Origin of the sequence: Magnetospirillum sp. SS-4, assembly GCF_902729425.1 — a bacterium.
In the GTDB taxonomy this organism is placed as follows: Bacteria; Pseudomonadota; Alphaproteobacteria; order Rhodospirillales; family Magnetospirillaceae; genus Phaeospirillum.
Genome location: NZ_CACVCH010000050.1, coordinates 1 through 85,134, shown reverse-complemented (window position 1 = coordinate 85,134; position 85,134 = coordinate 1). Strand labels below are relative to the sequence as shown.

Genomic DNA, 85,134 nt, shown 5'->3' with positions numbered 1-85,134 from the left:
GCCGCCAGCAGGTGGATTTCACCCTGGGCACCGCCACCACCAACGTCCAGAGCAAGATCCGCGAGGTGCTGCGCAAGGTGGAGACCGAACTGAAGGGCGAGACCATGACCAGCGTGCTGGCCCTGGTCAGCCCGGAATTCTTCGACAAGCTGATCGGCCACGCCAAGGTCGAGCAGGCATACCAATATTTCTCCTCGACCGGCGCCCAGCCGCTGCGGGAAGATGTCCGCCGCCGCTTTCCCTTCGCCGGCATGGTGTTCGAGGAATACAGCGCCACCGTCACCCTCTCCACCGGCCAGACCGAAACCCTGATCCCGGCCGGCGAGGGCATCGCTTTCCCCTTGGGCACCATGGACACCTTCGTCACCTATGGCGCCCCGGCCAACCTGATCGAGACGGTCAACACCCTGGGCGTGCCCATGTATGCCCGGCAGTTGGCCCGTCAAGACGGCAGTGCCATCGACGTAAAGACGGAGGCGTCCATCCTGCCGGTGAACAAGCGCCCGCGTCTGGCGGTTCGACTGTTCTCGGGCAATTGATCGTGACCGCATTCGAGGCGGCCCTCGACGACCTGTTCGTCGATCCGAACCTGGCCGTCACCGTCAGCTACCAGGGCCGCCCCATCCGTGCCCTGGTGCGGCGGCCCGACCGCGAGGTGGAATTCTCGGACATCACCGTGCAGACCAGCACGGCGATCTTCGAGATCCGGCGGAAAGAGGTCGTCAGTCCGGCGGCAGGGGACGTGATCGTCCATGACGGCGACAGCTTCGTCGTCCAGGGTGAACCCCGCCTCGATGCCGAACGGCTGGTGTGGACGATCAGCGTGAGGCCAACATGAAACTGGCGGCAGCCCTTTCCGGCGATCTGCGCAAGATCATGGCCGAGGAGGTCAAGGCTGCCGAAGACGCCGTCACCGCCGGGATGCGCCAAGCTGCCGACGGGCTGAAGGCGGATCTCCGCCGTCAGGTCACCGAAGCGGGCATGGGCCAGCGCCTCGCCAATACCTGGCGGGCCGAGCTGTATCCCAAGGGCCAAAAGAGCATCAAACCGGCGGGCTTCGTCTTCACCAGGGCACCGACCATCATCCGGGCCTTCGACCAGGGGGCGGTGATCAAATCCAAGCATGGCTTCTGGCTGGCGATCCCCACACCCGCCGCCGGAACCGGCGCCCGAGGCAAACGCATGACGCCCGGCCTATGGGAACAGATGCACGGCAGCCGCCTGCGATTCATCTATCGCCGGGGCGCTCCCTCGCTGCTGGTGGCCGAGAACATGCGGGCCCGCACCGGCAAGCGGGGCGGTTTCGCCAAAGGCAGCGCCTCGGCGCTCCGCTCCGGGCGTGGGATGACCAGTGTGGTGATGTTTATCCTGGTGCCGCAGGTGAGCTTGAAGAAGCGCCTCGACGTGGACGGCGCTGCCGAGCGCTGGGGTTCGGCCCTACCGGAGCTGATCGTCAGGAATTGGCGGGATGATGGTGCACCGTAACCGGCGACACAGCAGGAACCAGCGTGACGGAAATCCGTGTGCCGACAGCATGGGCATATTTTTCCAGCGTACGCAGATTCGGCGGATTGCGGCCACTCTCGATTCGAGCCACTACCGACTGCGTGGTTCCCATGCGCTCCGCGACTTCGGCCTGGGTCAGGCCGGCATTGGAACGAGCCTCGATCAGCGCCCGCGCCAAAGTGAACTCCGGTGCCAGAGCATCGTATTCCGCCCGGAAGGCGGGATCTCTCATCCATTCGTCCTTGAGGCTATCGAACGGGATGGTCATGGCTCCAACTCCTTAGCCCGCTGAAGGGCCAACTCAAGTGCGTACGGCTGCGTCTTCTGGGTTTTCTTGACGAAAGCATGGACGATCACGATTCGCCGTTCATGCGCCAAAACGTAAATCGCACGAGCGATCCCGTCCTTGCCCTGCATGCGCATTTCCCACAGCTTGTCGCGCAACGGCTTAACGTGGGGTTCCCGCATCCTCTGCGGACCAAGCGCCACCATCATGTCGAGGATGTGGGTCAGCTTGGCCCGGATATCCACCGGCAGGGCGGTGACCTCGGCCTTGACCGTCTCGTTCAGAATTTCGACACGCCACTCCATATCCCGACAATATCGCATTGGTGCGATATTGAGCAACAGGTAAGGTTGCTCCGAGGGATATCAAGGGGCTGAGGAACCTACGTCATGCCCTCCGTCCGCGAACAGATCCTTGCCGCCCTACTGGCGCGGCTGGAAACGGTGCCCGGTGCCACGGTCAAACGGGAAACGCCGTTGCCGGAAACGGTCCCCTCCGGTGGATTGATCATCCTGCGCGACGGTGATCCTGGCGACCCGGAGGTGGTGCTGTCGCCGGTCACCTATCTCTGGGAACACCAGACCGAAATCGAGGTGATCCTCCAGCGCGGCCAGGACGATGACAGTGCGGCACTGGACACCCTGCTGATGGCGGTCGGGCAAGCCCTTGCCGCCGACCGTTCTCTTGGCGGTCTGGCTGAAGGACTGGATTGGGGTGCCCCCAAGACTTCCGGTCTTGCCATCGACGGAGCTGCCGCCCTGCGGGGCGCCACGGTGCCGATCACCATCCATTACGGCTCCAGCGACCCGCTGGGCTGAGCCACACCTTATATATGGGAGTCCCCCATGGCGAAAACTCGGGCCTACGGCGCCGACTGTGTCCTGCTGGCCGTCTTCGAGGCGAGTTACGGTGTGCTTCCGGCCGACGGCTACGGACGGCTGTCGTTCAAGGAATCCAGCCTGGGGGCCGAGCGTCCGCTGGGCTACGACCCGCTGTTGGGCCAGGGCCGTGACGCCCAGGACCCGTTCTATGAAGCGGTCAAGGATGAGGGCGACATCGGCGTGCCGCTGGATGTGCGGGCGCTGGGGTTCTGGCTGAAGGGCCTGTTCGGCGCCCCAGCCACCGCCGATAACGGCGACGGAACCTTCGACCATATCTTCGCCTCGGGCGGCACGCTGCCCAGCCTCGCCATGGAGATCGGCCATGCCCAACTGGCGGTGCCGAAGTTCTTCCGCCATGGTGGGGCCAAGCTGGACAAGCTGTCCTTCGATATGGCCCGGTCAGGCGCCGCCAATGCCAGCATCGGTGTGATTGCCCAGGGCGAAACCGAAGCCTCTGCTACCATTGATGCCAGTCCGGCCAGCTTCGCTCTGAAGCGGTTCAGCCAGGGCAGCGGCGCCATCCGGGTCGGCGGCGGCCAACTGGCCAATGTGGTGGGCGGCAAGCTGTCGTTTTCGAACAATCTGGAGCGGGTCGAGACCATCCGTGCCGACGGGCTGATCGACGGCGTCGACGAGACCGAGGCCACCGCCGAAGGCTCGGTGGACATCCGCTTCGGCACCGATACCACGCTCACCGCCGCCATCGCCGCCGAAAGCCCGGTGGCGATGGCATACGGCTTCACCATTCCCGGCTCGGCCTTTGCCCTGACCTTCCATCTGCCCCGCGTGTTCCTGCCCAAGAAAAAGCAGGAGATCAAAGGCCCTGGCGGTATCCAGGCCAGCTACGACTGGCGGGCGGCCCGTGATCCGGTGGCGGGGTATCTGCTCCGCGTCACCCTGGTCAACGACGTGGCGGGGTATTGATCATGATCAGGCTCACCATCCCCAAGGAACCCTACTGGATCGATCTGCCCCACGGGGTAAAGGTCTTCGTTCGTCCCCTGACCACGGCGGTGTACGAGGCCGCCCGTGCCCGGGGCTGGCGCATGGCCCGCGCCATCGCCGCCGAGCATGCCGATCTCAAAGCCGCCGGGGCCGATATCACCGGCCTTCCGGATCTGTCCGACGAGGACGCCCTGGCCGGGCTGTCGCAAATGCTGTTCGCCCAAGGTTTGGCCCGTTCCGCCATCACCAAGTGGGAAGGCGTGCTGGACGGCAACGATCAGCCCGCCGAGATTACCGATGCCACCATCGCCGAATTGATGCAGTTGCCCCGCATGGCCGAGTCCTTCGTCGTCCAATACACCGAAACCCATGAAGCGGTCATCGCCGAGGGAAACGTCTCCAGGCCCGCGCCGAATGGCACTTCGGCGGCGGGCCTGACTACTGCCGAGGCTGCGGCGGAAACTGCGACTGCCCCTATGACCGCAACGCCCCCCTGACCGAATCCGGCTGGCAAGCCTGGGAATTGCTGACCGGGGCCATCGGCGCCAGATCAAGCGTCTCGCCGCATTGAGCGCACCACAGGCGAGCGACGGTGCGTGGGCCGCTGATGTCGCGAAGCTGAACAACGCCGTAGCTGAGGGGACGGGTCTTCATCGACATGCCCCCCAGCAGCGGTCCTGCCACGAGCAGGGCGAATGCCAGCCGCCCGCCGTCTTGCCACCACGGCAGACCACGGAGGTGCGTTCGGCGGCGACACGGGGCAGCAATTCCTGGGCGTCGCTGGCCCGCACCACCTGGAATGCGCGGTCGCTCATGGTCTGGGCCAGGGCGGCGTCGAAAGGCACCAGCTCGCAGTGGATTTCCCAGGTGTCGCGATTGAGCGCGGTGAACAGCGCCGGGGCCGGCAGATCCATATAGGCCTGATAGAGGGCAAGCTGGGCGGCATAGACCGGCTTGGACAGCACCACGCTGCGCTTGACCACGTCCTTCCACGACGACATGCCCAGCGCCTTGTTCTCCCACAGGGCGGGATAGTCCAGGGCCACCGGGCCGCCAACCAGGCAGCCGTCGATGTGGCCCTTGAAGCGGCCGTTCAGCACCGAGAACCCGAACTGCCGCCCATCGCGACGTTCCGTGCGCAGATCGAACCCGGCGGCCCGCAGCCATGCCGCCACCACGTCTTCGCCGCGGTGTCCGGCTTCGAAGATGCGGAGCGTCTTGGGTTCGAAATCCCGCCCCTCGTCCTTGGGCACGGCGAGATAGTCGTACTGGATCTGGCGCAGGCATTCCCGACCGATGCCCGAGGTGCTGACATACTGGCGGACGGCCTGTGCCCGGTTGCGGGCCACCAAGGCGGCATCGATGGCGGTGTTGACCGCGACGGTGATGCCGGGATCGCGGGTGGGCCCCAGGTACTGGCAGCCGGAGCCGTGGTTGAGATCAAGCATGGCGGGCCTCAGAATGGGATTTCGTCGTCGAACGGGGTGCCGGTGCGTTCCTTCACTCCGGCCTGCCGTTGCATGGACTCGACGTAGCCGGTTACGGCGGCCTCGATCAGCCGGTCGATGTCGGCGGCTGTGCGGTGGAGGAATGGTTCCATCAGGCCCAGCGCCGTCAGCGCCTCGGCGAACGGGTGGCGGGCGTCCTTGATGGCCTGGGTTTCGCGGGCGGTCTTGTCGATCATGCCGTTATGGTCCCTTGCGATCTCTGCGCCGACCTGCTGGCAGCGGCGCGAGCAGAAGCGGTGGAACGGGTATTCGTCATGGCGCAGGCGGTGGACGTAGCCGAAGCCTTTGAGAAAATCGAATACCGGCTTGAGGAGCGTGGCTATCCCGGCGTTCCTGCCGACGGTATCCAGGCAGTCTGCCGGGAGCTGAAGACTGGCCAGGAGCTGGCGCAATTGTTTTCGGACGGGGCGGACTAGATGATGGAAGCACTTTCGCGGAACCCGTTCGCGGTCCAGACACCAGAGCATTTGGCTGCTGACGACGTGATCTCGCTTTTTGTCAGCGAGCTGACCGACTACTGGCAGATCCTCAACCAAAGCCACACACTGATCTACGGGCCACGCGGGGCCGGCAAAAGTATGATCTTCCGGTTCATGGAGCCGGACTGCCAAGTGAAGAGTGAGGGGAAGGGCTTCCGAGATCTGCCGTACTATGCCGCTTACGTCCCCATCAAGGAGACGGAGCTGAACCTTTCCGAGTTCTTCCGGCTTGAGGAGGCGCGGCACGCCCCGTTGGTCCTGAATGAGCACCTAATGGTCGCGAATGTCGCCTCGAAGCTGTTCAACACCATCCTGGTCAGGGCGCCCCTGGCGGAGATGACTGGGCCAGAGGTTAATGAACTCAGGGAATTTTACTCCGGCTTCCTCGCCTCTGCCCTGTCGCGCGCGGGCTGGGCCGGCGAATTGCCACCGGCCGGGCCGGATACGCCCGCGGCCAAATTTATCGAAGAGATTGCTTCGGCCTTCGACGCGATCTACGCCGAGGGCAACTCCTACCTGCGGCGCGTGGCGTTTGTCCGAGAGCCACTTCCTTACAACGGCGCCCTGTTCGGCTACATGGACTTCATTGCTCCGGTTGTAAAGCGGCTGGCGGCGCTGTCTTTCATGCCGAAGGGGCCCATCTACCTGCTAATCGACGACGCCGACAACCTCAGCGAATCTCAGACCCTTGTCCTGAATTCGTGGGTGTCAAGCCGAACCACTGGGTACCTCTGCCTGAAGATCTCGACGCAGACGTTGGATTACAAGACGTATAAGACGCCCAACGGGAAGCGGATCGACGCTCCGCACGATTACAGCGAAGTCCATATCTGCGACATCTACACGACCAAGAAGGACACTTACCGGGCCCGTGTCCATAAAATCGTCGGGCGGCGGTTAGCCATCTGCGGCATAGAAGCGACGCCCGAGGAGTTTTTCCCTGAGGACAAGGAGCAGGAGGAGGAGATCGCTAGGATTGCGGGGCGACTCAAGGCTGACTTCGCGGTGTCCGGGCGCGGTGCCAAGCCTTCCGACGACTCCTTGCGCTATGCACGACCTGACTTCATTAAGGCCTTGGCGGGCCCAAGGAAGGCGGGCTCGTCGTACAACTACGCTGGCTTCAGCCAGCTCGTGCATGTCTCCTCCGGCGTTATCCGGCACTTTTTGGACGCGGCGTCCCTGATGTTCGGCGAGACACAGTCCCTTGGCGAGGGGAAGGGCATTCGCGATATCCCGCCAGCGATCCAGAACAAGACCGTCAGAGAGATGGCTGACAACCTCCTCTTCTCGAACTTCACCACCATCGAGCGCGACGAAGCCAAGACCGAAGAAGGGCGTGACAATGTCAGGAAGCTAAGGAACCTTATCCAGGCCCTCGGAGGCATGTTCTACCAGATCCTGGTCTCGGACGCCGCCGAGAGGCGGGTTTTCAGCATCGCCTTCAGTGATGGCCCGAGCGACGAGGTCCTTGAGGTTCTGAATCTCGGCGTCAAGTATGGCTACTTTCACCAGTCGTCCATAGGAAACAAGGAAGGGACGGGGCGGGTGCCGCTGTATATCATGAGCAGAAGGCTGGCCCCTGCATTCAAACTCGACCCAACCAGCTTTGCGGGATACAAATTCGTGCGGAACTCGGCTGTGCTGGAAGCCATTCACAGGCCCAAAGCGCTGCTGAACAGAGTGAAGATTAAGGGGTTCGACGCAGTGATGGAATCCGGTTCCCAAGGGAATCTGTTCGAATGAGTACCGGTGGCAGAACGCCCCTGGACCAGCTTAGGCGGGCTCTTCCGGACGTCTTCGACCTGTTTATCTGCTCCGCCAGCTACGAGACGCGTTCGAAGGCGGCGCCCATGTCCCTTCCGCCGGACACCGTTGGGCGTGTGCTCGTTTGCGCCAACGACGACGTGCAGGGGGCCGGCAAGGCGCACGCCGCAGAGATCGCCAACCACTTCGGTCAACGGGCGACGCGCGTAAGACTGTCGAAATCCAACCCGGTTGGGATTGCTGACGCGATGATGGCCAATATCGGCACCGTCGCCGAAGGCGGGAGGCCTGTCCGGTGCGTCGTCGATATCTCCACATTCACGCACGAGGCCCTACTGATCCTTCTGCGCGTCCTCCAGTTCACCCTGCCAGCAAATTCCGAGGTCACCTACGTTTACACCCCGGCGAAGGAATACGACCCTGGCACGCCCACGGAGGCCAAATGGCTCAGCCGCGGGCTCGGAGGCGTCAGGTCGGTTCTCGGATATTCGGGCACCTGGCTACCCTCCAGAAAGATCCACCTCATCGTGCTGGTCGGCTTTGAAAGCGACAGGGCGCGGAAGCTGGTCGAGGCATATGAGCCGGACGCGCTGTCGCTAGGTATCGGCTGCGTTGGGCCGCTCAGTGCGACCCTGGAAGATGTCCGCAAGGTTTTTTACCAGGAGATCGCCGAAGCTTTTCCTCAGTATTCTGACTTTGAGTTCACCCCCGGTGATCCGTTTGCGGTCCGAGACGTCCTGCTCGCGCACATCGACAAGTTCCCCGGGCATAACACCGTGATCGCGCCGATGAACACCAAGATATCCACCATCGGGGCCGCGATGGCCGCCTTTGAGCGGGAAGACGTCCAACTCACATACGGTAGCGCTGGTATCTACAACACCGACAACTATTCTGTCGCCGAGGATCATTGCATGGTCTTCACCATTCCGTCGTTTCCCGTCTGAGACGCAATGCCATCCTCCGACGCGGTGAGTGACGATGGCTGTGGCACCCGATCGCTGCTCGTATCGCACCGTCACCCAGATAGCCGCACACCAATCGTTGACCGTCGATTCCACCCCCGGACTCCCACGCCCTCCAGTGGTAATGGCGAAAAGATCAACGGCTTTCAACTGCGCACCGCATTGATTCTAAACATAATTTAAAACCCGTACCTTTTCCTGGCGGTCAACAGCTTCCAGAGAAACTGGGCGGGAGAGAAGAAAAAGTGGGGAGAATTTGGCCCGCATCGAGTAACCAAGGTCAACAGATACAGGCCGAAAACGGCGCAGAGCCTTGGGCTTTCGCCCAAGGTTCTTTGCGTCAGAGAATCTATTCTTTGGAAGTAATGGCGGAGGGAAGGGGGTTGGTGGTGAACCTTCTCTCGTGGGAAATCAACGAGTTCGGTTGCCGTGCCACATCTTGATTTGACACCCATATGGTGGCATCATGCGGCGATGGAAAAGCGTCGGCCGACCTACGATCTCGATGCCGTCAAGGCCGCCCTCGGGTCGGTCGAGACGGTGGCGATCACGCGGACGGCCTTTTCCGATGCCTTGTCGCTGGGGTTCAACCGCTCCGGCATCGCGGCAGTGATCAATAGCATCCGGCGTCCGATGTTCTACAAGTCGATGACCACCTATGCCGATCACCGGACATGGCAGGATGTCTACCACGTCCCGGCGGGCGATCTGGTCCTGTACGTCAAATTCCAGGCCGACGTGGTGACCGAATTCCGGGTGATGTCGTTCAAGGAGAAGTGACCGTGGCCACCAAGATCCCAGACTTGCCGCCGACCATGCCCTGCCCGGAGACCGGCCAGACGCTGGCCCGCGACACCCGCCCGTTCACGGTGCGCTACAAGGGTGCCGAGATGGTGGTCGATCTGCCCGGCTATTATCCCGAGGGAGAGGGCGAGTCCGTGCATGTCGGCGCCGATATGGCCGCCGCCGACGCAGCGTTGCGGGCGTTGAAGGAACAGGTGGACGGCGTGCCGTCGCCCGCCACCATTCGCCGCATCCGCACCAAGCTGCGCCTCAGCCAGCGGGCGGCGGGAGCACTGTTCAAGGTCGGCCCCAGCGCCTTCGATAAGTACGAGCGGAGCATTGTTGAACCGAGCGGACCGACGATCCAACTGCTGAAGTTACTGGACCAGCACCCGGAATTGGTGGGGGAGTTGTGAGAGGTAAAGGCCGGGGATAAAACGGACTCTGACCCCGTTACTTCCTGACAGCCAATACGCAAACGATACGTGATTAAGCGTGTCCAGATTCGTCAGAAGTTTTGTTTTCGAACGGTAAGCTGAGCCGCAGAAGTTGCTCACGGATCACTCCGCTTTCAGCCGCGAGATCGACGGTGGCGAACCGGATGATATGTCCCTGCACAGAGATGGCTTCGTCGACTTTCTGGCCGATGGCCGGGTGCAGCAGCAGGCCTTCTGCCACGTCGGCCCGCGTATCGTCACGTCCCGCCTGCGAGCGTAGGTAAGCGTAAATCTGGTAAAGGTACCCGCTGCGAAGTGTCGCCTCGCGTCGCCAGCCCGTCGTCACGATGCTGGTGAACTTGGTGTCGATCACGATACGGCGGCCGGCCATAGCATCGTCGAGCACGATATCAGTCTGCATCCCCGGCAGGATATCGTGCGCGCCATCGGTCATCCAGTCGATCGGCCAGCCGAGCGCAACGCCAGTGCGCACGCGCCAGCGCTCAGTGAGCAATACCTTACGGTAGAACCCGCCAACAGCACGTTCGAACAGCCGTCGCGCCCATTGATCTTCACGCTCTGGCATCGGCAATGGCCTAGGTCCAGCCCGCTCGGTGGGGAGCATGAGGTCCATTGCCAGCTTCGCCGCAGCCAGCATCTCGTGATCCGCCGCATCATGCCGCCCGATGCGGTCAGTGCTGAGCTCGGTTCGCGACGGGATTGTGCCCGAGACGCCCAGCGCCTGCATGTCTGTGGCCAAGCGTCGGCAGCGATGGCGCAGATCGGGACGTGAAACCAATCGCGCCACTGCCTCCAGCGCACCACGGACGAAGCGGTTGCGCGGTGTGTCGACGCTGAGTTCGACGAAGCGGCACGCCACAAAGCCGCGTGTGAGCAACTGCTGTCGCTCCGTCCGCAGGACGTCAATCCGACCACGCACCCGCGACAAGTCTGCGTTACGCGTTTGGTAGCCGAGACTCAGCTGGCGGCGCTGACGCTCCTCCACCGCCCGCGCCAAAAGTTCGGCGACGAGATCGGCGATCTCGTCAGGGTTGCGCTCGACGTCGACTAGAGCGCGCTCCGCTGTCCGCAGTAGATCCGAGGCGTAGAGCATCAGGAGCCAAATGTTGCGCACCGGAATGCGCCCGATAAAGCCCGCTGCGCTGACATCGCTCGCAATTCCCGCGTCAGCGATCACCATCCCTGTAGCAGCCGTTCGAGTGCCTCGTGCGCCGATTTGGGTGCGTCGAACCAGTATTCTTCGAGCAGCGGGCCGATCTCTGTTTCTGCTACCTGGCGGAACCATTCCCGCGTAGCGCCCGGCTCGAGCTTCGCAGTTGGCGTGACATAGCTATGCCCGATCTCGAACTGACGGCCGAACGCCTCCGCGATCTGCGCGTTGAGGGTGAGGATGCGCCGCTCGATTTCTTCAGTGAGGGAGGGATCAAGGCCGCCTTTTTCCGTCACCCAGCGTCGCCAAGCTGGCCCAAGTTGCGGCTTGAGTCCGACGAAAGCAAATCGCCGGCGAAACGCAAGGTCGATGAGCGCAAGTGAGCGATCAGCGATGTTCATGGTACCGATGACAAACAGGTTTTCAGGCACATGCACTGGGCTTCGCTTGCCTTCGGCATCCCGATAGCATAGCTCCAGCGCCTCGCGAGGTGTGCGCTTCCCGGCCTCGAGAAGCGTCAGTAGCTCGCCGAAAATCTGCGCGGGATTACCTCGGTTGATTTCCTCGATGATGACGACGAAGCGGGAATCCGGGCGGCCTAGCGCCGCGCGGATCGCCTCCATGAAGACGCCGTCCGCGAGGGTTAGTTTTCCTTTGCCGCCCGGCCGCCATCCCCGCACGAAATCCTCGTAGGATAAGTTCGGGTGGAACTGGACGGCGCGAACACGGGCCTCGTCACGCTCTCCCATCAGCGCGAATGCCAAGCGCTTGGCGATCCACGTCTTTCCCGTCCCCGGCGGTCCTTGCAGGATCAGGTTCTTGCGGGTGCGCAGGCGCTCCAGCAGGCGCTCGATCTCATCACGGTCGAGAAAGCAGCCATCGCGCAGGATGTCATCGACGTCATACGGTTCAGAAGGCGCTGGCGACTGAACGGGATCGGCCGCGACGGACTCTTCCTCATCTTCCGCCGAGGCAGGGTCGGCTGCACCGCGCTCGGCCTGCGCTTCCTCAGGCGACTTGTATCGCCAAGATGCGAGCGACAGTTCGGGGAAGCTGTGCGCCGGGTAGCTGTCCTCGTAGAAGCGCGCTTTCAGGTCGTCAACGAGCTTGAGATAGGTCGCGCCGCTACAGGGCTTCTGCGGTCCAATCGTCGGGATCCGCATCTGTAGCCGCCCCGTCAGGAACGCGCGCGAGTTGCTGTCGAGCGTCGGAAACTCCCAGGGATGCGACCAGTAGAGCCCAGTCGAGAGGTTCCATGATGCGCCCCAGACATTGACCGCTGCGTCGTATGCGGTGATGAACGCCTCCCGCTGTTCTGGTTGATCGACCTCCACGAACGCCGTCGCCGCAGTGAACACATTCCACAGTTTGTCGATGTCGCTTTCGCCGCGCTTGTCGCTGTAACTGAAGAACCACGACCTCTGATTGTTCAGGACTGGTATGCCCTCGAAGGAAGCTGGCGGCTCCTCCTCTAGGCCGAACAGCTTGGCGATCGCCCCTGCGATCGCGCGCCGGTTGGTGTCCGTCATGGACCGATTGAACATGCCCATCGTGGTGAACGGGCAGATATCCAACAATGGTCCCCTTTCACCGCCTAGATAGCGATCGTTGAGGTAGATGCTTAAGCCCGGGAGGTCTCCAGCGATCGTCTTTATCTCTTGGAGCAGGCGCGGCCGGTCGTTCCGATAGTCGAGAAGCTTCGCCGCAACGGCGCTGTAGAAAGATGTCCAACGGAAACGATGCTCGCCGCCCGCGTCGCCGAACCGCTCGCGCCAGAACGGTTCGTTCCGGAAGCGGCCGATGTCCTGAGATTGGCCATCGAAGGCGAAAGCGAGCAACCCATCCTCCATCCAGCCGCCTGGCGGGACGCGCCAGACGGTCGCGCGATTGGTGTAGAAATACCATTCGCGGGGCGGAAAGACGGGCGTCCAATCAACCTTCACGTGCTTGCCGTCATCTAGATTGGCGGTGATCGTGCCAATCGCCTTGATGGCCATCACGGAGACTGTTGCGCCTCGGGTGTCGAAAGGCAAATTATGCTTGCGGGTGTAGGACGACTTGATAGCGATTCGGTCGCCTGGCCGCATGGCGCGCACGAGATCGCCGTAATTCCCGTCATCGTAGCCGTTCTCCCACACCCCTTCTGCGAGGAATCGTGGCGTCTGGTCTTCAGTGCGGTTGTACGCGGCGCCGACGAACCAGCCAAGCCTCGCAGTCGAATTTTCTGCCATCTTGTTATCTCCACTCGCACCGCAACCCACCGCAACCATATCTGCGTGGATGCTGCCGAATTATGTTTACTTGAGTTCAAACGGCCCCTCGTCCCACTTGCTGTCAGTAAATACGTTCATTTGAATGCCGAGTTTTCCAGGATCTTCGACCAATAGATATTTCCAACAACCGTGCTCTACTGTCAACGCCGGAGAGAAAGGGAGCCACCGCGCCGGAGCAGGTGCCGCGCCGGCCGGATCAAGAGCCACCTCATCGCGCCTCAATGGGAGCTTAGCTGAACTGTACACCGTTTCGGAGCAAGGTCATCGGCCCCCTTGCATGCTGCTGCCCAGGGATTGCTCAATGTCCTTGGTCAGGTTTCATTTCTCCTGCCACTTGCCATCGACCAAACATAACCTGTGATAGTGGTCCCTGCGGCTGCTATAATATGCAAAGGTCAAGGCTTATCCCGTTGTCCCAGGTTCCGCTGGCGCAGGGCTGCCCGTGGGGGCATAATCCGGCAGCATGGCCCGGAAATATGCCTCCCTCCTCGAATTCCAGCGTCGGTTCCCGGACGAAGCGAGCTGCGCGCTCTTCCTGTTTGAGCGGCGCTGGCCGGAGGGGTTCGCGTGCCCCGAATGCGGCGGAACCCGCTCGTGCTTGCTGAAGAGTCGTGCCTATACCTATGAGTGTATCGCCTGCGGACGCCAGACCTCGGTGACGGCAGGGACGATCTTGCACCGAACCAAGCTGCCGCTGACGACGTGGTTCTGGGCAGCCCACCTGATGGCGACCCACTCCAACGGTATGTCGGCGCAGCAGCTGATGGGGCAACTGGACCTTGGTTCCTATAAGACAGCCTGGTTGCTGGCGCAGAAACTGCGACGCTCAATGATCGATCCCAATCGCGATCCGCTGGAAGGTGTGGTCGAGGTCGACCAGACCGAGATGCCGTTCCGCGCCGCCGCCGATCCGGACAGCCCGCTCAAGACCGGCAAGCTCCTCATCATCGGTGCCGTCGAGGTCATCGACCGGGCTACCGGGAAGGCGCAGAAGCCCAAGGCTCTCGGGCAGAAATACCTCGATACCCTTTCGGGGCGAATCCGGCTCACAGCCATTCCCAGCAACCACGCGCCGCACATTCATGCCTTCATCAAGGCCAACATCGCGCCGGGCGCGACGCTGGTCACCGATGGGCATGCCTCCTATCCCGGCATCGCCGAGTACCGGCACGACCCCCGCGTCATCGGCAATATGGCGGCGCACATTCCCCTCAAGTGGATCCACCGAGTGTTCGCCCTCCTGAAGCGCTGGAGCCTCGGGACCTATCACGGCCTTCACCGTCAGCACATCGATGCCTACCTCAACGAATTCGTCTTCCGCTACAACCGTCGCTTTTATCGGCACGTTTCCTTCGAGACGGTTCTCGGGTTGGCGGCGCACAGCGCACCCGTCTCCTATTGGGATATCACAGGAAAGCAGAATCCGAGCAAGGAAGCGGCACCGGTGAGGCAGAACGTCCGCCGACGAAAGACCGCCAGCGGCATGCGTCAAGACGGTGTCGAACACGCGGATGCGGAGGAAACCTGACTACCTGGGACAACGGGATAAGCCATCAAAGGTCTCGTGAAGCTCCTTACAGTCAGCACTTGCTGAAATAATGGCGAAGGATCCAACTATTGATCTGGTATTTGCTGTGTAAGTGATTGAGTCTCCCACCTCGCTCTTATTCAGAATTCTATTGAAGGCCATAGTCCTTTCCGGTTCTGCGAGTGCGTCAGTGTTTATTAATGGAATGGGGTAGGCACACCCCCCAGCGAATAGGCAAACAGATATGCTCCATAGGAGCTGGGAAACCGTTAAACCAAGCATAGATCTTGGCATTTCCATTGACCGGCCCATGATCATGTTGAAACGGTGAAGGGATCAGCTGCCAAAAATTGAAGCCCTGTCAGCATGATCCCTGCTACCGGCATGTGGACCAAGCATTCCTTGACGGGCTTACCGGTCGCCTGCTGGACCAGGCGACCGTAAAGCGCCAGTTGGGGCGCATATTCCATCGCCTTCTGCGGCCACCTGTCGGCGGAACCGGGAAAGCTCTTGTGGTCGATGATCACGAAGCCATCATCCGTTTCCACCAGGAGATCAATGCGACCGCTGATCCGTTGGTCACCAACCCTTCCCATGATTGGAACTTCACGGTGATGCTTCGCCCCAGGCCAGTGGTTGGTGGCGAACCGGTGGAGATTGTCGGCGGCGGCCACCAGGGAATCAGTCGTAACGACGCCGGAAACCCCCCAATTCCTCAGGATTGATGCCCCCTGTTCCTGCCGATCCTGCCTTGGTCGTTGTGGTATATCCGCTGCCAGGAAGGCATGAATGGCCTCGCCGAGCATGGTCATGTCGGGGCGTCCGGTCAGAGGCATTCTTTCGCCTATGCTGGAAGGTACTGGTTCCGCGGACAGCAAAGATTCACTTCCGGCCGCCGCGCTTGGCGATTGCCATGCCGGTGGGAATTCGGCTGGATCGCCCTCGAATGGTTTGGGAGCAAACCACGCGATTTCCGACCGTTCTCCGCTGACGGCTGGCACTATAGGTTCGCCCACGACTTCCACCTGGATGGGGAAGATGGTTCCGGCAATTGCCATCTCCGATAGAGCAGAATCCGCTGGCAGATTTAGGACTGTGTGCCCTTCCGCATCAGTCAGCAGGTCGAGCCAGGCGGCCCCGTTCTTGGCGTAGTTGGCGAACACCAGATAGTCACGGGCTCTGGTGACACCGACATAGAGTAGGCGGACGAGTTCAGCTTCCTCTGCCTCTGTTCGAGCGGCGGCCTCGGGGCTGGCGGAGGCTGTCTGGTCCAGATAGACATTCTTGCCCTGGGCACCATAGGGCCATGGCCAGAATCGAACCCAACGTCCGGCCAATGGTCGCCAAGGATCGAACCCTTGATCCGGGGCTTCGGAATAGACGCCGAACGGCGAACGCTTGGCTCCATCCTGGAGGTCGGCCAGGATGACCATGGGCCATTCCAGCCCCTTGGAACGGTGGTAGGTCAGGATGCGAACCGCGTCGTTTCCTTCAAAGGCGGGCCTCTCGCCACCGTTCTCAAGCTTCTGCGCGAGATGCGCGACCAAGCCAGCGGCGGTGGCTGCGCCACGTTCGGCCCTGCGGGCACTCTCATAAGCGGCGGCGATCTTTCTCAGCGCATCAAGATTGGCAAGCCGCTCGCCTGGGCGGTCCCATCCACGCACATGCTGATCGATGCATGCTGCCCCGATGGCAACGTCCAGTGCTTCCGCAGGCGTGATGTGCGACAGACCCGCCCGCTCCTTGTCGAGGGCTTTGACAGCCGTGCATCCGGCCTTGACGACGTCCGGCCCATCGCTGAGCCACCGGGACAGCCAGTCGGCCTCGCCATCCAGATGAAGCAATTCGGCAACCGCCAGGGTATCGTCGGAATCGACCAGATAACGAAGAGCGGCGACGGCCATCGCCGCCTCTGGTGTCTCCATCAACCCGTCCCTGGGCATCGCGGAGGCAATCCCGAGTGAACCGAGTAGATTGGCGACTTCCTTGCAGCGGAGGTTGGAGCGGCACAGCACGGCGATGTCTGAGCCCCTTAAGGGGCGTGACTGGCCAGTGGTTCGGTCGATCACCGGGGTGGCATCGGGTGCGGCAAGCAAAGCGGCGATTCGTCCTGCCAGCCCGAGGAGTGCCGCCGACCAGTTTCTACCGCCAAGCACCCAGTGGTTAATAGCCGGCCCGAATCCATCTGGTTCATCTCGGTGGGTCTTGGGAATCACGACCTTGTCGGCTGCGATACCCTTTGATGGAAAGGCCGCGCCGAATACCGTATTGGCGAAGCGGACCAAGGAAGGGCGGGAACGACGCGATTCGTCCAGGAACTCTTCCGTTCCCCCGGTGGCCGGTCGCACATCGGCGATGACGGCGTTGACCAAGGCTGGGTCGGTTTCGCGGAACCCGAAAATCGCCTGCTTCTGGTCGCCGACCCAGAGCGACCGTTTCATCGTCTTTGCCAGTTCCAGGAAGACTGCAAGCTGCACCGGGCTGGTATCTTGGAACTCATCGACCATCAGGACGTCGAACCGCTCCCTGATCCGTTCCTGGATATCTGTCCGGCCAAGAAGGTCGAGGGCGAGAGCTTCCTGATCCGCGAAGTCAAGCAGGCCCCGTTCCCGCTTGTAATCCGAAAGGTGGTCCAGTGCGTCGGCGGCGCAGGCAAAGATTTCTCGGATAAAGGTTTCGATGTCGGATCGCAGCCGGGGATGTGACGGGTGCCGTCCGGCCATTTCCTTCAGAGGAGCGACGATGGCCTCGGTTGCCTTCACGACCTTGATCTTTGAAATCCGTGCCCAGTCATCCCAGCCCAGCAGTCGGTCGGATGAGAGGCGACGGGCTGCTGGACGCAGAACCTCGTCCATGGTCTTGGTGGTGGTTGCCGATAGGTCGCCGCTGGCCTCGATCGCCTTGATCGCCGCCTGAAGCGTGGTGGCCAAAGTCCTGTCCATGTGTTCGGCCGACATGGATTCGACAGGCGCAAGCAATGGTTCCAGCCCTGTCCAGGAACGAGTGGCGGAGGATGCCAGGTCGTGCGCCTCGATGCGGTTGGATCGGGCGAGATTGACGATTGATTGCACGTGGGTTCGCCAATCCTCCTGGCAGAGGCGTTCGGCAATGGGCTCAATGATGTCCGCGTGCCCGCTGATGGCTTCCTCGGCCGCCACTGAAAACAGTGTGTCGGCCATTTCCGGTGGGATGACGTCGGCGACCGGCGACAGGCCTGCATCGATGGCGAATTCCGCGATCAATCGACCGCATACGCTGTTCACCGTGCCGACCAGACCGGCCAGGGCCAGTTGAGCGGCCTGGGGTTCCCCCTCGGTGATCAGACGGGCACGGACCCGTTCGATCAGTTCATCTGCGGCCTTGACGGTAAAAGTGGTGGCAATGATGCGAGCGGGTGACATCCCAGCCTTGGCCGCCGAAAGGTACTCGGTGCCAAGACGATAGGTCTTGCCGGTCCCCGCGCCGGCGCTGACCACGGAGATAGGTCCCATGCCGGTCATTTCCGCTTCTCCTCGAGTTCGGCACCGCACAGGAGGCGGTAATCGCAGAACCGGCATCCGGGTTCTATTCTGGGCATGGGGTCTTCAGGACCGGCCCCGTCCTCTGCCTCCACGCCACGAGCCACCAGGGTTCCGGCTTCGATGTCGGCCATCCAGCAGTTATATGCAGCTTGTGTTTCGGTCCACAGTTGGCCCAGATCGGTTCCGGGAACATGGTGGCTTGCGGGAAAGGGATCGGGCTCGCTATAGATCAGGGATTGCTGACGCAACATGAAGTATCCGGCACCAACGGCCCGACGCCCAGCCTGCTCCTCCAGCCAGGTGTAGGCGGCCAACTGCATTGCTTGATTCTCGCGAAGCTCCTTGCGACGGTATTTGTCGGAGCGGTTCCATTTGAGGTCCAGGATCACCGAGTGTCCACGCCCGTCCTTCAGGGCAAGGTCGATAAAGCCACGGAATTCCTGATCGGGGCCGAAAGGAGCAGAAACCTCCTCCTCGCATCCACGGACGGTCAACCCGGCCTCGGCGATCACGCCAACCAGCATGCGAATTGCGTCGATTACCCTGGTTCTGCTCCTGCGATACTCGACAGTGAAGCCAGGGCGAAGCAGCGGTGCGGCAATGGCCGGGACCAGGGCATCGAAAAGACGGGCGGCTTCCCCCGCAGCCTCGTCGGGACCCCAGTTGGTGCGAATGGCGAACAATTTTTCGACCACCGCGTGGGCGAGTGTGCCGATGAGGTTGTCGTCGTCGGGAAGGGCCAGCAGGCCGCTGGAGCCGATCCTGGCGCCATATTTCAGCGCCCAGGCGAATGGGCATTCGATGAGCTTGCGAATACTGGAGATGGACTCCTTCTTCCTGCGACGAACCGAACCGGCAGGGACGGGCCAGCTTCGCCGGGATGGCGGCAAGGTGGAATATGCCCTCGCCTGGCGATTTATCGTCCTGCCCGCCAGCGATACGGCAGCATGGGTTGTCAGCAATGATGCCGGAATGATGGCGTGTTGCTCGGCTTTCAAGACTTGAAGATGGGCGTGGATTTCGTGCCAGAGCGGATGGGGCGGCACGGTCTCTCCGCCCGACCGCCGAGGCATGGCCAGGATGAGCCGTGACCGGGCATTCATCACCGCATTCAGCCAGGTCTCGGCTTCACGCAGGATGGCACTCTCAGCCGGTTCAACAGGAACGCCCAGCTTGGAAAGTGCATTGATCTCAGCGGCGGACCATGGCGGATGCGGTGGCAAGATGGTGGTGTCGGTGAAGTTCCACCAAATCACCGTTTCAGCCTGCCCCCAAATCTGGCCCGGAGCATCGACCGTCATCCATGGTGCCGCTTCGGCCTTGCCCACTGGGGCGGAAACTCCTTCGGCGGTGACCGCATCGACGATGCGCCCCAGTTGAACCGCTGGGATGGCGGCCAGTCCCATGGAAGCGACGGCCTCCCCCAGTGCCGAGGCATGAGATGCGGCAGTCAGAAAGAGACAGTCACCATCGTTCCTGCCGATGCCCGCCGCCCATTGGGCGATATTGCGACAGGTTTCCTGGATCAAGGTCGCGGGAAGGCCATCTTCGGGCCGAAACCGACGGGGTTGGAGCCAGAACCGCCACTCACCCTCAACCGCCTTGCATGCCTCGGCGATTTCGTTCTCATCTAGCCCATCCTGGCGCAACTTGGCGGCCTTCTTCTCAAGGCATCCCTTCCACGCTTCATTCCATCCCTCGCCGCCGGTGCCGGGGGTTTCCATCAGAGCCGAGGCAAAACGCCGGGCAACAAAACCAGGAATAGGGCTTCGTGGAAGAGTCAGGAATTCCAGAAGCCGTGCCGCATTCAACGGCTCCCACAGAATCTCCAGCGCTAGGGGAAGGACTTGCAAGACGCTGCGATGGGGGGACGCTTCGTGCCACCCTGGTTTCGGTAGCCCCAGGCGCTGGCAGGCCATATCCAGAGGTGGGGAACCGCTTCCCCGCACAAGCACGGTCTCAGTGTTGTGGCCCGAACCCAGCCATCCGGCCACCGCGTCGGCAGCCTGCCATTCGTCATCGGCATCGATGATCAAAAAGCTGCCATCACCGGAGAAGGTCCCGTCCGCCTTGCCCCTCTGCAATGCTGACTGGATGACGGCGAGATCGGTTCCTGTCGCGGCAGGTAAGATATTCTCCCTCTCGATGGCGATCCCTCGGGATTTCAGGCTCCCCAGGATCACTCGCCACAGATGCGGCAGATCGCTTTCATCGGTGACAAGGCGAATGCGGGAAATACCGCAATCGCAATTTCCAGAAAGCCCGGCGATTACCGTTTGCAAGCGTTCGCCGGGACAGGCTCCAAGCGGAAGGCCTCCTACTTTCTCCAGCGCGGCCAAGGTTACCAGCCGATCTCCGCCATCGGGCACGGCCTCTCCATTCCATCCGGCGGCAAAAAGGCTGTCGCGCCACGTAAGAACCTGCCGTGCCGTCGCCCAGGCATCACGGCCAAACGACCCTGAAAAGAAACGCCGACCATCATCCACCACTTTCATCCGAACCTGATACCGGGCGATACGCACGGCGGCGGGAAGCGCAGGGCGGGTCAGGCCAAGGGAGACCTCCAGGATTGAGAGCATGCCGGTGGGGCCGACGACAGGCTTTCCCAGGGCATGATCGGCCCCATTAACAGTAAGCGGGTGGCACCGCCCGTCCAGCGGCCAGCCAAAAGCGAGGTCCATATCCTCTCCTTACCACTGGATCAAGCGCCTCAGGGGAAGCAAAAAAATGCACAGATTACAAGGTCATCAAGCTAAACGCTTGCGCGTTGGGCTCGATGGTTGCCATCAACAAGCTTAATTGTTGCCGTCTTTCTTCTAAAATTAACAGTAAATGATGCTACGCGAAACCCCCACTCATCAAATGATATCCAGTTCTCTGGATTGACTGGACCGCTACATATTGAAACAAACTTAGCAAGGCTTTCTGAGCTTGCAGAAACACGTGCGACTGGCACAGGGGAGCCGTCTTTGAATTTCACAGTAACCTTGTAGTCACCACCCCCGTGAAATATACAAAAATACTCTTCAATATTAAAATCATCATTTTCTATGCTGCGATCCATAGCGGAGATCCCTGTCATTAACAGGCTGTTGAAGAAGTCGTTCAGCGACAGCAGCACCCGTCGCTGCCGCCCTGGCGTTCCAACTGGATTGGAGGGCACGGGACGGACCCGTATGAACAAAACACGCAGCAGTCGCCGGGTTTCGGGCGCAGCAGGGTGTGACACCCCTCGCACTCGTAGAAGAATTGGCAGGCGTCGGTCGGCATTTCCTCGACCTTGCGATGGCCGCAGTGCGGGCAGGTGATCTCGGAGCGAAGCTCGGGCTGCATGGTCATGGCGACACCACGAGCAGCTTGGGCAGCCGCACCAGATTGTAGGCGGCAGCGGTAAAGGCGAAGGCCCAGTCCACCTTGTCCAGACCGCGCAGCTTGGTCTTGCGCATCCCGGCCACCGTCTTGATCCAGCCGAAGGCTTCTTCGATGCGCTTGCGGATACGGATGGACGCGGCATAGCCTGGGTGTCGGGTGCCCATTACGGCCAGAGCAGCGTCGGAGCTGACCATAGATCGTACAATTTCCAAGACCCTCCTTTGGTCCGGACCTCTATCAATCAAATCCCCTAGGAAAATAACTTTTCGACTGTCGTGTCGATATCCCATCCCACATTTAATATATCCCAATTTCTCAAGCATTAGCTCAAGCTCAGCAGCATGGCCATGAACATCACCAATTATGTCATACATTATTATCCTCCAAAAAATGCAGCGTGCATACATCAACGGCAAAACTGTTGTCGCGGCTCGATATAAATGGCTTATCGCGATGAGGCAGGTTGCCTGAATTAGCCATCGCCAGCTTTGTCCACCGTCCTGCGCTTTTGTGGGTTTCGACGGATCACGGCGCGGCCCTTTCGGGGGTTGTCCCTTCCGGTGATGTCCCAGTAGGACAGCGGAGCGTGGTCGGTGGCGATGCCAAGGACGGCCTCGAAGGAGACATGGCGATAAAAGTGTCGGTTGTAGCGGAAGGCGAACTCGTTGAGGTATGTGTCGATGTGCTCGGGCCGGAACCCATGATAGGTGCCGAGGCCCCAGCGCTTCAGAAGGGCGAACACCCGATGAATCCACTTGAGCGGAATATGGGCCGCCATGTTGCCGACGACACGGGGATCGTGGCGGTAACCATCCACCCCCGGATAGGAGGCGTGGCCGTCTGTCACCAGGGTCGAACCGGGGGCGATGTTGGCCCGGATGAAGCTGTGGATGTGGACGGCCTCGTTGCTCGAAATAACCGCGAGGCGGCAGCGCCCCGACAGGGTGTCGAGGTATTTTGCGCCAAATGCCTTTGGTTCCTGCGCTTTTCCTGTGGTTCGGTCACGCACTTCGACAGCACCGATCACTATGATCTTGCCGGTTTTGAGCGGGGTGTCGGGATCGTCATTGGCACGGAACGGCATCTCGGTCTGATCGACCTCAACCACACCTTCCCGCAGATCGCGATTGGGATTGACCATCGCGCGCCGCAGCTTTTGCTCCAGCAGCCAAGCCGAACTGTAGGCGATGCCCATTTGCCCGGCCAGTTGCCGCGCCGACATTCCGTTCGAATGCGTGGCCATCAAGTGCGCAGCCCAGAACCAGACCCGCAGCGGCAGTTTGGTCCGGTGCATGATCGTGCCAGCGGTGGCCGACGTTTGGCGCCCACAGCTTCTACACTCATAGGTGTAGGCGCGACTCTTCAGAAGATCGCCGCTACGACCACCGCATTTCGGGCAGGAAAAACCATCCGGCCAGCGCCGGTCCAGCAGCAGCCGGATGCAGGCGTCCTCGTCCGGGAACCATGCCTGAAACTCAAGGAACGACAATTGCCTCACCATAGAGGCGAACGCTACCGCCCCGACGCAGCCATTTCAAGCGGTACCTGCCTCATCGCGATAAGCCATCGATATAAACCCAAAACACGTCGCCATCACATATGACCTGATGCGAATAGGAATTCAGATGTGCTAGGCGTTCTATAACATGCAAGTAAATGCGCTGCTTTTTAATGTTATCAGTTTTAAAGAAAAAATATGGTGCCCTAGTGCGCTTTAGCCACTTTAAAGCGATATCCGTGACTGTTCGGAATAGACGATTAGGGCTCCTGCAAATTCCTGTTGCTCCCACTGAAATGACTATGTCAGGCTCGCCGTAGTTCCATCCAATTTCATCTTCATTAAGAAGATTTACATTTTCATTGTAATCGCATAAATAAAATGCAACGCCACTTTCCATGCTTACTTCAAAAATATAGCGAATGCTATCTATCCAAAATTCTTCGCTGTATGCTGTGAAGCTGCCACGCATCCCGTTGGTCCCAAGCAGTTTCCTTGACGGGATACTACCTCAGCAATGGGACAGAATTGGACACACAGAGGAAATGGGCGGCCCTGAACACCGGCATTAGGGGCGCCTCGAAAAATCCCGTTCTCCGGCGATGATGGGGTAGAATCCGAGCAAATTCAATGGGCCAGGATAGCGACTATGGCCCAGATGGGTTTCTTCAATATCGAGTTACGGTACGCTGGTTGAACCGCCGAGAACAATCCCTTGGCGCAGATCAACGGGATAGTTTCCTGGGAGATTTTCCGGCCCCTGCTGGAAGAAGGTTTTGACAGAAGCCGCCGGAGGCGCGGAAGTCGATGCTGGGCGCAAGCCTTAGGATTCGGTGGTGATGTTCAAGGCCCGAGCGGCCAAACCAAGTGTAGGCGATGGACATCGACATCCCGATGGCCAGGGGGCTTCATCTACCTCGTCGCCGTAGTCGATTGGTACAGCCGCCGGGGGCTGGCCTGGCGGCTGTCCATCACCATGAGCGACGATTTCTGTCTGGAAGCGGTGGAAGTGGCGCTGGCCCGGCACGGCAAGCCGGAGATCTTCAACACCCACCAGGGCAGCCAGTTCACCTCGGGCGAGTTCGTCGGCCTGCGGCTCGCCAACCGCATTGATGTCGGCATTTCCTTCGTGTGCCTCCACCTCCATCTCATGAAAGTGTGACCAATTTTGCCACGGATGTAGGGTTAAATCGAAGCTGATGACCGCAATATATGATTGCAATGATGATCATTGCGACGCGGATACTGCTCCTCATGCAAGAAGCTTGGCGGGGTTAGATGTCAGGAGAGGTGGAGAATGGGACTTAGAGAAACAATCAAAGAGCGGATGGATGAAATTCAGTCCATGATCGAATCTAATCAAAGAGATGGCATCAATGAAAAAATATCAAGTGTCGCTAAGTTTTGGGGGGTGCTAGGCCGTAAACTCATAAACAGGCTTCCCTCTCGTGCCGTGTCGTGATTCAACGATTCCCTCAGGCATGGAGGCGATTGATGGCGCGGCGGCGGTACGAGTTGACGGATCACGAATGGTCGATCATCGAGCCCTTGCTCCCGAACAAGCCCCGTGGCGTTCCCCGTGTCGATGACCGTCGGGTCCTGAACGGCATCCTGTGGCGCTTCCGCACGGGTTCGCCCTGGGCGGAAGTCCCCGAGCGCTACGGCCCGCCGACTACCTGCTACAACCGGTTCGTCCGTTGGCGCAAGGCGGGCGTCTGGGATCGGCTCCTGGAGGAAATCTCCAAGGCTTACGATGGCGACATCATCATGATCGACTCGACCTGTGTCCGCGTTCACCAGCACGGGGCCACGGGAAAAAAGGGGCTCTCGATGATGGCGGCATGGGACGTTCCCGTGGGGGCCTCACCAGCAAAATCCACGCGCTCGTCGATGCGGAAGGCCGTCCCGTCACCCTGCGTCTGACCGCCGGGCAGGTCCACGACAGCGTCGAGGCCGAAGCCTTGCTGGATGGAGCCTTGGGCGACGGCACGACCCTGCTGGCCGACAAGGGCTATGACAGCAACGCCATTCGCGCCTTGGCCGAGACGAACAAAACCTGGGCCAACATCCCGGTCAGGTCGAACCGCAAGGGCACCTTCGCCTTTTCCGCCTGGGTCTATCGCCAGCGCAATCTGGTCGAACGGTTCTTCAACAAGATCAAACAGTTCCGGGGGATTGCCACCCGTTACGACAAAGACCCGCGAAACTTCCTCGCCGCCGTCAAGCTGGTCGCCCTGCGCATTTGGTGTGCCGCGTAATGAGTCTACGGCCTAAGTGAAGAGGATAGGGAGTATATTCAAGCTGTAAGAATTGCTATTGAAGAGGGGCTTGAATGGAAGCTGACCAAGGGAAGATAAAGTTACGTTCAGATGTCCAAAGAATAATTTCATCGATGATGATACTAGCCTAGGTCAAGCTAGACCGACCGATCAGGAATCCAAACCTGATCGGCCGCCCTTTGTAATTGCTATTTGGCAGAATTTCGATGCGCCCGTAAACAAGCCTGCCACTGACTGTAGTTGGCCAGGGCGGTTTTCATTCGCACGTGAACTGGGATTGATGACCAGTACGCGGCCAGCGCAGCCCGCGATGCGAACCAGGCATCGTCCTTTGGGCCGATTGGTTCAAACCAAACTCCCAGACGACCCAATGGCGGCCACTCGGGAATGACCTCAGCACCCTCTGCGGTCCGGCAGCCAAATTCCCCATCCCAAGGCCCCCATATTCGAACCTCACCATCATGGCGGGCTTCGATTAGGTAGCCATCCACATACCGCCAATCGGCGGGAAAGCAATGTGTCGTTGGGTTGGTGCTCTTATCCATGAGCATGACCATATCGTCTTAGGGAGTCAAAATCGGTCACCTTCCGTTCTCATTGATGTTGCTTGTTTGCAATGACCGGGTGAAAATGCATGACCAATTTGGTCGTGGGGCTGGGAATGCGATACGAGAAGGCAGACAATCTCCTGCAGTTGGCTCTGGAACTTCAGGCGGCCCGGAGTGGCCTTTCCTTGGCTGACATTGAGGAAAAGTTCGGAGTTGGCCGGCGGACAGCCATGCGCATGCGCGATGCCGCGATGAGAAACTTTCCTCAAATGGAGGAAGTGGATACGGGCGAGCGGACGAAGCGGTGGCGGCTTCCATCAGGAACCCTGGATCGCCTGGTTGCTTTCACCGCCGAGGAACTGGCTGCCATTGAGGGCGCAATCAACTTATTCGAACGGGACAACCGCGAGGACGAAGCCGCCGAACTGACGACCCTTGGAGCCAAATTGCGGGCCTTGCTCAAACCGGATGTGGCTCGAAAAGTTGAGCCTGACCTTGAAGCTTTGCTCGAGGCAGAAGGGCTCGCGATGCGGCCCGGCCCGCGCCCACGCATCGAAATTAGCGTGGTGGGAGATTTACGGCAAGCCATCAAAGCGTGTGTGAAGGTCAAACTTCAGTACCGAAACCGCAAGACCAAGAAGGTCAACGAGCGGTTGGTTCATCCCTACGGATTCCTCCACGGGCACCGGAACTATCTCGTCGCGTTCCATGAAAATCCAAAAGCCAACTTCGTGGTCTTGTTCGCTCTGCCGCATATCGAAAGCTTGGAAGTGACTGATGAGCCGTTCACTCGCCAGCCTGATTTTTCCCTCGACCAGTTTGCAGCCCGATCGTTTGGCCTCTTCCAAGGCGAATCATTCAAGACAGTTTGGAAGTTTGCTCCTGAAGCTGCCGATGATGCTGAGGAGTTCATCTTCCACCCATCCCAGCAGATTGAACGCCAACCGGACGGGTCCCTGCTGGTGACCCTTCATGCGGCTTCGGACTTGGAAATGGCATGGCACCTCTATGCTTGGGGCGACAAGGTGGAGGTGCTCGAACCCAAAGGCTTGGCGGAGATCGTTCACGGCCAAAGAATGTCCTGGGGCACGACGCCATAAGTGACCGAAATTGTCACCATTATCTTGCAGTCTACCCTGGTGATGAACACCTCGACCACACAGCATCCGACCGATGATGACGTGCACCGCGCAGCCGAAGAGCTAATCGGGCGGTATGGCCTTCAGGTCGCTATTGAAGATGCTTCCCGCCGGGCCGAAGCGTTTGCTCCAGATGGTCGATGGCCAGAGCATACTGCAGCGATGCGGGTTCTGACGGCGGTCGAGCGTCTTGCGGAGTGTGCCAAATGAACATTTTGACCCGGATCGGATTGTTCGCGCTCATTGCTATGACGCCCGTGCTGATGGACGACATCCACGACTTTCTTGCAGAGCAGGGTAAGCCGGTCGTTTCTGCTTCCCTCCAAGTCGCCATTTTCCAAGGACTGTGATCGTGGAACAGGGTGGCGGTCGAGCTTGGCAGAGAATGTTATCGGGGCGTCGCCTCGATATCTTGTATCCAAGCCCCCTGGACATTGAGATCGAGGACATCGCGCTGGGATTGTCACGGCTGGCCCGTTGGAATGGTCAGACCCATGGGGAGCACGGGTATTCAGTGGCCCAGCATTCCATCTTGGTGACGGAACTCGTCGCCACGGATCTGCCAACTGCGCCACCCCATTGCCTGCTTGCTGCCTTGCTTCATGACGGCCCCGAGTTCGTGACCTCTGATCTCGTAACCCCATTTAAGAGGGCTATAGGGCAAGGGTATGTCGAGCTTGAATCACGGATGGCGGCAGCCATCCACTCAGCGTTCGGCCTGCCGGCCACGATACCCCATGAATGGAGTGATGCTGTCGATCGCGCCGATCGTCTTGCTGCTTTCCTTGAGGCGATCCACGTGGCCGGTTTCGATGAGCTGGATGCGCGCCGGCTATTTGGATGGCGAAAGGCCATTCCTGATATTGAACTGGTGGCCTGGTCGTCAGCCATAGCACGGGACAAGTTTCTGTCGGTTTTCCATGACCTGAGGGCAGGTGGTCATCAGTGTCACAAGCGGTGGCGTTCAACCCGCAGGTCAGCTTCGGGGAGGTGATGATGGAGCCGTTCAAAGAATACCGTGTCAACGCCGGAGAAAAATTGGCGCCGATCCGTGGCCTACTTTTGCAGCGGCGCGCATAGGCGTGCGGGACAGGTTCATTGCTACCACCGGCTGCGGTGGTGATTGCCCCGATCCCGATCTCACAAATTTCTGGTTCTTCGACGCCTCAAATGGATTTGAAGAGATCCCTGAGTGGGGCGGCGAAGAACCGAAGATGTACCATCACAATCCCTATTTTTCCACCCTACCCAGCAGCAACAATCATCTAACTATGAATGAGCAGAATGCTAAATAACGATGTAATAATATAAATCATTCCGGTAAACGACTTTACTGCAGATGATCCTTCCTTTCCTCCTGAAACTGCCCATATCAAATAAAATGTACTTGCTAAAAATAATATACCCAGCAAGTTACGGGGAAGTGACAGTGGTTCTGTTTCAAGGATCTTCGCGCAAAGTATTAACGCCACATGAAGCCCTGCCAGCGCCGTCAGCCACTTTAAAGGGCTAAACGCCTCCTTTAGAGTTACCTTTTGCACGGCCATATCTACTTGGGAGGGAGTGACATCTCCATTCATATGGGCTTTGGATTGCGGAATTGATGCAGACGACTCGGCGGCCTGAATGGGAGTGCTTGGAGCCACAGAAATCCGGCCCTTCGCGGTATGGGGGGTGGGCCGTGGTTTCCGATCTCCAGACGAGGCTTGGCCCTTTACAAGTTTCACACTCACAATGGTGAACGCGCCAAAGAAGGTTCCAAATTTCTCTCTGGCCTCTTTGGACGAATTGGCCTCAACGATTCGAGTGTTAGTGCCGAACAGTCCCGATATAGCGTTGTGTGCCCGAGCGCCATTTTTGTCTAACAACCAGCCGCCACGCTCTTTTGCTTTGAATGTAATCTCGTATTTCTTCATTATTGCCACTCTTAAGGATTCCAACTACTTTATGACGAGGTCAATGAGATGTTGTTATCTAGGCGGCAAATTCAAAAAACAACCCCACCGTATATTATGATAATAGCTTCCGCGGCTGAATCAACCGCGATCACACCAACTTCATCAGCCTGCGATTTATGGTTCATGCAAAAATCCACTCTCCAACGAGGGCGAGGATGGAGACGGCGACGAGGATGAAGGTGAATAGAAGGATCACCCAAAGAATCTTACGTGCAAGAAACAAGGTGTATATTAGTAGGGTGTACAGGAATCCGCCCGAGGCAAGCGCTAGGATACCACGAAAACCGTCGGAGAGATTTCCGAGGCCTATATAGACGCGTTTTCCGACGATGTAAGGAAAGTTGATCGTCACGCTAAGTGACTTTATAAAATAGCTATAATAAATATTGAGGTAATCCATCGGAAAATTGAGTGAAACCCCGGCATTCATCTTCGCTACAGACCTCGATATCTCGACCATAACAGCGTCGAATGCTATTCCGGCGGCAACAAACACGACAACAATCAGACCGCCAAGGGCTTTAACGCCCTCCTGACCGACGGACAATCCGCTGAAGGAAAGGCTTCGATTGAAGAAAAATCTCATTAATTCCCTCCTCAGTGTGCCGGGGCAATTTCCCGAGCTGCGCTTAAGTTCGCTCGACAGGCGTCACTGTTCAAACAAACTACGCGCCCTTGGCGTATTGTTCAATATCCAGGGTAATGGGGCATACAGCTTCTCGATCTGGGATTTCCAAGGGTTGATCATGTGGTTCAAGGACGGATCCCTGATGGATACCCGTCAAAGGCCGTTTCATGAATTCTCAGCGGTCCCCATTACGCTCGAATTGGGAAAATCATGTCAAAAAGCTATCCGCATTGATTGGCCTGATCTCACTCGCCAGCCCGCAATCAGGTTGTCGTACACATTAATTGCTGAACCGAGGCGATGAGGCTTTCCTTCTTCTCGTTGGGCATCATCGTGATCAAGGCCACACGGGAATCCGCCGCAATGAATCTATTCTCGCCCATGGCTTCCAGCAGATACTGGCAATCGAGCATGACAGATACGGTCACCCTAGAAGATATACGTATCGCAATCACGTTGGCACAGAGAGACCGCTTGGTCGCGTTATTCCCGCAAAACGCGATCATGTAATCAGAGCAACACCGTATTGCTGCTGCTGAATTTGTTGTCCAGCCAGCCTCACCTTGGCATTCTGGTTGCTATGAGACGGCCGTGCGGCTGATACGACCGCACGCGGTGTAAGGCGATGTCCATGCACAGTTCCACCCGCTCCATGATTTCTCCCGCCATCGCAAGGGGTTTAAGGCCGCGTATGCACGACTGGCTCGGGGATCTAACCGTGATGCCCCCATGGCGCCGCCTACTGATCCCGCGCCGGGATGGTATGCTGATGCGCTCTGCCTCCAGCCGAATGCAGTGATCCGCGTCGCTTAATGGGGACTGGCTATGGCCGTTCCCTGGCAAGCAAGGACCTGCCGACCACATCGACCCGTTCGCTGGTGCGTGCCTATCAGGAGGAGGTGAGGCGCCAGGAAGTGCTGATCCGAAAGACCGAGATCGGCGAGCAACGGCTTTTGTTGCTGACGACCGCGCTGCGCCAATTGCTCGCGGACGAGCATTTTCGCACCCTGCTCCGGGCGGAGGGATTGGACGATCTGCCCAAGGTTCTGGCCAATCAGATTAGGCCTAGCCCATGACCTCCATCCATCTCGGTTTTGAGACCACAACGGTCACGTTGCCTCTGGAGTGGATTCTGCCCACCCGAATCGTCGCCAAGACTGTCCTCAAAACATCCAAGTACCGCAGCATCCTGGCCTCGGTACGCAAGGTCGGCGTTATCGAGCCGCTGGCGGTCTTTCCCGAGAAGGGGAGCGACGGTTCTCCCCATTATATTCTGTTGGACGGACATCTCCGTCTCCACGCCCTGAAGGAGATTGGGGCCACGTCAACAATCTGCCTGGTGTCCACCGACGACGAGGGGTTCACCTACAATCGGCGGGTCGCCAGAATGACGGCGGTCCAGGAGCACCGAATGATCCTCCGTGCCATCCAGAGGGGAGTCCCGGCCGAGGAGATTGCCGAGGGTATGGCGATGGACGTCAAGAGAATCCAGGAGCGCCAGCACATGCTGGACCGCATCGCACCGGAGGTGGCGGAGATGCTGAAGGATTGCATGGTCACACCGGCGATATTTCCGCTTCTGCGTAAAATGAAGCCGATGCGCCAGATCGAGGCGACAGAGATGATGATCCTGGCCAACCGGTTCACGGTGTCCTACGCCAAGGTGCTACTGGCGGCGACAAGACCGGAGTATCTGGTGGATTCGGACAAGCCCAAGAAGCTGGAGGGGGTATCAGCGGAAGACATCGCACGGATGGAACGGGAGATGGAGAGGCTGAGCCGGGATTACCGGGCGGTTGAAGGGAGCCTGGGCGACACCATGTTGGCTTTGGTTGTAACCAGGGGGTATGTCTCGAAGTTGTTTCGCAACGAGGCGATTTCTGATTTCCTGGATCGTCACCACCCCGAACTGGCATTCGAGATGCGCAGCATCATCGAAGCCGTCGGCGGTGACGCCCGGATGCTGGATCGATAAAGCAAGTTGATCAGGGGACCCGGACCCTTCAAGCGCGGGGACCACAGGGAGACGCCGTCGCGAGGGACGGATCAATCGTGGGGTGGGGACGGCAGCGACCCTGACCTGAGCCTACCACTGGCCTGCCTTATCGCAGGCCACAAACACGAAAAAAGCCGACCGGGGGGATTGCTCCCTCGGTCGGCTGAATCAGATAAATATGGTTGGCGGCTATCTACCGATGGGCGGTGCCTGGGCCAGCAGGGTGCGGGTTTGTTCGGAATCGGCCGATCCGCCGAACTCGAAATCGAAGGCGGTGGCGAATTTTCCCGCCAGCAAGGTGACGACGGAAATGATGCAGCCACCGACGGCGGTGTTGCCATCGACGTTGCCGAACACCATGAAGCCGATGCCGCCGACGATGCCGAGTCCGGCGGTGACCAGCAGGACGTTGGCGCGGGTGTTGCCGCGCCCGGCCTTGATGAAGTCGCTGTCCCTGGCACGGGCGTTCTGGCGGTCGGCCAGGGTGGCGGTCAGCGTGGTGATGGCCCCGGTCATCTGCTGCATACGTTCGGCATGGGCGAATCCTTGCGCCTGGGCGCGAAGCTGGAACACCAGATTGGGATCGGCCAGCATCTCGCGAGCCTTGTCGGGGTTGTCGGTACCGGTGATGGCGCGGACGGTGTCGGCCAGCTTGCCGACGGCCTTCTCGGCATCGTCACCGAACAGGCTGGCGATGTCGGGAGCGACATCCAACGCCACCTTGGCGAGACCGGCTACCGGATTGGCGGCGATGGCGGCGGCATCGCCGAGCAGATCAAGCAGATTCATGGGACACCTCCAGGGCGGTACAGGCGCGGGCGTAGTGGGCCTTGCGGTCTTTGAGTCCGGAGAGACCGCCGTTGATGCGCCGGGTGATGGTTTCGATGTTGCCGGCATCGGCTGGCCGGTTGAGGCCGTTTCGTTGCCAGAACCAGCCGGCGGAGCGGGCGGCGAGGCCGGGCTGCTCCAGCATCTCCGGGGCATGGACCAGCCCGAGCCTGAGCGCCTCGCCGCAAGCGGCATAATTGGCGCGGCCGGTGAGCTGGATCAGGCCGCGCCCGCGATAGCGCCAGCCGTCGCCGGAGTCCTCGTCGCCATTGCCCATGCGGTTGGCGTAAACCCGCGCGGCGATGCGCTCCGGCTGGCGGGCATAAGCCTCGGCCCCTTCTGCATCAAAATGGCGGGGGAAGACTCGCAGCAGGGCTTCGGCGGAGTAATTCAGGTTCTCGGCCAGGGCGCGGAACTGGCCGCTCTCGTGGGCGATCTGGGCCAGGAAGGCGGCCAGTCGTAGCGGCGTGTCGATGCCCCATTCGGCGCAGGCAGCGGCCAGCGGTGCCGCGAAACGGTCAAGATCGGTGGACCGCGCCCCGGTGAAGGTGGCACGCAAGACGTCTGTGGTCAGCATGGGATCAGTCCTTATCGGGGGGAGTGCAGCGGGCAACGAACCTGCTCAACGCCACTTCGAGGCCGCGCGGCCCCAGCCAGGCGCAGATGCCGACCACCGCATGGGTCTCCATCAGGCCGAGGGTGAAATGAGCGGCGACTCCGCCGCCCAGCACCGCCGAAAAGGCGGCGGTCGGGCATTCCCACAGCAGGTCGCGTGACCAGAACCGGCGCTGACCCAGGCGCACCAGCCGGTGGTGCCACAGGAAGCGGGCGAGCATGGCGGTGGGAATCAGCCCGGCCAGACCCGAGACCAGGGTCTTGACCTCGGGTGAAGGCTGCTGCTCGAGCATGGCGGAATCCTTATCAGTAGCGTGGCTCAATTGACGTGGACGCGGTCGTCTTCACAGATTCCCGAGATCTCGACCTGACGCGAGCGGGGCCGCAGCGAGCGGACCAGGACGCGCTGGGCCCAGGTGGTGCCGGGGCCGAGGGCGTAATAGGTGCGCTCGCGATCGCCGCCGGTGTCGGGGGCGAAGGGCAGCGGATCGAGGGCCCGGACCTGGAAGGGATCGCCGCCGGGGGAAGGTTCGATCTCCACCGGATCATCGAGCCGCCCGTCGCGACGGCGCAGCGCCATGAAGTGGGCGGCTCCCTCGCTCCAGCGCACCGGCTCCGACAGGGTGAGGAGTCCGGCGACCTCGTCCCAGTCCACCACCTCGCCGCCCAGGCCCCAGGCCGGCATGGGGTGAGAGACGGCCACCAATTCGCCATAGGACAGGATCATGCCGTCCAACTCGGTCTTCCAGGTGGGCAGACGGCGGCGATAGATGTTGCAGGCCACCAGGAAGCAGGCCTCGCGTCCGGCGTGGTCGCGGTTGGTGATCCCGAACATTTGGACACGGCCCGGCTTTTCCGGCGGGGCGTTGACCATCTCGGATGGGGTCAGCACCCGGATGGCGCCACCCCGCTGGGCGGCGGTGATTTCGGCGATCTTCCAGGTGATTTCATCGAAGAACTCCACCGTCACCGAATCGGCGGTGTCCTCGCCGGGCATGACGTATTCGATGGCGAAACTGCCCTTGACGATGTTGCGGCCGTTGAACAGGGCTGCCGGCAAGGTGCGGGGTTCGTCGCGGATATAGCGGACGATGCCGCCCTGCTGATAGGGGGCCGCCCGCCCTGTCCGCAGCACCTTGACCAAGGCCTCCCAGGCGGTGGTGGTGGTGTCGAACACCCCGCTGAAGCGGTCGCCACGGGCTTCCCAGACAAGGTGCAGTCGCCACAGCATGTCCAGATCCTGGCGGGTATCGGCCAGTTGGGCGCCGTTGGTCGCCCGCATGACATAGGCCGCCACCGGGGCGATGGCCTGGGTGGGAACCGGCTCGGACCAGCCGGTCTCCGGCGACCAGAGCGGCAGCTTGCGGGTGACGATGCCGTTGATCAGGCGGCTTGATCGCTGCGACAGATTGTCGGTCGCCCGCATCTTGATGGCCAGCAGGGTAACGTCGCCGTAATCGGGGGAACCGTCGAGATAGGACCGCATCTCGCCCCAACGAATCTCATGGGCGGTGCGGCCATCCTGGTCGCGGTCATTGGTGCGGCGAAGCCTGACCTCCCAGCGGGCCGAGACCAGCGGGTATTTATAGGACAGCCTGATCTGGGTGTTGGTGGCGGCGGTGTAGGTTTCGGTCGCCAGTAAGGTGAAGTCCCCCAGCGCCCCGCCGAGATCGTCGATCCGCCGCCCCCATACCTCCCAGGTCACCGTCTTAGGGTCGAGGGTGCCGGAATTGTTGGCGTAGTAGAGGCCGTTGGTGAACACCACGTCGATGCCGATGTGATGGGCGGTGGTGGCGGCGGGATTGGCGACGAAGGGGCCGACCCAGCCGGTCTCGCCATTGGTCAACTGGTTGGGGCCTTTCAGTTCCTGGCCCGCGACTTCCACCGCGGTGACCACCCAGGCATCCATCAGGGTGACGGCGGCACCGGGGGGAATGACCTGATATTGGACCTCCTCGAACGAGGCCAGCGGGGTGTCGTCGATCATCAGCGCATCGAGCCGGTATTGCCCCACTCCGATGCAGTGGAGCTGGAACAGGTATTGCTCCCCGGCCACGTATTCCTGATAGGGCGTGGCGGCGAGATCGAACACCACCTTGTGACGCCCGAAGATCTCGGGGATCGGCTGGCCCAGGCGGGCCTGATTACCCGAGGCGGTCAGGCTGTAGGTGGGGGACGGCGCCACCCCGCCACCGCCGCCCCAGTTGAGGGACGGCGTGGCGGGACTGGGGGCCGAGACCAGGGCGCCCACCGCCATCATGCCCACCGAGGCGATGGCCGCCGTCGAGATGGCGCCCACCGTGGCGATGCCGGCGGCGCTGGTGACGCCCAGGGAGGAGGCCAGCATCGGCCCGACATAGTACTGGCCCAGCACCATGGCCACGACCATCACCGCCACCATCAGCACGGTGGTCAGCGGGTTTTTGCCACCGCCGCCCCCACCACCGCCCAGCGGCTGAGCGACGAAGGCGACGATGTCGTCATGGTCGATGACGGTCCCGGCCCAATGGCGCCTCAGCAGCGGGCGGCCATTCCTCAGGCAGATGGTGGGGACCGGGAATTCGTCGATGCTGCGGCCATCCAGGAAGGCGCGGACGGTAACGGGCCGCTCCACCTCCACCACCTGCATGGAGCGCAGCGGATTGAAGGCATCCGCCACCAGGGTGACGCGCGCCCTCATGATGCGGTCCCCCGGTGACGGTAGATTCCGTCGATCCGCCAGCCATTGGCCGCCAGATCGCGCCGGGACTGGCACACCACCCCCGATCCGGCGGCACAGTGCAGGACCCTGCCGCCATCCACCTCCAGCCATACCCCGACATGGATGGGATAGCGGGCGGTGCGCATCATCACCCCGTCGCCCTCCCGATAGGCGGTCACCGGCTGCCAGTGAGATCGCTCGCCGTGATCGCGGAACAGCCGCGCCAGCACCAGCAGGTCGTCGGCATAGGGCACCATTGGGGTCTCGACCCCGAAATGGATCTTCTGGACGTGGCGGAAGAAGCTCCAGCAGTTCCAGGCATCCGGCCCCTGGCCGTGCTTCGACCACGGCTGGCCGATATAGGGCGTGGCCCAGTGGGCGGAAATCGCCTGGAATGGCTTGCTTACCACGGTGAGAACTCCGATATTCTTACTGGTAAGGAATTTGGAAAGGTCATTCCCGATGGAACTGGCGAGGATTACGTCGAAGGGGCAAATGACGATCCCCAAGCGGGTGCGCGAAGCCGCTCATCTGGCAGCCGGGGACACGGTCACCTTCGTGGTCGATGATGATCAGGTTCTGATCCGCAAGGTCGCGCCGGGCGGCGATGAGTACCTCCGCGCCATCCAGGGCACGCTCGGCGAGTGGAACAGCCCCGAGGACGAGGAGGCCTGGCGTGGGCTTTGAGCCGTTCGACGTGGTGGTGGTGCCGTTTCCCTTCACCGACAAGGTTGGAGCCAAGCGGCGTCCCGCCCTGGTGGTTTCGACCTCAGCCTTCAACGACCGGCATGATCAGGTCGTGCTTGCCATGATCACCACCGCCAAGCAAAGCGACTGGCCGAGCGATGTTCACATCCATGATTGGGACAAGGCCGGCCTGACCGCGCCCTGCCTAGTGCGGTTCAAGCTGTTCACCCTGGATCGGGATCTGATTCTGAGAAGGACGGGAACCTTGGCCGACAAGGACCGGGCTGCGGTAGGGGCGGCCCTGTCCGACTGTCTGGCGACCGGCTAACCGCCCAGCCCCGGAAAGCAGCGCTGGGTATAGGTGCGCCAGGGGAAGGCCTTGTTGCCGATCTGGGACATCTGGGCGCGGGCGGTGATCTGGGTGGCGGTGCAGTTGACGTGGACCAGGGTCATGGTCAGGGGCGGGTCCATCTGGGGACCGTCGAGATCGATGTCGAGATAGGGACGGTAGGTGACCTCGATGCGGACCAGGGAGGTGGCGGCGGCCTCCAGCGGCTCCATCAGTTCGCGGCCGACATTGTCCATGGTGACGGTGAGTTCGGGCACCGGGGCGGAACTGACCTCGGGCAGTTGGAAATCGAAGGCCAGCGCAATGAAGGCCACCATCTGGCCGGCATTGACCGGGGCATCGGATTCAAGGCGGGCCACCAGCCCGACCCGGCTGCGAGCCTCCTCCGTCATGGAATCCAGCACGGCCGCCACCTCGGCTCCGCCGCGTTCGCGCCAGGTGACCTCATCCTCGTAGTTGCGCACCACCCGGACGGCGGTCGGATTGCCGTGGTCATCCATGAAGGCGGGATGGCGCAGTTCCATGGTGTGGAGCGGAATGGCGTTGGAGGGGCACGAGGCATAGGCCTCGCGGATCGCCTCTTCGAGAGCGGGATCGGGCATGATTACCGGAGAGGCTCGATGTCGGTGATGGCCATGCCGGTCAGATGGGCCATGGCGCCCGACAGGATCGCCGCGTGGAAGGTAAAGCTGTTGCGGCAGGTGGCGTCCCAATCGTCACCCTCGGCATACATGCAGGCCCCCTGGCACAGGTGGACCACCGGGCATTCCATGCATCCGGGCCGGTGGCTGAAATGCGTGGCGGTGTCGAGACGAACATTGTCCATGGCGGAGACGTGGCCGATCCGCATTTCCGGCTCCGGGGTGTTCTGGCAGGTCAGCACGTTACCCTTCAAATCCACCGCGATCTGATGATGCCGGTCCATGCCGCACCTTTGGCCCACCGAGGACAACGGTCGCCGACTGGCCAGCGACAGGCGGAAATCCCGGACCTTCTGGGCGATGGTGATGTTGCGCAAAGCTTCGCCGCTGATCATCTCGTCCAGCAGCGACAGGCGGATGGCCTCGTGGTCCAAATCCGTCAAGGGAGAGGTCTGGCCACCATCGACCTGCACCAGTCCCTCGGTCGAGAGGGCAATCTCCTCCACGCCCAGGGCCTCTTCCAGGTGACGGCGGATGCCCCCCAGGCGGTGATTCCCCGGCGTCAGGACGCAGTTGAAATTGACGTGCTGGGGATGCTCGGCCACCAGCCAGCGGATGGCTTCCAGCGCCGTCGGTATTTCCAGCGGATCGCGGCCGCGCACAACCTTCTGCCCCGGTCCATCATGGGAGATGGCCAGATGCAGCCCCATCTGCCGCGCCCAGCGGGCGATCTCCAGGGTCAGCAAGGTGCCGTTGGTGATGACCAGCATGTTGGCCTTGGGGTGGCGGGCCCGCAGCCCGGTCACCAGCGCCCGCAGCTTGCCCCAGTGCAGCAACGGCTCGCCGCCCCAGATCTCGATGCGCAGGTTTTCATCCCTGTCCGGCCGCCACCAGGTGTCAAGCCCGGCCAGGAACGCCTCGGCGTCGATTGTGCTGGTCTTCTCCTCCCGGTGCGTCACCTGGAGGCAATAGGAGCAGGCCATGTTGCAGGCCAAGCCCATCTGGATCTTGAGGCGCTTGAACGGACCAGCCTTGTACCCGGGCGTGGCCGGAGAGACCAGAACGGACGGAGGTACGGCACAATCCGTCTCGACCTCGGCGAAGGGCTGGCCATCAATGGTGAGGCCCGACGTCGCGGTGTCGTAGATGGCCGTCTTCGACGCGCCGTCCGGCCCCATCAGATGCAGGCGGAAAAGCATGGCGGCCTCTCGGTAATAGAAACAAGGGAGGCTTGGAGGCTCGCCTCCAACCGGGGACCGGGGCGGGAGCCCCGCGTGGGATCAGAAATCGAAGCTAGTGACGCCCAGATGGCGGATGCGTCGGCCCTCGATCCGCAGCAGGTCTGCCCCGGTCAGCGCGTAGAGCAGCGTCGCCAGATAGACCAGGCCGTGGGAGAAGTTGTTGTCGCAGGAGAAGGAGCGCTCCCGGCCCTCCATCATCATGCAGGCCCCGCCGCAGCTGAGCAGCGCCGGGCAGGAGTTGCATTCCGGCCGGTTGTGCCACGAGATGCTGTGGGTCAGCCGGATGGCGGCGAAGTCATGGACGCTGCCGATCCTGTGGGTGGCCGGGCTGGTGTTGTGGCAGACGATGACATCGCCGCTGAGCGTCACTGCCAGATGCTCGGGGTTGTCCATGTTGCAGCCCTGACCACGGGCGCGGGCGGGCACCGATTTGGCGAACTGGTAGAGCAGATGGCGGAGCGGCGCTGCCACGATGGCATTGGCGAAGACGTAAGGGGTGCGGAACTCCCTGGCCAGATTGTGGCGCATCGTCGTGTATTCCTTAGGATTGCCGGGAACCAGATGCAGCCGGGAATCCTTCGTGGGCGGGTATTTCAACCCGCTGCTGGAGACCTGGATATCGGTCGTGCCCAGCCGGTCGAAAAAGTAGTGCAACAGGGCGATGGGGCTGTGGTGGGGCAGCGACATCACCGCATGGAACTTGGCAAAGGTGCCGAGCCGGGCGAACAGGGAGCGGATGGCGGCCAGCGTCTCCGGATCATCCAGCGGGTCTTTCCCCCGCAGATGCTGTCCGGGGCCGTCGTGCGAGACGGTCACCGAGATGTTTCTGAGACCGGCCAGCCAATCCACCTTCTCCATGTCCAGCAGTGAGCCGTTGGTGGTCAGCCGCAGCTTGACCTCCGGCCACCGGCAGCGCAGCCCCTCCACCAGGGTTTTAAGCTTGTGCCAGTAGAGCAGCGGTTCCCCGCCCCACAGCTCGACCACGACGGGCGCACCAGAGATCCACTCATCCAGCCCGTTGAGGAACGCCGCGACGTCGGAGGACTTCTCGTCATGCCCTGGCCGCGCCCGATCCTGGACGCAATAGGCGCAGGAGAAGTTGCAGGCCAGCCCAAGCTGGATGCGCAGCACCTTGACGGACCTGGATTTCGGCTCGGCCCGGTCCCTGGTGGTGACGGGGGCGTCGCGCAGCGTCTTCCCTTCATTGTCGTAGACCACGCCCAGGGGCGAGATGTCGATCAGCCGCCCGGCCTCGTCGGTGAGACGGCTGGTGGAGGTGTCCAGGACGAGGCGGAAGGCGGAGCCGTCCGATCGGCGCATGATCAGCGTGAACATCACACCTCCCCGACCGGAAGGGTGATGTCGCCCAGGCCGGTGTAGAATCGGAACCCGGCCTTGACCCGCACGGTGTCACCCGCGCCCAGGCCGAGGGCACCGACCCTGAACTGGGCCATGCCGTTGACCAGATTGACCCGGCGCTTGGGCAGATAGCCGTTGATCTCCTCCAGGAACACCGTGCTGGACACGGAGTCCCGAATGCTGCCATCCGCATTGGTGGCCACCACCTGGATAAGGGCATAGCCCTCGGGCGTGATCCCGGCGGGGCCGGACAGCTTCAGCCCCGGCATCACCGAGGCCCTGACCGCGTCCACACCCTTGGCCATCGCATCCAAATTGGCAATCAGCGGATAGTCCGACCCGATGAAGGCATGCAGGGCGCAATCGGTGAAGGCGCATCCCTTCTCCGGCACGTACAGGTGAAACGCGGTATGCACCCTGGTGCGCTGAAACTCATCCTGGCCCGACCGCTTCGACAGATAGGTGTCGATGAAGCGGTTATAGGGTGCCTGGATGCCCTCGAAATGCAGGGGGAACACCACGCAGGAATAGTCCTGGACCTCGTTTTTGGCCTGGAAATCAAGCCAGTCGAACCGGGTCTCGTCACCGATATGGATGGCCTTTCCCGCCAGAGCCGGGGAAAGGGCCGAGCCATCGACGGGAGCCATCCCCTCGGGGAATCGCAGCGGATCTTCCGAATAGACCTTCACCCCGAAGCCGGTGGCGGAGACCTCGATCACGAAGCCCGCCCCGAGTGTTCCGGTGACCGTGTAGCTGATGGACATGGCGTTTCCCCTGTTCAGCAGGAACAATCGCTGCACGCGCAGGTGCAGTACGAGCAGTAGGAGCAGTACCCGCCCGACAGCGTCAGAACACCGTTGGTCAGGTTGCCGCTGAGGCTTCCGCCCAGCGACAGCTGGCGGGCGAAGATATTGGCGAGATCGGTGCCGCTGGCGATCTTGAAGCCGGTGGATACGGTGGAGCTTCCCGATGTGGTGAAGCCCGGTGCCGTCAACGCCCCGGTCATGGTGTCGCCGGTCTTGGCCACCCGGCTGGAGACGTCCACCCCGGCCCGGATCGCGGCCACCGTGGTGGTGGCTGCGTCGGACAGCCCCAGCGTGGCGCGCTGGGCCGCCGTGTCGGCATCGTCGAGCAGGGCGCGGCCGGCGGCGGTCAGGTCGGTCAGGGCGGCAGTACCCGATCCGGTGAAATAGGGCAGTTTATCGGCGGCGCTGACCAGACCGGCCAGGGCGTCCAGCTCGGCATCATGGGCCTGGACCTGGGCGCCGATCACCAGGCCGAGATTGCTCCGGGCCGCCGCCTTGTCGGGCAAATCGGCGAGATTCTGGGCGGCCAGCATGTCGCCCGCCCCGATGCCATCAAGACCCTTGGCGGCCAGCACCTGCCAATGGGCCGCATCGGGCGGCGGCTGGTTGGTGTTCGGCGCGATGGCGACATAGGAGGAACCGCTTAAGGAGACTGCGTCGTGGACGGCATAGGCGGTGGCGGCCGACCATGGCCCTTTCCAGGTGACCTTGGCCACCTGGGCGGCATTGGCCGATGCGGCGGCGGCGACTTCGCTGGCCTGGGCATTGGCGGCGGACAAGGCGGCGGCCTCGGCATCGGCGGCGGTGTCGGCGACCGCCTGATCGATGGAGCCGATCCTGGCAGTGATATCGGCCTCGATGTCCGCCACCACTTTGGCTGCCGTCTTGACCGGGCCAGCCTCGGTCACCACGGTGCTGGCCGCTCCCGTGGCGGGGCCATTCGCCACGTCGTGCAGAATCTGCGCCGCCCCGCCGGCCTTGGCGGTGGCGGCGAGAAGATCGTCCTTGATGGTCATGGATCAGGCTCCGATCTGGTCGGGCAGGGTGGTATTGGCAAGGGTATCGAGGCCGGTGACCGCCCCGGACAGGTCGACCCAGGAAGAATCCAGCAGGATGTCCAACTCGGCCTCGGACAGAACCGGGCGGTCGCGGACCTCCAGTTCCACCGTCACCAGCCAGAAGCCGCCCGAGGACAACGGCGCCTCGTATTGTTTGGTGAAGCGAGCGACGTGGTCGATCACGCCGAGGCCGCTCCTGAGCGGAATCACGAACCACTCCGCCCCGGCCTTGCCCTTCCACTGATACCAGGCGTCGAATACCGCGTATTGGGCGTCGGTAAAGCGCCACTTCACCGGGATCTTGGTGGGAACTTGAGTGAACTCGCGGCGCTGGCGGGCCGGTCCCTGCTCCATGTCGGTGCGGACCACCCCGTCGGCGGGCTTGACCGCATAGGGCTCCGCCAGCGGCATGGGCAGGGTGGCGGGAAAGCGGATCATCATCGATAGGCCCCGTTGGCACGGTTGAGCCCGTATTGGCGCTCCAGCACCGGGGCGATGCCCTGGCCGCGGACGATGTCGCCGGAGATGGCGTCGGTGATCTGCTCGACGATGATGTCGATCGTCAGGCCGCCACCGGAATCGCGGCGCTGTGCCGTGCGGGCCTGGGTGCCCTGGGGCGTCTGGATATTGACAGAGACCGGCACACTGACCGTCACCGGGGCATCATCGCGGGAGCGCAGATTGAAGCGGTGGCGGGGATCGCCCCGCGTCAGCACCTCTTCACCCTGCTGGGCGATGATCGGCACCTCGCCGGGAACCAAGCCGCCCCGATGGAAGCGAGGCGCGCCGATGAACACCGCCGGATCGAACGACCGGGTTTCCAGGCGGTCGAGGCCGATCAGGCCGCCGGTATGGGCGATGGCGAAAGCGCCGGTATCGGCCACCGGCGCCGCGCCGCCGGAACTACCACCGGAGAACCAGCCGCCGAGGCCACTGATCAGGCTGCCGAAGAGTCCGCCACCGGCTCCCCCGAAGATGGGCGCCACCACCGACATGCGCCAGGCAGCCCGCAGAGCCTCCTCGGCCAGGCTATTGAACAGATCCTGCCCGGCCAGCTTGCCGGTCATGGCCCATTTGACGAAGGCATCCTCGCTGGCCCGCAAGGCCCCCGACATGGCACGTTCGGCACTGGCTGCGGCATTGCTGGCTTCGTCGGCATAGGCCCGCACCGCCCGGATGGCGCCGTCCTGCCAGTCGCGGCTGGCGGCCAGCTTGTCCTGCTCCAATTCCCGATAGCGGCGTGTGTAAGCCTCTTCCGACAAGGTGCCGCTGGCCCGCTGCTCGTTGAGCTTGGCCAGTTCCTCGGCGAAACGCTGCGTGGCGTCATAGGCCAGAGTGGTCTGGCGGGCCTCGTCCTTGACCGCCTCGGCATATTGCCGCGAGCGGGCCGCCCGGTACTCATCGAGTTTGGGATCGTCCTCGGCCAGCTTGTGGCCGCGGGCGAATTTGGCGACGTCATTGTCGATGGTGACGGTGCGAACGCGGTTGCGATCACTGCTGCGCACCGCCTCGGCCAACCGAACCTGGGCATCGATCTCGCGCTCCAGATCGGCGACGGTGCGGGCGGCCTCGCTGTTGGCGCGGGATTTCTGCACCTGGGCGTAGGAGGCCGCCAGTTCGCCATTGGCATCGGCCAGCCCCTTGGAGGCCTGTTCGGCCAGCCAGTTGGTGCGCTCCGCCAGGATGGTGTCGGCCACCGATCCCTTGGCGGCATCGGCCAGCCGGTCATTGGCGGCGGCTTCCTGCCCCATGGTGCGGATCAGGCCGTTTTTCTGCTCCAGCAGCTTGGCGGCATCGATGCGGCGCAGCGCCCGATCATACTCGGCCACCGCCGCGCCGTTATTCTTGAAGGCGAACTCCAGCACCTTGGCATCGCGGGCTGCGTCGATCTGGGCCTGTCCCCCGGTGCGGGCGGCTTCGGCCAGACGCTCCTGGCCACGAGCCTGGAGGTTCAGCCCCAGTACCTCGGCCTGGGCCTGGGCGGACATCTCTCCCGCCCCCTTGGCCTCGGCCTCGCGGGCCAGCAGATCCTTGATCTCCTGTTCCTTGGGCTGGGTGCGATAGACGCCGCCTTGCTGGAACAGCTCCTTCTCAATTTGGCGGAAGCCCTTGGCCGCCTCGTATTGGGCCTTGGTGCGGGAGAACTCGGCATTGCCGGCGGCGCGGGCCGCATTCAGCTTCTCCTGCCATTCCACCTCGAATTTGATGTCGGTCAGCTTTTCGAGATAGCTGGGCTCGCGCTGCTCGGCCCGGACCCGGTCGCGTTCCATCTTGGCCTGGGCTTCCATGCCCGCCCGCTTGCGGGTGATCTCGTCGAGATCGGCGGCTAATCCAAAGCGCTCGGCCAGCAGGCGGCGCAGTTCCTCGTTTTCCTCCCTGACCGCCTGGACCACCACGGAATGGGTACCGGCAGGCAGCGGCTTGTCGAGGGCCTGTTCGCCCCCCAGGGCAGCGATGCGGCGATCCAGATCGGCCAGCCGCGATTTGACCGTGGATTCGCTCGGCGTCAGCGATTCCAGCGTCGCCGCCCCGGCATTGGCGCCGCCCGACAGAACCTTGCGCAGCCATGGCGCGTTGGTAAAGCCCTGCCATGCATTGGACAGGCGCTGGAACGACCGCTCGGCGGTATCGGCGCTTTCCTTGGCGGCCTCGTCGAAGCCCCGCAGCGCCTTGATCAAGGTGTCGCGGAAGAAATCCGCCGTGACCTTGCCCTGGGTGACCATCTGGCGGAAGCCACCCGAGGGCAGAGCGGCGGCCCGGTCGAGAGCCTGGAGCAAGCCCGGCATGGGCTCGACGATCTGGTTGAGTTCCTCGGCGCGCAGAGTGCCCGACGACAGCCCCTGGGCCAGCCCGAACAGGGATTGCTCCAACTGCTCGGACGAGGCACCCAGGGCGATGGCGGTGGACTGAAACCCTTCCAGCAAGGCACGGCTTTCGCCGGTAGTGATGATCCCGGCCTTCTGCAGCGCCGCCAGCCGGGAATAGGCCCCGACCACCGTCTCCAGGGCGGTGCCGGTCTTCTGGGCCTGGGCATAGAGATAGCTGGTGGTTTCGGTGAGCGCTGCGGCGCCGACCAGACCCTTGAGGCGGGCCTCCAGGCTTTCCACCTTGATGGTGGATTCGACCATGGCCTTGCCGAAGAACCCGATGGCCGCGCCCGCCGCCAGCCCGGCCGGTCCCAGCGCCATCATCACCGAACCGATGGGGCCAAGCCGCGAGGCGAAGCCCGCCATGCCGCCCTGGATGTCCTGGCTGGCGGCATTCATGGCCAGCAGCGACTTCGACGCCGGTTGTGCAGCCGTCTCGATCCGCAGCAGGGCCTTCTGCCCGTCCTCGCCCAATTGCAGCAGGGCACGGCGCACGGTTTCGCCGTCCTGCAACGACAGGCGGATGGAGACGGATTTGGTGGCCATGGATCAGGTCTCTGTTTGAACCTTGGCGGAACCGGCCACCATTCCCCGCTCGGCGAAGGGCAGCAGCCGCGCCAGCAGAGGCCGGTCGTAACCCAGCGCCTGGGCCTGGATCAGCAGGGCCGGAAGGTCGAGACCGGTGATGCCGCCACGGGGGCCGATGCGGATGGCGCCGATGGAACCGGTCAGCAATTCCCAAGCTTGCCAACCGGATTCGGTCAGGGGGGCGTTGCGGTCATAGGGGCAGTCGCAGGGCCCAAAGCAGCCTCGGCAGTAGTCAGGCCCGCCGCTGAAGTGCCATTCGGCGCGGGCCTGGAGACGTTTCCCTCGGCGATGACCGCTTCATGGGTTTCGGTGTATTGGACGACGAACGACTCGGCCATGCGGGGAAGCTGCATCAGTTCGGCGATGGCGGAATCGGTGCTTTCGGCGGGCTGATCATCGGCATCCAACACGCCCTCCCATTTGGTGATGGCGGAGCGGGCCAGACCTTGGGCGAACAACATCTGTGACAGCCCGGCCAGGGCATCCTCGTCGGACAGATCGGGCAAGCCGGTGATGTCGGCCCCGGCGGCCTTCAGATCGGCATGTTCGGCAGCAATGGCTCGCGCCATGCGCCAGCCGCGCGACCGGGCGGCCTCGTACACCGCCGTGGTCAGGGGACGGACGAACACCCGCACGCCATGGGGCAGATCGAGCCAGTACGGCTCCTTCGGCAGAGAAAGTCGGATCATGATCAATACCCCGCCACGTCGTTGACCAGGGTGACGCGGAGCAGATACCCCGCCACCGGATCGCGGGCAGCCCGCCAGTCGTAGCTGGCCTGGATGCCGCCGGGGCCTTTGATCTCCTGCTTCTTCTTGGGGCAAAAGACACGGGGCAGATGGAAGGTCAGAGCAAAGGCCGAGCCGGGAATGGTGAAGCCGTATTCCATCTCCACCGGGCTTTCGGTGGCGATAGCGGCGGTCAGCGTGGTATCGGTGCCGAAGCGGATGTCCACCGAGCCTTCGGCGGTGGCCTCGGTCTCGTCCACACCGTCGATCAGGCCGTCGGCGCGGATGGTTTCCACCCGCTCCAGGTTGTTGGAGAAGGACAACTTGCCGCCCACCACGTTGGCCAGTTGGCCGCCGCCGACCCGGATGGTACCGCTGCCCTGGCTGAACCGCTTCAGGGCGAAGGCCGCCGGGGTGACGTCAATGGTGGTGGCCGCTTCGGTCTCGCCCTGGGCGATGACACCGATGCTGGCATTGGCGGCGCCGGAGCGGGCCATGTCGAAGGACAGCTTGTCGAGCTTGGCCCCGCCATGGCGGAAGAACTTCGGCACCGCCAGTTGGGCATGACCGATCTCGATGGCGAGGCTGGGCAGCGCGCCGCCCGAGGTGAAGACATGGTCGAAGGTTCCGTCACCGTTATCGACGGTAGCGGGCGCGCCGAACAAGCCCTTCAGCCAGAAGCCCAAAGCTCGCACATCCAGCGGCACGCCGACATCCCCCTCGTCTTTGATCGCCTCGTAATAGGGATCCTGGGCATCACGGCCCTGGCCCAGCAGCGGGTCGTAGCCGAGGGGACGCTCGGCGCCCAGGCTGGATTCCTTGAACGACAGCCGTACATAGCCGTCGGCCGGAAGCACGCCGTAGCTCGCCTCGGAGGCGGCCAGCAGGATGCAATCGGCGCCATAGGCCCGAGTCTTTGCCATGGGGGACTCCCATATATAAGGTGTGGCTCAGCCCAGCGGGTCGCTGGAGCCGTAATGGATGGTGACTGGGACGGTGGCGCCGCGCAGGGCGGCAGCACCGTCGATGGCGAGGCCGGAGGTCTTGGGTGCGTCCCAATCCAGCCATTCGGCCAGACCACCGAGGGAACGGTCAGTGGCCAGGGCATTCCCCACCGCCATCAGCAGTGCGTCCAATGCGGCGCTGTCGTCGTCCTGGCCGCGCTGGAGGATCACCTCGATCTCGGTCTGGTGTTCCCAGAGATAGGTGATGGGCGACAGCACCACCTCGGGATCGCCGGGATCGCCGTCGCGCAGGATGATCAATCCACCGGAGGGGACCGTTTCCGGCAACGGCGTTTCCCGTTTGACCGTAGCGCCGGGGATGGTTTGCAGCCGCGCCAGCAGGGCGGCTAGGATCTGTTCGCGGATGCTGGGCATGGGAAATCCTTGAAACGTGCGTCAGATGGACGTACATTAATGAGAGCCAGATACCGGAGCCGCTCTATGTCCAGAATCGCCCAGCGCCAGGAACGCATCAGCATCCGTCTCAGCCCGCAATCGAAGCGGAAGCTGGAACGGGCTGCCGCCTATTCTGACAAGACGCTCACCGATTTCATGGTCGATGTCGCCTTGCAGAAGGCGGACACCGTGGTGCGCGAACATGAGGTCATCACCCTGAATGCCGAGGAATGGGAGCGGTTTCAGGAGTTGCTGCTCAATCCGCCCGAGCCGAACGAGAAGCTGAAGGAAGCCTTCGCGTGGTACGGGCGGGTGACCGGCGGATGACGGGGTTTCGCCTTCCCCGCGTCGAACCGCTGGACATTCATCATGATCGATCCATCTTCTGCTGCGGCGAAGAAGCGCTTGATCAGTACATTCGCAGCCACGCCGGCCAGGATATCCGTCGCAACCTGACCAGCGTTTTTGTCGCCGTCGATGACCTTGGCGGACAGATCATCGGCTACTACACGTTAAGCGCTGCGAGTTTCAGTCGGGACGACTTGCCCGAGGAATTGGCCCGTAAACTGCCCCGCTATCCAATTCCGGCCGCCTTGATCGGACGTCTGGCGGTTGATCGCGGCTTTCATGGACAGCAGTACGGAAAGTTCCTGCTGCTCAACGCGTTCGAGCGGGTAATGCGGGCCAGCGATGCCATCGCCATTCATGCCATGGTCGTCGAGGCTAAGGACGACAAGGCAGCAGCGTTTTATGCAAAGTATGGCTTCGTCACCTTTTCTGGACAGCCCCGCCGATTATTCCTGCCGCTCGCCAGACTCAAGGTACGTTGTTAACTATCCCGCCAATTCCTGACGATCAGCTCCGGCAGCGCCGAAGCCCACCGCTCGGCGGCGGCGTTGACGTCCAGTCGCTTTCGCAACGAGACCTGCGGCACCAGGATGAACATCACCACACTGGTCATCCCACGCCCGGAGCGGAGCGCCGAGGCGCTGCCCTGGGCGAAACCGCCCCGTGCGGTCCCCCGACTTGATCGGGGGATGCGGGCCCGCATGTTCTCGGCCACCAGCAGTGAGGGCGCGCCCCGGCGATAGATGAATCGCAGGCGGCTGCCGTGCATCTGTTCCCACAGACCCGGCGTCATGCGCTTGCCTCGGGCGCCGGTGCCGGCGGCGGGTGTGGGGATGGCCAACCAGAAACCGTGCTTGGACTTGATCACCGCGCCCTGGTCGAAGGCGCGGATGATGGTGGGGGCCCTGGTGAAGACGAAGCCCGCCGCCTTGATGCTCTTTTGGCCCTTGGGATAAAGCTCGGCCCGCCAGGTATTGGCGAGGCGCTGGCCCATGCCCGCCTCGGTGACCTGGCGGCGAAGATCGGCCTTCAATCCGTCGGCGGCTTGGCGCATGGCGGCGGTGACGGCGTCCTCGGCAGCCTTGATTTCCTCGGCCATGATCTTGCGCAGATCGCCGGAAATAGCCGCCCCCAGTTTCATGCCGGTCTCGTGTCCAAGGTCCAGATCAGCTGCTCGGCATCCAGGCGGGGTTCGCCCTGGACGACGAAGTTGTCGCCGTCATGGTGGATGATGTCCCCCGCCTGGGGAGCCGGAACCTCCCTCCGCCGAATCTCGAACACCGCCGTCCCCGTGTGGACGGTGATGTCGGAGAACTCGATATCGCGGTCGGGCCGCCGTACCAGGGCACGCACGGGGCGGCCCTGATACGTCACCGTGACCGCCATGTTCGGATCGGCGAACAGGTCGTCGATGGCCTCGGCAAAGGCGGTCATGCTCAATTGCCCGAGAATAGGCGCACCGCCAGACGCGGGCGTTTGTTGACCGGCAGGATGGAGGCCTCGGTCTTGACGTCGATGGCGCTGCCGTCCTGGCGAGCAAGCTGGCGGGCGTACATGGGCACGCCCAGGGTGTTGACCGTCTCGATCAGATTGGCCGGAGCGCCATAGGTGACGAAGGTGTCCATGGTGCCCAGCGGGAAGGCGATGCCCTCGCCCGCCGGGATCAGGGTTTCGGTCTGGCCGGTGGAAAGGGTGACGGTGGCGCTGTATTCCTCGAATACCATGCCGGCAAAGGGGAAACGGCGGCGGACGTCTTCCCTGAGCGGCTGGGCGCCGGTCGAGGAATAGTACTGGTACGCCTGCTCGACCTTGGCATGGCTGATCAGCTTGTCGAAGAATTCCGGGCTGACCAGGGCCAGCACGCTGGTCATGGTCTCGCCCTTCAACTCGGTCTCGACCTTGCGCAGCACCTCGCGGATCTTGGCCTGGACGTTGGTGGTGGCGGTGCCCAGGGCGAAATCCACCTGCTGGCGGGACAGGTCGAACTCGACGAAATAGTCGTAGAGGGTGCTGCCGGAGCCATCGCGGACGATGCCCTTCAGCGCGTTGACCTCCATGAATTCCCGCGTCTGCGCGTGCTTGCTGCGCATGCGGGTCAGCTTGCGTTCCATGACGGTGGCCAGCGGATCGGCGGCATCGGCGACGCCGAAACCGCGCACGCCCTGGACGTCCTGGGGGGTGATGGAATCATCGTGGGGAATCCACGGTACGGTGAAGGAGCGCATGCTCCGGGCATCGCGGTTGGCGACGGTGGCCGGGCCGCCCAGCGGTACGGTGGGCAGCAGGTTGAGGATTCCCTCGGCCTGCTCGATGATGACGCTGCGCTGGGTGACGCCCTCGAAGCGGAACAGCCCCATCTGGCCGAGCCGGGTGTACAGGTTGGGCAGGATGTTGATGGCCTGGGTCATCTCGGCAAGCGAATAGCCGCCCGCGTCGAAGGGATTGAGAATCTCGACCATGAAGAGGGACTCCGATCAGACGGTGGCGCGGGCGACGAGGCCCTGGGCAGAAAGCTGGGTGATCTTGGAAGCACGTTTCGCCGCATCGTCGACCGAGGCATCGAACGCCAGGGCGCCATCGGCCAGGATGACCGGGCCACGGGCGGCGATCAGGCCGGTGATGGCGCCATCGGTGGCATCCGCCGTTTCCAACAGCACGGCGATGGCGGTTTCCGCGCCTTCATCGCCCACCACCTCGGCGGCGGGGGACAGGCGGTATTCGCCGCTGGCGGTGATGCGGCCCAGCACGGAGCCGAGGGGATAGGACGTGCCCGCTTTCAGCGTCACGGTTTCGCGGGAGTAGCTGGCGTTCAGTTCAAACTTCAGCAGATCGCCCAGGGAGGGCGAAGCGGTCAGCACAGGCATGGCAGCGTGTCCTTATTTCCGGGCGGCGGCTTCGCGGGCACGCCGGACGATGGGGCTTTCGGTTTCGGTCTTGGGAGCGGCACCCGCCGGAGCGGCGGCCACCACGTCGGTGGCATCGGAACGGGCGGCCAGTTGCTCCAGCACCGAGCGGCGCAGCGCCTCGGGGCGGATGCCCTTGGCCATGGCCTCGGCGGGGTCGATGGTGACGCCGAGGCGGGCGGCCTGGGCGGCGATGGCGCTGATCTCGGAATATTCGGCGCGCAGGCGCTGTTCCAGATCCGCGTTGGCCTGGGCGGGCGGCTGCGGCACGGCAGCCAGAGCGGGGACATCCCCTTGGGATTCGGACATCGGGGCTTCCTTTCGGGCGGCGATGGGGCGGGAAATGGTGGGTCGGGCCAGCACAGCCCCGAGATCGGCCAGGGCGACACGCAGGGTGCCGACCTTGTCGGCCAGCCCGGCGGCCACCGCCTGGTCGCCGCGATAGACCGCAGCCTCGGTGGCCCGCACGGCGTCGGGAGACAGCCGCCGCCGCTCGGCCACCAGGGTGGTGAATTTTCCATACAAGGCGTCAACATCGGCCTGGAGCGTGGCGCGGGCAGAGTCAGACAGCGGCTGATGCGGGTTGCCATCGACCTTGCTGGCCCCGGCATGGACGAAGCTCCACGCCAGCCCAGCCTGAGCATCGGCTCCGGATTCGTCGCGGTGGACCGCCACCACGCCGATGGAGCCGATTTCGCCGGTCTGGGTGACGTAGAGGCGGTCGGCGGTGCAGGCGATGGCATAGGCCGCCGACAGTGCCGCCTCATCGGCTACCGCCCAGATGGGCTTGCCACATTGGGCGCGGATGGCCTGGATGTGGTCAACCAAATCGAACAGGCCGCCCACCTCGCCACCGGAGGAATCCACATCCAGCAGGATGGCCCGGATGCCGGGATCGGTGGCCGCCGCCTCGATGGCTTCGGCGATGTCGGAATAAGCGGTCAGCCCGCTGGCGGCGCCGAGATAGCCGGAGCGGGCCACCAGGGTGCCGACCACCTGGATGATGGCGATGCCGTCGGACGTCACCGCCACATCGGCGGACGGAGCCGCATCGCCGTCGAAAGAGACGGCCTGCCCGGCCAGCCGGGGTCCGAGGGCGCCCAGGATCACATCCAGCTTACTGCGGGCGACCAGCAGCGGCGTCCCATACAGGCGAGCCGCGAGATGCGGGAGGTCCGTCATGACCGCTCCCCTGCCATCCGGTCGCGGACACGGTCGGCGATGCGGGCGACATCGACGGTGATTTCGATCTCGCCGCTGCGGCAGGTGACAATATCCCGCCCTGCTGTGCCGTCGGCCGAGGAGCCGACCATATTCACCGCCCGCCGGAGATCGATTCCGATGGAGCGCAGATCGGAAACGACGGCGAGATGCACCATGTCCCTCAGCGTGAAGTCGCGGGCAACGCCATTTCGAGTGCTGTGGATGGGCACGAAATGCCTGCGGCAAATCATCTGGTGAAGGTTCGCTCGTGAAATCCCCGTCACCTCACTGACGGTGTCGATACTGAAGACGCGTTCGCTCATGTCCATCCTCTTGCTGATGGGGCTGGTGTCATGGGTGGGGGCTGCCGGCGGCGTGGCCCCAAACGACAACCCCAGCCGCTGTTCGCGGGCCTTATCGGCGGCGATCTCGGCATCCACCTGCTCGGCGTCGAAGCCACGCTCGGCCAGAGCCTGGGTGCGGCTTTTGAGACCGGCGTCGATCTGCTCAATTTCGGCCTTGGCGTCCTTCAGCGGATCGACCCAGTCCCATTTCGGCGGCAGCCAGGAGCAGGCGATAAAGGCTGCGCGGTTGCGCTCATAGCCGGGAATCTCGAGCGCCCCCGACAGCACCGCCACGTCCATCCAGCGTTGCCAGACCACCCGGCACATCTGATGCACCATCACCGAGTGCTGCCATGCCTCGACCCGGCGGCGAAACTCCAGCAGCGCCATGCGCGAGTTGGAGTAATTGGCCTTCAGCATGTCGTTGGACAGATAGGCGTAGGGCACCCCGGTGGCGGCGGATATCTGCAGCAGGGTGCGGTACTCGAACGGCTCGTAGGAACCGCCCACATCGGCGGGGGCGGATGTCTGGATCTGCTCTCCTGGTTCCAGCGGCACCACCTGGCCGGGCTGGACCTCGACAATGCGGTCGCCGGAACCGTCATCGGCGGGAACCAAGTCGATCACGTCGGCGGGAGCCGGAGAGGTCACGAACATGGCGTACATGGCAGCGATCTTCTTGCGCTCCAGTTCGGCGTCGTCGTACTGGTCGAGCAGGAACAGCTTCACCACCGCCGGGGCCAGCCGCGACACCCCGCGCAACTGCCCGGATTCCACCGGGTCGATGATGTGGATGATCTCGGCTGCCGGCACCCGCACCGTCTCGCCGGCCAGACCGGGGTCGGTGAGATCACCGGGATGGCGGCGCAGGAACCAGTACGCCGCCCGCCGCCCGATGCGGTCGAACTCGATGCCCTGGCGGATGACGTTGCCGCCGGGAAGGATCTCGGTTCGGGTCAGCGGCAGCATTTCCGATGGCAGCATCTGAAGCTGCAACGGCACCGTCAGGCCGTCCTCGGGGCGGCGCGGGCGCAGGCGGAAGAACACCTCCCCGGCGATGAACACCTCGCGGGCGGCGCGACGCTGCTGGCCGTAGAAATCGGTCAGGCCCTCGGCATCGGACTCGTCGGTCCAGGCCAGCCACAACTGCTGCACCCGGGTCTTCAGATCCTTGTCGGCGATCAGCGACGACGGCTTGATGCCGGTGCCGACAGCATTGCCGGTCCAGCTTTCGGCGGCATTGAGGGCATAGCCGTTGTTGCGCACCAGATAGCGGGCTCGCGCCGTGATGTCGGAACCGGCGGCGGCGATCAGGGTGTTGACGTGGGCGCGGCTGGGCTGGAAGCCCTTGAGCCGGCGGCTGCCCTGGGCGGCCTCGAAGCCACCGATCAGGGCGCCGAGGCGACGGCGGAAACTCCCCAGCATGGTCACAGCCCCTTGGTGGCGACGGCGAGGATGCGCCGACGGGGCTTCTTGCCCTCCAGCACGGCGATGCGGCGGTCGAGATCGGCCAGGACATGGTTGGCCTGGGTGAGGTCGTATTGGACGGTGCGGTCGCCCACCGTAACGCGGGCGACCAGGGAGTTGCGCCGCGCCAGCACCCGTTCCCGCTCCGCCTTCATGTCGTCGAGGGTCATGTCACTGCATCCCGCTGAACTTGATGATCCGCCGGGGACGGCGGGCGATCCGGCGCACCTGCCCGGCTTCGGGGTCGCTGGCGTGGTCCGTGGCCGCCACCTGCTTTTCCAGATCCCGCCACTTGGCCTCCGACCAGCGGTCGGCGCCGACGATCCAGGCGGCGGCGCGGGCATAGACCCGGCAATCCAACGCCTCGTTGCGCTCGCGCAGCTTCTGCCATTCTAGCTTGGTGAAGCCGCGCCGGTTCTTGACCGTCACCAGCTGCTCGGCGACGAACTGCTTGCACCACTCGGAGTCCGCCCACGATGGCAGATGCACCGTTCCGGCCGGGAAACGGACGCCCTCGGCCAATTCTTCGTCTGTGGGACGCTCAAGGCGCAGGAATCGGTAGGTTTCGGTTTTGAAGGTGGACACCGCCACCGTCCAGAGGCGGGCACCGCGGCGGACCTTCTTGCCGCCCTCGGTGGCATCGACCAGGGTGGGGCCGGACACCGGGCTGGAGCGGTTGAAGCCCTCGACGCCCTTGATGGGCGAGACCTGGCCGACGCCCATCCTGCGGCCCCAGGTGTAAACCGCTGACGACTCGTAGCCGGAGTCGATGGCGAGGCGGGCGATCTTCAGGGCGGCGCCACTGGCATGGGTCCAGGTCTGGCCCAGTACCCGCTCCAGCGCCGCCCAGGTTTCGGCATGTTCCGGCCCGCCGTCGATGACGACATGGTCGACCAGCCAGCTTTCGAGGTTGCGGCCCCAGGCCCAGACATCGATCTCGACCCGGTCCTTCTGGACGTCGGCCCCGGCGGTGAGGAACAGTCCACCCTCCAGCACGGTGCCGTTGGTCCAGGTCTCACGGCGGTCGTAGAGGCGCTGCCAGTCGGGTGCTTCACCGGATTCTACCCAGGTTTCCCCCAGCACGGTGTTGCGAAATACCCTGAGCGCGTCGTCATTGCCTTGAGCTGCTTCCCACATGCGGGCGATGCTCTCCCAGGATTGCCAGCCCGGCGGCGAGTAGAGCGCCGAGATGTGGAAGCCGACGGTGCCGGGATCCTCGGCCACCGCTGTGGCCCGCCAAATACCTGCCGCCAGCATGGTGGCCTTGGCCGATTCGGTGATCGGCTGGTCGCAGGATTCGCAGACATAACGGACGCTGCCCGGCTGGCCCTTGTCCCAGCGCAGCCGCTCGAATTTCAGCCACTGCATGGTCCCGCAATGGGGGCACGGCACGAAGAAGCGGCGCTGGTCGGATGCCTCGTATTCCCGCTCGATCCGGGACAGCCCGCGAATGGTGGGCGTCGAGACCAGGAACGCCTTGGCCCGATGGGCGAAGGTGGCCATGCGGGCGCAGGCCAGCGCCACCGGATCGCCTTCCTCGTCGGCCGATGCGGGATAGGCGTCCACCTCGTCGAGGAACAGATAGCGGGCCGGCATCGAGCGCAGGCCCACCGCGCTGTTGGCTCCGGTCATCACCAGGGTGCCGCCGGGGAAATCCTTCGACAGCATGGTGTTGCCGGCGTCGCGCGAGCGGGCCGGTTTCACCCGTTCCCGCAGGATGGGGCTTTCGTCGATCAGGGTGTCGATGCGCTGGCGCGAGTTGCGCTTGGCCATCTCGACGGTGGGCTGCACCGCCAGCACCGGGCCGGGGGCATGGTGGATGATGAAGCCCAGGAAGTTGTTGCCCGCCTCGGTCGCACCGACCTGGGCGCCCTTCATGAACACCACCCGCCGGCAGGGATGCGACGGCGACAGGCAATCCATGATCTCGCGCAAATACGGCGTGCGGGCGGTGCGGTAGCGGCCCGGTTCGGCGGAAGCGCGCGACGACAGGACCCGGTGCTGGTCGGCCCATTCCGACACGGTCAGCAGCGGGTCGGGCTGCATTCCGTCGCTCCAGGCCGACAGGATCAACTCCGCGCCGTCAAACTCAGCGGAAGTCCGGCTTGATGTCTGCAAGCTCATTCAGATGCGCCCTGACGTGGGTTTCCAGCAAAACCTGCATCACATGCGGGTCGATGCCGATCTCCGCCGCCATCAATCCGGCGACACGGGCGGGCCAACCGACCCAGGCATCGCGTTCCTGGCGGGCCAGCTTGAACACCAGGGCCAGGGCATTGGCGCGATCGATGACCTCGTCCTTCAGCCGCTGCACCTGGATGCGGGCCTTCTGCGCCTTGGCGACCTCGTGGGCGGTGCGGGCCTGGGTGAAGTTGGCGCCTGTCGAGGGCAGAGAATCGCGCTGGGGCGGTAGTGACGGGGATGCCTGGATCGCAGGCGGAATCAGTGTGGCCTTCTCCGGCGCAGGGGGCGGAGCCTTGCGGGCCGGATCGGTCTGGGCATCCCAGGCGGCATCGGCCTTGGCCGGGTCGATGGTGCCGTCCGGCTCCTGGGGAATGCGTCCAGCCTTGGCGGCCCGCAGCACCGAGACGTGACTGACCCCGCGATGCCGCGCATAGGCGCGTATCGACAGCCCCATGAGCGAGCCCCCGCAGAAAGCAATAAACGAATACACTTATCGAGTTGATGTCATCGCCCGGCAGAGCGATGGATGGTCCCACGAACACCGGAGGGAACCATGACGAAGCGCAGCGACAACACCCAGGCCATCGACGCCTTTATTGCCAAGAAGACCAAATTCGACGCCATGCTGGCCCGGCTCCAGGCCTTGAGCGCCGACCACTTCAACTGGTCACCGGACGAGATCAACTGGGGCCACGCCGGAACCATGGCCCACTACGCCGAGATGCTGAAGCGCATTACCGACAGCGCCTTCCAGGAGGGCGAGTTCGCCGCCTGATCAGCCGCTTTTCCCTCCGCCCCCCACCTTCATGGGGACAGGCTCCGACCGGCTTCTGGCTGGCGGGGCTTGGAGTGGTACAGGCGCGGGACTGGCCCGCGTCGCATCCCGGAGGGAACCACCATGTCGTTGTCCGATACCCAAGCCGTCATCCTGTCTACTGCCTGCGCTCGCAAAGGCGGTTTCCTGCTGCCCATCACCGCCGCCTTGAAGGGGGGGCGCGGTGAAGATGGTACTGACCAGCCTGATCAAGAAGGAACTGGCCGAGGAGATTCCCGCCGAACCCGGTATGCCGGTCTGGCGCGAGGACGAGGACGGGATCCCGTTCACCTTGCGGGCCACGCCCGCCGCCTACGAGGTGTTGGGCATGATGGCCGACACGGGCGCGGACACCGCCCCGGAAGAAGAACCGGCGACGGACATGGCCGACCAGCCGGAAACCGCGCCCACGGAGGCCGACGGCGCGAATACGCCGCGCAAGACCCGCCAGGGGACGAAGCAGGAAGCCCTGATCACCATGCTGAAGCGGCCTGAAGGGGCCAGCATTGACGAGATTGCTGCAGAATTTGGCTGGGCGAATCATACGATTCGCGGGGCCATTGCCGGGGCCTTGAAGAAGAAGCTGGGCCTGACGATCACCAGCGAGAAGCTCTCTGGTCGGGGCCGCACCTACAGAATCGCCGAATAGGAGCCGCCCATGCCCCGCTACAGCGTCATCATCACCCGCGACGTCACCGAAAGTACCATCGTCCAGGTCGAGACCGAAACGCCCGAGCAGGCCGAGACGGCGGCCTTCGAGAAACTGCACGAGAGCGCCGACACCGAGTGGGAACTTGACGAAGGGTCCTGGAACAAGGCCGACGCCTACGTCACCGGTGTGGACGAACTGCCCTGATGGCGCTCGATTTCACTCAGGACCATCAGGGCGTGGTCAAGGGCAAGATGGTCACTTGCCCTTGACGCGCGTTCAACCTGCGTCTTGGCCACATCGAGAGCGGCCTGACCATAGTGATCCAGCAGATCATTGGCGGCACGGGCCACATGCTCGGGATTGACGGCCATGACTTACAGCGACTTCTTCAGCGCCGCCGCCGTGCTGAACTTGATCGAGGTCGAAGCGGCAATGTCTATGGCCTCGCCGGTCTTCGGATTGCGGCCCCGGCGCGCGGGACGCTCGGCCTTGGCAAAGGTGCCGAAGCCTATCAGACGGAAGCTGCCGTCGGTCTTCACACCATCGACGATGGTGGCCAGGACAGCTTCAACAGTGGCATCCGCCTGGGCAACAGAGCAACCGGTCACCGCACGGATGGACTTGGAAAGGGCCGATTTGGACATGGCATTCTTCTCTTTTGCTGGCATCGTGATCGGGAACAGTAGATTCGGATCGCTCCAAATCCAAGTCTCACCGCAGCCGCTCGAAGATTCGCCGCAGCACGAAACCGCGCAGCAGGGAGATCATGGCAAAAATCCCGCCGATGGCCAGATCAGCGGCCAGGGTGATGTGAATGCCGAAGACCGGGAACACCACCACCTGGGTGGCAACCGCGATGCCGTAGCCGATCACCACGTTGGCGGCAGCCTCGGCCAGGGACATATGGCGGGATTGGCGCATCAGACTAATCCGTTGGAAGTAATCGATTAATCGACTTGATAAGCCTGCGCGGGAGAGCGTTAGTGGGTCCAACAAAACGGAGGAACACCACGATGCAAACCCGCGACGAAGCCCTGGCGAACATCGCCGCCACCATCCTGGACTTGGAAACCCTGGAGACCCGCAACAGCGACCGCCTGGACTTCCACGAACTGGCGGTTTGGCAGATCAAGAAAGCCCTGGGAGCGGCCTACGCCGCCGGGTGCGCAGGCACCCAACAGAACGAACAGCGGGAGGCCAAGTAACATGGCCCTGACCGTCCGCCCCACCGCCGCCCTGAAGGCCCACCCCATGTGGGCGCAGAGCGACTTCGAATACTTCCGGGGCAAGGGCTATTCCAACAAGCAGATCCTCGAATTCTGGGAGCGCGACCTGCGCCTCGGCTGCCAGCCGCTGAACTGGAAGCCCACCGACGCCAAGTACCAGCATTCCCTGCGCCGGATCACCCGGCGCTGACCGCCTTCCCGGCGGCGATTTCCTCAAAGCTCCGGCCATCGCCATCCAGGATGGCCTTCTGCCCGGTCAGCTTCTGCCATCGCCCGACGATCACGTCGGCATAGGCGGGGTTCAATTCCATGGCGAAGCAGATACGGCCCGTGGCTTCGGCGGCGATCACCGTGGTGCCGCTGCCCGCGAACGGCTCGTAGACCGAATCGCCCTCGGCGCTGTTGTTGAGGATCGGACGGCGCATGCATTCCACCGGCTTCTGGGTGCCGTGAACGGTGGCCTCGTCCTCGTCGCCGTTGTTGCCGATGGTCCAGATGGTGGCCTGATCCCGCGCCCCCTGCCAATGGCCGGTGCCGATCTTGCGCACGGCGTACCAGCAGGGTTCGTGCTGCCAGTGGTAGTCACCGCGGCCCAGGACGAAGCGGTTCTTCGACCAGATGATCTGGGCGCGGATCTTGAAGTCGTTGGCTTCCAGGCTGTCGGCTACAATCTTGGCGAAGATCGCCGCATGCCAGACATAGGCCACCTCGCCGGGGAATAGCGCCCAGGCTTCCCGCCAATCGGCGCGGTCATCATTGGCGACCTTGCCGGTGCGGGCCGAGGACGACACCCCGGCTTCGTTCCGCCAAGTGGGATCGTATTCCACCCCGTAAGGCGGGTCGGTCACCATCAGGTGCGGCGTGGCTCCGGCCAGCAGACGCTCCACATCGGTGGCGACGGTGCTGTCGCCGCACAGAAGGCGGTGGCGGCCCAAGATCCACAAATCGCCCGGCCGCGTTACCGGGTCGATGGGCGGTTCGGGGATCTCGTCTTCGTCACCTTCTCCCTGGCCGTCGCCCTCGTCGTCGAGGGGGGCCATCAGGGCGTCCAGTTCCTCTTCCGAAAAGCCGATCAGGTCGAGGTCGTAACCCTCGGCGTTGAGGGCGTGCAGCTCCGCCGCCAGGGTCTCGTCATCCCATCCGGCATTCAGGGCCAGCTTGTTGTCGGCCAGGATATAGGCGCGGCGCTGGGCTTCGGTCAGATGGTCGAGGATCACCACCGGCACCGTGGTCAGCCCCAGGGACTTGGCGGCGGCCAGTCGGCCATGCCCGGCAATGACATTGCCCAGGCTGTCGGCCAGCACCGGATTGGTCCAGCCAAACTCGACCATGCTGGCGGCGATCTGGGCAACCTGGCTGTCCGAATGAGTCCGCGCATTGCGGCCATAGGGAATCAACCGGTCGATGGGCCAAGCCTCGACCGTGTCGGGAAGCGGATGGGTCATGGTCATTTTCCTGCCGCCTGGGCGTGCGGCATGGAGCCGAGCGCCGGGGATACCGGCTCGGTGAGAGCGAGGTGCATGGTGGTAGCCGTGGTACGGGGTGGTACGGGTGGTACAGGGGCAGTAGCCGGAAGGCGGCTACCGGGCTGGCTACCGCCCCCGTACCACCCGGCCCGAAAGCGCGAAAGGCGCGCTGTCCTTGGACTTGCACGCCTTCCGGGGTGGTAACTGGTACGGGGTGGTAGCCTAGATTTTTCGGCTGTCGCTAGCGAAATCGGGCGCTGATGCCCCCCGCATAGCGAAAGGTGCCGGGGAGGAACCAATTCTCCACGGTACGGTGTTCTATTCTTTCGCCCGCTTTGGGCGGCGGATCATTTAGTGATCGTCGCCGCCCGTTCCGCGAGCCTGGACTTACATCTACCCCAAACTGGCCATCACTGTCGCGCCCTGCAATGTATCGATACACCTTTCGCTTTCCTCCGCCGCCTTGGTCCGGGCGATCAGATCGACCTTGGAGATGTGACGGGGGATGCGCCGCCCGTTCAGCGTCCAGGCAATGACGCACAGCGCGAACAGCCAATGCCGGTGAGCGGTCGCCCGCGTCATGCCGACCTGCCAGCAGATCACTTTCCATGGCGCGTTGGTGGCCCGCAGCCAGATGATCTTGGCGTCGGTGGGATCGAGGTGGCGCAGCCACGGCAAGGCTTCGTCCATGCGGGTGATGGCGGCGGCGGAGGGTGGCGGACGGCGCAGTTTCACCTCGGTGGGTTCCAAACACTCATGCACATAGGGCGGCCAAGTGCTGGCGTGCCCCTGCACCCTGGTGTCGGGCAGGCGGCGCAGAGTATCGGCGGCTTCGGCGATGCGTTCTTCGACCAGGGATGGCGTCCAGCGGAATTCAGCCATGGGACACCTCCGGGCGCGGACCATACAGCTTGGCACCCAACTGGCGGATCAGTTCACGCTCGGGCCAGGTCAGGCGCTGGTCGTCTTCGGCAATGACCAGGACGCCACGCTCTTGCCAGCCATCCCGCTTGACCTGCTCAGGATCACGGCGGGTGCCACCGAAGCCGGGAGGATGCCAGTTCATCGCACACCTCCTTCGGTGTCGATGGCCCAGGTCAGAATGGCCAGGGCGTCGGCCTCGTTGTCGTCTTCGGGATTGAAGCCGCGCGCCTGCATGGCGGAGATCACGGCATCCTTCCCGGCATTGCCCTTGCTGGTGGCGTGGCGCTTGATGGTGCCGACCGGAACGCCCTGATAGGGGATGTGCTTGAGTTCGCACCAAGCGGTGAGATGGGCGAGGAATCCGCCATAGATGTGTGCGGCGTCGGTGCCGGCGTGGCGGCGTACTTCTTCGACGTAGACCGTGCCGATGCCCTTGGCGCCAGCTTCGAGATGGTCGAGCCAGGATCGGAAGCGCAGGAAACGCATTCCGCCGCCTTCGTATCGTCCGGGTTTGAACTCCATGGTGCCGGAGACAATGATACCGTCGGCAAGGCGCATGGCCCAGCCGGTGGTGGAGCCCAGATCAAGGGCAAGAATGGTGGTCATGGTGAAGGCTCACAAGTCTGTGGGCCTTCGGCTTTGGTCGAGGGGGAGTCTAAGGGGGGCGATTCTCAGGTGCAATCGAAATCGCTGTCGGATTATGAAAGCGAGACGATTGCGCTCATTGCGAGTGGGCCACCCAGTGGGCCACCCATTTTCCAAGGTGGCCCACAGTTTTGTTATTTAAAAACAATAGATTGAAAGAGAGTGGGCCACTGTGGGCCACCTTTTCTCCAAAAACATAAGCTCGCCACGCGACTTCGGAAATTTTTTCTGAGCCATCGTGTCGCTGAATTTTTTTATCCCGATCCCTCTACATCGTGCCGAACAGGTGGCCCAAGTGGCCCATAGTGGCCCACAACCAGGTCATCTTGTTGATTTTCCAGGGGAAATCAGTGGGCCACCTGGCGCTTTTCAGGTGGCCCACTGATCGGTAAAGGTGGCCACTGGTGGCCCAATGGCGGTGCCGGCGGCCCAGGCGATGCGGAACTTTTAGGGAACGATAGGATTGATCGCGGTATTGGACACGATTATCGTGGGCCACCCGATCATGCAGAGGTGGCCCATGACGTTCCGGGAATACATCGCGCAAAGACGCTGCGGGGATAATCCGCAGGGCGATTTCATCGGAGATGCTCGGCGCGACCGGAATTTCCCCGACGTGCAGTCGTGGCCGGGCCTGAAACTCTATCTGGCGAGGAGGGGTGCCTGCGAGGAGGCCGTCGCTGCGGCGCGGATCGTCTGGCAGGGATATCTTGCCGCCCTGCGGCGGCAGGCAGGGGCCTGAGCCTTATAGGTCGTCGTCTTCGCCAACCCAACGAGGGCTGCGACCGAGTTCGGAACGTTTCAGCGCATAGGCGTCGAGGCGACCGATGCCCGGCACGAAGCGGACGATGGCCCGCTTATCGTTGTGGCGGCGCGACAGCATGTCGCGGTCGGCCAGGATTTTACTGATCTGCACCGCTTTGAGAGTCTCGCCCGCTGCCTCACGCAGACGGTGGGCGGGAATGTAAATGGCGTCGCGGTCATACCATGCCACGGCTTCGCGGTTATTGGCCTTGCGGTCGAAGCTGAGTTCGCCCGCATCGACCGCCTTGATGGTGACGTCCCAGCGTTCGGCGATCCAGGCCCGCAGCATTGAGACGACCTGTTCCCCAGGCTCCAGCGCCTCGGCATCCGAGGATTTCTGGAAGCGGCTCCATGCCCAGCGCACAGGGGTTTCGATGTCGATGAAGGTCGGCAGCAACTCGAATTCCTGGGCCAGTTGACCCGCGACCAGTGGCAGGGCCAGACAGGTGGCGGCACGGATGCGGGCGGAATCGGTGGTGTCGCCCGCCAACTTGCGGGCCTCGGCCAGAATGCGGTCCCGCAGCGTGTCGGGGGACTGGTGCAGACCGGTGGCGATGAGCCGCTCGACGAAAGCCGGTCCCGCGTGGCCATGGTTTTCGTCGATCCCGGCAATTGCTCGCAGCGTGGTGGCTGGAACGGCGCGATCCACGTCAGTGACGTCCACGTCGACAATGCGCACCGCCATGCCGGCGATCCAGGCACCGCCATCGGCCCGCACCTTTTCCTCCAGGGAGCATTCGCTGGACAGCAGGGCATAGGTCGACCAGGCATAGCGTTGCTTGAGCATGGCGCCCGCCGTCATGCGCGCCTTACCCTGGCCGCCGGCAATGGCATAGATCAGCTTGGCGATGGTGCGGCCATCGACATGGGCCAGTTCGTCCAGAGCGAGGACGGTACCGCTGGCTCCTTGCGCGATGACTTCCACGGCATTCTCGGTCGAGCGCATGGATTGCAGCAGCCCGGCACCGATTCCGGTGGAGGTCCAGGCGGAGACCGCCAACTTCTGCGCCGTCGTCTTGCCGCTGGACGACAGGCCGCTGAGATTGAGACCGCAACTGTCCAGACCGGCCAGCGACTGCACCACGCCCGAGAACCCAGCCAAGACGCCGAGCAGGAAATGCGGACAGCCCTGGACTAAAGCAGCTGCCGCCACCGCCGCCTTCCAGCCGTCGAGGCTGCCGCGGACGGATTCGGTGCGGGCATTGGCTGCCAATTCCAATGCCGAGGCATCGCCGATGGCCTTTCCTGCCGGAGTGACAAACACCGGATGATCGTGGCCTTCCAGCCGATGCCAGCCAGGACGGCTGACCACCAGGGTCTCTGCCTGGGGGTTGACGGCCTTCAGCAGCATGACGGCGACCTGATCGCCGTCGGCACAGGTGCGCAGACCGGCGGCATAAAGGGCGGAGCGGATTTCCTGCGCCCCTTGCTGGGCGATGGCCGAACGGGGAAAGTCCACCACCCGAGAAGTTCCATGCATATCGCGGATGACCATCCGCAAACCGTAGGCGTCGTCCTGGTCGAGATAGCGCAGCCGGGAGGGAATGCCGAACGGGCTGGCAACCGGCTGCCACACGGTTCGGCCATCCTTGCCGCTGCCCATGTTGCGATGAACCATGATCTCGCCGGAACGGGACGCGCGGCACAGACGCAGATCGACACCCTCGGTTCGGGGCAGTGGATAGAGGGTGGCCATCTGCCGTACTTCGTCGTCGAAGCTGACATCGTCGGCCTCGTGATCCGCCGCCGCAGCATCGAGCGTCTTCCGCAGGGCAACCACCTGTCGCCGCGAGGTGGGGATACCGATGCCGGCCTGCTTTCTGATGGCGGCGAACAGCTTGTCCTGCTGGAAAATCTCCAGGTTGCCGCTGGCGATCTGGGCATAGAGGCGGCCCAGGGCGATGGCATCGCCGTCTTGCAGGCATTCCACCTGCGCCATCAGACTCTCGAAGGTGGGCGGGGCCTCCTCGACAGCGGGCTGCACATTATAATGCGAAACCGCCGCGCCCTTGCGCAGATCGTCGTTGAAGTCGTCCCCGTGCAGGGGCGAGACGATGGTGGACGGGATATCGGCCAGATTGAGGCGGTCGGCCAGGGTGGTGGCGGCCTGCTGACCGGCGTCGCCGGCATCGGCAAAAATGGTGACGCGGCGGAGACCCTCGGGCCACTGCCACTGACGCATACCTCCCGCCGACAGCGCCGCCCAGGTGGGGATGCCGAAGATGGCCCAGGCCGACAGGGCGGTTTCGATGCCCTCGGCGATTCCGAGGTGGCCATCGGCGGGTATGGGGGCGAGGCGCACGCTGCCGCTGTCGATTGCCCCCAACATCTTCTTGCCCGGTGGCGCCTTGCCGCTGCCGTCGTCGAGCAGGAAGGTGCGGTGGATGCCGCCGACGGGGTTGCCGGCACCGTCACGGACGATCCCCACCAGCCCCGGCCAGCCGCGCCGTCCATCGAAGTCGGGAAGGTCGTCGTGGTACAGCAGATCGGGCGACCGCGGATCGCCGACACCACGGTGACGGAGATAGGTCTCACCGATGGTGCCGACCAGCGGTTGGACACCGCCGAGGATGCGGGCGATTTCCAGGTCATGCGTCGGCTTGGGCGTCATGGCTCGTTGCGGGGCGGGCAGATCCATCCGCGCCAACCGGGCGGCTTCCTCGAACAGATCGCGGTCGGCGAGACCGGTGGCGTGGTGGATTAGATCGATGGGACCGGCGCTCTCGCCGGTGGCATGGTCGAAGCCCCAACCGGCGTGGTGGCCGGCAAGGTGGATGATGCACGAGCCGTCCTTGCGCGGCGAACGCCCCGACAAATCGGCACAGCGCAGCGTCCGGCGATCCGGGGACAGCCGACCTTGAGGAAACAGCCCCGGCAGCCAGTCCGGTGCCGTGGCGGCGAGGCGGTCGCGGATCTCGTCCAGGTCATGCCGGGCCGCCGGCAGCCAGGTGTCGTTGAGGTCGATCATTGACCGCCCTCGGATAAGTCTTGCCACCCCTTACGGGGCTCGGTCAGATTGAGGTTGAGAACGAGAGCGGGAATGCGATCCGGCACCTCGACTGGTGTCGTGAGCGGTTTGGCAGGAAGAACACCCTGGCGCTCCCAACTCCGCGCCATTTCTCGGCTGATACCGAAAAAATTGGCGATGTCACCCAATAACGCAGGCTGCCCGTCAAACTCGTACCACCGGACACCGGCGCGATTCCGGGCCTGCACGTCCACAGGAGCCCATCGGCAGTTCCCCGGTTCATAATCCCCATCAGGATTGATGCGATCCAGGCTGAAACCAGGGTCGGGCTTGGCCCCCATATCCTGCAGGAAGGCACTGAAATCATCCTTCCAGCGTGGGCACATTTGAATTCCGCGTCCGCCATATCGGTCGAACGAGGCGTTGCGCGGATTGTGGCAACGCTTCTTGGCCGCAATCCAAGCGCCGTATTCCGATGACGGGTGGCCGAACCGGTTGTGCCCATGCCGAATGATTTTCTCGGCAGCCCAACAGCCGCAGCTTCGGCTGCCCCCCGTTTCCGATGACAATGCGAGCCGCAGGCTCTGATCCAGCACCAATTTTTCTGTGCCGCAATCGCAGCGGCAAAGCCAACGCGCCCGCTTCCGACCTTGTCGAGAAAAGGCGCATTCACCCGATCGCACCACCGTCCAGCGATGGACGCGCTGCCCAGGGAAGAGTGGAAGGGTTGTCATCATGAAGGCTCACATGGCTGTGGGCCTTCGGCTTTGGTCGAGAGTGAGGCTAAACAAGCTCGTCGCTTGATGCAATCCGGATTCGGCGGTGCCGTTTGGGACAGGGCGTATGGATCATTCGGCATCCCCCTTGAAAGCTTGCACATCCGTATCCACTTGGATACGGTTGGCGCATGAACACGATGCAGCGCACGGCCAGTTTCGATGCGTGGCTTTCGGCATTGGCCGATAACAAAGGGAAGGCCCGCGTCCTGGCCCGTCTCACCGCCGCCGAGTTCGGGAACTTTGGTGATTGCGAGGCGGTCGGCGAAGGGGTGAGCGAGATGCGCATCCATTTCGGGCCGGGATACCGGGTGTATTTCACCCGGCGCGGCAAGGTGGTCTATCTGCTGCTCCTGGGCGTCGACAAGTCGACCCAGGCGCGGGACATCAAGCGGGCCAAGGAACTGGCCAGCATGATCAAGGAGGTTTGAGCCATGACGGAACCGGTCGCAGCCTTTGACGTCTCCACCTATCTCGACAATGGCGAAGTGATGGCCGAATACCTGACGGCAGCCCTGGAAGACCCCGATCCGTCGATCTTCCTGGCGGCGCTGGGCCACGTCGCCAAGGCGCGCGGCATGAGCCAAGTGGCCGAGAAGGCCAAGCTGGGACGGGAAAGCCTGTACAAGGCCGTCGCCCCCGGTGCCCATCCCCGATACGAAACCATCCGCTCGGTGATCGATGCGCTGGGGCTGAAGCTGACCATTTCCGCGTAGGGTGATTTCGCCCATCATGGTCACCGGGGCTGATAGCGTTTTTCGACCTCGGCCAGCCGGTTGGCCAGGGAGGAAGCCTGGGCGATCAGGGCGGCGATGTCGGTGCGCAACTGGTCGATCTCGGGATCGGTACGGATGGGGCCGTAGGCGGCTTCGCGGATCTGCTCGATCATCTTGCGCGGCAGCTTCAGATCCTCGGCGACACGCTGGTCACTGAATCCGTCCAGGTACATGCCCTTGGAATCGTCGAACACCTCGTCCAGTTTGTGGCGGATGCGCATGCGCTCGTCGGGGGTGGCGGGGCGGACGGTGGGCGTGGTCATCGGCATTTCCTTCCTGATGTTGGGTTTGATGGGGTTCGGCGCAGCCGGTTTGATCGGCGGGCTCGGACGGGCCTTGCAGTCGGGGCAGATGGTGCGGCGCGGACGATTCTTGTCACAGTCCCATCCCTTGGCCCGCGCCATGCGCTCGACACCATCGGCGTGATGGGCACTGTTCAAGGTGATATCCAGCGTGTCACCGCATTGGGCGCACCACAGGCGGGCAATGGTGCGTGGGCCGGTGATGTCGCGAACCTGAAGAACGTCGTAGCTGAGGGCGCGGCGTTTACCGGTCATCGGTACGTCCCCCAGCAACGGTCCTGCCAGGAACAGGTCCCGTGCCAGCCGCCGGCCGTCTTACCGCCGCGGCAAACCACCGAGGTCCGTTCGGCACTCGCGCGGGGCAGCAGTTCCTGGGCGTCGCTGGCCTGGACCACCTGGAGGGCACGGTCGCTCATGGTCTGGGCCAGGGCGGCGTCAAACGGTACCAGTTCACAGTGGATTTCCCAGGTGTCGCGGTTGAGCGCGGTGAACAGCGCCGGAGCCGGCAGATCCATATAGGCCTGATAGAGGGCAAGCTGGGCGGCATAGACCGGCTTGGACAGCACAACGCCGCGCTTGACCACGTCCTTCCACGACGACACGCCCAGCGCCTTGTTCTCCCACAGGGCGGGATAGGCCATGGCCACCGGCCCGCCGACTAGGCAGCCGTCGATATGGCCCTTGAACCGTCCATTCAACGCCGAGAACCCGAACTGCCGCCCATCGCGACGTTCCGTGCGCAGATCGAACCCGGCGGCCCGCAGCCAGGCTGCCACCACGTCCTCGCCCCGATGACCGGCCTCGAAAATACGGAGCGTCTTTGGCTCGAAATCCCGGCCTTCATCCTTGGGCACGGCGAGATAGTCGTACTGGATCTGGCGCAGGCATTCGCGGCCGATGCCGGACGTGCTGACGTACTGACGAGCAACCTGAGAGCGGTTGCGGACCACCAAGGCGGCATCGATGGCGGCGTTGACCGCCACGGTAATGCCGGGATCGCGGTCGGGCTTTTGGTACTGGCAGCCGGATCCATGATTCAGGTCGAGCATGATCTGCCCCCTAAAATGGGATTTCGTCATCGAACGGGGTGCCTGAGCGTTCCTTCACACCAGCCTGTCGCTGCATGGACTCGACGTAGCCGGTGACAGCGGCTTCGATCAGGCGGTCGATATCCTCTGCGGTGCGGTGGTAGAACGGCTCCATCAGGGCCAGCGCGGTCAGCGCCTCGGCGAAGAGGGGCCGGGCATCCTTGATGGCCTGGATTTCTCGGGCGGTCTTGTCGATCATGCCTTGGCTCCGTCGGGCAATCTCGGCGCCAGCCTGCTGGCAGCGCATCGAGCAGAAACGATGGAATGGGTAAAGGTCGTGGCACAGGCGATGGACATAGCCGAAGCCCTTGGCCTCGCGACCGCAGATGGCGCAAAGGCTCAGCCCAGCAAGAGCCGGGTCAGGTCCGGGTGCTCGCCGGGCTCCTCCTTGATCCGCGAACAGCCCAGCACCACGAAGCTGCTGATGGCGGCCTGGGCCATAGCTTCCAGTTCCCACATGGCCAGCCCCCTTATGGGCTGGTGCAGTTTTCCGCGGGCTTCGAGCCATTCACCGATCGCCTTTGCCGCCTGGCGCGTCACATGCGCCTGCCATTCGTCATCCGTCATGGCAGGCGCCGCCTTCGTCAGGTGTTGAGCCAAGCCGGGCCAGTGGCTGATGCCGCCGGGGGAGTGGACTGCTGGGCTGGGGACTGGGGCTGCGCCGTCCCCTGCTGATTCCACGGCACGCTGCCGACCTGTTGCGGTGCCTGCGCCGGGGCGGCATCAGTGCCCCAGGCCGGGGCGTTCTGACCGGCAACGGCAGTGGCGGGCTTGCGCGGCTTGGCGTTGATGGGATCGGGATCGACCGCCTCGCCCTTCATGACCGCCGGGTATTGGGCCTCGTCGGGCAGCACCACGTTGGCCAGCCGGTTCTGGTCGCGGTACTTGGGATCGCTGGCCGGCTCCACCATGATGCGGGCGGCGAAGGTGATGCCGTCCAACTGCTTCAATCCCTGGATCAGTCGCTTGGCCTTGGTCGCCTCGCTCATATCCTTGGGGTTCAACCCGAGCGCGCTGTCGACCATGGCGCGGAACGACGCCTTGGAGATGTTCCAGCCCTTGCTCTGGCCCTTGTCGTCGAGCTTGCCGCCCGCCACCGTGAAGTTCTGCCAGAATTTGCGGCGCACGAACGGCCCCTCGACCACGGTGAATTCGCAGTCGAGCATCCTGGCGTCGCTCTCGCTGGCGGCCTTCAGCAGCCCGGCATCCATGGGCACCGAGCCATTGACGCCGCCGGGGCGGATGGACAGACGGATCTTGGCGAAGGTGCCGTCGGGGATCAATTCGCCGGTGGGCATCATCTGGGGCTGGGCATCGTTGAGATCGTAGGACATGGGGGTGGGTTCCTTTCAATCAGGCGGGGATGCGGTTGATTTTGGCCAGCAGGGCGCCGAGATCGGGGGCCTCGGTCACCTCTAGGCGGCCGGAGCGATCCTTGGCGGGCAGGCCATAGGGATTGCCGGACAGGCAGACCAGGCGGCGCTCGGTGGCCTTCTCGTCCAGCAGCCAGTTACCCTCGGAATCGGCCGAGAACAGATGCATGGAGATGACCTGATCGACGATGCCGGGCAGCTCGCGCCCTGCCTTCGATCCCTCCATCTGCGGCTGCCAGGTGGTGGCGTTGAACTCGTCGGTGACCTTTTCCAGCACGCCGACGAAGATCACCGTCTTGCCGGGGGCATGCTGCAGGTGCTTCAGCGCCTGGATCACTTCCCGGCCCAGCAGGCCATAGGCGCCGCGGATATCGGGCTTGCCGGTGCGATCGGAGAAGGCTTCCGGCTGCTGTTTGGCGAAGGCCATGACCTGGCGAGTAAGGTCGGTGATGGAATCAACGAAGATCACCGGCATGGAGGCGAGGAATTCCTCGACCCCCGATCCGGCATAGAGCGAGCGCACATGCTGGTGGTGCTGGGCGCTATAGAAAGCGTTGGGATCGACCGCCGGATCGGAGCCGCCGATCAGCACCACCAGATCGCGGAAGTCGCCGAAGCTGCGCACCGGGATGCTGGCGCCGGACCAGTCTTGGACCGACTTCATGCCCGCCTCCAAGTCGAGGCAGACGGTCTGGGCGGGCGGCAGGGTCTTCAGCAGCGAGGTTTTGCCGACTCCAGGTGGGCCGAAGATGGCCACCGAGGTTTTATTGCCGGCGGACGACAGGCGCTCGTCGGCGGTGATGATGCGAACGGCCATGGGGAGATTCTCCAATTCAGAGCGGGGACGACGGGGCGTTGACCGGGCGCCGAAGGGATACCTGCCCGCCCTCGCGGGTCGGGCTGCCCCGTCGTTGTCTCAGGGGGCGATGGGCTTCAGCGTGAAGGTCGGCTTGCCGGTCTTGACCGTGCGGGCGGCCTCGAAGGCGAGACGGATGTGGGCAGGCCAAGCGGCGTATTTGCGCTCGGGCACCTTGAAGGCGAGATCGACGTATTCGGTCGGATCGTCCCCGGCGATGCGGATGCGTTCGACGGTGGCCGCCAAATGGCCCTGATCCCAGTCCACCTTCTTGGGCAGATCAACCGCCACGGTGACGGCGCCATCGTTGAAACGCACCGTGCCGGTATCCTTGCCCTCGCGGCTCCGCAACTCGGCGGCGGTGGTGCCGTACTTCCTGTCCAGCGCTCCATCGAGCCGGTCCTTGACGGCCTTGGCCCGACGCAGGGACTCGTCGACCTCCTCCTGGAGCATGGCCAGCATCTCGGCCGGCAGGGCGGCGACATCACCGACCGGCATGCCGATCAGATCGCCAAGGCTGGGGCGGTTGGGGATGGTCATTGGGCAATCCTCCCGCAACCGTCACCCTCGGTGTTGTGCTTTTGTTCGGTAAGGTAATCGCGCAGGCGAACCGCCATGGCGAAGGTCAGGCGGCGGCGGCCCTGCTCGATATGGCGCAGCAGGTTGGGATCGTTGACCGCTTTCTTGCAGAACATGGTCGGTGCGGTCCCCGTTTCCGCCAGCCAGTCATCGACCTCGCGCTGGACATCGGCGATGAAGGTGCTGACGTGGTCGGCGATATCGGCTTTGCAGGTGTCCATTCGATCCCCCTCTGTTTCGATTGAGGGAAACCTATCAAGCTTGACACAGTTAGGACGAATCCTATTTCATGGCCTCGTACAAACCCGAGGAGACTCCATGACCACGACCCTGGCCGACCGCATGCGTGTGCGGATGAAGGAACTGGAGTTACGCCCCCTGCATGTGGCCGAAGCCGCCGGCGTCGGCCGCTCGTTCGTCTACGACATCCTGCGCGGACGCTCCGCCGACCCGTCCAGCGAGAAGCTCACCCGCGTCGCCGCCGTTCTTCAGATGCCGATCGAGGCCCTGCTCTATGGCGAGGACGGTAAACAGGCTCCAGCCGTCACCACCCCGTCCAGGCGCGATTACGTCGCCGTTCCTTTCGTCAACGTCGAGGCCGATATGGGCGGCGGCGCCGTGGCTGAAAGCGAGGAGGACGGCGCTCCCTGGCACTTTCCGAAGTCCTGGTTGCGTGGCGTCCTGCGTCTCAGGTCGGCGGGATTGAAGCTCATCCGTGTGCGGGGCGACAGCATGGAGCCGACCCTGCTTGGCGGTGACGTGGTGATGCTCGACACCACCCAGGTCATCCCCAACCCCACCGGCATCTTCGTTCTGCACGACGGGTTCGGGCTGGTTGCCAAGCGGCTGGAGCGCCTTGCCGGAGGCGAAATCCCCTCTGTCCGCATCATTTCCGACAACAGCCGCTATTCCCCCTACGACCGCAGCGCCGAGGAGATCCGCATCATCGGCCGGATCGTCTGGTTTGCACGGAATCTGTCATGAAATTCGGATTAGACCTAATGCGTGCGACTGCGCCATAAGAGAACAATCAGAAAACGTTCTCTTGCGGATGCGTCCATGTCCATTGCCCTTCATCCCGACCACATGACCGCCGCGGGGCGCCTCGACGAAATCGCCGAGATTCTGGCGACCGGTGCCATGCGCCTGATGGCGCGGAAGTCCACTCGTTTATCTGCTGAGCGTGGAGACTGTTCCGTCGACTTCACCGCCAACCGGAGCGTGTATGGCGTGGAGAACAAACGAAGGAACTCCCGCAAATGACGACCGCAATCCTCACCCAGGTGGCCGAATTGCCCACCCTGCCGACGCCCAAGTTGAAGGCCATGTGGCGGGAGCTGACCGGTACCGAGCCGCCGCCCTATAACCGCACCTTCCTGGTGAAAAGGCTGGCCTACCGGATTCAGGAACTGGCCTTCGGCGGATTGTCGGTCCAGGCCGAGCGCCGCCTCGACGATCTGGTCGATGAGCTGGACGGCAAGAAGAAGCCGAAGCCCAAGGACATGACCGCCCCCATCGTCGGCACCAAGCTGATCCGGGAATGGCAGGGAGTGATGCAGGAGGTAACCGCCCTGGCTGACGGCTTCGAATGGCAGGGCCGCCGCTACCAGAGCCTGTCGGCGGTGGCCCGCGCTATCACCGGCACCCGGTGGAATGGCCCGCTATTTTTTGGACTGCGCAAGCATGGCAAGTTGGAGGCCCGCCGATGACGCCGCCCAAGCCCCTGCGGAAAACCCGCTGCGCCATCTATACCCGCAAGTCCTCCGAGGAGGGCCTGGAGATGGAATTCAACAGCCTCGACGCCCAGCGGGAATCCTGTGAAGCCTACATCGCCAGTCAGAAGGCCGAGGGCTGGGTGCCGGTGCCCGACCGTTACGACGATGGCGGCTTTTCCGGCGGCAATCTGGAGCGTCCCGCTTTGAAACGCCTGCTGGCCGACATCGAGTCCGGGCTGATCGACGTGGTGGTGGTCTACAAGATCGACCGCCTGTCACGCTCGCTGATGGATTTCTCCAAGCTGGTCGAGGTGTTCGACCGCAACGACGTCACCTTCGTCTCGGTGACCCAGTCGTTCAACACCACCACCTCCATGGGCAGGCTGACGCTCAACATCCTGCTTAGCTTCGCCCAGTTCGAGCGGGAGGTGATCGGCGAGCGCATCCGCGACAAATTCGCCGCCTCCCGGCGCAAGGGCATGTGGATGGGCGGGGTGCCGCCCTTGGGCTATGACGTGGTCGCCCGCAAGCTGGTGGTCAACGCTACGGAAGCAGATCTGGTCCGCCACATCTTCGACCGCTTCCTCAAACTCGGTTCCGCCACCTTGTTGGTGAAGGAACTGAACGCCGCCGGCCGCCACACCAAGTCCTGGACCACCCAGGACGGTAAGACCCGCGACGGCGTGCCCATCACCAAGAACTTCCTCTACAAGCTGCTCGACAACCGAGTCTATCTCGGCGAGGCCGTCCACAAGGGCGAAGCCCATGCAGGCGAGCATCCCGCCATCATCGACCGCGCCACCTGGGACAAGGTGATGGCGGTGAAGACCGACAATGCGCCCAGGAAGCGGGCCAATGCGGTGCGGTCCTCGACCCCGGCGCCGCTGAAGGGGCTGATCCACTGCGCCCATTGCGGTCGGGCCATGACGCCGAGTTCGACCCGCAAGAAGGGCCGCCTGTACCGCTACTATACCTGCATGAAGGCGATCCATTCCGGCCATGAGTCCTGCCCGGTGCGCAGCATCGCCGCCGGTGAGATCGAGGCCGCCGTCATCGGGCAGGTCCGCGCCCTGCTGCGCGCTCCCGAGATACGGGCGCGGGCCGAACGGATGGCGCCAACAATGTCGCCCGCCGATCTGCACGCCGCCCTCGATCGCTTCGAGGCACTCTGGGACGAGTTGTTCCCGGCCGAGCAGGCCCGCATCCTCCAGCTTCTGGTCGAGAAAGTGGCCATCGCCCCCGACGGTGCCGAAATCCGCCTGCGAGCCGAGGGACTGACCAGCGTCATCGCCGACATCACCGCCCAAACTGGTGACAGGAGCGCGGCATGACCACTGACGTCAGCATCGACACTTTCACCATCCGCGTGCCGTTGACGCTCCGCCGCCACGGTGGCCGCAAGCTGGTGATCGTCCCCGAGGGCGAGGGCGTTCCGGTGCGCGCCAAACCCACCCCCGACGACACCCTGCTGAAGGCGCTGGCCCGCGCCCACCGCTGGAAGCGCATGTTGGAATCCGGGCAGGTGCGATCCCTCACCGAACTTGCCGAGGCCGAAAAGATCGCCCCGTCCTACCTGACCCGCATCTACCGCCTGACCCTGCTGGCCCCGGACATCGTCGAGGCCATTCTTGACGGCCGCCAGCCCCGCACCATGCAACTTGCCGATCTGATGGATGACATGCCGGTGGAATGGGACAGGCAGCGGAAGATGTTTGGAGTGGCGACGCGGTGACCGGGAGCACGAATCCCGCCGGAACCATGCGCATTGACAAAAGAACGAAATGAAAACATCCTGCGGCGGTCGCCCTTGCCGCAGGAATACCGCCATGGCCCTCGAAACCTTGTTCATCTGCCAGCCGTACATCCTCGGCAAAAGGGGGGGGCTGAAGCCTCAGCCACCCATTTCCTACAAGACCGAGCCACAGGCCCTGCAACGTGCCAGCCGCATGATGGAGGGTGGCAGCGTAGCCGGCGTGGACGTTGTCCGTCAGACCGCCGACCCTGAAATGGGCGATTACGACGAGCCCGAGTTTCTGCAGCGTCTGGGGTCCGTGCCGAAGGCTGAAAACTGAGCTGCGGTCGACGTCAAATCATCATGGATCAATATCTTGAATCTGGGCTGGCCCTGCGCCACCATATCTGCCGTCATTTCTAAAGGGGATGAGAATGGACGAAGTCGATGCCGCCAACGAACGGGCCGAGCACCTGACCAGCATGGCGATCAAGGTTGCCCTGAGCCGCCAATCGCGCGCCCCGTCGTCGGGGATCTGCCGCGCTTGCGGTGATCGCATCGAAAGTGCCCGTCTTCGCGCCAATCCCTCGGCCCCCACCTGCTGCGACTGTGCTGCCGAAGAGGATGCCGAGCATCAACGTCGCCGGAAGCTCGGTGGTCGCGGCTGACCATGTTTGATGACGACCCCGAGGACGATCTGGCGGACGATGCCGCAGACCAGCAGGTGGCGCGGGTGGCCGGGTTTCTGATCCAGAGGCTTGGCCTTGAAGCGCCGTTGCGTGCTGAACTGGCCGCCCAGGATGCACTGGCGGCCGGGAATCTCGATGCCCACCGGGTCTACAAACGGGCCGAAGGGGTGGCGGAAGAAGCCCTGTTTGAGCAGGGTGATCGCTGACAGGCACCCAGCCGCCCAATCAGCCGGTCATGCCCCATTACGGACCTTGGTGCGTTGCACGCGACTTGACCGCTTTGCGCCCATTATCGCCGTTCCAGAGGTTTACGCCGATTCCAGATAGCTGACCTTACGCAGATTCGTCGCGTCGTCTAGAAAAGGGCCGGAAGCGGACACGCCGACCCAGCTAAATTCGCCGCGCCCCAGACGATGGTCCACCACATCTTTCAGCCCGTGACCATCCAGAAGCGCTTGGTTGTCGCCTCGGCATCGCTGGCGGTGGTCAATCGCCCTCAAGCCTATGGTTAGCAGCATTCGGTTCGGCTTGTTTTTTCCTTTCCAAAGCCATGTCTCGATAACTCTGAAATTCATCCAAGAGCGGAAGAGCATGGTTGGCCAACGTGTCAAAAAACTCTCGATATCCTGTCAGGGCATATAATCCCTCGGGCAAGTTCCCATAATCTTTAGTCCGGTCACCAAGCGGGAGGATTACGCGGCCACGGCGCCCCGGAAACATTCCTTGTACCGGATGCATAGACATGATGAGGGCCCCGAGCTGGAAATTCTCCCTGTACATCGCTACCAATCGGTCCACATGTTCCTTGTCGAGGTACTTATCCCATGCGGCCATAGCCGGTAGCGGTTCTAGGTACGAGCAGAGAGGGTCCAACACGTCCTTGACCATCTTTACATAGTGGGACCAATACCACTGTTCCTCAAAAGTCGCCTGAAACTCCTCCCAGGTCAGTAGCTTGACATTCGAATGATCGACGGCTTCGTACGCGCCCGATTGGAACCCCGCCTTCGAGACGATATATCCAGCGTTTGCGCCTGCTTCCGCCACAACGGTTCGGAAGCTATGGGCGACCGCCTGAGGAACGGGATTTGCCCAGTGTTTACACTCTATGAGGGTAAGGTAATCACGCCCCTGGACATGCTCCGTTGCTAAAACGTCGATGCTTGCTTTCCCCCGTGCCAGCGTGATCGTAACTTCCGTATCCGCTGTCCATCCGCATTCACAAAGAATTTGGGCGGTCCAATCCTGCAGCTCACGCCAGTTGCCGGGGCGTTTTTCCGTAATCATCGACAACTTCCAGACAGATTCATCAGCGTCGTCCCCTCTGCTTAGCCGGAATCGCACCGGAATCGGTGAGATGCGGCGAAATGCCAAATGGCACTAACGGACCCTAAGCTTCAGCCCCATGGCGTGCTGGTAGCATACCTGGACGAAATCGCCCAACGACCCGTATCGCTTATTCAGAGCAGCGTTGTCGGTGATGATGGTCGGAATGTCCCCATCCGTCAGGTGACCGCCATACACAAGCCAACCAACGAGGTGCGGGGTCGTGCGAACCCGATCCAGTCCGAGGGCGTTCTCTCCCACTTTGCGAGCAATCCGATCATCGGTCAGGAATCCGCTGTAAAGCTTCCGGGCCAGAGCCAATGCGGCAAGTTCGCCGCGATGAAACCGTCCGAGCTTGCCGACATTTGCGACCAATTCCCGCAGGTCGTCGATTGCCAGGGAATGCACGGCGAAGTGTTTCCCCGACGCCAATTCATCCGAGAGCCTCGTGCGCAGTGCGGCACTTTCCGGGGAATTCCAGGGTTTCACCAAGCACTCATACCGGACGTATTCGGCCAGGACGAAATGGCAGCGCCCCCTGGCGGCTGTGGTCAGGGTCCGGCTGGAAAGGATGTTCCAGACGGCGCAGGTGTCGATGGCTGCGATGGGCGGGAACGATTGCACCGCCCCGTCACGAGGGGCATCAACCATGGTGGAGGCTCGCCCCGAACAGCGTGGCTATGTCGCCGACTTCCCTGGGTTCGACGAGCAGCATGTCGGCAACCTTGGCCAGCGAGATGTGGCCCTGACGATGCCCGTCGAAGACCTGCTGCACATAGGCCGCATGCAGCCCGTTTGAGAGGAGCGCCGTTTTCCGCTCCAATTGCCGGGCAGTGTAGTCGCCCATCAATTCAGGTTCCTGTTTGGATGGAAGGCGAGGCCGGGCCTCCTTGATCATGGCAACGGCCTCGTCGTCGAGAATCTTGTCCCGTTTCAGAGCGGACAGAAGGGCCGGGATCGAGACGAAGAGACGTCCGGCAACCTCAGCAACCTTCTCGGGTCGCCGCCACTGGTCCGCGTCACCGAACATCTTCAGTAGCTCCGGAGGCATCAGGAAGCACGAGGCAAACGTGCTCGCCCGCAGTTCGATGTACTCCCCACTGTTGGCGTCGTTGACGTCGGAGACGTTGTAGCCTTTGTCCGCATCCATCAGGGCGTGGCCCGCCTCATGGGCGGCGCTGAAGCGTTGCCGGTAGATGTCGTCGTTGTAGTTGATGAGGACGCAGCGCCCCGCTTCGGGGTGGCGAACGAACAGGCCGGAGATCGTCGAATTGGGCAGCGATCGGCGGAATACACGAAGGCCCGATTTCCGAAGCCAATCGAAAATGTCGGGGATTATCGCATTTGGCTTCAGGTTGTGATGTGCCCGCAGCGCCTTCGCGCAATCGATGCCGTGGCCTTTGAAGAACGTGCCGCGCGGGGTAAACTGGAATTCCTCTCCGATGGCCCTGTACCCGCTCATCTCTTCGAGCACGGCCTGCGACTTGCACAGGTGCAGGAACTCGGCAATGGCATGCCTGTCGGAGGTGGTCAGTCGCCCGCCTTCCGACCGCAGCAACATGGTGACGTTCTCATCGGGATTGGTGGCGTCGTCCTCGATGAGCCAGGGGAATTCACATCTGAAGAAGTCGGCGAGGATCAGCACTTCGTCGCCGGTCGGCGTAGCGCTTCCAGCCTCCATCGCCTGAAGCGCCTGGGTGCCAATGCCGGTGCGTTCGGCGACCTCACACAGCGTGTTGCCGTATTGCTCCCGCAGCCCCCGAAGTTTCCTGGCAAATTCTTGAATCGTAAAGGCCATCTGCCCTCCAGCTACGTGTGCCATCAGATCGCAATCTTGCTTACCGAATATACGGTAAAGGGAGCGCTTTGCACTCGATAGCAACTTGCGTTGAAGTTGGGGATTGAGGCACCATCCCACCGAATTTTAATTCCGCTTTCCTGCCACCGTCTCCCAAAGCCGTTGGTCCCTTTTCGGCCCATAGCGGCGGCTTCGCGCCCATGTCGGCCGTTCATCTGCAATTCCGCTCCCCCCGAGAGCAGACATTTGCGACAGGTGCCCGCGCTGGCGTGCTCGCTACCCTGCCGCACGATGCCGCCGAATACGTCACCGGCGACTCGGTGACGTCGTTGGGCAGGGCAGTCCGCATGGCCTTCGGCCTACCGGCTCTGTTGTCGGCCGAGTGGGCGGTCGCCATCGACAACCGCGCCGATCATTCCTCAGTCCAAATCGAACCGCATTTCGTAACTGACCGGCAGAAGCTCTGAGTTCTCGTATTGATCCTCGGCGCGCACAGGCTTTAGGGAGGCCGGTTTCCCGTTCGAGCCGAGCGAAACCAGATAGAAATAATACTCGGTAGCATGGCCGGGGGATTTGGAAACATTGTACTCGGTTTCTGACACAAAACACCGGCAACCGCCGCCTCTTACCTTCCCCACTGTCTTGACTTCGATGAACCGGGGCACGTCGGGCGACGAAAAGGACAGAAAGTCGTAGCCATAGCCCGGGCGGTTGCGCCGATCGTCGATTTGTTTGGCCAGATGCGGCCAGCCGCGGCCTCGAAGGCGCTCCTCCTCCCATTTCCGCGCAAACTTCTCGCTTTGCCGCCCGATCCGGGCCCATGCAGCCTGAAGATCCTTGAAATCAACGGTGCCCGGCCGCTTCTTCGTCGGTTTGCGAATTGGAGAACCGGCAGCACCGTGCCCTGGCAAGTAGGTGGCATAAAGGAATGCCATGAACTTCGGATTGCTCCAGGTCCGCGCAACGGGATCCGCCAGTTTCTGGGACACTAGGTAATGCTGGTATTCGCTGACATACCCGTCGCCCTGGTAGCCGAGTTCCGACGCAAACATTTCGAGGTGTTCGTGGCTGCAAACGTTAACGAAGCGATCGGGGAAATAGAGGCTAAGGATCTTCGCCTTAAACATCTGCGACAGAGAATTGGCGTCAATGGCTTCAAAATCGAGATCGTCTTGTCCGCCCAGCGCGACCAGGTCAATCAGGGCGGATTTCACCGTCTTGAACGCTTCGCCCTTCGTTTTCCCGAACCTCGGCGTCGGCCGGTAGATGTTTTTCGGATCGCTCTTGGTGCGGCCGTAATAGATGCCGAATTTGGCGGCCGTCGCACCTTGAATGATTGCCCAGGCTCGGGTTTGCACCTCGACGTGGTAGCAGAATGTCGGCCGTTGAAGACCGATCACGTAATCATCGACGGCTAGGTTACGGAGTGCATCTATGGGAAAAGCATCGAGGAATGCCCCGCGGGTCTGGAGCGCCATGTCCTCACGGGTTGGATCGTAGCCTTTTTCGAAGGCGCGCAGAGATTTCGCGATGAACGGACTCTTTGAAGAACTTGTCGTTCCTTCGGGTGACATATGACCGCTCCCCCCAATGTGTCGATTATTGGAGATTGCTCGCTTGCCCTTTTGTTTGCAACTAAGGGGTTGGCTCCCGACCGACGGCGATGGCCGCTTACTCCGCTCCTCACCGGAAGCAGACTGGTGGGAATTGGCCCAATTCGGTCGCACCGAAACGCTTGCTCAAATGTCCGTTCCTGGCACATGAGGCACCCTGACCTTGATTGCCGCATCGGTCCTGACCAGGGAGGCTGTTGACCGCCAGATCCGTCCCCAGACTCCCGCCCGCGCCAATAAAAACAGCGAAAAGGTCAACAGCTTTTGGCACCGCAACTCTTTGAATTACTTGCAACTTTAAAACCCGTACCGTTTGGCGGCAGTCAACAGCTCGCAGAGAATAAGGGCTGGAGAGAAGAGAAAAATGCCGAAATTCGGCCCGCATCGAGTAACCAAGGTCAACAGCTACTGGCCGCAAACGGCGCAGAACCTTGGGCCTTCGCCCAAGGTTCTATGCGTCAGAGAATCTATTCTTTGGAAGTAGTGGCGGAGGGGGCGGGATTCGAACCCGCGGTAGGGTTTAAGCCCTACGACGATTTAGCAAACCGTTGGTTTCAGCCACTCACCCACCCCTCCGCAGAGACGGTCGTTGACCGTCGTGGCTGGAGCGATGTTTCTAACGGAAACCCCTCATGGCCGTCAACGCTTCCTTTCCGCTTCCTCTCCGGGTGCACGGCAGCATGGTCATCCGGTGCCGGAGGTGTTGTTTCTTGCGGCGTGCGGCGTGCGGCGTGCGGCGCCATCGCCGATTGCGACGGCCATGCCCCCCCCGATCACCCTGCAATGCATTCCTGCCACAGGTGACAGGGGCGACGTTCCGGTCTAGTATCCGGGCCGCGGCGGGCCGTCCCGGCTCCGCCTGACGGACCCGCAGCATGGTGACCAGCCTTCCCAATCTCCTGACCCTGTCGCGAATCGTGGTGATTCCGCTGGTGGTCGGGCTGTTCTATATCGATGGCGAGTGGCCGCGTTGGGCCGCGTGCGCCCTGTTCGTCGCCGCCGCCATCACCGACTGGTTCGACGGCTACGTGGCGCGTTCGCTCAATCTCGTGTCCACCTTCGGCCGTTTCCTCGACCCCATCGCCGACAAGCTGCTGGTGGTGGCGGTGCTGTTCATGCTGGTGGCGTTCGACCGGGTCAGCCCCGTATCGTTCCTGCCGGCCCTGGTAATCGTGCTGCGCGAGATTCTGGTTTCGGGCTTGCGCGAATTCCTGGCCGAGGTTCGGGTCGGCATGCCGGTTTCCCGTCTTGCCAAATGGAAGACCGGCATTCAGATGGTGGCGATTCCGGTGTTGCTGGTGGGGGATGCGGCCACCTTCATGCCGACCCGCCAGATCGGCGAGGTCGGGTTGTGGCTGGCCGCCCTCCTGACCCTGGTAACCGGCTGGGATTACCTGCAATCGGGCATGTGTCACATCCGCGCCCATCCGACGCCGCCGCAGGAGTAGCCCGATGAAGATCTTCGGCATCGCCGGCCGGTCCGGCAGCGGCAAGACCTCCTTGCTCGGCCGTCTGATCCCCTGGATGAAGGGGCGCGGGCTCACCATCTCCACCGTCAAGCAGGCGCAGGAGGCCTTCGACGTGGACAAGCCCGGCAAGGATTCCTACCAGCATCGCGAGGCCGGCGCCCGCGAGGTGATGATCGCCTCGGCCCGGCGCTGGGCCTTGATGCACGAATACCGCGATCAGGCGGAATTCACCATGGACGAGCTGCTGGCCCGCATGAGCCCGGTGGATCTGGTGCTGGTGGAGGGATTCCGCCGCTGGCCGCATCCCCGGCTGGAAGTCTGGCGGCACTCGGTGGGCAAGGCGCCCTTTTTCCCCGAGGACCCGTTGGTGGTGGCGGTGGCCAGCGACGGTCCGGTGCCCGATTGCCCGCTGCCCTTGCTCGACCTCGCCGATATCGACGCCGTCGGCCGCCTGATCCTGGAGAGGAGCGGGGCATGACCGGCCGCTTCGCCGCCGGATCGGGACTGATGAGCGTCGACGAGGCGCTGGCCCGGCTCTCGGTCCGCCTTGGCCCGGCCACCGGCACGGAAAGTGTCGGCTTGGCCCGGGCCCTGTCTTGCATCCTGGCCGAGGACGTGGTCTCGCCGATCAACGTGCCGCCCCACGACAATTCCGCCATGGACGGCTGGGCCTTCCGTCGGGCCGACCTGCCCGCCGACCGGCGGCTGCCGGTGGTGGGCCGCGTCGCCGCCGGCCACCCCCTTTCCGGCGGGTTGCCCCCGGGCGGGGCCGTGCGCATCTTCACCGGCGCCCCCATGCCGGCGGGGGCCGATGCCGTCGCCATGCAGGAGGACTGCAAGGAGGACGGCGAATGCGTCATCCTGCCCCCTCACCTCGCCGACGGCGACAACATCCGCCGGGCCGGCGAGGACGTGGCCGAGGGAACGGTGGTGCTGCCCGCCGGCATCCGGCTGCGGCCGCAGGATCTGGGCATCGCCGCCGCGACCGGCCGTACCGCGCTTCTGGTTCGCCGGCCGCTGCGGGCGGCGGTGTTTTCCACCGGCGACGAGATTTGCGAGCCCGGCGCCCCATTGCCGTCCGGCTGCATCTACGACACCAACCGTTTCACCGCCGGGGCGCTGCTGCGCGGCCTGGGCGCCGAGGTGACCGATCTCGGCATCCTGCCCGACCGGCTGGAGGTCATTCGGGCCGCCCTGGCCGAGGCCGCCGCCGGTCACGATCTGATCTTGACCTCGGGCGGGGTGTCGGTGGGCGACGAGGACCATGTGAAGCCGGCGGTGCTGGCCCTGGGCTCGCTGGATTTCTGGCGCCTCGCCATCAAGCCGGGGCGGCCGGTGGCGCTGGGCGAAGTCCAAGGGGTTCCCTTCATCGGGCTGCCCGGCAACCCGGTGGCGGTGATGGTCACCTTCATGCTGATCGCGCGGCCGATGGTGCTGCGTCTGATGGGGGCCGGCGATGCCGGTCTGATCCGCTTTCCGGTGGAGGCCGGCTTCGCCTTCCGGCACAAGCCGGGCCGCCGCGAGTTCCTGCGCGCCCGTCTTGTCCGCGACGGCGACAGGCTGCTGGCCGCCAAGTTTTCGTCCGAGGGTTCCGGCGTGCTGACCTCCATGGTGTGGTCGCAGGGGCTGGTGGACATTCCGGAGACTCGCGGCGACGTGGCGCCGGGTGAGATGGTCGAGTTCGTCTCCTATGCGGAGCTGATGCGATGAAGGTGCTGTATTTCGCGTGGCTGAAGGCCAGAACCGGAATCGGCGAGGAAATGGTGGAGCCGCCGCCCGGCACCGATACGGTCGGGGGACTGGTCGAATTCCTCAAGACCCGCTCGCCCGGTCACGCGGCGGCGTTCGAGACCCTGTCGGTGGTGCGCGTCGCGGTCAACCAGGATTACGCCGGCCTCGACACGCCGGTGAGGCCGGGCGACGAGGTGGCGTTCTTCCCCCCCGTCACCGGAGGGTGACGTGATTTTATTGATCGTGGGAGGCTGACATGGCCGTCCGGGTCCAGCGCGAGGATTTCGACCCCGGCGCCGAACTTGCCGGCTTTTCCTCCGGCAAGACCAGCGTCGGCGGCATCTGCCTGTTCGTCGGGCTGGTGCGCGACTACATGGGCCACGATCCCCGGGCCGGGGCCGAGGTTCACGCCATGACCCTGGAGCACTATCCCGGCATGACCGAGCGCCAGCTGGAGGCCATCGAGGCGGAGGCGCGGGCGCGCTGGCCGCTGGAGGACGCCCTGGTCATCCACCGCCACGGCCGGCTGGAGCCGGGCGAGCGGATCGTGCTGGTGGCGGCCTCGTCGGCCCACCGCGACGCCGCCTTCGAGGCCTGCCGCTTTCTTATCGACTGGCTGAAGACCAAGGCGCCGTTCTGGAAGGTGGAACACACCCAAGACGGCGACGCCTGGGTGGATGCCAGGGAATCCGACGAGGCGGCGGCGAAACGGTGGGAATGAGGCGGGATGGCCCGTTCCAGGTCATTGTCCGGTTGCTCTCTTGCGTCGATGGCGTTATAACCCGCCGTCCTCCGAGCGCCGGCCGCCGGGGGTGAACGCGGCCGCTCGCCTGCCCGGGCGTTGCGGCGCGACCAACCGCCGAAAGGAATTTCACGAATGGCCATCGAACGTACCCTGTCGATCATCAAGCCCGACGCCACCCGCCGCAACCTGACCGGCAAGATCAACGCCCGTTTCGAGGAGGCCGGCCTGCGCTTCGTCGCCCAGAAGCGCGTTCGCCTCACCAAGGAGCAGGCCGAGCAGTTCTATTCGGTCCACAAGGAGCGGTCGTTCTTCGGCGAACTGGTCGATTTCATGATCTCCGGCCCGGTGGTGGTCCAGGTCCTGGAAGGCGAGGGCGCCGTCGCCCGCAATCGCGAGATCATGGGCGCCACCAACCCGGCCAATGCCGCGCCGGGCACCATCCGCGCCGACTTCGCCGAGTCGGTGGAGGCCAATTCCGTCCATGGGTCCGATTCCCTTGAGAATGCCGCCATCGAAGTGGCCTTCTTCTTCTCGGGCTGCGAAATCGTCGGCTGATCCCGACCATTCCGCATTCGGTTTCGATCAACACCCCCGGAGTCCGACTCCGGGGGTGTTTTGTTTCGTCTATTGATAATCGTCAGTTACTTCTAAAAGATGAATTTATCGAGACACGGCTAAGTAGAGTTGCCGTTTGTCGATGATTACTACTTGCGCGGATTATTCTGACTTGCGAGAATGGATAAGTTACAACTTGAGCGGACATGCACCATGCCAGCTACTCGCAAGTCAAGTCGCGGCCGCACTCCTTCGGGGCAGCCCAATCCCATCGACGTTTATGTCGGGGCTCGCCTGCGAATGCGCCGCTCGATGCTGGGGATGAGTCAGGAAGCCCTGGCGGCGGCTTTGGGCCTGACCTTCCAGCAGGTTCAGAAGTACGAGCGCGGCGCCAACCGCATCGGCGCCTCGCGCCTGTTCGATCTGGCCCGCGCCCTGGGAGTGGCGGTGGACTACTTCTACGAGGACATGGGCGAGGACGTGGTTGCCGCCAGCCCGCGCCATATGGCCCGCGCGGTGGTCGAGCCCGACGTTGGTCAGCCCGATATCATGACCAGCCGCGAAACCCTGGAACTGGTCCGCGCCTATTACCGCATCTGCGACCCCGAGATCAGGCGCCGCGTCCACCAGTTGGCCAAGGCCCTGGCCGGGCTGACGGGGGCGCCGGGAGAGTGAGGGGGAGCGCCTCTCCTCCCGGTTCCGCCAGATGGCCGGGAGGAGAGGCTCCGGC

106 protein-coding genes, 1 tRNA gene and 5 pseudogenes are annotated in these 85,134 nt (G+C 63.0%); 47 read left to right on the top strand and 65 right to left on the bottom strand.

The genetic code is table 11. The features are described from left to right. The 3 genes from MTBSS4_RS08070 to MTBSS4_RS08060 all read left to right on the top strand — a co-directional run. Positions 1-539 (top strand): major capsid protein (locus MTBSS4_RS08070; RefSeq protein ID WP_173982885.1); only part of this gene is annotated, 539 nt, incomplete at its 5' end. A gap of 2 nt (positions 540-541) precedes the next feature. Then, positions 542-838: a hypothetical protein gene (locus MTBSS4_RS08065; RefSeq protein ID WP_173982884.1), complete on the top strand. Its 297-nt coding sequence runs from the start codon at positions 542-544 to the stop codon at positions 836-838. Then, positions 835-1,485 carry a DUF6441 family protein gene (locus MTBSS4_RS08060; protein WP_173982883.1) on the top strand — a complete coding sequence of 217 codons (651 nt, stop codon included), beginning with the start codon at positions 835-837 and terminating at the stop codon, positions 1,483-1,485. The genes MTBSS4_RS08065 and MTBSS4_RS08060 overlap by 4 nt, the downstream gene beginning before the upstream one ends. On the opposite strand, the gene MTBSS4_RS08055 is transcribed toward MTBSS4_RS08060, so the two are convergent. Together MTBSS4_RS08055 and MTBSS4_RS08050 are read right to left on the bottom strand one after the other, a co-directional pair. Next, the gene (locus MTBSS4_RS08055; RefSeq protein ID WP_173982882.1) at positions 1,454-1,774 is read right to left on the bottom strand and encodes a helix-turn-helix domain-containing protein; all 321 of its coding nucleotides are present in this window, start codon (positions 1,772-1,774) and stop codon (positions 1,454-1,456) included. The genes MTBSS4_RS08060 and MTBSS4_RS08055 overlap by 32 nt on opposite strands. Continuing rightward, positions 1,771-2,097 carry a type II toxin-antitoxin system RelE/ParE family toxin gene (locus MTBSS4_RS08050; RefSeq protein ID WP_173982881.1) on the bottom strand — a complete coding sequence of 109 codons (327 nt, stop codon included), beginning with the start codon at positions 2,095-2,097 and terminating at the stop codon, positions 1,771-1,773. The genes MTBSS4_RS08055 and MTBSS4_RS08050 overlap by 4 nt, the downstream gene beginning before the upstream one ends. 84 nt (positions 2,098-2,181) lie before the next feature. Between MTBSS4_RS08050 and MTBSS4_RS08045 the strand changes: the two genes are divergently transcribed. The 3 genes from MTBSS4_RS08045 to MTBSS4_RS08035 are packed head-to-tail and all read left to right on the top strand — an operon-like array spanning position 2,182 to position 4,115. Next, a complete protein-coding gene (locus tag MTBSS4_RS08045; RefSeq protein ID WP_173982880.1) occupies positions 2,182-2,610 on the top strand; it encodes an acyl-CoA transferase in 429 nt (142 codons plus the stop codon). 27 nt (positions 2,611-2,637) lie between these two features. Next, entirely contained in the window at positions 2,638-3,597 is a 960-nt protein-coding gene (locus tag MTBSS4_RS08040) for a phage tail tube protein (protein WP_173982879.1), read from the top strand. 2 nt (positions 3,598-3,599) lie between these two features. Next, positions 3,600-4,115 (top strand): hypothetical protein, encoded by a 516-nt coding sequence (locus MTBSS4_RS08035; protein ID WP_173982878.1) that lies wholly within the window; start codon positions 3,600-3,602, stop codon positions 4,113-4,115. On the opposite strand, the gene MTBSS4_RS08030 is transcribed toward MTBSS4_RS08035, so the two are convergent. The 3 genes from MTBSS4_RS08030 to MTBSS4_RS22325 are packed head-to-tail and all read right to left on the bottom strand — an operon-like array spanning position 4,093 to position 5,302. Further along, positions 4,093-4,272: a hypothetical protein gene (locus tag MTBSS4_RS08030; RefSeq protein WP_173982877.1), complete on the bottom strand. Its 180-nt coding sequence runs from the start codon at positions 4,270-4,272 to the stop codon at positions 4,093-4,095. The two genes, MTBSS4_RS08035 and MTBSS4_RS08030, sit on opposite strands and share 23 nt — an antisense overlap. Further along, positions 4,269-5,066, bottom strand: a complete 798-nt coding sequence (locus MTBSS4_RS08025) for a hypothetical protein (protein ID WP_173982876.1) — start codon at positions 5,064-5,066, stop codon at positions 4,269-4,271. The genes MTBSS4_RS08030 and MTBSS4_RS08025 overlap by 4 nt, the downstream gene beginning before the upstream one ends. Positions 5,067-5,074: 8 nt before the next feature. Next, on the bottom strand, positions 5,075-5,302 hold the full coding sequence (locus tag MTBSS4_RS22325; RefSeq protein WP_173982875.1) for a DUF6511 domain-containing protein: 228 nt from the start codon (positions 5,300-5,302) through the stop codon (positions 5,075-5,077). Positions 5,303-5,308: 6 nt separating this feature from the next. On the opposite strand from MTBSS4_RS22325, the gene MTBSS4_RS22320 reads away from it, so the two are divergent. From MTBSS4_RS22320 to MTBSS4_RS07995, 5 genes are all read left to right on the top strand, one after another. Beyond that, the gene (locus MTBSS4_RS22320) at positions 5,309-5,542 is read left to right on the top strand and encodes a hypothetical protein (protein ID WP_173982874.1); all 234 of its coding nucleotides are present in this window, start codon (positions 5,309-5,311) and stop codon (positions 5,540-5,542) included. Beyond that, entirely contained in the window at positions 5,543-7,348 is a 1,806-nt protein-coding gene (locus MTBSS4_RS08010; protein WP_173982873.1) for a hypothetical protein, read from the top strand. 107 nt (positions 7,349-7,455) lie between these two features. Next, positions 7,456-8,316: a hypothetical protein gene (locus MTBSS4_RS08005; protein WP_173982872.1), complete on the top strand. Its 861-nt coding sequence runs from the start codon at positions 7,456-7,458 to the stop codon at positions 8,314-8,316. Between the two features lie 492 nt (positions 8,317-8,808). Next, on the top strand, positions 8,809-9,114 hold the full coding sequence (locus tag MTBSS4_RS08000; RefSeq protein ID WP_173982871.1) for a type II toxin-antitoxin system MqsR family toxin: 306 nt from the start codon (positions 8,809-8,811) through the stop codon (positions 9,112-9,114). A 2-nt stretch (positions 9,115-9,116) separates the two neighbouring features. After that, the gene (locus MTBSS4_RS07995) at positions 9,117-9,533 is read left to right on the top strand and encodes a type II toxin-antitoxin system MqsA family antitoxin (protein WP_254432445.1); all 417 of its coding nucleotides are present in this window, start codon (positions 9,117-9,119) and stop codon (positions 9,531-9,533) included. 73 nt (positions 9,534-9,606) lie between these two features. Here MTBSS4_RS07995 and mcrC read toward each other — a convergent pair whose 3' ends face one another. Both mcrC and MTBSS4_RS07985 read right to left on the bottom strand, forming a co-directional pair. Continuing rightward, positions 9,607-10,755 carry a 5-methylcytosine-specific restriction endonuclease system specificity protein McrC gene (mcrC, locus tag MTBSS4_RS07990; protein WP_173982870.1) on the bottom strand — a complete coding sequence of 383 codons (1,149 nt, stop codon included), beginning with the start codon at positions 10,753-10,755 and terminating at the stop codon, positions 9,607-9,609. Beyond that, a complete protein-coding gene (locus MTBSS4_RS07985; RefSeq protein WP_173982869.1) occupies positions 10,749-12,956 on the bottom strand; it encodes an McrB family protein in 2,208 nt (735 codons plus the stop codon). The genes mcrC and MTBSS4_RS07985 overlap by 7 nt, the downstream gene beginning before the upstream one ends. 505 nt (positions 12,957-13,461) lie before the next feature. On the opposite strand from MTBSS4_RS07985, the pseudogene MTBSS4_RS07980 reads away from it, so the two are divergent. Further along, positions 13,462-14,370 (top strand): annotated as a pseudogene (locus MTBSS4_RS07980) (IS1595 family transposase); the annotation flags it as partial. A gap of 470 nt (positions 14,371-14,840) precedes the next feature. Here MTBSS4_RS07980 and MTBSS4_RS07975 read toward each other — a convergent pair. The 8 genes and pseudogenes from MTBSS4_RS07975 to MTBSS4_RS07945 all read right to left on the bottom strand — a co-directional run bounded on the left by MTBSS4_RS07975 (position 14,841) and on the right by MTBSS4_RS07945 (position 23,389). Beyond that, positions 14,841-18,026, bottom strand: coding sequence for an exodeoxyribonuclease V subunit beta (locus tag MTBSS4_RS07975; RefSeq protein ID WP_173982868.1), 3,186 nt, complete (start codon positions 18,024-18,026; stop codon positions 14,841-14,843). Continuing rightward, positions 18,023-20,728 (bottom strand): PD-(D/E)XK nuclease family protein, encoded by a 2,706-nt coding sequence (locus MTBSS4_RS07970; protein ID WP_173982867.1) that lies wholly within the window; start codon positions 20,726-20,728, stop codon positions 18,023-18,025. Before MTBSS4_RS07970 ends, MTBSS4_RS07975 begins: the two co-directional genes overlap by 4 nt. 71 nt (positions 20,729-20,799) lie before the next feature. Then, positions 20,800-21,168, bottom strand: coding sequence for a hypothetical protein (locus tag MTBSS4_RS07965; protein ID WP_173982866.1), 369 nt, complete (start codon positions 21,166-21,168; stop codon positions 20,800-20,802). After that, positions 21,153-21,380 (bottom strand): GDCCVxC domain-containing (seleno)protein, encoded by a 228-nt coding sequence (locus MTBSS4_RS22715; protein ID WP_305792025.1) that lies wholly within the window; start codon positions 21,378-21,380, stop codon positions 21,153-21,155. Before MTBSS4_RS22715 ends, MTBSS4_RS07965 begins: the two co-directional genes overlap by 16 nt. 2 nt (positions 21,381-21,382) lie before the next feature. Further along, a pseudogene (locus MTBSS4_RS22315) lies at positions 21,383-21,577 on the bottom strand (transposase); the annotation flags it as partial. Positions 21,578-21,595: 18 nt separating this feature from the next. After that, positions 21,596-21,793 (bottom strand): annotated as a pseudogene (locus MTBSS4_RS22765) (metallophosphoesterase); the annotation flags it as partial. A 224-nt stretch (positions 21,794-22,017) separates the two neighbouring features. After that, a pseudogene (locus tag MTBSS4_RS07950) lies at positions 22,018-22,908 on the bottom strand (IS1595 family transposase); the annotation flags it as partial. A 61-nt stretch (positions 22,909-22,969) separates the two neighbouring features. Beyond that, positions 22,970-23,389 (bottom strand): hypothetical protein, encoded by a 420-nt coding sequence (locus MTBSS4_RS07945; protein WP_173982865.1) that lies wholly within the window; start codon positions 23,387-23,389, stop codon positions 22,970-22,972. 383 nt (positions 23,390-23,772) lie between these two features. On the opposite strand from MTBSS4_RS07945, the pseudogene MTBSS4_RS07940 reads away from it, so the two are divergent. From MTBSS4_RS07940 to MTBSS4_RS07915, 6 genes and pseudogenes are all read left to right on the top strand, one after another. After that, a pseudogene (locus MTBSS4_RS07940) lies at positions 23,773-24,001 on the top strand (DDE-type integrase/transposase/recombinase); the annotation flags it as partial. Positions 24,002-24,411: 410 nt separating this feature from the next. After that, a protein-coding gene (locus MTBSS4_RS07935; RefSeq protein ID WP_173982864.1) for an IS5 family transposase occupies positions 24,412-25,175 on the top strand; the annotation gives its coding sequence in 2 pieces (ribosomal slippage) (positions 24,412-24,742 and positions 24,742-25,175; 765 coding nt in all). A gap of 655 nt (positions 25,176-25,830) precedes the next feature. Continuing rightward, entirely contained in the window at positions 25,831-26,844 is a 1,014-nt protein-coding gene (locus MTBSS4_RS07930) for a YafY family protein (RefSeq protein ID WP_254432444.1), read from the top strand. Next, positions 26,845-27,093, top strand: a complete 249-nt coding sequence (locus MTBSS4_RS07925; protein WP_173982863.1) for a hypothetical protein — start codon at positions 26,845-26,847, stop codon at positions 27,091-27,093. Then, the gene (locus MTBSS4_RS07920; RefSeq protein ID WP_173982862.1) at positions 27,090-27,233 is read left to right on the top strand and encodes a hypothetical protein; all 144 of its coding nucleotides are present in this window, start codon (positions 27,090-27,092) and stop codon (positions 27,231-27,233) included. The genes MTBSS4_RS07925 and MTBSS4_RS07920 overlap by 4 nt, the downstream gene beginning before the upstream one ends. A gap of 2 nt (positions 27,234-27,235) precedes the next feature. Beyond that, positions 27,236-27,877 (top strand): HD family hydrolase, encoded by a 642-nt coding sequence (locus MTBSS4_RS07915; RefSeq protein WP_254432443.1) that lies wholly within the window; start codon positions 27,236-27,238, stop codon positions 27,875-27,877. A gap of 271 nt (positions 27,878-28,148) precedes the next feature. On the opposite strand, the gene MTBSS4_RS07910 is transcribed toward MTBSS4_RS07915, so the two are convergent. From MTBSS4_RS07910 to MTBSS4_RS07900, 3 genes are all read right to left on the bottom strand, one after another. Then, on the bottom strand, positions 28,149-28,799 hold the full coding sequence (locus MTBSS4_RS07910; protein WP_173982861.1) for a hypothetical protein: 651 nt from the start codon (positions 28,797-28,799) through the stop codon (positions 28,149-28,151). Positions 28,800-28,962: 163 nt separating this feature from the next. Further along, complete coding sequence (locus MTBSS4_RS07905) at positions 28,963-29,427, bottom strand: hypothetical protein (protein WP_173982860.1); 465 nt, start codon at positions 29,425-29,427, stop codon at positions 28,963-28,965. 305 nt (positions 29,428-29,732) lie between these two features. Further along, positions 29,733-29,882, bottom strand: a complete 150-nt coding sequence (locus MTBSS4_RS07900; RefSeq protein WP_173982859.1) for a hypothetical protein — start codon at positions 29,880-29,882, stop codon at positions 29,733-29,735. Positions 29,883-30,281: 399 nt separating this feature from the next. Between MTBSS4_RS07900 and MTBSS4_RS07895 the strand changes: the two genes are divergently transcribed. After that, on the top strand, positions 30,282-30,545 hold the full coding sequence (locus tag MTBSS4_RS07895) for a hypothetical protein (RefSeq protein WP_173982858.1): 264 nt from the start codon (positions 30,282-30,284) through the stop codon (positions 30,543-30,545). After that, entirely contained in the window at positions 30,542-31,444 is a 903-nt protein-coding gene (locus tag MTBSS4_RS07890) for a plasmid partitioning protein RepB C-terminal domain-containing protein (protein ID WP_173982857.1), read from the top strand. Before MTBSS4_RS07895 ends, MTBSS4_RS07890 begins: the two co-directional genes overlap by 4 nt. Before the next feature lie 210 nt (positions 31,445-31,654). Here the strand turns inward: MTBSS4_RS07890 and MTBSS4_RS07885 are convergent, their stop codons facing one another. Genes MTBSS4_RS07885 through MTBSS4_RS07865 form a run of 5 tightly spaced genes read right to left on the bottom strand, consistent with a single transcriptional unit; the run spans position 31,655 to position 36,019 of the window. Next, positions 31,655-32,254, bottom strand: a complete 600-nt coding sequence (locus MTBSS4_RS07885; RefSeq protein ID WP_173982856.1) for a hypothetical protein — start codon at positions 32,252-32,254, stop codon at positions 31,655-31,657. Continuing rightward, on the bottom strand, positions 32,241-32,870 hold the full coding sequence (locus MTBSS4_RS07880) for a glycoside hydrolase family 19 protein (protein ID WP_173982855.1): 630 nt from the start codon (positions 32,868-32,870) through the stop codon (positions 32,241-32,243). The genes MTBSS4_RS07885 and MTBSS4_RS07880 overlap by 14 nt, the downstream gene beginning before the upstream one ends. 4 nt (positions 32,871-32,874) lie before the next feature. Next, entirely contained in the window at positions 32,875-33,201 is a 327-nt protein-coding gene (locus MTBSS4_RS07875; protein ID WP_173982854.1) for a phage holin family protein, read from the bottom strand. Positions 33,202-33,227: 26 nt separating this feature from the next. Continuing rightward, positions 33,228-35,588, bottom strand: a complete 2,361-nt coding sequence (locus tag MTBSS4_RS07870; protein ID WP_173982853.1) for a host specificity factor TipJ family phage tail protein — start codon at positions 35,586-35,588, stop codon at positions 33,228-33,230. After that, complete coding sequence (locus MTBSS4_RS07865) at positions 35,585-36,019, bottom strand: NlpC/P60 family protein (protein WP_254432442.1); 435 nt, start codon at positions 36,017-36,019, stop codon at positions 35,585-35,587. The genes MTBSS4_RS07870 and MTBSS4_RS07865 overlap by 4 nt, the downstream gene beginning before the upstream one ends. Positions 36,020-36,071: 52 nt before the next feature. On the opposite strand from MTBSS4_RS07865, the gene MTBSS4_RS07860 reads away from it, so the two are divergent. Then, on the top strand, positions 36,072-36,296 hold the full coding sequence (locus MTBSS4_RS07860) for an AbrB/MazE/SpoVT family DNA-binding domain-containing protein (protein WP_096700645.1): 225 nt from the start codon (positions 36,072-36,074) through the stop codon (positions 36,294-36,296). Then, the gene (locus MTBSS4_RS07855; RefSeq protein WP_173982852.1) at positions 36,286-36,624 is read left to right on the top strand and encodes a type II toxin-antitoxin system PemK/MazF family toxin; all 339 of its coding nucleotides are present in this window, start codon (positions 36,286-36,288) and stop codon (positions 36,622-36,624) included. The genes MTBSS4_RS07860 and MTBSS4_RS07855 overlap by 11 nt, the downstream gene beginning before the upstream one ends. Here MTBSS4_RS07855 and MTBSS4_RS07850 read toward each other — a convergent pair. From MTBSS4_RS07850 to MTBSS4_RS07800, 11 genes are all read right to left on the bottom strand, one after another. After that, positions 36,621-37,247 (bottom strand): DUF1833 family protein, encoded by a 627-nt coding sequence (locus MTBSS4_RS07850; RefSeq protein ID WP_173982851.1) that lies wholly within the window; start codon positions 37,245-37,247, stop codon positions 36,621-36,623. The genes MTBSS4_RS07855 and MTBSS4_RS07850 overlap by 4 nt on opposite strands. A gap of 2 nt (positions 37,248-37,249) precedes the next feature. Further along, positions 37,250-38,485 carry a radical SAM protein gene (locus tag MTBSS4_RS07845; RefSeq protein WP_173982850.1) on the bottom strand — a complete coding sequence of 412 codons (1,236 nt, stop codon included), beginning with the start codon at positions 38,483-38,485 and terminating at the stop codon, positions 37,250-37,252. Positions 38,486-38,566: 81 nt separating this feature from the next. Beyond that, on the bottom strand, positions 38,567-39,862 hold the full coding sequence (locus MTBSS4_RS07840) for a radical SAM protein (RefSeq protein ID WP_173982849.1): 1,296 nt from the start codon (positions 39,860-39,862) through the stop codon (positions 38,567-38,569). Next, complete coding sequence (locus MTBSS4_RS07835) at positions 39,862-40,650, bottom strand: hypothetical protein (protein WP_173982848.1); 789 nt, start codon at positions 40,648-40,650, stop codon at positions 39,862-39,864. Before MTBSS4_RS07835 ends, MTBSS4_RS07840 begins: the two co-directional genes overlap by 1 nt. 14 nt (positions 40,651-40,664) lie before the next feature. Beyond that, the gene (locus MTBSS4_RS07830; RefSeq protein ID WP_173982847.1) at positions 40,665-41,708 is read right to left on the bottom strand and encodes a hypothetical protein; all 1,044 of its coding nucleotides are present in this window, start codon (positions 41,706-41,708) and stop codon (positions 40,665-40,667) included. Between the two features lie 3 nt (positions 41,709-41,711). Continuing rightward, the gene (locus MTBSS4_RS07825; RefSeq protein WP_254432441.1) at positions 41,712-42,191 is read right to left on the bottom strand and encodes a hypothetical protein; all 480 of its coding nucleotides are present in this window, start codon (positions 42,189-42,191) and stop codon (positions 41,712-41,714) included. Then, the gene (locus tag MTBSS4_RS07820) at positions 42,188-45,163 is read right to left on the bottom strand and encodes a tape measure protein (RefSeq protein ID WP_173982846.1); all 2,976 of its coding nucleotides are present in this window, start codon (positions 45,161-45,163) and stop codon (positions 42,188-42,190) included. The genes MTBSS4_RS07825 and MTBSS4_RS07820 overlap by 4 nt, the downstream gene beginning before the upstream one ends. Positions 45,164-45,166: 3 nt before the next feature. Beyond that, a complete protein-coding gene (locus MTBSS4_RS07815; protein WP_173982845.1) occupies positions 45,167-45,352 on the bottom strand; it encodes a hypothetical protein in 186 nt (61 codons plus the stop codon). 26 nt (positions 45,353-45,378) lie between these two features. Further along, positions 45,379-45,894 (bottom strand): hypothetical protein, encoded by a 516-nt coding sequence (locus tag MTBSS4_RS07810; RefSeq protein WP_173982844.1) that lies wholly within the window; start codon positions 45,892-45,894, stop codon positions 45,379-45,381. Between the two features lie 2 nt (positions 45,895-45,896). Next, complete coding sequence (locus MTBSS4_RS07805; RefSeq protein ID WP_173982843.1) at positions 45,897-46,856, bottom strand: phage tail tube protein; 960 nt, start codon at positions 46,854-46,856, stop codon at positions 45,897-45,899. Positions 46,857-46,883: 27 nt separating this feature from the next. Then, entirely contained in the window at positions 46,884-47,312 is a 429-nt protein-coding gene (locus MTBSS4_RS07800) for an acyl-CoA transferase (RefSeq protein ID WP_173982842.1), read from the bottom strand. A gap of 66 nt (positions 47,313-47,378) precedes the next feature. On the opposite strand from MTBSS4_RS07800, the gene MTBSS4_RS07795 reads away from it, so the two are divergent. Then, positions 47,379-47,660: a DUF1778 domain-containing protein gene (locus MTBSS4_RS07795; protein ID WP_068499663.1), complete on the top strand. Its 282-nt coding sequence runs from the start codon at positions 47,379-47,381 to the stop codon at positions 47,658-47,660. Further along, positions 47,657-48,166, top strand: a complete 510-nt coding sequence (locus MTBSS4_RS07790) for a GNAT family N-acetyltransferase (protein ID WP_173982841.1) — start codon at positions 47,657-47,659, stop codon at positions 48,164-48,166. Before MTBSS4_RS07795 ends, MTBSS4_RS07790 begins: the two co-directional genes overlap by 4 nt. Here MTBSS4_RS07790 and MTBSS4_RS07785 read toward each other — a convergent pair. Genes MTBSS4_RS07785 through MTBSS4_RS07745 form a run of 9 tightly spaced genes read right to left on the bottom strand, consistent with a single transcriptional unit; the run spans position 48,163 to position 56,236 of the window. Next, entirely contained in the window at positions 48,163-48,822 is a 660-nt protein-coding gene (locus MTBSS4_RS07785) for a DUF6441 family protein (protein WP_173982840.1), read from the bottom strand. The two genes, MTBSS4_RS07790 and MTBSS4_RS07785, sit on opposite strands and share 4 nt — an antisense overlap. Further along, a complete protein-coding gene (locus tag MTBSS4_RS07780) occupies positions 48,819-49,115 on the bottom strand; it encodes a hypothetical protein (protein ID WP_173982839.1) in 297 nt (98 codons plus the stop codon). Before MTBSS4_RS07780 ends, MTBSS4_RS07785 begins: the two co-directional genes overlap by 4 nt. Positions 49,116-49,117: 2 nt before the next feature. Continuing rightward, the gene (locus MTBSS4_RS07775) at positions 49,118-50,140 is read right to left on the bottom strand and encodes a major capsid protein (protein ID WP_173982838.1); all 1,023 of its coding nucleotides are present in this window, start codon (positions 50,138-50,140) and stop codon (positions 49,118-49,120) included. A gap of 15 nt (positions 50,141-50,155) precedes the next feature. Then, on the bottom strand, positions 50,156-50,545 hold the full coding sequence (locus MTBSS4_RS07770; protein WP_173982837.1) for a head decoration protein: 390 nt from the start codon (positions 50,543-50,545) through the stop codon (positions 50,156-50,158). 12 nt (positions 50,546-50,557) lie between these two features. Continuing rightward, positions 50,558-51,766: a S49 family peptidase gene (locus tag MTBSS4_RS07765; RefSeq protein ID WP_173982836.1), complete on the bottom strand. Its 1,209-nt coding sequence runs from the start codon at positions 51,764-51,766 to the stop codon at positions 50,558-50,560. Continuing rightward, positions 51,763-53,556: a phage portal protein gene (locus MTBSS4_RS07760; protein ID WP_254432440.1), complete on the bottom strand. Its 1,794-nt coding sequence runs from the start codon at positions 53,554-53,556 to the stop codon at positions 51,763-51,765. The genes MTBSS4_RS07765 and MTBSS4_RS07760 overlap by 4 nt, the downstream gene beginning before the upstream one ends. 2 nt (positions 53,557-53,558) lie before the next feature. After that, the gene (locus MTBSS4_RS07755) at positions 53,559-53,768 is read right to left on the bottom strand and encodes a phage head-tail joining protein (protein WP_173982835.1); all 210 of its coding nucleotides are present in this window, start codon (positions 53,766-53,768) and stop codon (positions 53,559-53,561) included. A gap of 1 nt (position 53,769) precedes the next feature. After that, positions 53,770-55,644: a phage terminase large subunit family protein gene (locus MTBSS4_RS07750; protein ID WP_173982834.1), complete on the bottom strand. Its 1,875-nt coding sequence runs from the start codon at positions 55,642-55,644 to the stop codon at positions 53,770-53,772. A 43-nt stretch (positions 55,645-55,687) separates the two neighbouring features. Beyond that, complete coding sequence (locus tag MTBSS4_RS07745; RefSeq protein WP_173982833.1) at positions 55,688-56,236, bottom strand: elements of external origin; 549 nt, start codon at positions 56,234-56,236, stop codon at positions 55,688-55,690. A 99-nt stretch (positions 56,237-56,335) separates the two neighbouring features. Here MTBSS4_RS07745 and MTBSS4_RS07740 point away from each other — a divergent pair, with 99 nt between their 5' ends. The 3 genes from MTBSS4_RS07740 (at position 56,336) to MTBSS4_RS07730 (ending at position 57,452) form a co-directional block, all read left to right on the top strand. Continuing rightward, positions 56,336-56,557 (top strand): hypothetical protein, encoded by a 222-nt coding sequence (locus MTBSS4_RS07740; protein WP_173982832.1) that lies wholly within the window; start codon positions 56,336-56,338, stop codon positions 56,555-56,557. Positions 56,558-56,786: 229 nt separating this feature from the next. Beyond that, positions 56,787-57,245 carry a DUF3489 domain-containing protein gene (locus MTBSS4_RS07735; RefSeq protein ID WP_254432439.1) on the top strand — a complete coding sequence of 153 codons (459 nt, stop codon included), beginning with the start codon at positions 56,787-56,789 and terminating at the stop codon, positions 57,243-57,245. 9 nt (positions 57,246-57,254) lie between these two features. Then, complete coding sequence (locus MTBSS4_RS07730; RefSeq protein WP_173982831.1) at positions 57,255-57,452, top strand: hypothetical protein; 198 nt, start codon at positions 57,255-57,257, stop codon at positions 57,450-57,452. Here MTBSS4_RS07730 and MTBSS4_RS07725 read toward each other — a convergent pair. The 3 genes from MTBSS4_RS07725 to MTBSS4_RS07715 all read right to left on the bottom strand — a co-directional run bounded on the left by MTBSS4_RS07725 (position 57,422) and on the right by MTBSS4_RS07715 (position 58,169). Further along, positions 57,422-57,619, bottom strand: a complete 198-nt coding sequence (locus MTBSS4_RS07725; RefSeq protein ID WP_173982830.1) for a hypothetical protein — start codon at positions 57,617-57,619, stop codon at positions 57,422-57,424. The two genes, MTBSS4_RS07730 and MTBSS4_RS07725, sit on opposite strands and share 31 nt — an antisense overlap. A gap of 3 nt (positions 57,620-57,622) precedes the next feature. Then, positions 57,623-57,892 carry an HU family DNA-binding protein gene (locus MTBSS4_RS07720; protein ID WP_173982829.1) on the bottom strand — a complete coding sequence of 90 codons (270 nt, stop codon included), beginning with the start codon at positions 57,890-57,892 and terminating at the stop codon, positions 57,623-57,625. 67 nt (positions 57,893-57,959) lie between these two features. Then, positions 57,960-58,169: a hypothetical protein gene (locus tag MTBSS4_RS07715; RefSeq protein ID WP_173982828.1), complete on the bottom strand. Its 210-nt coding sequence runs from the start codon at positions 58,167-58,169 to the stop codon at positions 57,960-57,962. Positions 58,170-58,261: 92 nt separating this feature from the next. Between MTBSS4_RS07715 and MTBSS4_RS07710 the strand changes: the two genes are divergently transcribed. Together MTBSS4_RS07710 and MTBSS4_RS07705 are read left to right on the top strand one after the other, a co-directional pair. Further along, a complete protein-coding gene (locus MTBSS4_RS07710; protein WP_173982827.1) occupies positions 58,262-58,453 on the top strand; it encodes a hypothetical protein in 192 nt (63 codons plus the stop codon). Between the two features lies 1 nt (position 58,454). Beyond that, entirely contained in the window at positions 58,455-58,664 is a 210-nt protein-coding gene (locus MTBSS4_RS07705) for a hypothetical protein (protein WP_173982826.1), read from the top strand. Here the strand turns inward: MTBSS4_RS07705 and MTBSS4_RS07700 are convergent. From MTBSS4_RS07700 to MTBSS4_RS07685, 4 genes are all read right to left on the bottom strand, one after another. Beyond that, on the bottom strand, positions 58,651-59,919 hold the full coding sequence (locus MTBSS4_RS07700) for a site-specific DNA-methyltransferase (RefSeq protein WP_173982825.1): 1,269 nt from the start codon (positions 59,917-59,919) through the stop codon (positions 58,651-58,653). The two genes, MTBSS4_RS07705 and MTBSS4_RS07700, sit on opposite strands and share 14 nt — an antisense overlap. 414 nt (positions 59,920-60,333) lie before the next feature. Then, on the bottom strand, positions 60,334-60,822 hold the full coding sequence (locus MTBSS4_RS07695; protein ID WP_173982824.1) for a DUF6362 family protein: 489 nt from the start codon (positions 60,820-60,822) through the stop codon (positions 60,334-60,336). After that, complete coding sequence (locus MTBSS4_RS07690; RefSeq protein WP_173982823.1) at positions 60,815-61,006, bottom strand: hypothetical protein; 192 nt, start codon at positions 61,004-61,006, stop codon at positions 60,815-60,817. Before MTBSS4_RS07690 ends, MTBSS4_RS07695 begins: the two co-directional genes overlap by 8 nt. Next, the gene (locus MTBSS4_RS07685) at positions 61,003-61,470 is read right to left on the bottom strand and encodes a crossover junction endodeoxyribonuclease RuvC (protein WP_173982822.1); all 468 of its coding nucleotides are present in this window, start codon (positions 61,468-61,470) and stop codon (positions 61,003-61,005) included. The genes MTBSS4_RS07690 and MTBSS4_RS07685 overlap by 4 nt, the downstream gene beginning before the upstream one ends. Positions 61,471-61,972: 502 nt before the next feature. On the opposite strand from MTBSS4_RS07685, the gene MTBSS4_RS07680 reads away from it, so the two are divergent. Beyond that, positions 61,973-62,251 (top strand): hypothetical protein, encoded by a 279-nt coding sequence (locus MTBSS4_RS07680; protein WP_173982821.1) that lies wholly within the window; start codon positions 61,973-61,975, stop codon positions 62,249-62,251. A 3-nt stretch (positions 62,252-62,254) separates the two neighbouring features. Here MTBSS4_RS07680 and MTBSS4_RS07675 read toward each other — a convergent pair whose 3' ends face one another. Together MTBSS4_RS07675 and MTBSS4_RS07670 are read right to left on the bottom strand one after the other, a co-directional pair. After that, on the bottom strand, positions 62,255-65,281 hold the full coding sequence (locus MTBSS4_RS07675; RefSeq protein ID WP_173982820.1) for a DUF927 domain-containing protein: 3,027 nt from the start codon (positions 65,279-65,281) through the stop codon (positions 62,255-62,257). Further along, positions 65,278-66,018, bottom strand: coding sequence for a hypothetical protein (locus MTBSS4_RS07670; protein ID WP_173982819.1), 741 nt, complete (start codon positions 66,016-66,018; stop codon positions 65,278-65,280). Before MTBSS4_RS07670 ends, MTBSS4_RS07675 begins: the two co-directional genes overlap by 4 nt. A gap of 170 nt (positions 66,019-66,188) precedes the next feature. On the opposite strand from MTBSS4_RS07670, the gene MTBSS4_RS07665 reads away from it, so the two are divergent. Further along, entirely contained in the window at positions 66,189-66,488 is a 300-nt protein-coding gene (locus MTBSS4_RS07665) for a type II toxin-antitoxin system RelE/ParE family toxin (protein WP_173982818.1), read from the top strand. Positions 66,489-66,491: 3 nt separating this feature from the next. Continuing rightward, positions 66,492-66,773 (top strand): addiction module antidote protein, encoded by a 282-nt coding sequence (locus tag MTBSS4_RS07660; protein WP_173982817.1) that lies wholly within the window; start codon positions 66,492-66,494, stop codon positions 66,771-66,773. 20 nt (positions 66,774-66,793) lie between these two features. On the opposite strand, the gene MTBSS4_RS07655 is transcribed toward MTBSS4_RS07660, so the two are convergent. The 8 genes from MTBSS4_RS07655 to MTBSS4_RS07620 form a co-directional block, all read right to left on the bottom strand. Beyond that, positions 66,794-67,390 (bottom strand): hypothetical protein, encoded by a 597-nt coding sequence (locus tag MTBSS4_RS07655; RefSeq protein ID WP_173982816.1) that lies wholly within the window; start codon positions 67,388-67,390, stop codon positions 66,794-66,796. Further along, a complete protein-coding gene (locus MTBSS4_RS07650) occupies positions 67,387-68,184 on the bottom strand; it encodes a hypothetical protein (protein WP_173982815.1) in 798 nt (265 codons plus the stop codon). Before MTBSS4_RS07650 ends, MTBSS4_RS07655 begins: the two co-directional genes overlap by 4 nt. Positions 68,185-68,194: 10 nt before the next feature. Next, a complete protein-coding gene (locus tag MTBSS4_RS22310; protein WP_254432438.1) occupies positions 68,195-68,422 on the bottom strand; it encodes a DUF6511 domain-containing protein in 228 nt (75 codons plus the stop codon). 140 nt (positions 68,423-68,562) lie between these two features. Beyond that, positions 68,563-68,790, bottom strand: coding sequence for a hypothetical protein (locus MTBSS4_RS07640; RefSeq protein WP_173982814.1), 228 nt, complete (start codon positions 68,788-68,790; stop codon positions 68,563-68,565). Positions 68,791-68,807: 17 nt separating this feature from the next. Further along, complete coding sequence (locus tag MTBSS4_RS07635) at positions 68,808-69,557, bottom strand: hypothetical protein (RefSeq protein ID WP_173982813.1); 750 nt, start codon at positions 69,555-69,557, stop codon at positions 68,808-68,810. Between the two features lie 19 nt (positions 69,558-69,576). After that, a complete protein-coding gene (locus MTBSS4_RS07630; RefSeq protein ID WP_173982812.1) occupies positions 69,577-70,413 on the bottom strand; it encodes an ATP-binding protein in 837 nt (278 codons plus the stop codon). Positions 70,414-70,512: 99 nt separating this feature from the next. Continuing rightward, a complete protein-coding gene (locus tag MTBSS4_RS07625) occupies positions 70,513-70,992 on the bottom strand; it encodes a hypothetical protein (protein WP_173982811.1) in 480 nt (159 codons plus the stop codon). After that, on the bottom strand, positions 70,989-71,252 hold the full coding sequence (locus MTBSS4_RS07620) for a hypothetical protein (RefSeq protein ID WP_173982810.1): 264 nt from the start codon (positions 71,250-71,252) through the stop codon (positions 70,989-70,991). Before MTBSS4_RS07620 ends, MTBSS4_RS07625 begins: the two co-directional genes overlap by 4 nt. A 97-nt stretch (positions 71,253-71,349) precedes the next feature. Between MTBSS4_RS07620 and MTBSS4_RS07615 the strand changes: the two genes are divergently transcribed. From MTBSS4_RS07615 to MTBSS4_RS07580, 8 genes are all read left to right on the top strand, one after another. Beyond that, complete coding sequence (locus tag MTBSS4_RS07615; protein WP_173982809.1) at positions 71,350-72,015, top strand: XRE family transcriptional regulator; 666 nt, start codon at positions 71,350-71,352, stop codon at positions 72,013-72,015. Between the two features lie 75 nt (positions 72,016-72,090). Next, on the top strand, positions 72,091-72,294 hold the full coding sequence (locus MTBSS4_RS07610) for a hypothetical protein (protein WP_173982808.1): 204 nt from the start codon (positions 72,091-72,093) through the stop codon (positions 72,292-72,294). Continuing rightward, positions 72,291-72,740 carry a DUF2924 domain-containing protein gene (locus tag MTBSS4_RS07605; RefSeq protein WP_173982807.1) on the top strand — a complete coding sequence of 150 codons (450 nt, stop codon included), beginning with the start codon at positions 72,291-72,293 and terminating at the stop codon, positions 72,738-72,740. The genes MTBSS4_RS07610 and MTBSS4_RS07605 overlap by 4 nt, the downstream gene beginning before the upstream one ends. After that, entirely contained in the window at positions 72,737-74,077 is a 1,341-nt protein-coding gene (locus MTBSS4_RS07600; RefSeq protein ID WP_173982806.1) for a recombinase family protein, read from the top strand. The genes MTBSS4_RS07605 and MTBSS4_RS07600 overlap by 4 nt, the downstream gene beginning before the upstream one ends. Continuing rightward, complete coding sequence (locus MTBSS4_RS07595; protein ID WP_173982805.1) at positions 74,074-74,478, top strand: hypothetical protein; 405 nt, start codon at positions 74,074-74,076, stop codon at positions 74,476-74,478. Before MTBSS4_RS07600 ends, MTBSS4_RS07595 begins: the two co-directional genes overlap by 4 nt. Positions 74,479-74,572: 94 nt before the next feature. Next, on the top strand, positions 74,573-74,818 hold the full coding sequence (locus tag MTBSS4_RS07590) for a hypothetical protein (RefSeq protein ID WP_008615258.1): 246 nt from the start codon (positions 74,573-74,575) through the stop codon (positions 74,816-74,818). Positions 74,819-74,912: 94 nt separating this feature from the next. Then, on the top strand, positions 74,913-75,146 hold the full coding sequence (locus MTBSS4_RS07585) for a TraR/DksA C4-type zinc finger protein (RefSeq protein ID WP_173982804.1): 234 nt from the start codon (positions 74,913-74,915) through the stop codon (positions 75,144-75,146). Between the two features lie 2 nt (positions 75,147-75,148). Further along, positions 75,149-75,373, top strand: a complete 225-nt coding sequence (locus MTBSS4_RS07580) for a hypothetical protein (RefSeq protein WP_173982803.1) — start codon at positions 75,149-75,151, stop codon at positions 75,371-75,373. 280 nt (positions 75,374-75,653) lie between these two features. On the opposite strand, the gene MTBSS4_RS07575 is transcribed toward MTBSS4_RS07580, so the two are convergent. The 5 genes from MTBSS4_RS07575 to MTBSS4_RS07555 all read right to left on the bottom strand — a co-directional run bounded on the left by MTBSS4_RS07575 (position 75,654) and on the right by MTBSS4_RS07555 (position 80,480). Next, positions 75,654-76,454: a restriction endonuclease gene (locus MTBSS4_RS07575; RefSeq protein WP_173982802.1), complete on the bottom strand. Its 801-nt coding sequence runs from the start codon at positions 76,452-76,454 to the stop codon at positions 75,654-75,656. Positions 76,455-76,547: 93 nt separating this feature from the next. After that, positions 76,548-77,144, bottom strand: a complete 597-nt coding sequence (locus MTBSS4_RS07570; protein WP_173982801.1) for a hypothetical protein — start codon at positions 77,142-77,144, stop codon at positions 76,548-76,550. Next, a complete protein-coding gene (locus MTBSS4_RS07565) occupies positions 77,137-78,291 on the bottom strand; it encodes an XRE family transcriptional regulator (RefSeq protein ID WP_173982800.1) in 1,155 nt (384 codons plus the stop codon). The genes MTBSS4_RS07570 and MTBSS4_RS07565 overlap by 8 nt, the downstream gene beginning before the upstream one ends. 419 nt (positions 78,292-78,710) lie before the next feature. Beyond that, complete coding sequence (locus tag MTBSS4_RS07560; RefSeq protein ID WP_173982799.1) at positions 78,711-79,865, bottom strand: DUF3883 domain-containing protein; 1,155 nt, start codon at positions 79,863-79,865, stop codon at positions 78,711-78,713. Between the two features lie 523 nt (positions 79,866-80,388). Then, positions 80,389-80,480 (bottom strand) — tRNA-Ser (locus tag MTBSS4_RS07555). 299 nt (positions 80,481-80,779) lie between these two features. On the opposite strand from MTBSS4_RS07555, the gene pgsA reads away from it, so the two are divergent. From pgsA to MTBSS4_RS07520, 7 genes are all read left to right on the top strand, one after another. After that, positions 80,780-81,352, top strand: a complete 573-nt coding sequence (pgsA, locus tag MTBSS4_RS07550; RefSeq protein ID WP_173982798.1) for a CDP-diacylglycerol--glycerol-3-phosphate 3-phosphatidyltransferase — start codon at positions 80,780-80,782, stop codon at positions 81,350-81,352. A 4-nt stretch (positions 81,353-81,356) separates the two neighbouring features. Further along, positions 81,357-81,851 carry a molybdopterin-guanine dinucleotide biosynthesis protein B gene (gene mobB, locus MTBSS4_RS07545; protein ID WP_173982797.1) on the top strand — a complete coding sequence of 165 codons (495 nt, stop codon included), beginning with the start codon at positions 81,357-81,359 and terminating at the stop codon, positions 81,849-81,851. After that, complete coding sequence (glp, locus tag MTBSS4_RS07540; RefSeq protein WP_173982796.1) at positions 81,848-83,083, top strand: gephyrin-like molybdotransferase Glp; 1,236 nt, start codon at positions 81,848-81,850, stop codon at positions 83,081-83,083. Before mobB ends, glp begins: the two co-directional genes overlap by 4 nt. Continuing rightward, positions 83,080-83,331, top strand: coding sequence for a molybdopterin converting factor subunit 1 (gene moaD, locus MTBSS4_RS07535; protein WP_173982795.1), 252 nt, complete (start codon positions 83,080-83,082; stop codon positions 83,329-83,331). Before glp ends, moaD begins: the two co-directional genes overlap by 4 nt. Positions 83,332-83,360: 29 nt before the next feature. After that, positions 83,361-83,825 carry a molybdenum cofactor biosynthesis protein MoaE gene (locus tag MTBSS4_RS07530; RefSeq protein ID WP_173982794.1) on the top strand — a complete coding sequence of 155 codons (465 nt, stop codon included), beginning with the start codon at positions 83,361-83,363 and terminating at the stop codon, positions 83,823-83,825. 156 nt (positions 83,826-83,981) lie between these two features. Beyond that, positions 83,982-84,404, top strand: coding sequence for a nucleoside-diphosphate kinase (gene ndk / locus MTBSS4_RS07525; RefSeq protein WP_173982793.1), 423 nt, complete (start codon positions 83,982-83,984; stop codon positions 84,402-84,404). Between the two features lie 270 nt (positions 84,405-84,674). Beyond that, positions 84,675-85,079, top strand: coding sequence for a helix-turn-helix domain-containing protein (locus MTBSS4_RS07520; protein ID WP_368667768.1), 405 nt, complete (start codon positions 84,675-84,677; stop codon positions 85,077-85,079). The last annotated feature ends 55 nt before the right edge of the window (positions 85,080-85,134 follow it).

Coding starts and splice junctions, on each gene's coding strand:
- MTBSS4_RS08060 (WP_173982883.1), top strand. CDS start 835: ATGAAACTGGCGGCAGCCCTTTCCGGCGATCTGCGCAAGATCATGGCC.
- MTBSS4_RS08055 (WP_173982882.1), bottom strand. CDS start 1,774: ATGACCATCCCGTTCGATAGCCTCAAGGACGAATGGATGAGAGATCCC.
- MTBSS4_RS08050 (WP_173982881.1), bottom strand. CDS start 2,097: ATGGAGTGGCGTGTCGAAATTCTGAACGAGACGGTCAAGGCCGAGGTC.
- MTBSS4_RS08045 (WP_173982880.1), top strand. CDS start 2,182: ATGCCCTCCGTCCGCGAACAGATCCTTGCCGCCCTACTGGCGCGGCTG.
- MTBSS4_RS08040 (WP_173982879.1), top strand. CDS start 2,638: ATGGCGAAAACTCGGGCCTACGGCGCCGACTGTGTCCTGCTGGCCGTC.
- MTBSS4_RS08035 (WP_173982878.1), top strand. CDS start 3,600: ATGATCAGGCTCACCATCCCCAAGGAACCCTACTGGATCGATCTGCCC.
- MTBSS4_RS08030 (WP_173982877.1), bottom strand. CDS start 4,272: ATGAAGACCCGTCCCCTCAGCTACGGCGTTGTTCAGCTTCGCGACATC.
- MTBSS4_RS08025 (WP_173982876.1), bottom strand. CDS start 5,066: ATGCTTGATCTCAACCACGGCTCCGGCTGCCAGTACCTGGGGCCCACC.
- MTBSS4_RS22325 (WP_173982875.1), bottom strand. CDS start 5,302: ATGATCGACAAGACCGCCCGCGAAACCCAGGCCATCAAGGACGCCCGC.
- MTBSS4_RS22320 (WP_173982874.1), top strand. CDS start 5,309: ATGGTCCCTTGCGATCTCTGCGCCGACCTGCTGGCAGCGGCGCGAGCA.
- MTBSS4_RS08010 (WP_173982873.1), top strand. CDS start 5,543: ATGATGGAAGCACTTTCGCGGAACCCGTTCGCGGTCCAGACACCAGAG.
- MTBSS4_RS08005 (WP_173982872.1), top strand. CDS start 7,456: ATGTCCCTTCCGCCGGACACCGTTGGGCGTGTGCTCGTTTGCGCCAAC.
- MTBSS4_RS08000 (WP_173982871.1), top strand. CDS start 8,809: ATGGAAAAGCGTCGGCCGACCTACGATCTCGATGCCGTCAAGGCCGCC.
- mcrC (WP_173982870.1), bottom strand. CDS start 10,755: ATGGTGATCGCTGACGCGGGAATTGCGAGCGATGTCAGCGCAGCGGGC.
- MTBSS4_RS07985 (WP_173982869.1), bottom strand. CDS start 12,956: ATGGCAGAAAATTCGACTGCGAGGCTTGGCTGGTTCGTCGGCGCCGCG.
- MTBSS4_RS07975 (WP_173982868.1), bottom strand. CDS start 18,026: ATGACCGGCATGGGACCTATCTCCGTGGTCAGCGCCGGCGCGGGGACC.
- MTBSS4_RS07970 (WP_173982867.1), bottom strand. CDS start 20,728: ATGGACCTCGCTTTTGGCTGGCCGCTGGACGGGCGGTGCCACCCGCTT.
- MTBSS4_RS22715 (WP_305792025.1), bottom strand. CDS start 21,380: ATGCAGCCCGAGCTTCGCTCCGAGATCACCTGCCCGCACTGCGGCCAT.
- MTBSS4_RS07945 (WP_173982865.1), bottom strand. CDS start 23,389: ATGCGTGGCAGCTTCACAGCATACAGCGAAGAATTTTGGATAGATAGC.
- MTBSS4_RS07930 (WP_254432444.1), top strand. CDS start 25,831: ATGACCAATTTGGTCGTGGGGCTGGGAATGCGATACGAGAAGGCAGAC.
- MTBSS4_RS07920 (WP_173982862.1), top strand. CDS start 27,090: ATGAACATTTTGACCCGGATCGGATTGTTCGCGCTCATTGCTATGACG.
- MTBSS4_RS07910 (WP_173982861.1), bottom strand. CDS start 28,799: ATGAAGAAATACGAGATTACATTCAAAGCAAAAGAGCGTGGCGGCTGG.
- MTBSS4_RS07905 (WP_173982860.1), bottom strand. CDS start 29,427: ATGAGATTTTTCTTCAATCGAAGCCTTTCCTTCAGCGGATTGTCCGTC.
- MTBSS4_RS07900 (WP_173982859.1), bottom strand. CDS start 29,882: ATGCTCGATTGCCAGTATCTGCTGGAAGCCATGGGCGAGAATAGATTC.
- MTBSS4_RS07895 (WP_173982858.1), top strand. CDS start 30,282: ATGGGGACTGGCTATGGCCGTTCCCTGGCAAGCAAGGACCTGCCGACC.
- MTBSS4_RS07890 (WP_173982857.1), top strand. CDS start 30,542: ATGACCTCCATCCATCTCGGTTTTGAGACCACAACGGTCACGTTGCCT.
- MTBSS4_RS07885 (WP_173982856.1), bottom strand. CDS start 32,254: ATGAATCTGCTTGATCTGCTCGGCGATGCCGCCGCCATCGCCGCCAAT.
- MTBSS4_RS07880 (WP_173982855.1), bottom strand. CDS start 32,870: ATGCTGACCACAGACGTCTTGCGTGCCACCTTCACCGGGGCGCGGTCC.
- MTBSS4_RS07875 (WP_173982854.1), bottom strand. CDS start 33,201: ATGCTCGAGCAGCAGCCTTCACCCGAGGTCAAGACCCTGGTCTCGGGT.
- MTBSS4_RS07870 (WP_173982853.1), bottom strand. CDS start 35,588: ATGAGGGCGCGCGTCACCCTGGTGGCGGATGCCTTCAATCCGCTGCGC.
- MTBSS4_RS07860 (WP_096700645.1), top strand. CDS start 36,072: ATGGAACTGGCGAGGATTACGTCGAAGGGGCAAATGACGATCCCCAAG.
- MTBSS4_RS07850 (WP_173982851.1), bottom strand. CDS start 37,247: ATGCCCGATCCCGCTCTCGAAGAGGCGATCCGCGAGGCCTATGCCTCG.
- MTBSS4_RS07845 (WP_173982850.1), bottom strand. CDS start 38,485: ATGCTTTTCCGCCTGCATCTGATGGGGCCGGACGGCGCGTCGAAGACG.
- MTBSS4_RS07840 (WP_173982849.1), bottom strand. CDS start 39,862: ATGTTCACGCTGATCATGCGCCGATCGGACGGCTCCGCCTTCCGCCTC.
- MTBSS4_RS07835 (WP_173982848.1), bottom strand. CDS start 40,650: ATGTCCATCAGCTACACGGTCACCGGAACACTCGGGGCGGGCTTCGTG.
- MTBSS4_RS07830 (WP_173982847.1), bottom strand. CDS start 41,708: ATGACCATCAAGGACGATCTTCTCGCCGCCACCGCCAAGGCCGGCGGG.
- MTBSS4_RS07825 (WP_254432441.1), bottom strand. CDS start 42,191: ATGATGATCCGCTTTCCCGCCACCCTGCCCATGCCGCTGGCGGAGCCC.
- MTBSS4_RS07820 (WP_173982846.1), bottom strand. CDS start 45,163: ATGGCCACCAAATCCGTCTCCATCCGCCTGTCGTTGCAGGACGGCGAA.
- MTBSS4_RS07810 (WP_173982844.1), bottom strand. CDS start 45,894: ATGATCCGACTTTCTCTGCCGAAGGAGCCGTACTGGCTCGATCTGCCC.
- MTBSS4_RS07805 (WP_173982843.1), bottom strand. CDS start 46,856: ATGGCAAAGACTCGGGCCTATGGCGCCGATTGCATCCTGCTGGCCGCC.
- MTBSS4_RS07800 (WP_173982842.1), bottom strand. CDS start 47,312: ATGCCCAGCATCCGCGAACAGATCCTAGCCGCCCTGCTGGCGCGGCTG.
- MTBSS4_RS07795 (WP_068499663.1), top strand. CDS start 47,379: ATGTCCAGAATCGCCCAGCGCCAGGAACGCATCAGCATCCGTCTCAGC.
- MTBSS4_RS07790 (WP_173982841.1), top strand. CDS start 47,657: ATGACGGGGTTTCGCCTTCCCCGCGTCGAACCGCTGGACATTCATCAT.
- MTBSS4_RS07785 (WP_173982840.1), bottom strand. CDS start 48,822: ATGAAACTGGGGGCGGCTATTTCCGGCGATCTGCGCAAGATCATGGCC.
- MTBSS4_RS07780 (WP_173982839.1), bottom strand. CDS start 49,115: ATGACCGCCTTTGCCGAGGCCATCGACGACCTGTTCGCCGATCCGAAC.
- MTBSS4_RS07775 (WP_173982838.1), bottom strand. CDS start 50,140: ATGGTCGAGATTCTCAATCCCTTCGACGCGGGCGGCTATTCGCTTGCC.
- MTBSS4_RS07770 (WP_173982837.1), bottom strand. CDS start 50,545: ATGCCTGTGCTGACCGCTTCGCCCTCCCTGGGCGATCTGCTGAAGTTT.
- MTBSS4_RS07765 (WP_173982836.1), bottom strand. CDS start 51,766: ATGACGGACCTCCCGCATCTCGCGGCTCGCCTGTATGGGACGCCGCTG.
- MTBSS4_RS07760 (WP_254432440.1), bottom strand. CDS start 53,556: ATGCTGGGGAGTTTCCGCCGTCGCCTCGGCGCCCTGATCGGTGGCTTC.
- MTBSS4_RS07755 (WP_173982835.1), bottom strand. CDS start 53,768: ATGACCCTCGACGACATGAAGGCGGAGCGGGAACGGGTGCTGGCGCGG.
- MTBSS4_RS07750 (WP_173982834.1), bottom strand. CDS start 55,644: ATGCAGCCCGACCCGCTGCTGACCGTGTCGGAATGGGCCGACCAGCAC.
- MTBSS4_RS07745 (WP_173982833.1), bottom strand. CDS start 56,236: ATGGGGCTGTCGATACGCGCCTATGCGCGGCATCGCGGGGTCAGTCAC.
- MTBSS4_RS07740 (WP_173982832.1), top strand. CDS start 56,336: ATGACGAAGCGCAGCGACAACACCCAGGCCATCGACGCCTTTATTGCC.
- MTBSS4_RS07735 (WP_254432439.1), top strand. CDS start 56,787: ATGGTACTGACCAGCCTGATCAAGAAGGAACTGGCCGAGGAGATTCCC.
- MTBSS4_RS07730 (WP_173982831.1), top strand. CDS start 57,255: ATGCCCCGCTACAGCGTCATCATCACCCGCGACGTCACCGAAAGTACC.
- MTBSS4_RS07725 (WP_173982830.1), bottom strand. CDS start 57,619: ATGGCCGTCAATCCCGAGCATGTGGCCCGTGCCGCCAATGATCTGCTG.
- MTBSS4_RS07720 (WP_173982829.1), bottom strand. CDS start 57,892: ATGTCCAAATCGGCCCTTTCCAAGTCCATCCGTGCGGTGACCGGTTGC.
- MTBSS4_RS07715 (WP_173982828.1), bottom strand. CDS start 58,169: ATGCGCCAATCCCGCCATATGTCCCTGGCCGAGGCTGCCGCCAACGTG.
- MTBSS4_RS07710 (WP_173982827.1), top strand. CDS start 58,262: ATGCAAACCCGCGACGAAGCCCTGGCGAACATCGCCGCCACCATCCTG.
- MTBSS4_RS07705 (WP_173982826.1), top strand. CDS start 58,455: ATGGCCCTGACCGTCCGCCCCACCGCCGCCCTGAAGGCCCACCCCATG.
- MTBSS4_RS07700 (WP_173982825.1), bottom strand. CDS start 59,919: ATGACCCATCCGCTTCCCGACACGGTCGAGGCTTGGCCCATCGACCGG.
- MTBSS4_RS07695 (WP_173982824.1), bottom strand. CDS start 60,822: ATGGCTGAATTCCGCTGGACGCCATCCCTGGTCGAAGAACGCATCGCC.
- MTBSS4_RS07690 (WP_173982823.1), bottom strand. CDS start 61,006: ATGAACTGGCATCCTCCCGGCTTCGGTGGCACCCGCCGTGATCCTGAG.
- MTBSS4_RS07685 (WP_173982822.1), bottom strand. CDS start 61,470: ATGACCACCATTCTTGCCCTTGATCTGGGCTCCACCACCGGCTGGGCC.
- MTBSS4_RS07675 (WP_173982820.1), bottom strand. CDS start 65,281: ATGATCGACCTCAACGACACCTGGCTGCCGGCGGCCCGGCATGACCTG.
- MTBSS4_RS07670 (WP_173982819.1), bottom strand. CDS start 66,018: ATGATGACAACCCTTCCACTCTTCCCTGGGCAGCGCGTCCATCGCTGG.
- MTBSS4_RS07665 (WP_173982818.1), top strand. CDS start 66,189: ATGAACACGATGCAGCGCACGGCCAGTTTCGATGCGTGGCTTTCGGCA.
- MTBSS4_RS07660 (WP_173982817.1), top strand. CDS start 66,492: ATGACGGAACCGGTCGCAGCCTTTGACGTCTCCACCTATCTCGACAAT.
- MTBSS4_RS07655 (WP_173982816.1), bottom strand. CDS start 67,390: ATGACCGGTAAACGCCGCGCCCTCAGCTACGACGTTCTTCAGGTTCGC.
- MTBSS4_RS07650 (WP_173982815.1), bottom strand. CDS start 68,184: ATGCTCGACCTGAATCATGGATCCGGCTGCCAGTACCAAAAGCCCGAC.
- MTBSS4_RS22310 (WP_254432438.1), bottom strand. CDS start 68,422: ATGATCGACAAGACCGCCCGAGAAATCCAGGCCATCAAGGATGCCCGG.
- MTBSS4_RS07640 (WP_173982814.1), bottom strand. CDS start 68,790: ATGACGGATGACGAATGGCAGGCGCATGTGACGCGCCAGGCGGCAAAG.
- MTBSS4_RS07635 (WP_173982813.1), bottom strand. CDS start 69,557: ATGTCCTACGATCTCAACGATGCCCAGCCCCAGATGATGCCCACCGGC.
- MTBSS4_RS07630 (WP_173982812.1), bottom strand. CDS start 70,413: ATGGCCGTTCGCATCATCACCGCCGACGAGCGCCTGTCGTCCGCCGGC.
- MTBSS4_RS07625 (WP_173982811.1), bottom strand. CDS start 70,992: ATGACCATCCCCAACCGCCCCAGCCTTGGCGATCTGATCGGCATGCCG.
- MTBSS4_RS07620 (WP_173982810.1), bottom strand. CDS start 71,252: ATGGACACCTGCAAAGCCGATATCGCCGACCACGTCAGCACCTTCATC.
- MTBSS4_RS07615 (WP_173982809.1), top strand. CDS start 71,350: ATGACCACGACCCTGGCCGACCGCATGCGTGTGCGGATGAAGGAACTG.
- MTBSS4_RS07610 (WP_173982808.1), top strand. CDS start 72,091: ATGTCCATTGCCCTTCATCCCGACCACATGACCGCCGCGGGGCGCCTC.
- MTBSS4_RS07605 (WP_173982807.1), top strand. CDS start 72,291: ATGACGACCGCAATCCTCACCCAGGTGGCCGAATTGCCCACCCTGCCG.
- MTBSS4_RS07600 (WP_173982806.1), top strand. CDS start 72,737: ATGACGCCGCCCAAGCCCCTGCGGAAAACCCGCTGCGCCATCTATACC.
- MTBSS4_RS07595 (WP_173982805.1), top strand. CDS start 74,074: ATGACCACTGACGTCAGCATCGACACTTTCACCATCCGCGTGCCGTTG.
- MTBSS4_RS07590 (WP_008615258.1), top strand. CDS start 74,573: ATGGCCCTCGAAACCTTGTTCATCTGCCAGCCGTACATCCTCGGCAAA.
- MTBSS4_RS07585 (WP_173982804.1), top strand. CDS start 74,913: ATGGACGAAGTCGATGCCGCCAACGAACGGGCCGAGCACCTGACCAGC.
- MTBSS4_RS07580 (WP_173982803.1), top strand. CDS start 75,149: ATGTTTGATGACGACCCCGAGGACGATCTGGCGGACGATGCCGCAGAC.
- MTBSS4_RS07575 (WP_173982802.1), bottom strand. CDS start 76,454: ATGATTACGGAAAAACGCCCCGGCAACTGGCGTGAGCTGCAGGATTGG.
- MTBSS4_RS07570 (WP_173982801.1), bottom strand. CDS start 77,144: ATGGTTGATGCCCCTCGTGACGGGGCGGTGCAATCGTTCCCGCCCATC.
- MTBSS4_RS07565 (WP_173982800.1), bottom strand. CDS start 78,291: ATGGCCTTTACGATTCAAGAATTTGCCAGGAAACTTCGGGGGCTGCGG.
- MTBSS4_RS07560 (WP_173982799.1), bottom strand. CDS start 79,865: ATGTCACCCGAAGGAACGACAAGTTCTTCAAAGAGTCCGTTCATCGCG.
- pgsA (WP_173982798.1), top strand. CDS start 80,780: ATGGTGACCAGCCTTCCCAATCTCCTGACCCTGTCGCGAATCGTGGTG.
- mobB (WP_173982797.1), top strand. CDS start 81,357: ATGAAGATCTTCGGCATCGCCGGCCGGTCCGGCAGCGGCAAGACCTCC.
- glp (WP_173982796.1), top strand. CDS start 81,848: ATGACCGGCCGCTTCGCCGCCGGATCGGGACTGATGAGCGTCGACGAG.
- moaD (WP_173982795.1), top strand. CDS start 83,080: ATGAAGGTGCTGTATTTCGCGTGGCTGAAGGCCAGAACCGGAATCGGC.
- MTBSS4_RS07530 (WP_173982794.1), top strand. CDS start 83,361: ATGGCCGTCCGGGTCCAGCGCGAGGATTTCGACCCCGGCGCCGAACTT.
- ndk (WP_173982793.1), top strand. CDS start 83,982: ATGGCCATCGAACGTACCCTGTCGATCATCAAGCCCGACGCCACCCGC.